We start from the raw sequence: 111667 nt of genomic DNA, 5'->3' as shown, positions 1-111667 counted from the left end.
GAGGCCAATGACCGCCACGCCGGCAAGCCAACCGTGCGCGACGTTCTGGCCGCCCTGCTGACCCCGCCCCTGCGTTGGCTGGCCCCCGATCACGAGCGCCGGATCTCGCTGCAGTTCCTGATCCGGGCGCGCAGCGAGGGTACCGACGATATCCGTCAGATCCTGAAAACCGATGTCTCTCACCTGCGACGTTTTTCTGACGCCCTGCTGATCGCCCGGCCGGACCTGTCGCCGGAAGACGTCTACTGGCGCCTGCACTTCACGCTCGGCATGCTGCACAATAATCGCTTCGCCGAGTTTGATCGCCTGAACGTCCTGTCAGAAGGCACCACCAGTGAGGGCGATGTCGTCGCCCTTTTGGCACGCATGCTCGCCTTCGCCGAGGCGGGCTTCGCAGCCTAGGATTTGCCCCGCCGACCCGCGACTTGCCCGGGGAGAGGGGCCAGACCGTCGCCCGGAAAACCGGCGCAAACACAATTTAACATTCTTAACAGGCGATCGGCCTGTACAGGCGTCACACAGATAAGCATAAGTTAATGTGCACGCTGGGGGACGCGAGCGAAAGGGGACGTTCGGATCGATGCGGGGGTCTGTCATCATCAAGGGCGCGCTGGTCGCGGCCGGGTTGGGAGTGGTCGCTACGACCGCCACCGCCCTGTCGACTCAAGCACCTGCGCCCTATGATGGGACACTGACCCTGGCCGGCGGTGAAGCCGCCATCGATCCGGACGCCCCGATTGCCACGGCGCGCTATGGTGACGCGCCGCGCCGGCCCGCAGCAGCCGTTTCCGAAGCCCTCCCCCCCTCGCCCATCGATCTGGCCGGAGCGGTTGCACCTTTGGCCGGCGGCCCGGCGATAACGGCCGTCGCTGCGCCGGCCCAGGTCACCCAGATTGCATCCGCCGCCGAGGCTCGCCCCAAGCCTGCCATTCAGACGCTCGCCGAGCCGCGCCAGCCGGTGCGGACCACGACCGTGGCAGTGGCCGATTCGCGCCCGCCGGCACTTTCCCTCTCTCGCTCCAAGGCCGGGCGTATCCCGATGGTCAAGGTCGAGGACATCGATATCCAGCCGTTCGGGTCGGCCTATGAGCCCTCGACCATGCAGCGGTTGTCGGTGAACGCCTCTGCCCTGATGGGCAAGATGAGCGGCGTCGCCCAGGATCCCCGAAGGGGGCGTTGGGTGTTGTTTGCCGCCAGTTCTGGCCAGGCCCTGAGCTGGAATGTTATCCGCAGCTCCATTGACGGCTGGCGGGGCTCCGGCTGGTCGCAGGAACGTCTGACGCGGTTCGGCACCCACCAGGTCGGTATCGGCTGGCGGAAGAACGGCAAGCAACTGTCGCTGAGCGCCACGCGCCGCAAGCTGCAGGCCGAGGCCTATTCAGACCGTGATATGGTTTACGGCCTGACGCTCTCGATCAAGCCCAAGCGCTGATCTGCCGGGCCGTTTTCGGCAAGTCGGCGGCCGTAGGCTCTGCGTCCCGGCCACCGCTTATCCCTTAGACTAGCCCCGGGCGGCCGCGATGCGTGCCCTGGCGATCTGGTCGGCCACGAGATTGGCCGGACGCTTTTCAGCGATCGACTGGTCAATGACCTCGCCCAGGGTCTGGGCCAGGCGGTCCAGCTTCGTAGCAACCCACTGACCGTCAAAGCTGCCGCCCGCTTCGAGGGCGCGAATTTCGGCCGCGACATTGATGATGCCGCCGCCATTGATGACATAGTCCGGCGCATAGAGGAGGCCGCGGTCAAACACCGCCTGGCCGATCATGGCGTCGGCCAGCTGGTTGTTGGCCCCGCCGGCGATGACCTTGACCTTCAGGCGCGGCAGGGTCGCGGCGGAAATTGCACCGCCCAGGGCGCAGGGCGCAAAGACATCGGCCTCGACATCAAAAATGGCGTCGGTCGGCACGATGGTGGCACCGGTCTTGGCGGCAACCTCGTTCAGAGCGGTCTGGTTGACGTCGGCGATGGTCAGAACCGCGCCGGCGGCATGCAGCTTCTCAGCCAGGTAGGCCCCCACATGGCCCACCCCCTGGATGGCGACGCGCACACCGGTCAGATCGCGCTGCAGAGCGCGCTCGACGCAAAGGCGGACGCCCCGGAACACGCCCTCGGCAGTGACGGGCGAGGGGTCGCCCGAGGCGGCCGCATGGCCTTCGAGACCGGCGACATAGCGGGTGGTCTTGCGGGTGCTTTCCAGATCAGACGGCGAGACGCCGACGTCCTCGGCGGTCCAGTACTGGCCGTTCAGGCTGTCGACCGCGCGGCCGAAGGCCTCGAACAGCTCCGGCGTCTTCTGGCTGCGGCTGTCACCGATGATGACGGCCTTGCCGCCGCCGAAGTCGAGGTCGGCCATGGCGTTCTTGAACGACATGCCGCGCGACAGGCGCAGAGCATCCGTCAGGGCGGCCTGGCTGCTGGCGTAGTCCCACATGCGGCAGCCGCCTGCGGCCGGACCCCGGGCGGTCGAGTGAACAGCGATAATGGACTTCAGACCGGTTTTTTCGTCGAAGAAGGTATGGACGCCTTCATGTCCCTCGAAATCGGGGGAATCGAACAAGGTCATGCCGCAGGTCTCGCCTCAGACAGAAGAATGCGCCGGGGTGTACGCTGACAGGCCTGCGCTCACAACCCCGAAGGCTTCTCCGGTGACGTCTGAGCCATGGCTTCCATGATCTTGACGCTGGCCGGGATCGGCGGCGCGCCCGATGGCCAGGGTTTGGCGGGGTCGTGCAGGAAGCTCTGGGCGTCGCGCCAGACGGTCGCCGCCTGCCGGTCGACGAGCAGCAGGTGCCAGCCTTTGGCATAGCAGGCCGTGCGGTGTTGAGGGCTCAGCCTGGCTGCGGCCTCGATCGTGGGTTGCTTGGGAATGATGTGGTCATTGACCCCATAGAACCAGGCCGTCGGGACCTTGATCCTGTCGGTCGAGCGCCAGGCCTGCTCCATCAGGCCGACCAGGCCGAAGATCGTGTCGGAGCGCGCGCCCCAGATCATCAGCGGGTCCCTGCCCATGCGGCGCAGTTCGTCGACATTGTCCGTGGGCATGACCTTGCGCACCAGCCAGTCAGGTGGCTCGACCACCCAGCCCCCCACCATGTGGGCGCTGACCCACAGACTGGCCCGATTGGGCAGGGGCTGCCCGGACCAGCCCCAGACGGCGGGCGCGAACAGCAGCAGGCGATCGACGGGCGGCGGCTCGGGATCGGTCATGGCGGCGATCGCCAGTCCGCCGCCCATGCTGATGCCGGCCAAGGCGATCTTCGCGCCCGGATGTCGCTCGCGAACCAGGGCCACGCAGGTGCGCACATCCTCGATCACCACCCCGACCGGTGCCCAGATCCCTCGCTCGGGCGACCGGCCAAAGCCGCGCACATCGAAGGCGTAGGTGGCGATCCCCTGCCCGGCCCACCATTCGGCAGCCAGATGATAGGCCTTGGAATAGTCGTTCATGCCGTGCAGGCCGACGATCACCCATTCAGGCTCAGCCTGAGCCGGCAGCCAGGTTCGCAAACCCAGCCGCGCGCCGTCGAAACTGACGAAATCCTCGCCCTCGAAGCGCGGGCCGCGAAACCCCAGCGGCCCCAGGTCCAGCCTCTGGGTCAGGGGTGTGCAGCCGCCCAGCGCGGCGGCGGAGGCGGCAAGCAGGAGGCTTCGGCGGTTCATGCGGCCAGAATGCCCGCCACGCGCTGGCGAAGATAGGGCGTGACCTCGGCCTCGAACCACGGATTGCGCTTGAGCCACGCCGTATTGCGCCATGACGGATGGGGCAGCGGCAAGATAGTCGGCCCAAAGGTCTGCCAGGCCGCGACCGTTTCGGTCATGGTCCTGCCGGTCCGCCCCTGCAGCGCCCAGGACTGGGCGTAACTGCCCACCAGCAGGGTCAGCTCGACCTTCGGAAGTTGCGCCAGCAGTTGCGGCCGCCAAAGCGCCGCGCAGCGCGGCGGCGGCGGATAGTCACCGCCCTTGGGATTGGTTCCGGGAAAGCAGAAGGCCATGGCCGCAACGCCGATCTCGGGCCGGCCATAGAAGGTTTCGCGATCGAGCCCCATCCACTGGCGCAGGCGCACGCCGGACGGGTCGTTGAACGGCACGCCGGTCTCGTGGACGAGTCGCCCCGGGGCCTGGCCGCAGATCAGGATGCGCGTCTCGGGTCGCACCCGAACCACCGGCCGGGGCACATGCGGCAGGTAAGGCGCGCAGGCGCGACAGGCGGCGATATCGGCGAGGACGGTGTCGAGCATGTCTGGCGAGGTCTGAGCGGCGGGCGGGGCGAACAGGCCGAGCCCTAGCCAATCGCCCAGAACAGATCGGCCAGCCTATAGCCGGCCGAGGCGACGCGAGCTTCAGACACGCTGCGGGCCCGGACCACATAGGACTCTGACAGCAGCGGTGAGTCGTCGGGCGAGCGTCCCGCCAGCAGCCGCCCACCGTCATAGGCCAGGGACCTGGCCAGAACACGACTTTGCGTGACCCAGCCCTGGTAGGCCGTCTGGCTGTCATGGTTGTCGCGCGGAACTGTGGATCGCGGATGCATTGCCGCTATCTGGCGGGCCAGGGCTTCGGAGCCGACCTCTCTTGAGCCAGGACGATCGACGATCCCGTCCCAGGTGTCGTGCAGGGTGTTTGGCGGTGCCTCCGGGCTTTTACGCACCCAGGCGATGGACCCGGCGCGGTCGCTTTTGGGAAAGGCCATCGATAGCCAATGCCCACCGTGCAGGGGCTGGTGCATGTCGCCGACGATGTGCATGACCCAGCACAGAGCGACAGCGCGCTGGGCATTGGGCGCACCCCTGTCCCGGGCCAGGGCCAGATTCGATCCAAAGGCCTGGTCGGCCTTGCCCACCGTGATCGGAAGGGCCCACCCCCAGGGCGTGACCAGCTTCAGGGCGTAGTGCCAGTCGGGCCGGTCGAAGGGCCCGTTGCGGATATCGTCTGGCCAGCGCGCCATCAGGGCAAACAGCCGCCGCTCCCGGGCTGGGCCACTCAGCCCCGCCAATTGCTGGTCGAACCGGGCCCGGTCGGGATGGTCGCGCATGATCGCCAGAATGGCCGTCACGGCCTGCGGATGCTCGGCCTTCAGGGTGTCATAGGCGATGTAGCCCGTCGCCATGTGGCCCTGGTCGTTCCAGGCCAGGGCCGGCGCAGGCGCGGCGAGCGCCAGGCACAGTACTGCCAGTGTCGTCGCTCGCCACGTTTTCATGCCGCGTCCTCCCGAGGGTAGACCCGACCCTACACTATCCGCCCAGGAAACCCCGCTCCTTGGCGATCACGGTCGCGAAGGACGGCCGCGCCAGCACGCCGTCAGCCCAGGCCTTGGCCTTGGGCCAGCGGCCGAAATCGAAGCCGGCATGCATCAGGTTGACGAACGGACTGGCCACGGCGATGTCGGCCAGGGTCAGGCGGTCCTCGATCAGGAAGCCGCTCTCGGGCGCAATTTTCTCCAGATAGTCCATCACCGGCGGCATCTCTTCCGCCGTGGCCTTTTCGACGGCCGCCATGTCGGATTCGACACCCATGAAGCGCGGTCCGACAACCAGGTTGAAGAAGATCTTGCCAGCCGCACCAACGAAGATGCTGTCGGCGAATTCCTCAAACCAGATCGCCCGGGCGCGCGCTCGGGCTTCAGCGGGGATCAGGTTGGGCTCGGGATAGGCCGCTTCCAGATAGGTGACGATGGCGCTGGAGTCGGAGATCTTGAAGTCGCCGTCCTGAAAGCCCGGAATCTTCTTGAACGGGCTGATCTCCAGAAACTCAGGATCCGGCGAGCCGGGCCGGGCGACCTTGTTTTCGAAGGTCAGGCCCTTCTCGGCAGCGAAGGCCATGGTCTTGCGCACGAACGGCGACAGCGACGAGCCGTGAATGATCATTCGGTGAACTCCCTTTTGTTGGGGGTCATAATTCACCGATTGAGTTTCGTTTCAAGACTTACAATTTTGGACCCGCTCTCCCCGGCGAAGGCCGGGGTCCAGATTCAGCCTGAGCGTCCGAGGATGATCCGAGATACGGCTGACCAGATCAGCAATCGCTCTGGGTTCGATCTGGGCCCCGGCCTTCGCCGGGGAGAGCGGACAGGGGCTTAGGCGTCGTCGTCCTCAGCCTGATCCTCAACCACCGTCTCAAAGCTGGTCGGGTCGCCAGGCAAACGGGTGCGGAGGCGATAGACGCCACGGAATTTTTCCGGATCGACCGGCTTGTTGTGGCGCAGGATCACAATGGTCCCGGCGCGGGCCAACTCGATGGCATTGGTGCGCACATGGCCCAGGATCTGCTGCCAGCGCTCGGGCTGCACCGCCTTGGCGACGTTCATCGGGTCGATGGACTTTCCCTCCGGCAGGCCTGCCAGCTGGGAAAGAATGGTCTCTTGGATCGGGGTCGTCATGGGCGGCTCCATGCCATGGATCGTTGCCTTACGCGAGGGACGGCTTGCGCGCCAATCGACGCGGCTCTAGCTCAGGCCTGACGAATTTGCGGGGATGAGCAGATGGATGGTGGCAATGACGCGCCCGGCGGGCCGCGACTGGTCGAGAGCGGCGACTGGGCCGGCTGGCGCACCTGGTCGGGTCTGGATCCGTTTGAGGACCAGTCCGGACCCTTCTTTTTCAAGGAAGACGACGCCGGCCGGGTGACCACCGCCTTCCTGGCCGAGACCCGCCACATGAACGGCGGCGGCTTCATGCATGGCGGCTGCATGATGACCTTCGCCGACTTCTCGCTGTTTGCCATCGCCTGGAAGGAACTGGCGGGCCAGCATGCCGTGACCGTCAGCCTGAACGGCGAGTTCATGGGCCCGGCCCGGCCCGGCGACCTGGTGACGGCCACCGGCGAGGTCACCAAGGCCGGCGGCTCGCTGCTGTTCGTCCGCGGACTGGTCTCGACCGGCAGTTCGCCGATGCTGAGCTTTTCCGGCGTGATCAAGAAGATCAGGAACCGGTAGACCCTCGGTAGCTGCTCCCCCTCTGGGGGAGCTGTCGCGGAGCGACTGAGGGGGTGAATGCGGCCTTAGCCGAGCTAGCCCCCTCCGGCCCTCTGGGCCACCTCCCCCAGAGGGGGAGGATCTCGCTAAACCCCCGCCTTAGCCGCCGGCCTCTGCATCATCTGCTCCAGCCAGCGCCCGACATTCACCAGCTCCGCGTCCGGCCTGAACTTGACCATCCGCGCAAAGTCGATCCCCGTGACCGCCAGGATGTCGGCGATGGTCACCCGATCGGCGGCGATGAACTCGCTGTCGGCCAGGCGGCGGTCGAACACCTTTAGCGCCCGCTCGGCGGCCTTGCGGTTGGTATCGGCAATTTCCGGGATCTGGGTTTCGATGGCGGCCAGGGCCGGATGGCCGTGACGCACGGCCATCATCAGCGGAGTCGACAGCAGCATCTCGGCACGCCGCGTCCACATCTCGATCACGGCGATCTCGCGGGCATCGCGGCCAAACAGGTTCGGCTCGGGATAGAGGCTCTCCAGATAGCGGCAGATGGCCACCGACTCGGTGATGGTGGTGGTCTCATCGATCTCCAGCGCCGGCACATTGGGCAGACCGGCCTTGGCGAGATAGTCGGGTGATCGATGCTGGCCGCCGAAGATGTCGACATCAACGATCTCGATGTCCTCGATGCCCTTTTCGGCCATGAACCAGCGCACACGGCGCGGATTGGGGGCGCGGCGGCTGTCATAGAGCTTCATGGCGAGGTCCTCCCGTTTTGACCGGAGGATGAGCGGGTTTCGCTGCGGAAGGAAAGAGGGCGCGCTAGACCCCGGTGATCGCCTGGCCGAACGCAATCAGATTGCCGTCCGGAGCCACGACCAGCAGTTCGCGCTGGCCATAGGGCTTGTCGGCGGGTCCGTGGACGTCTCCGGGCGGCAAGGTCTCAAGGCGCGGCTTCAGCTCGTCATACAGGGCGTCAACGTCGCGGACATCGACATAGTAGCAGAAGCGGCGGTTGCCTGGCGGCGCGCCGGCTTCACCCTGACCGGCCTGAATGCGGATTCCCGCCCCTTCCCGCTCGACATAGGCATAGTCGCCTGACCGGTAGTGGGTCTGGAACCCCAGAAAGTCGTTGAAGAAGGTCAGCGCCGGCTCAAGCTCGGGCACATGCATGAACGGCGTGATCTGGATGAAGTTCGACACGGTCTCGCCCCCCATGACAGGCTTGATCAGGCGCTCCCCGAGCGCCTGATCAAGCTTGGTATCAGAGCCCGAACAGCGCCCGGGGCATCAGTCCGATCAGGGATCCGGTCAGACAGGTCGCCAGGAAACCGGCCATCATCGCCTTCCAGACCAGGCCCAGCACTTCCTGCCGGCGCTCGGGCACCAGCACACTGAAACCGGCCACGTTCATGCCGACAGACCCGATATTGGCAAAGCCGCACAAGGCATAGGTCATGATCATCCGGGTCCGTTCATCCAGCAGGGCCTCGCCCGTCTGGGACATCTGGATGAAGGCGGTGAACTCGGTGAGGATCAGCTTGACGCCCAGCAGGCCGCCGGCCGTGCCGGACTCTTCCCACGGGATGCCCATCGACCAGGCCAGAGGGGCGAAGACCACGCCGAGGCCGCGGGCGATGCTCAGCGGCTGGCCGCCGACGTCCGGCAGAGCAGCCAGGCCCTTGTCGACCATGGTGGCCAGGGCCACGAACACGATCAGGGTGGCACCGATGTTCAGGGCGATCTGCAGGCCGTCGGTCGTGCCCTTCATGACGGCGTCGATGGAGCTGCCATAGGTCTTGTCGTCGATGTTGAGATCCAGGCTGGAGACCTTCTCCAGCGGATCGGCCGGCACGATGATCCTGGCCAGCAGCACCCCGGCCGGGGCCGAGATGATCGAGGCGGTCAGGACGTGGGCGGCGGCATTGGGCAGCACATCGGCCAGGATGGTGACATAGGCCACCATGGTGGAGCCGCTGACGCAGGCCATACCGACCGCGATCAGCATGAACAGTTCCGACCGCGACAGCTTGTCGAGATAGGCGCGGATAAAGATCGGACCCTCGATCTGACCCATGAAAATCGTGGCGGCGGTGGCCAGGGCCGGCGGGCCGCGCAGGCCCAGGGTCTTCTGGAACACGAAGCCGAAGCCCTGAGCGGCCCACTTCAGGATCTTCCAGTGCCACAGCAGCGCCGACAGGGCACAGACCACGAGGATCACCGGCAGGACACGGAAGGCGAAGATGAAGCCCAGACCCGGATTGCTGACCGGATAGGGCTGGTCGCCCCCCGCCAGGAAGCCGAAGATGAACATGGTGCCGGCCTGGGTCGAGGCCGACAGACCCTCTACCGCGCCATTGACCCCGCGCAGCAGGGCCTGGGCCTGGGGCAGCCCGAACAGCAGCAGGACGAGTCCGACCTGGACGACGATCGCACCAATGGCCAGCACCCAGGGAAAGCGCTTGCGGTTTTCGGAGACCAGCCAGCAGAGGCCGAGGGTGAGCGCCAGACCCGCGAGGGCTTGAACGTTCTCGGGAAGAAACATCAAGACAGAAGAACCTTTGAACTCGGCGACGCCCCCGCGACGTCCGCCAGAGGGCGAGATTGACACCAAGTATGCGGTGAGAGGCAAGCGGCTTGCACCAGACCGGCCGCGAGGAGCAGGCCGTCTGCCCGCCGCCAAGGCATCGCAGCGATCCGGCCGCGACGATCGCGGCCAGGATTTGCCTTACCCCGATTTAACTTGGCCGTTCGCCGATCACCGCTATTGCTGCAACTCTCGATTGGGGGAGCATTGTTCGCATGTCGCTGGCCTTGGCCACATTGCTGTATGAGTGGCGTCGCTACATGGCGGCGGTCGTCGCCTTGGCGTTCTCCGGTCTGCTGGTCCTGGCCCAGGTCGGGATGTTCGTCGGTATCGGCAAGGGCTTTACCGCCCAGATCGACCGGGCCCGCGCCGATATCATGGTGCTGGGCCCCGGTGCCAAGGCGCTGTTCGGCGGCCCGTCCGGCTTGCCGCGGCGCATGATCCCGCTGGTCTACAGCCATCCTGAAGTGACCCAGGTCGCGCCCCTCGACGGGTCCGGCGGCCGGTTCCAGAACATCCTGTCTCCCGAGGAGCAGGCCAAGATCGACGCCCGCACCAAGGCCGCGGCCAAGGGCGGCAAGCAGGCCGGCGGCGAAGGCGGTGGTCGCAAGACCGAGTTCGTCAACGTCACCGTGATCGACGCTATCCCGGGCTATGTAACCGTACCGACCGACTACACCCAGTCGATGGTCGAGGCCTTGCGCCAACCCTATGCCGTGGCCGTCGACCAGACCGCGCTGAAGCGCCTGGGCGTCAAGAAGGGCGACAAGGCGATCTATAACGGCAAGACCATTACAATCGCCGTGGTCACCACAGGCTACCCCAACATCATCCAGCCGACCCTGGTGATGTCGCGCGACACCCTCCGGATGCTCGGCGAGGCGGACACCGGCCCTCGGGTCGCCCCACTGATGGTCCAGATTCGGGATCCCGCTCGTGCCGAAATCGTGGCGGCGCAACTCAACAAGAAGGGCGACGGCAAGTTCCGCGCCTGGACCCGTCAGGAACTCGCCGACGCCAACTCCAGCGCCATGCTGGATGACCAGATCATCGGCATCATGCTGGGCTTCTCGGCCTTCCTGGGCCTGCTGATCGGCGTGGCCATCACTTGGCAAACCCTGCGCGGCGCGATCATGGCCAATATCAAGGAATTCGCCAGCCTGCGCGCCCTCGGCGTGTCGATGGGCGACCTGCGCAACATCGTCATGGAGCTGTCCTTCTGGGTCGGCATCGTCGGGGTCGGGGCCGCTGGTCTGCTGACCTGGCTGGTCACCCTGCTGGCCAGCGCCGGCGGCGTGCCGATGTATTTCCCGCCCAGCTTGATCATCACCGTCGCGGTCTTCCTCGTGTTGATCGCCATGCTCTCCGGCTTCCTGTCGCTGGGCATCCTGAAGAACAGCCAGCCCGCGGACCTGCTGCGATGAGCAATGATCACAGCCACCTGCGCGGCCAGAGCGCCCTCTCGGCCCAGGGTCTGGTCAAGCGGTTCAAGACCGGCCGGACCTTTATCGAGGTGCTCAAGGGCGTGGATTTCGACGCCAGGCATGGCGACGTGACCATGGTCATGGGCCCCTCCGGCTCAGGCAAGTCGACCCTCGTGGCCGCCCTGTCCGGTCTGCTCAAGCCCGACGAGGGCAAGGTCACCGCTCTGGAGGCCAATGACCTCTGGTCGCTGTCGGCCGGCAAGATCGACCGCTTCCGCCTGGACCACTGCGGCTTCATCTTCCAGGGCTTCAACCTGTTCCCGGCCCTCACCGCCAAGCAACAGGTCATGACCGTTCTGAAGTACCAGAACGTCGGTCCCGGCGAGGCCTCGCGCCGCGCCCAGGCCGCCCTGGAGTCGGTGGGCCTTGGCCCGCGCGTCAATCAGCGGCCTTCGGAACTTTCAGGCGGCGAGAAGCAGCGCGTGGCCATCGCCCGCGCCCTGGCCAAGAACCCGAACCTGATCTTCGCCGACGAACCGACCTCGGCCCTCGACGGCAAGAGCGGTGAAATTGTCATCAAGCTGCTGCGCGCGGCCGCCACCGAGCGTGGCGCGGCGGTGATCTGCGTGACCCACGACCCGCGGTTGGAGGCCTATGCCGACCGCGTCATCCACATCGAAGACGGCCGGATCCTGGACGACGTGCGTAGAACGCCCGACGCCAATCCCGGTCCGCTCAGCCACTGACCTTTTGGGGAAACTGATATGTTCGGCTTTCTGCGCCGCCCGATGTTCTGGATCGTCATCGTCGTGCTCGCCGTCGGCGGCGGCGGCTTCTTCTATATGAAGGGCCAAGCGGCCGAGAAAAAGAAGAAGCTCGAAGCCGCCGCCAAGATGGAGGAACCCTCCCCCTACGCGGCCATCGCTAACGGCAAGGCTGATGTCGAAGGCGGCATCATCCAGGTTGCCGCGCGGCGCGGCGGCGTGGTCGAGGCCGTCTATGTCCAGGAAGGCGATGTGGTCGTGAAGGACCAGATCCTGGCTCGCCAGCAGAGTGACGAGGGCCGCCTGGCCGTCGAACGCGCCAATGCCGAGGTCGCCCAGGCCCGCGCTTCCCAGAACGCCACCCGCGTTCAACTGGCCACCGCCCAGCGCGAGCATGCCCGCCTCAGCAAGCTGACCGCCAGCAACTTCGTGGCGGGTACGCGTGTGGATGCCGCCTCTGACGCCATCGCCAATGCCCGCGCCACCCTGGCCGCCCAGGAGGCCCAGATCGCCACCGCCATCGCCCGCAAGAACGAGGCACAGTACAACCTCGAATTGACCGTGATCCGCGCGCCGATGAATGGCCGTATCGCCCGCCGCTACGCCAATCCCGGTGCCGGTGCCTCGACGCTGAACGTGTCCAACATGTTTGACCTCGAGCCTGACACCCAGCGCATCGTCCGTGCCGAGATCGTCGAGGCTGACATCCCCAATGTCGCCGTGGCCCAGGAAGTCGAGATCCAGCCGGAAGGTGATCCCGACAAGGTCTATGTCGGCAAGGTCCTGCGCCGTGCCGCCGTGTACGGAGCTCGCAAGCTGGCCTCCGACGACCCCAGCCAACGCAGCGACGAACGCGTGGTCGAAGTCGTGGTCAGCGCCGACGGTGCCCCGCTGCTGGTCGGACAGCGCGTGCTGGTCAAGTTCATGAAGCCCGGCAAGAAGGCCGGCGTGAAGCGCGCGAAGGCGACCGCGCCCGTCGGCGGCGGCATGACCAAGCCGAACTAGGCCAACGACGCCAAGAGCCAAAGAGACGCCGGGCGGATCTCCGCCCGGCGCCTTGCATTCAGCTCAGGCCTTCCACGCTCTCAGGCGCAGTGCATTGCCGATCACGCTGACCGAGCTGAGCGCCATGGCCAGGGCCGCCAGCTGCGGCGTCAGGGTGAGGCCGAAGGCGGGATACAGCGCCCCGGCCGCAATCGGCACGCCGGCGGCATTGTAGACAAAGGCAAACGCCAGATTTTGCCGGATATTGCGCATCACGGCCCGCGACAGCGAGCGGGCCCGGACAACGCCCATCAAGTCGCCATTCAGCAGGGTCACACCAGCCGCCTCCATGGCCACGTCCGCGCCACTGCCCATGGCGATGCCGACATCGGCGACGGCCAGGGCCGGGGCGTCATTGACGCCATCCCCTGCCATGGCGACCGATGCGCCCTCGGCCTTGAGGCGCTTGACGACCTCGGCCTTGCGATCCGGCAGAACCCCGGCCTCCACCTCATCAATACCCAGGGCGCGGGCCACGGCCATGGCGGTGACCTGATTGTCCCCTGTCATCATCAGCACGCGAACGCCCCGGTCCTTCAGGGCCTTGATTGCCGCGCGGCTGGACGGGCGAATGGGATCCTTGATCGCCAGTAGCCCGGCGGCCACGCCGTCCAGGGCCACGAAAACCACCGTCGCCCCCTCGCTTCTAAGCGCATCAGTACCTTTGGCCAGATCGCCGACCGCGATCTTCAGTTCGGCCATATAGGGCTCGGCTCCAATCGCGACGCGGCGCCCCTCGACAAGGCCGGTCACGCCGCGGCCTACGGGCGAGTCGAAGTCGGCGACCTCGGCCAGGGGCAGCTTGCGCGCCTCGGCGGCCTCAACGATGGCCTTGCCGAGCGGATGCTCACTGCCGCGCTCCAGGCTGGCGGCCAGGCGCAGGAGCTCGTCCTCAGGCACGCCGACAGGCTCGATGGCGCTCAGAACCGGCCGACCCTCAGTCAGCGTGCCGGTCTTGTCGACCACCAGCACGTCAATGCGTTCCAGGCGCTCCAGTGCCTGGGCGTCCTTCAGCAGAATACCCGCCTGGGCACCGCGCCCGACCCCGACCATGATCGACATCGGCGTCGCCAGGCCCAGGGCGCAGGGACAGGCGATGATCAGCACGCCCACAGCCGCAACCAGGGCGTTGGCCAGGCGGGGCTGGGGCCCGACCAGAGCCCAGGCGGCGAAAGCCAGGACGGCGGAGGCGAGCACGATGGGCACGAACCAGGCCGCGACCCGATCCGCCAGCCGCTGGATCGGCGCGCGCGACCGCTGGGCCTGGGCGACCATGGCCACGATCCGCGACAGCAGGGTGTCGGCCCCGACCCGCTCGGCCTTCATGACAAAGCCGCCGCTCTTGTTGATCGCCCCGCCGACCAGCAGAGAACCCGGCTCCTTGAGCACCGGCATCGACTCGCCGGTCACCATGGCCTCGTCGACATGGCCACGCCCTTCCAGCACCACACCGTCGACGGGGATCTTCTCGCCCGGCCTGACCCGCAGCCGGTCGCCCACCAGAATGGCGTCGATGCCAACCTCGGCGTCCTGTCCGTCGGCGCCGATGCGCCGGGCCGTGCGCGGGGCCAGGTCCAGCAGGGCGCGAATGGCGCCACCGGTGCGCTCGCGGGCCCGCAACTCCAGCACCTGGCCCAGCAGCACCAGGACGGTGATCACCGCTGCGGCCTCGAAATAGACCGGCGCCTGTCCGTGGTGGCCCTTGAAGCTGGCGGGCAGCAGATGCGGTGCCAGGGTCGCGACCAGCGAATAGAGATAGGCCGCGCCGGTTCCCAGGGCGATCAGGGTGAACATGTTGAGGCTGCGCGCCAGGATCGACGCCCAACCGCGCTGGAAGAACGGCCAGCCGGCCCAGAGGACCACCGGCGAGGCCAGCGCCAGCTGGATGAAAGCGTTGGCGCGGTCTCCCCACGGCGGCATAAGGCCGAACAGGTGTGCGCCCATGTCCAGCACGAAGACCGGCGCCGTCAGCACCAGTCCGAACCAGAAGCGACGGGTCATCTCGCCCAGCTCGCCATTGGGCGCGGCGTCCAGCGTGGGAGTTGCGGGCTCAAGGGCCATGCCGCACAGGGGACAGGCGCCGGGACCGACCTGGCGCACCTGCGGGTGCATCGGACAGGTATAGATCGTCCCCGCCGGAGCGGCCTCGGCTTTCTCCGGCTGTGCGAAGGTGTAACGCTCGGGTTCGGCCACGAACTTCGCCTCGCACCCGGCCGAGCAGAACCGGTAGGTCTCGCCGCCATGGCTGGCGCTGTGCTTCACCGTCGCCGGGTCGACAGACATCCCGCAGACCGGATCGCGCGACATGGCGACCGTCGTTGCGGGAGCGCCGCCCCCGCAACAGGCATGCGGCTTGCCAGAGGGGGCGTGGTCATGGGGGGACATGTGGACTTCTCCTGAGGAGCTGGTGCCGCTATATACCCCCAGAGGGTACATCATCAAGTACCCCCAAGGGGTATCCGATGCAGCCTGACACCAAGGCCTCCGCCATGAAACGCCTGAACCGTATTGAGGGTCAGGTGCGCGGGATCACAAAGATGATCGACGACGACCGCTACTGTATCGACGTGATCACCCAGATCTCAGCGGTCCAGGCCGCCCTGCGCCGGGTGGAGGAAGAGATCCTGCGCGATCACGTCACCCATTGCGTGGAACACGCCATCCAGAGCGGCAACCCGGAGTCGCAGCGCGAGAAGGTCGCCGAGCTGATCGCCGTACTTGCCCGTAGCGGCCGTTGACCTGACGTCTTGACGCCTCCCCTCCCGCGCCGCACAAACGCGCCAAACCAAACACGTGTTTGAGGGAGACTAGGGCATGTCGGACATCCGTTTTGACGGCAAGGTGGCGATCGTTACGGGCGCGGGTGGTGGCCTGGGTCGACAGCACGCCCTGGAACTGGCCCGTCGCGGCGCCAAGGTGGTCGTCAATGATCTGGGCGGCAGCGTCGACGGCTCGGGCGGCTCGTCCGAAGCGGCCCTGAAGGTAGTCGAGGAGATCAAGGCGTTCGGCGGCGAAGCCATCGCCCACGGGGCCTCGGTGACCGACGACGCCGGCGTCGCCGACCTGGTCAAGACCACGATGGAGACCTGGGGCCAGATCGACATCCTGATCGCCAATGCCGGCATCCTGCGCGACCGCACCCTGACCAAGATGGAACTGGCCGACTTCGAGGCGGTCATGCAGGTCCACGTCTGGGGCACCTTCAAGCCGATCAAGGCCGTCTGGGACATCATGAAGGCCCAGAACTACGGCCGCATCGTCGTCACAACCTCATCGTCGGGCATGTACGGCAATTTCGGCCAGTCGAACTATGGCGCGGCCAAGATGGCGGTGCTCGGCCTGATGAACACGCTGAAGCTCGAAGGTGCCAAGAACAACATCAAGATCAACGCCATCAGCCCGGTCGCCGCCACCCGCATGACCGAAGGCCTGATGCCGCCGGAAGTGCTCGCCAAGCTGGCCCCCGAGGCCGTGACGCCGGGCGTGGTCTATCTGGTCTCGGAAGACGCGCCGACCGGTGCCATCCTGACCGCCGGGGCCGGGGCGTTTGCCCTGTCGCGGATCTATGAGACCGAGGGCGTCTATCTCAACGACGGCGACCTGTCGGCCGAAGGCATCCGCGACCACTGGGACCAGATCACCGGCGAAGACGGCCAGAAGGCCTATTTCAACGGCGGCGAGCAGGGCCAGAAGTTCTTCCGCAAGATGGCCGGCGGCTAGAGCAGCTCATCACCAAAGCGAAACAGGAAAACGGGGCCCCAGCGGCCCCGTTTTTTTTATCCGGCGATCCGGGTCCACAAGGCCTTGGCTGCGCCAGTGAAGGCCCGGGCCGCAGCACTCTCCGGCTTGCCCAGCACCACGGGTACGCCGCCATCGCCGCCTTCACGGACGGCAAGCTCGATAGGAACTTCCGCCAGAACCGGCACACCGAGTACCTTGGCCTCGGCGACGCCGCCGCCGGTGCCGAAGATCGGGATCGGCGCACCCGTCGTCGGGTCGGCGAAAAAGGCCATGTTCTCGATCAGGCCCAGGATCGGAGTTGCGGTCTTGCCGAACATGATGGCCGCCCGGCGCGCGTCAATCAGGGCGATCTCCTGCGGCGTGGTCACCAGAACCGCGCCATCGATGCGCAGCTTCTGGACCAGGGTCAGCTGAACGTCTCCGGTGCCCGGCGGCAGGTCGACGACCAGGACATCCAGCGGCGTTGCTTCGGAACCCCAGGCCACATCGTGAATCATCTGACGGACGGCGGACGACGCCATGGGTCCCCGCCAGATCATCGCCTTGTCTTCGTCGACCATGAAGCCGATCGACATGATCTTGATCCCGTGAGCCTCCAGGGGCTGAAGCTTGCCGTCCTCGAAGCTGGGTTCGCCATTGACGCCCATCATGCGCGGCCCGGACGGGCCATAGATGTCGGCGTCCAGCAGACCAACCTTCAGGCCCATGGCGTGGAAGGCGCAGGCCAGGTTGGTGGCGACGGTGGACTTGCCCACCCCACCCTTGCCGGAGGCGACCGCGATCACGTGGCGGACATGAGCCGGCTTTTCGGCTTCGGGCGGCGGAACCATGCGCGCCTGGGGGTCTTCACTGACCCTCGCGCCCTTGCGCACCCGCGTCGCGCCCTCGGCGGCCTGGGCGGTCAGGACCACCTGGGCGACGTCAATGCCCGGCAAATCGGCCAGGACCTTTTCGGCGGCCGCCCGAACCGGCCCATAGGCAGCGGCACTAGACGCCGGAACCTCAAGCATGAAACCGGCGCGGCCATTGCGGACCACCAGTCCCTGCACCAGGCCAGCCGCCACCAGGCCCTGGCCGGAGACCGGATCAATGACCCGATCCAGGGCCGCTCGGGCCGCGTCGGAAGAGATGGAAGCGGCGTCGGTCACGTCAATGCCTTGCCATGTGGAGTGGGGGTCCTCATATCCGCGTGTGGGGCTTGATTTACAATCCCCGCTGAAAATCAAAAGTCGACGGGAAGACAACGCCGCCCATGCCGTGGAACGACAATGCTGGCCCTGGTCCCTGGGGTTCACCGCCGACAAACGGCGACAAGGATGATGCCCCCCGCCCGGGCCCGCGCCGCCCCTCTGGCGGCCCCCGCGACCCCCAGACGCCGATCGACCTGAATCAGGTCCTCGAAGAGCTGACGGCACGTGTGCGCGGCTATTTCGAAGGACCAGATCGTCCTCGCGCCATCGCCACGGCCGCCAGCGCCGTCGTGGCCCTCTGGGCGGTGACCGGGATCTATGTCGTCCAGCCTAACCAGCAGGGCGTGGTCAGTACCTTCGGGGCCTATTCGCGCGTCGCCAATCCAGGCCTGCGCTATCACCTGCCCTTCCCGATCGAGGCCGTCGAAAAGGTCTCGGTCAGCGAAATCCGCACCACCGACATCGGCGGCTCGGGTGTCGACGGCGGCGAAGAGCGGCTCATGCTGACCAGTGACGAGAACATCGTCGACCTCGCCTTCTCGGTGCAATGGCGCGTATCAGACGCCCCAAAATATCTGTTCAATGTCCGCGATCCAGACAGCGTCATCCGTGCGGTCGGCGAGAGCGCCATGCGCGAAGTGGTCGGCAAGACGGCCCTGACGCCGATTCTGACCACGGGCCGCGGCCAGCTCCAGCTGGAGGCCGAACGCCTGATGCAGCAGATCCTGGATCGCTATGATGCCGGGGTCTTCGTCGAAAGCGTGCAGATCCAGACGGCCACGCCGCCGCCGCCGGTGATCGACGCCTTCCGCGATGTCCAGCGCGCCAGCCAGAACGCCCAGTCCGCCGCCAACGTCGCCCGCGGCCAAAGCGCCCAGATCGTGCAACAGGCAAAGGGTTATCGCGAGCAGGTCGTGCGTGAGGCCGCCGGTGAGGCGGCCCGCTTCAACCAGATCTATGACCAATACAAACTGGCCCCGGCGGTGACGCGCGAGCGCCTCTATCTCGAGACCATGCAGCGCGTACTGGCCAATTCCAACAAGGTCATCATCGACAGCAAGGGTGCCAGCGCCCCGGTGATCCTGCCGCCTGACGCCTTCCGTCCCAAGAACGCCACCGTGGTCAAGTCCATCGACGGAGACGTGCAATGATCCGTCCGCAAAACCACCTCACCGCCATCGGGGCCGCCGCCGGTGCCCTACTCCTGTTGCTGGGCTCCACCGTCTACCAGGTTGACCAGCGCCATCAGGCCCTGGTCATCCGCTTCGGCGATCCGATCCGGGTGGTCCACACGCCAGGCCTGCACCTGAAGGCGCCGTTCCTGGATCGGGTCGTCAAGTTCGACAACCGCAACATCGCCCTGAACGCCGACCAGGAAGAGGTCATCGCCGCCGACCAGGAACGTCTGGTGGTCGACGCCTTCGTCCGTTACCGGATCAGCGACCCGCGCCAGTTCTACAAGACCCTGGGCGACGAGACCAAGGCCAAGGACCGGCTGGAGCGCATCGTCAACGCCTCGCTGCGCCAGACCATCGGCCGCGCAAATTCCGAGGAAGTGATCGCCGGCAAGCGCGCCGTGATCATGGCCGCCATTCGTGACGAGGTCGGCCGACAGGTGAAGGCCTCGAACCTGGGCGTCCAGATCATCGACGTCCGCATCCGTCGCGCCGACCTGCCCGAAGCCAACCAGAAGGCGGTGTTCGAGCGCATGCAGACGGCTCGCCAGCAGGAAGCCGCCCAGCTTCGCGCTATCGGCGAGCAGCAGAAGCGCGAAATCGTGGCCACCGCGACCGAAGAAGGCGAGAAGATCCGGGGTGAAGGCGATGCTCGCCGCGCCGAGCTCTTCGCCTCCAGCTTCGGCCGCGACCCCAATTTCGCGGCCTTCTATCGTTCGATGCAGGCCTATGAGGCGTCCCTTGGCAAGGGAGATGCCACCCTGGTGCTGTCGCCCGACAGCGCCTTCTTCAAGTACTTCCAGCGCGGACCGCAAGCGCAGTAAGAACCAGGGCCGCGAGAGTCTCTCGCGGCCCTTTTTCCTTCCGGAAGGTCCCATGCGCCGCACCGTCCTTCTGGCCTGTCTGCTTGCCTGGCTGACAGCGACGCCCGTGTTCGCCGCCCCGCTGGATGTGCGGGTCGTGGTGGTCACCGCCTTCGAGATTGGCGAGGACACCGGTGACAAGGCCGGCGAGTTCCAGGCCTGGGCCGACCTCATGCCTCAGAAGGTCTCGTTTCCAACGGGTTTTCGCGACCTGCGCTATGATCCGACCCGCAAGGTCCTGCTGCTGTCGACCAGCATGGGGACCAACCGCGCGGCGATCTCGACCATGGCCCTTGGCCTGGATCCGCGCTTTGACCTGTCGAAAAGCTACTGGCTGATAGCAGCCATTGCCGGGGTCAATCCCAACCAGGGGTCCGTGGGCTCCGCCGCCTGGATCGGCACGGTGATCGACAGCGACTTCGGCTATGCCATCGATCCGCGCGAAACACCCAAGGCCTGGAGCACCGGCCAGATCCCGTTCGACCGCAAGGCACCCTTCCAGACCCCTGCCCCGGCCAGGCCGAACTACAACCTGTTTCAGCTCAATACCGGCCTAAGGGACTGGGCCTTCGATCTGACCGTGCGCTCTGCCATTCCGGACAACGCCGCCCTGAAGGCCCTGCGGGCACCCTATGTCAACCTGCCCAGGGCCCAGACGCCGCCGGCGGTGCTCAAGGGCGACGAGGTCAGCGGTCAGGCCTTCTGGCACGGCGCGATCCTCAACCAGCACTATGAGGCCTGGGCCAATTACTGGACCGGCGATCAGGACGGCTTCGTGATGACGGGCATGGAAGACACGGGCGTGCTGGCCGCCATCGACGCCCTGGGCCGCGCCGGTCGGGCCGATCCGTCGCGGGTGCTCGTGCTGCGAACCGCCAGCAACTACACGACCCCGCCGCCCGGCGGCGACGCGGCGATCAATCTACTGGGCGACCACACCGGCGTGCCGGCCCTGCAATCGGCGCTGGATGCGGCCTTCAAGATCGGCCGCGTGGTGGTCGATGAGCTGACCGGAAACTGGTCGCGCTATGCGAACGCCGTTCCCGCCGGCCGCTGAAGCCCGAAGCATTCAGACCGACGCCTTCAACAGGTCCAGCACCACGTGCAGGCTGTCTGCAATGTGGACGCACTTGTCATGCATCTCTTCATTGGGATCGAGGATGTCGGGCACCATCACGGTCATCATGCCCGCCGCGTGGGCAGCGCGGACGCCGGCATGGGAGTCTTCCAGCGCCAGACAGTGGGCGGGATCGACGCCCAGCCGGCGGGCGGCTTCCAGATAGGGATCAGGATGCGGTTTGTGACGCACGACATCGGCGTTGGCGACCACGGCGTTGAACCGGCTCAGCAGGTCAAAGCGCCCCAGATACTTTTCGACCGACACCATGCCGTTGGACGTGGCGATAGCGCAGGGCAGGCCCAGGTCATCCAGATGGTCGAGAATCTCGATCACCCCGGCCTTCAACTTGGTTTCGGCTTCCAGCAGGTCCTCGACGTCGCTCCAGACGCGCTCGAAATAGGCCTGGATCGGAAAGTCCTCGCCATAGAGTTCGCGCAGCAGAATGGCACTCTCGGGGTTGGTCTTGCCCACCATTGACGCATAGATCTCGCCGGTGAAGACCACGCCGAACACTGAGCCGGCCTCGATCATGGCGGCGCGATAGACGATCTCCGTGTCCAGCAGCAGCCCGTCCATATCGAAGATCACCGCCTCGACGCGGCGCGGGAAGCTCATGCAACGAACTCCGAGGCCTTGTAGCCCTGGAAGTAGAGTAAGGCGGTGAGGTCGGCGTGATCGACCTTGGCGTGGGCCTGAGCGGCAACGATGGGCTTGGCGCGATAGGCAACGCCCAGACCGGCAGCCTCGATCATCGCCAGGTCATTGGCTCCGTCGCCAACGGCAAGAGCGTCGGCGGGGGTCAGGCCCAGGGCGGCTGTTTCTTCCCGCAGGGCGGCCAGCTTGGCCTCCTTGCCCAGGATAGGGTCGCCCACCTGTCCGGTCAGCTTGCTGCCTTCTTCGATCAGGGTATTGGCGCGGTTGAGGTGGAACCCCGCAGCCTCGGCCACCCGGCTGGTGAAGAAGGTGAACCCGCCCGAGACCAGGGCACATCGGGCCCCGTGGGCGGCCATGGTCCTGACCAGGGTCTCGGCTCCGGGATTGAGCCGTACGCGCTCGTCGTAGCAGGTCTGCAGGGCGTCGACCGACAGGCCGCTCAGCATGCCGACCCGTTCCCGCAGAGCCCCCTCGAAGGCCAGTTCGCCGCGCATGGCGCGCTCGGTGATCTCGGAGACCTTGTCCTTGACGCCCGCAAAGTCGGCGAGTTCGTCCAGGCACTCGACATTGATGATGGTCGAGTCCATGTCGGCGATCAGCAGGCGCTTCCGGCGGTTCTCGACCGGCTGGATGGCGATATCGACCGGCAGGCCAACGAGCGCCGCCTCCAGTGCCGGGATGTCGCCTCCGTCGAAGACGAAGTCGCAGGCCAGAGGGCCCAGCGGCGCAGGACGGGTGGACAGGGCCGCCTCGACGCGCGACACGGCTTGAGCGTATGCGGCGGGGTCAGCCCCCACCACGGTGAGGACGGTCGGGATCATGGAGAGCTTGGACATCGCGCCCCGCATCTGGCTGATCGCCGGCCCGACCGCAAGCGGCAAGTCTGCCTTTGCCCTGCGTCTGGCCCAGGAAATCGGCGGCGAGATCGTCAATGCCGACTCCATGCAGATCTATGCCGGCCTGCGCGTCCTGACCGCCGGTCCCTCGCCCGACGAGGCCGCGGCGGTTCCGCACCATCTGTTCAGCACGGTCGACGCGGCCCAGTCCTGGTCGGTCGGCAAGTGGCTGGAAGCGGCCATGGTCGCCCTCCGAGACATAGATCATCGCGGCAAGCCTGCCGTCGTCGTCGGCGGCACCGGCCTCTATTTCCGGGCCCTGACCCACGGCCTGGCCGACGTGCCGGCGGTCTCGGAAACCCAGCGTGAAATCTCCGGCCTGCTCTATGCCGCCCAGGGCGAGGCAGAGTTTCGGGAAGACCTTCGCAAGCTTGATCCCGAAGCGGCCGATCGGATCGAGATCGGCGACCGCCAGCGGCTCCTGCGCGCCCACGCCGTCGCAGTGGCCACCGGCCGGTCCCTGACCGAATGGCAGAACGACACCCGGCCCTCCCTGGCGCCCGGCAGCTGGAAGGGTGTGGTCCTGGATCCGCCCCGCGCCGACCTCTATGCCCGCTGTGATGCCCGCCTTGGGGTCATGGTGCAGAACGGAGCGCTGGAGGAGGTTGCGGCCATGGAGGCCCGCGGCCTCAACCCTGCCCTGCCCGCGCTCAAGGCCCTCGGCTACCGCGAGCTGGCAGCCCACCTGCGCGGGGACACCAGCCTGGACGCAGCAGTGGACGCGGCCCGTCAGGAAACCCGCCGCTATGCCAAGCGCCAGTTGACCTGGTTCAGGAACCAGACTCCCGACTGGCAGCGGGTTTAGTTGCCGAACCGCCGATCACAAGGAACGCCCATGTCCGACCTCAACGACCTCGCAGAACGCGTTGCCGAGCGCCTGATCGCCCGGGGCGAAACCGTCGCCATCGCGGAGTCCTCGTCGGGGGGCCTGATCTCGGCCGCGCTGCTGGCGGTACCAGGCGCATCAAAGTTCTATGTCGGCGGGGCCGTCGTCTATACCGCCCGGGCCCGGCTGACCCTGATGGATATCCCGCAAAAGGCCATGGACGGCCTGCGCTCCGCCAGCGAGCCCTATGCCCTGCTGCTGGCCCGCGTCGCGCGGACCAATCTGAAAGCCACCTGGGGCCTGTCCGAAACCGGGGCCGCCGGACCGGACGGCAATCGCTATGGCGACCTGCCGGGCCACACCTGTGTGGCCGTCAGCAGCGCTGAGACCTCGGGCAGCGCCACCCTGGAAACCGGTAGCGACAACCGGCCCGCCAACATGCAGGCCTTCGCGGTGGCGGCGCTGAAGCTGCTGCTCGATACACTGGAAGCCTAAATCGGGACAATAAGGCACATCCTTGCCGCCAACCCCGCCTTGACGGCCCTTCGAACGCATGGCATCACCCTTTCCGTAGCTTTGGAGCAAGACTCGTGCGCAAAACCATGATCGTACTTATGGAGCGGCTGTCCGCGGTGTGACCTCGAAGTCACGTCGTAGTTCAGTCGCGCGCGCAAAGGTCCTTCGGGGCCTTTTTTCTTTTCTGCCCCGCCCTTCCCGCATCCCCTACGGACCACCGCCATGACCGCCCACCAGACCATCGAGAGCACCGCTCCCGCCGAAACCGCCGACCGCGCCATGACCGGCGCCGAGATCGTGGTTCGCGGCCTCGTGGACCAGGGCGTCGAGGTGCTTTTCGGCTATCCGGGCGGTGCGGTTCTGCCGATCTATGACGCTCTGTTCCACGAACCACGCCTGCAGCACATCCTGGTCCGCCATGAACAGGGCGCGACCCACGCGGCTGAAGGCTATGCGCGCAGCTCGGGCAAGCCGGGCGTGGTCCTGGTCACCTCGGGCCCGGGCGCGACCAATGCCATCACCGGCATCATGGACGCCCTGATGGACTCGATCCCCATGGTCGTCATCACCGGCCAGGTTCCCACCCACCTGATCGGTACCGACGCCTTCCAGGAAGCCGACACCGTCGGCATGACCCGCTCGTGCACCAAGCACAACTATCTGGTCAAAGATGTCCGCGACCTGCCGAAGATCATCCATGAGGCCTTCAAGATCGCCACGACGGGCCGCCCCGGCCCGGTGCTGATCGACATCCCCAAGGACGTCCAGTTCGCCAAGGGCGAATACTACGGCCCCAATGAGGTCGCCTCGACCCACGCCTACAGCCCCAAGACCAAGGGTGAGGCCGGCCGGATTGCCGAGGCCGCCAAGCTGATCGCCCAGGCCCGCCGGCCGATCTTCTATACCGGCGGCGGTGTGATCAATGCCGGCCCCCGGGCCAGCGCCCTGCTGCGCGAGTTCCAGGCCCTGACCGGCGCGCCGGTCACCTCGACCCTGATGGGTCTGGGGGCCTTCCCGGCTGCGGATCCGGCCTGGCTGGGCATGCTGGGCATGCACGGCACCTTCGAAGCCAACAACGCCATGCACGATTGCGACGTGATGATCTGCGTCGGGGCCCGGTTCGACGATCGGGTCACCGGCCGACTGGATGCCTTCTCGCCGGGCAGCAAGAAGATCCACATCGATATCGACCCCTCATCGATCAACAAGAATGTCCGGGTCGATCTGCCGATCATCGGTGACGCCGCCAGCGTTCTGGAAGACCTGATCGCCGCCTGGAAGGCCGCCGGGCATCAGCCCAACAAGGCCGCCCTGTCGGACTGGTGGGCCCAGATCGACACCTGGCGCGCCCGCCAGTGCCTGAGCTATCGCGGCTCGGACACCACCATCAAGCCACAGCACGCCATCGAGCGGCTCTACGCCCTGACCAAGGATCGTGACAGCTACATCACCACAGAGGTCGGCCAGCACCAGATGTGGGCGGCGCAGTTCTATCGCTTCGAAGAACCCAATCGCTGGATGACCTCGGGCGGCCTCGGCACCATGGGCTATGGCCTGCCTGCTGCCATCGGCGTGCAACTGGCCCATCCGAAGTCCCTGGTCATCGACATCGCCGGCGAAGCCTCGATCCAGATGTGCATCCAGGAACTGTCGACGGCGATCCAGTTTGACCTGCCGGTCAAGATCTTCATCCTGAACAATGAATGGATGGGCATGGTTCGCCAGTGGCAGCAGCTGCTGCACGGCGAGCGCTACAGCCACTCCTATTCCGACAGCCTGCCCGACTTCGTGAAACTGGCCGAGGCCTATGGTGCTGTCGGCATCCGGTGCAGCGATCCGGCGGAGCTGGACGACAAGATCCTGGAGATGATCAACAGCGACAAGGTCGTGGTTTTCGACTGCCGGGTCGAGAAGAACGAAAACTGCCTGCCGATGATCCCCTCGGGCAAGGCCCACAACGAGATGATCATGGGCGAGGTCGAGGATATCGGCAATGTCATCGGCGCGGCCGGGGCGGGGCTGGTCTGAGCCTCCTTTTCGCCCCTTCCTTCATTCCATGCTTAGAAGCGACCTCATGACCAACGCCCCTGCCGCCTCCGGTTCTGCCTACGACATGCCCACCGCTGCACAGGTCGAGCAGACGGCGACCTTCGCCCTGCTGGTCGACAATGAGCCGGGCGTGCTGCATCGCGTAGTCGGCCTGTTCGCCGCCCGCGGCTACAATATCGAGAGCCTCACGGTCGCCGAGACCGACCACAAGGCCCATACCAGCCGCATCACCGTGGTCACGCGTGGCACGCGCCAGGTTCTGGACCAGATCGAGGCCCAGTTGAACAAGGTGGTCAATGTCCGCCGCGTGCACGACGTGACGCGCGATCCCAACGGCGTCGAGCGGGAGTTGGCCCTGGTCAAGGTCCGGGGCTCCGGTGCCGATCGGGTCGAGGCCCTGCGCATCGCCGACATCTTCCGGGCCAAGCCGGTGGACACCACCCTGGAAAGCTTCGTGTTCGAGATTTCGGGTGCTCCCTCCAAGATCGACAAGTTCCTGGACCTGATGCGCCCGCTTGGCCTCGTTGAACTTTCCCGCACGGGCGTGCTCTCGATCGAGCGCGGCTTCGAAGGCATGTAGCCCTCGGGCGCCAGGACCAAATTCCCGGTAAGCCTTCCCTCTGCCAACCAAACGGCCTATATTGAAAAGGTCCGGTCTCGGCCGGACTATGGGGATAAACGCGCACGTAATAAGCGGACTGGACCCGGGTGCGATTCCCGGCGGCTCCACCAATCTCTTCCGGGTTATCACGGAACTGCATGGGGCCGATCAGCATCGACAGACGTGTAAAGGTGTTATGCTTTCTCTCGGCGTGGCTCACCGTTTCGGGCCGCTAAACTAAATGCGAACGATAACTTCGCTGAAGAGTTCGCCATCGCCGCGTAATGCGGTGCGGGTGATCTCGCCTCTTAAGTCCTAGGGGTTCAGATCCCTAGGCGGGGCCCGGAGGGAGCCTGCCAACAGAATCCCTCCACTTCCAAAAGTGGCAGCCGAGGCTCCCTCCTCTCTTTGAGGGGGGTATGGGGGAGCCTGCCAACAGAATCCCTCCACTTCCAAAAGTGGCAGCCGAGGCTCCCTCCTCTCTTTGAGGGGGGTATGGGGGAGCCTGCCAACAGAATCCCTCCACTTCCAAAAGTGGCAGCCGAGGCTCCCTCCTCTCTTTGAGGGGGGTATGGGGGAGCCTGCCAACAGAATCCCTCCACTTCCAAAAGTGGCAGCCGAGGCTCCCTCCTCTCTTTGAGGGGGGTATGGGGGAGCCTGCCAACAGAATCCCTCCACTTCCAAAAGTGGCAGCCGAGGCTCCCTCCTCTCTTTGAGGGGGGTATGGGGGAGCCTGCCAACAGAATCCCTCCACTTCCAAAAGTGGCAGCCGAGGCTCCCTCCTCTCTTTGAGGGGGGTATGGGGGAGCCTGCCAACAGAATCCCTCCACTTCCAAAAGTGGCAGCCGAGGCTCCCTCCTCTCTTTGAGGGGGGTATGGGGGAGCCTGCCAACAGAATCCCTCCACTTCCAAAAGTGGCAGCCGAGGCTCCCTCCTCTCTTTGAGGGGGGTATGGGGGAGCCTGCCAACAGAACCCCTCGACTTTCAGGCTTCACAAAAATTGTAACGCGTCAGGCAGAACCGGCACCTTTGCCGAAGGGCCATGACGCGCTAGGCTGGTCCCCTTGTTTCAGTTCCCAGTTTCTTGACGGACCGCAATGGCCCCCACCAATCCGCCTGAAGACCTTATGCAATACGAGGCCATGGCCCAGGACGCCCTGCGTGGCGTCGTCAAGGCGGCCCTGAAGAAGGCGGCGGCCCCCGGTGGCCTGCCCGAACCGCATCACCTCTACATCACCTTCAAGACCCAGGCCGCAGGCGTCTCGGGTCCGCAGGATCTGTTGGGCAAGTATCCCGACGAGATGACGATCATCCTGCAGCACCAGTATTGGGACCTGGCACCGGGCGAGACCTTCTTTTCCGTCACCCTGAAATTTGGCGGCCAGCCCAAGCGCCTGTCCGTGCCCTATGCGGCCGTGACCCGCTTCTATGATCCGTCGGTGCAGTTTGCCCTGCAGTTTGAAGCGCCCGATATCCTGCCGCCGGAACCTACGGTCGAGCCTGAACCGGAAGCGCCGACCGATGGCAGTGGCGGCGATGACACGCCCAAGATCATCTCCCTCGATCAGTTCCGGAAGAAATAGCCGGTGAGCGACGTTGCGGCGGACGAGCCTCAAGCTCTGACTGACGAGGCCATCCTCGCGCGGTTCCGCGCATCCAAGAATGCCCCGTCGGGGTCCCGCACCCTGGGCTTTCAGCTGCTGGCCGTGCGTCAGGCTGACCGTGAGGTCGAGGTCGGCTTCGAGGCCCGGGCCGACCTGCTGTGCAATCCGATGGGGCAGATCCAGGGGGGCTATGTCTGCGCCATGCTCGACGAGTGCATGTCGGTGGCCGGCATGATCAGCTCGGGCATGACCCATGTGGTGCCGACCCTGGAAATGAAGACCAGCTTCCTGCGCCCCGCCCTGCCCGGTCCGCTTCGGGGCGTCGGCCGGGTGGTCAAATGGGGCAAGACGGTCTGCTTCACGGAAGGCGAGCTCTATGATGACCAGGGCCGGTTACTGGCCAAGGCGTCCGGAACAGCCATCCCGACCCCTTTCGCCCGGTTCAAGAAATAGGGACAGGCCATGCGAGGCGCGACAGGCATCATTGTCAGCGTTCTCCTGCTCGGCCTCACCTCGTTTGCGCGCGCGGAAGCGCCGTTTTCCCGCTGGTCAGCGGTAGTTGTGGCCGGCGACTGGCACGCCCACTCCGGCGGGCCGACGGAAGCTTTCGACAATGCCCGGCGCGACGTCGCCCTGACCCTCGCCGAGATCGGTTTCGACCCCGTGTCCGTGCACCAGTTCTCGGTACGACCCGGTCGTTATCCGGCCACGACGCCCGGACCGTCTGATCCGCGTTCCATCCACGCCCGCCTCAAGCAGAGCGCCCAGAGCGCCAAGGCCGGCTGTCTCTTCTACATAAGCACCCATGGCAGCCCTGACGGGGCCTTGCTGGGCGAAACGATGCTGCGACCACAGCTTCTGGCCGCCATGATCGACGATGCCTGCCCGTCTCGCCCCAGCGTCGTGGTCATCTCGGCCTGCTTTTCCGGCGTCTTCATACCCGCACTGAAGAAGCCCGACCGCATGATCCTGACGGCCGCCCGCCCAGACCGGGCCTCGTTCGGGTGCGGCGAGAGCGACAAATATCCTTTCTTCGACGACTGCTTCCTGTCTTCGGCGCAGGGAGCCCGGGATTTCATGGCCCTGGGGACTGCCGTACAGGCCTGCGTCGCGCGCAAGGAGGCCGAGACCGGGGCTGAACCGGCGTCCGAGCCCCAGATGTGGATTGGTCCGGCCTTGCGCCCGTTCCTTCCCCTCTACGCCTTCGAGCGGTCAAAGCCGCCTTCGCCCTGACAGTGTCCCCAGCAATAGGGTCGCAGGTCGCACGGCGCTCTTTGATCGTGATGCGAGGCGCCCTAGAAGTCAGCTGAAGTCATACTGCCTGGGGGTCGGCCTTTGACGTCGCGCTTTTCGTCCCGAGCCGCTCTTGTTGCGGTCATGATCGGCTTCCTGGCCTCGGCGGTTTCCGCAGAGGCCCAGGACCTCGCGCCTCCACCGCAGCCACCACCCGTCGCCGCACCAGTGGTGGCCGCGGAGGGCCCCAGGCCCTATGCCAGCCTCAATCGGCGTGTGCGGCCACGCCCACCAGCGGTCCGGCGGGTGGCCAAGGTGGCGACACCTGCACCCGTGGCCAGTCTCGCCCCGACCGTCGCCGGCGTTACGCCCCTGCCTGCGGCCGAACTGGAAGCCTTTGTCGACGGCCTGATCCGCCGCAGCATGGTCGAGGACCATATCGCCGGCGCGACCATCGCCGTCGTCCAGAACGGCCAGGTCGTGCTGAAGAAGGGCTATGGCGTCGCCAGTCTGAAGGGCCGCCGCGCCGTCGATCCCGACAAGACCCTGTTCCGGATCGCCTCGATCTCCAAGACGTTCACCTGGATCACCCTGATGAACGAGATCGAGGCCGGCCGCATGCGGCTGGATGGCCCGGTCAATCTCTATCTTCCCGAGCCCCTTCAGGTGCGCGGCAAGGACAAGGCACCCGTCCTGCTGCGTCACCTGATGACCCATACCGCCGGTTTCGAAGATCGCGCCCTGGGCCAGTTGTTTGAACAGGACTGGACGCGCGTCCGCCCGCTGAACGACTACCTGCGTCAGGAGCGGCCCCGTCGGGTGCGTGAGCCCGGCGTCCTTCCCACCTACTCCAACTACGGTGTGGCCCTGGCCGGAGCCGCCGTGGCCAATGTCACGGGCAAGCCCTTTGAGCAGCTGGTCGCCGAGGAGATCATTTTTCCGGCCGGCATGACCCGTACGACCTTCCGCGATGCCCGCCCCTGGCGCGACGACCTTCCGGCACCGATGTCGCCCGAACTGGCCGCCGACCGGTCGGCGGGGTTTCGCTGGACGGAGCTGGGCTGGCGCGAGCAGGCTCCGGAAATGACCGGCCATATCGCGCCTGCGGGGGGGGCCTCGTCTACGGCTGCCGACATGAGCCGCTACATGATGCTGCTGCTCGGCAGGGGCACGATTGACGGCAAGACGATCTATTCGCCGCGCACCGCAGACGCTTTCCGCACCTCGATGTACCGTCCGGCCCCCTATGCATCCGGCTGGAATGCGGGCTTCCAGGACATCCCCCTGCCCGGCGGCTATCGCGGCCTTGGTCATAACGGGGCCACCCTTTGGTTCTTCTCCAATCTTGTGGTGGTTCCAGACCTGGGACTGGGTGTCTTCGTGGCCGTGAACACCGATACCGGTGCCGAACTGCCTTCCGTCGTACCCTCGGCGATCATTGAGCGGTTCTATGCGCTGCCCCCCGCAATCCCGACGACCCGCCCCCTGAGCGCGGAAGCCGCCCGGATCTATGAAGGCGATTATCTGGGCACCCGCCGCGCCTATCGTGGCCTTGAGGGCTTCATTGGCCGCATGACCCAGCGGGCCGAGGTACGCGTGACCCCGGATGGTCAACTGGCCGTTCTGCGGGACGGACAATCCAGCCTTTGGAACGCCACGGACAAGCCTGGCGTGTTCAAGGCCAACGACAGCGCCCAGACCCTGGTTTTCGAGGTCTCTGACGGACGCGCGACGCGCTTTTTCGGCACCCCGGCCTTTGCCGCCTATGAACGCATCGGTTTCCTTATGAGCTCGGGCCTGATGACCTGGATTCTGACCCTGTCTGGCATAGCCGCCGTCGCCACCCTGGTCGGGATCTTTGTGCGCGACCGTCGCGAGACCCGTCAGACCCCGACCCAGGCCCGCGCCAATCTGATGCAGACCACCCAGGCGACGCTGTGGCTGATTGCCCTGAGCTGCGTCGGCGCGTTCCTGGGCAAGTCGAACGACATCGCCTGGGTGTTCTATGGCTGGCCGAGCGGCTGGCTGGTGACAGCCTCGGCCTGCTGCCTCGTCGCCAGCGTCCTGACCGCCATCACCCTGGTCATGTCTCCCGTGGTCTGGCGCGGCGGTCGGCGCGTCGACAGCTGGACGACGCTTCGCAAGCTCGCCTTCACCTTCACCGCCCTGCTCTATACCGTCCTGGCGATCCTGCTGGCGGTGTGGAACTTCCTGTTGCCGTGGAGCGGCTGATCAGTCTCGGCCGGCGCTGAAATTGCACCGTTCTCCCAGGAACGATCCTTGGGAGGGGATGACGTGTCAAAGCAGGACGTTTTGGTGTTTGGCGGCGCCGGCCTGGGGGCCTGGCTCGCGGCGACGGCATTCTATGCCGCCTTCGGTGCAGGCGTTCTGGAGAGCGCCTTCTGGTTCTACGCCCTCAATGCCTTCGCGGCGGCGGCCTTTGTGACCTTTGTCTTCCAGGCTTCGGCACGGCTGCGGCACATCAAGCGGGGCAAGCGCATGCTGCCCATGCTGACCTTCGCCGCCCCGGGCCTGATGGCCAGCGCTGTGGTGATCGGCCGGTTCGATCTGCTGATGCCCGCGTCCGATCCGGTCAGTGTGGGTCGGTACGGGGCCTTCCTGATGGTGCTGTTCACGGCCCTGGCGGCTTCAGCCTTCGAGCGTGCGCCTCAGAAGGCCTGACTCGCGCTTGCGCACGAGGATGATGATCCGTTCGCGATCCCCCGGCCGGCGCTCGACCAGTAGCCGGCCGACCTGGGCGTCGTCGTGAAAGGCATAGCCCTTGATGGAATCCAGCAGGGCCTTGGCCAGGTTGTCCAGGTCCATCCAGGGCGGCTCGCCGACAAACTCCATGAAGATATCGACCTCGAACTCGCCCCAGGCCGGCCGCGCCCCGCGCCAGACCTTGCGGAAAAACTCGTAGATCAGTGGCTTGTAGTACTTGCCCTGGGTGGTCAGGCCATCGACCTCGAGGATCAGTTCGCCATTCGCCTCGCGGGCGCGCACCTTGCCATGCTGGATCCAGCTGTCGTTCATCCGCGCCTCATAAGCCCTAACGGCTTTGCAGTCTTGTCCCCCATTCGCTAAACCCGCGCCAACTGAACGCGAGGGATCCGCTCCATGACCGCCACCCGCATCGAGACCGACACCTTCGGGCCGATCGAAGTCGCCGCCGACCGCTACTGGGGCGCGCAAGCTCAGCGCAGCCTGGGCAACTTCAAGATCGGCTGGGAGAAGCAGCCCCTGCCCGTCGTTCGCGCCCTGGGCATCGTCAAGCGCGCCGCCGCCGAGGCGAACCTCGCGCTGGGCAAGCTGGACCCGAAGATCGCCGAGACGATCGTCGCCGCCGCCAATGAGGTGATCGACGGCAAGCTGAATGACCACTTCCCGCTGGTGGTCTGGCAGACCGGCTCGGGCACCCAGTCGAACATGAACGCCAACGAGGTGATCTCGAACCGCGCGATCGAGATGCTGGGCGGCGAGATGGGCAGCAAGAAGCCCGTCCACCCCAACGACCACGTCAATATGAGCCAGTCGTCGAACGACACCTTCCCGACGGCCATGCACATAGCCTGCGCCGAGCAGGTGGTTCACGACCTGATCCCGGCCCTGAAGCATCTCCACACGGCCCTCGCCGCCAAGGCCGCCGAGTGGAAGGACATCATCAAGATCGGCCGCACCCACACCCAGGACGCCACGCCCCTGACCCTGGGCCAGGAGTTCGGCGGCTATGCCCAGCAGATCGAGAACGGCATCGCCCGGATCGAGATGACCCTGCCGATGCTGATGCAACTGGCCCAGGGCGGCACCGCCGTCGGGACCGGCCTGAATGCTCCGGTGGGCTTCGCTGAGCTGGTGGCCGAGAAGATCGCCAGCGTCACGGGCCTGGCCTTCACCACCGCCCCGAACAAGTTCGAGGCCCTGGCCGCCCACGACGCCATGGTCTTCAGCCACGGGGCCATCAACACGGTCGCCGCCAGCCTGTTCAAGATCGCCAACGACATCCGCTTCCTGGGCTCGGGCCCGCGCGCGGGCCTCGGCGAACTGTCCCTGCCGGAAAACGAGCCGGGCTCGTCGATCATGCCGGGCAAGGTCAATCCGACCCAGTCCGAAGCCCTGACCCAGGTCTGCGCCCAGGTGTTCGGCAACCACTCGACCCTGACCTTCGCCGGCAGCCAGGGCCATTTCGAACTGAACGTCTTCAACCCGGTGATGGCCTACAACTTCCTGCAGTCGGTGCGCCTGGTCGCCGACGCCGCGATCAGCTTCACCGACAACTGCGTGGTCGGCATCGAGCCACGCGTCGACAACATCCGGAAAGGTGTCGAGAACAGCCTGATGCTGGTCACCGCCCTGAACGGCAAGCTGGGCTACGACGCCTGCGCCAAGATCGCCAAGACCGCGCACAAGAACGGCACCACCCTGCGCGAGGAAGCCGTCGGCGGCGGCTATCTGACGAACGAAGAGTTCGACGAATATGTGCGTCCGGAGAAGATGATCTCGCCGGGCTGATGCTCCAGCTCGTCAGGATCTTTGACGACCTGCCGGAGGACTTCGACGCGCTCGCCGACGAAGCCTCCGGCGAAGGCGTGCGCAACATGGCCCGGCTGGCCGATGGCTGGCGGGACGGCATACGCTTCCAGGAAGATGGCGAGGCCCTCCTCGCGGCCTTTCTGGCCGGCACGCTGGCTGGCATCGGCGGCCTCTCTGTCGAGCCCGATGCCGCCGAACCGGCCCGCCGCCTGCGGCGCTTCTATGTGCGCCCGAACTGCCGCCGAAGGGGTGTCGCCACCGCCCTCGCCTCGGCCTTGATCCAGGAAGGCCTCGACACCGTGGGCCTGCTCACCGTCAACGCCGTCGCTTCACCGGCCGCTGGACCGTTCTGGGAGGCCCAAGGCTTCATGGCGGATAGGTCAGGCCCCTGGACCCACATCCTGCGCCGGAGCCTTGTGTTGGAATGACGCAAGACGCCCGAAGCCACACCCGCCTGCTGATCGCGGCGCTCTATGCCCCGTTCGGTGTGCTGCATGTTGTCGGCAGCCACGGCTTCCTGCCGATCATGCCGCCGGTCATCCCGTTTCCTCTGCAGGTCGTGATTTTCACCGGCCTCTGCGAGATCGCCGGAGCGGCCGGATTGCTGATCCCGCAAACCCGACGACTGGCGGGGATCATGCTGGCGCTCTACGCGCTGTGCGTCTGGCCAGCCAACATCTATCACGCGTTCAGCGGCGTCCCGGCACCGCCCCTGCCCAGCACGTGGTGGTATCACGGCCCGCGCCTGCTGCTGCAGCCGCTGTTCATCTGGGCACCGCTTTGGGCCAGCGGCGTAGTCAACTGGCCGTTCCGCACCGCGCGATAGATCAAGGCCTTGCCGTTGCAATCACCGCCAGATGTGCAATCTTCGCGTGAACGTATCAGGAACACGCCATGGCCGCGCTGGACCGTCCCTATTGGATCGAAGCCTTGATCCAGCCCCGCGAAGGCTGGGACGCCGGTGTCTATCCGTTCAACCTGCCGGTGCTACGCGGCCTAGGCAGCATCGCCTTTCATCCGCGTGTCACCTTCCTGGTCGGCGAGAACGGTTCAGGCAAGTCGACCCTGATCGAGGCCCTGGCCGTAGCCTGGGGCTTCAATGCCGAAGGCGGGTCGCGGAACTTCAACTTCGCAAGCCGCGCGTCACACTCTCCGCTTCACGGTCACATCCGGGCTTCGCGGTCACCGATCCGGCCAAACGACGGCTATTTCCTGCGGGCTGAGAGCTTCGTCAACGTCCAGACCGAGATCGAAAAGCTCGACCGCGAAGCAGGACTCCACGGGTCCTTCATCGCCAGCGGCTATGGCAAACGGCCTCTGCACGAACAGTCGCACGGGGAGGCCTTCTTCGCCCTGTTCGAGAACCGGTTTCGTGGCGACGGGCTCTACATCCTCGACGAGCCCGAAGCCGCCCTGTCGCCAAGCCGGCAGCTGTCGTTCCTGGCCAAGCTGCATCAACTGGTGCTGGCGCGTTCGCAGCTGATCATCGCGACCCATTCGCCGATCATTCTCGGCTATCCCGACGCCTGGATCTACGAAACCTCAGAGCGTGGCCTCAATCGAGTGGACTACGAGAACCTCGACCACGTCACCGTGACCCGCAGCTTCCTCAACCGCCGCCAGACCTTCCTGGACGTGCTGCTGTTGGAGGATGAAGAGGAAAGATAATCACCCATCCCCTGGACGCCCTGATCGCGACCTCGGCATCCGCCGCGCCCTCGACCGCCTGTTTACCGGGTTCCGAGGCCTAGCGCCGCACCACCACCACCTCGCGCCCGATCGGGGCCAGGGCGATGATCGCCAGCTGGAAATCCTTGATGGCGAAGGGGATGCCGATGATCGAGATGGCCTCTGCGAAGGCGATCATCAGATGGCTCAGGGCGATGTACCAGCCGGCGAAGATGAACCAGATGACATTCAGCACGAAGCCCAACGGCCCGGTGCCCAGGTCGCCCTTGCCGTTGACGATCTCGCGACTGACGATCTCCTTGCCGAACGGCCAGAAGGCGAAGCCGGCGATGCGCCAGGCCGCCCCCGTATAGGGCAGGCCGACAATGGTGATGGCCAGCAGCGCGCCGCCCAGCAGCCAGAGCAGGCCGGTGAGCCAGCCGCCGCACACAAACCACAGGATGTTGAGGATCAGTCGGATCACTTAGGCGGCTCCCAGCCCTTAACCAAGGTCTCAGAGTTGGGGCCAATCGGCTCGCTTGTCGAGAACCGACCGCGCGTCTTACGGCGAATTCACGCCTTGCCCGGCCACGGAGGTCCCCAGTGGTCACTTGAAGCCGCCCAGGGCCTTGGTATCCGAACCAAAACAGAGTCAGTCACGACCTGACCCTTTGCCTATTTGATCAGTTGCCACTGTCGGACCCAACGGCCCTTGGTGATCTGGCCGAGGGCCAGAAGATAGATGCCTGCATAGAACACCGTGCCCAAACCCAGCAGCCCCCAGGTCCAGGGCCCGGGCATGTGCAGGGTCGGCGCGGTCGTCACCCAGTCGTGGCGCGGCGAGGTCAATTCCAGCCAGAGCCCGCCGACCCAGGCGGCCGAAAACACCGCCACGATCGGATAGCGCAGAAGCGGGTGGCGCTGAACCAGCAGCCAGGTCTGGATCAGGATGGCTATCGCCCCTGCCGTGAATCCCGCCAACCATGGCCACCACGGACCAGGGACAAAGCGCGCGACCCGCAGGGCCGCCCAGCCTGGGGCCCACAACACAGGACCTAACAACAGGACGATCAGCACGACGCTGAAGAGCACGCCCAGTCCGCCCCCGATCACCTTGCCGGCGACTTCACCAGCCTCGTGGGCCCGGACATTGGGATCCCCGGCCGGATTTTCCGGTGAGGTCGCGATGATGGTCTGCAGCCTGGGGAGAGTCTCACCTGGTGCTGGCTTTGGCAGGCCCAGGAAAAGGAGCTTTTGCCGCCGGGCCATCAGGCTCTCCGGCTGACCGCGAAGTCGGCCAGACTCTCGAGCGCCTCACGCCAGTCATTGGCCGGGAACAGGGCCAGGGCCGCCTTGGCCTTGTCGGCATAGTCGGAGGCGAGATCGAGCGTCGCGTCCAGTGCGCCCGAGCCGATGATCAGCTCCCGGGCCCGCCGGAAATCGGCTTCGGTCTGCTCGCGGCGGCCGATGGCCCGCTCCCAGAACTCGGCCTCGCGCGGACCCGAACGGGCAATGGCCAGCAACAGAGGCAGGGTCGCCTTGCCTTCGCGGAAGTCATCGCCGGCATTCTTGCCCAGGGTCTCGGTCGCGCCACCATAGTCGAGGGCGTCATCGGCCAGCTGGAAGGCTAGGCCAAGGTTCAGGCCATAGGCCCGCAGGGCCTCAGATCGCGCCGGATCCACACCGGCCGACACCGCGCCAGCTTCGGAGGCTGCAGCAAACAGTTCGGCCGTCTTGGCCGCGATGATGTCGAGATAGATCGCCTGCGAAAGGTTCAGATCGTGACTGCGGGTCAGCTGCAGAACCTCGCCCTCGGCGATGACGCGGCTGGCGCGGGCCAGGATCGCCAAGGCCTTCATCGAGTCGGTCTCGACCATCAGCTCGAAGGCGCGGGCAAACAGGAAGTCGCCCACCAGTACGCTCTGGGCCGCACCCCAGATCAGGTGTGCCGCAACCTTGCCGCGGCGCAGCTGGCTGCCGTCGACCACGTCGTCATGCAGCAGGGTTGCGGTGTGGATGAACTCGACTGAGGCGGCGAGCTTCAGGCAGGCGTCATTGTCCGAACCGGCCAAACGCGCCGCGGCGACGGTCAGCAAGGGACGCAGGCGCTTGCCGCCGGCGGCGATCAGGTGCTCGGCCAGGGCCGGAATGACCGGTACATCGCTCTGCATGCGTTCGGTGATCAGGCGGTCGACCCCGCCCATGTCGGCGGCCGCCAGACGCACCAGTCGATCCACCGATCCCGGCTCTCGGGGGAGGGTCGCTGCAACTGCGTCCAAGACGATACTCTCCTTGACCGACGCCCGGTGGCACAGGGGCTCTGTACGCCCCCAGCAGGATCAGCCGTTGCAGGGGACAATGGTGGCGGGATAGGTCACGGTCAAGACAAGCACAAGGCTTGATGCGTTGGACGACACCCAGGTCACCGAAGATCGCGTGCTGAACGGCCGAATCCGGCTCCGCCAGAGGGCCGACGGATACCGTGCGGGCATGGATGCCGCCCTCTTGGCGGCGGCCTGTGATGCCGCCGAGGGCGACCGGGTGCTGGACGCCGGCTGCGGTGTGGGCGGAGCGCTTCTCGCGGCCGCCGGCCGTCGACCCGGGGTTCGATTCCTTGGTGTGGAGCGCGATCCGGAAGCAGCGAGCCTCGCTCGCGGCAATATCGCTCTGAATGACCTGGGCGATCGGGTCGAGATCGCTACGGGTGACATTGAGGCCGGGTTTCGAGCACTGGACCTACCGGTTTTTGACGCCGTCATCAGCAACCCGCCGTTCTTTGACGACCCCGGCGCACTGCGCGCGCCTGCCCCCGCCAAATCCGGGGCCTGGATGGCTGATGGCGGGCTAGCGGCCTGGACCGGCTTTCTGCTCAAGGCCGTCCGGGAAGGCGGGAGCATTACGATCATCCACCGCGCCGACCGACTCGGCGACATCCTGGCTCAACTGGGGGCCAAGGCGGGCTCGTTCAGGATCCGGCCGATCCAGCCCTTCGGCGATGCCCCGGCCAAGCGGGTGATCGTCAGGGCCCTCAAGACCGGCAAGGCCCCACTGGTTCTGCTGCCGCCCCTGGTGCTGCATGATCGCGAAAGCGGGCGGCACTCGGCGGCGGCCGAGGCGATTCTGCGCGGAGACGCCGGCCTGGAGTGGTGACCTGCCCTATTCCGCGTAGAGCCGCAGGGCTTCGAGGCACAGTTCCAATCCGGTCAGATCCCGCAAGGGGTCACCTGTCACGATCACAAACAACCGCCGCACCTCGGCCCACAGCATGACGGTCTCAGGCAGGCCGTAATCCTCGACCACACACCCGTCGCCGTCACGCCAGACACCGGCTTCATCGCGCTGGGCCCCGATGAACGATTCGACGCGATCGACATACTCAGCCTGGGATTCGTCCGGCACGTTCAGATAGCCGAAGACAGGCCGGCCCAGGCCGGCCAGGACCCCTGCTTCAAAGGCCGCCCCAGGATCGGCTGACGGGCCCCGCCAGGGTGTCAGATTGACAACGCCGGCATCTGCCTGACGCAATCGCGCCATGCGGGCGGCATAGAGTTCCCTGGCCTCGACCTCTGAACCCTGGTTCCCATTCAGCGGGGGCGGTTCGGGTGTCAGGCCGGAAAAGCCAGCGTCGATACAGAAGGCCCTCTGACGGGCCGATTGGGCCACGAAATCCGGGAGCCAGACATCAGGGCCGGCCAGCCATATGGAACGCACGGGACGCATGTGTCCTAGAGCTTCGTCCCGAGGGGTCCTGTCAATCGCTGTTAGGAACTGCCATGCCGCAAATTCTTCGTCGCACCCTGCTGACGGCCCCACTGGCCCTGGCGGTCGACCCGGCCCGGGCGGCGCCGATCCTGCCCTGGACGGCCTATGAGCGCCGCCTTCGCTCTGGCCTGACCGACCCACCGGGCGGGGGCTTCGACGCCGAGTTTGAGGCCACCCTGCTGGACCTCAACACTCTGATCCGCCAGCGACAGGGCCTCCCGGGCCTGCGGGCCGACAGTGGCCTGATCCTGACAGCGCGCGCCCATGCGGCAGACATGGGTCGCACTGGCCTCTATGACCATGTCACCGCCGACGGATTCAGCCCTGCGGGGCGAGTCGGCCTCCTGGCCCGTGATCTGGTCGGCGCGGCCGGCGAGAACATCGCCATGCGCCGAAACGCGTCCAGCCCCGTTCAAGCCGACCAGATCATGAACCAGTGGCGGGATAGCCCGGGTCACAGGGCCAATCTTCTGGCCCGCGACTTCACCCATGTCGGCTATGGCGTCCTGCGACAGGGCCCGCGGGTCGTCGCTGTGGGGGCCTATGCCGAGGTCAGCGCCCGGCTGGCGCGGCCGGCACCGCTCAGAGTGCAATCCACGGGGCAGATCGCCGCTGCCCTGGCCCGTGCGACCCCGACCATAAGCCAGTTCTCGGTTTCGGAGCCTGGCGGCGACATTCTGACGACGACCTATATCGAGGGCCGCCTGCCATCAGTCCTGGCCCCCGGGGCCTGGCAGCTGCGTCCACACCTGTCTTCAGGCGCGCACCGCTACCAGGTGGCCTGGGGGCCGGTTTTCTTTCTGGGATAGCCTACTGTGCGATGCCCAGAGCCTCGATGCGGATGGCGACGCTGTCGCCGATGGCACCGGCACCGGTGGTGCTGCCAAAGGCCTTGCGGCTGACCGTGGCGGTGATCGTAAAGCCCGCCTGACGCTTGGGATTGTTCGGAGCCGCGCCAATCTTGTTCAGCTTGACGTCCAGGACGGTCGGCTGGGTCACGCCCATCAGGGTCAGATCGCCCGTCACCTTGGCCGTGGTCGGGCTTGTCAGCTCGACCTTGGTCGACTTGAAGGTTGCGGTGGGAAAGCCCGGCGCGTTCAGCCAGCGCGCGGCCTTCAGATGCTCATCGCGGCCGGGATGCGCCGACAGCAGGCTGTCGATATAGACTGTAGCCTCCACCCGGGATTTGTCGGGGGCGGCTTCATCCAGGAAGACCGTGCCTTCGGTCTTGGCGAACAGGCCGATCACGGAGTTGAACCCAAACCGGTCGATGATGAACATCGTCTCGGTATGGGCCTCGTCGAGCTTGTAGGCGACCTCGGCGGCAACGGTCGGTGCAGCGGCGACCGACAGGGCAGCCCCGGCGATCATGGCGGCGAGCAGGCGTTTCATGGAGCGTCTCCTTCGTCTTTCCCAGGCGGGACCGAGAAGGACTGTTCCTCGCCCTGTTGCGCTGCGCAAGCCGGAAACGAAGCCCTCGAACCGAGGGCTGCTCAAAGGTTTAGCCGGGCAGTTCCGTCAGTAGCTCGTCCAGTTGTTCGAACTGGAGGGGCAAGCCGGCCGCCGAACCCTGGAGCGCTTCGTCACAGGCTTCCTTGCTGGGATAGAGCTCACTCAGGGTGAGCAGGGTCTTGCCGCCGAGGTCCTTGAACGTGACGGTCGTCACCGTGATCTCACCGCTCTCCTCATTGGTCCAGACGATGCGCGAGGGCGGCACGACGTCGATGTACTTGCCGAAAAAGGCCATGCCATTGGCCGCGTCGAGCCCGAACTCCAGGCGGTAGCCGCCCCCGGTGCGCACATCCATTTCACAGGCTCGCAGCGGTACGCCCAAGGCCTTGGGGACCCACCAGCGCTGAAAGAGTTCGGGCCTGGACCAGGCCTCGAACACGATCTCCGGAGGGGCCTCGAACAGGCGGGTCACGACCAGTTCCAGGTCTGACGTCCGCTCCACTACGGTCCTATTCGCTGCGGACACTCTGGCCCTCCTTCTGCTTCAGTTCATCGATGATTTCGTCCAGCGCGTCGAAGCGCAGCGCCCAGCGTTGCCGGTACCGCTCGATCCACGCCGCCTCATCCTCCAGCCTGCCCGACCCCAGCCGACACGTCCGAACGCGGCCCGTCTTCTCGGTGACGACCAGGCCGGCCTGCTCCAGAATGCTGATGTGCTTCTTTATGCCGGTGAGGGTCATGTTGAACCGCTCTGCGAGCGCGGTGATCGAAGACTCGCCGTGCCCGAGCTGTTCCAGCACGCCACGACGGGTGGCGTCCGAGAGCGCGGCAAAGGCGGCATCGAGGGGGGAGAACTTATACTGAACCATTTGGTTCAGTATTCTTCACGGATCTACCAACCGCAAGCCCCAAATGAAAAAGCCCCCGGCCGGGGGCGGCCGAGGGCTCTGACAACGATCCTTTGGAGAAGGACCCTTAGTTCTTGGTGACATCCACCAGCTTGTTCTTGGCAATCCAGGGCATCATGTCACGCAAGCGGCCACCGACCTCTTCGATCTGGTGCTCGGCCGAGCGGCGACGGGTCGCCTTGAAGCTGGGCTGGCCAACGGCGTTTTCCAGCATGAAGTCGCGAACGAACTTGCCCGACTGGATGTCTTCCAGCACGCGCTTCATTTCGGCCTTGGTTTCGGGCGTGATGATCCGCGGGCCGGTGACATATTCGCCGTACTCAGCCGTATTGCTGATCGAGTAGTTCATGTTGGCGATGCCGCCTTCGTACATGAGGTCGACGATCAGCTTCAGTTCGTGCAGGCACTCAAAATAGGCCATTTCCGGCGCGTAGCCAGCTTCCACCAGCACTTCGAAGCCGGCGCGAACCAGCTCGACCGTACCGCCGCACAGGACGGCCTGTTCGCCGAACAGGTCGGTCTCGCACTCTTCGCGGAAATTGGTTTCGATGATGCCCGAGCGGCCGCCGCCGATGGCGCTGGCATAGGCCAGGCCCAGGTCATGGGCATTGCCGGTGGCGTTGTGGTGCACCGCGATCAGGCAGGGCACGCCGCCGCCCTTCTGATACTCGCCGCGCACGGTATGGCCGGGGCCCTTGGGCGCGACCATCAGGACGTCGATGGTGTCCTTGGGCTCGATCAGGCCGAAGTGCACGTTCAGGCCGTGGGCGAACAGCAGGGCCGCACCGTCACGGATGTTGGGGGCAATGTCGTTCTTGTAGATCGCGGCCTGATGCTCGTCCGGAGCCAGGATCATGATCAGGTCGGCCCAGGCGGCGGCTTCCGCCACGGTCATGACCTTCAGGCCCTCGCCTTCGGCCTTCTTGGCCGTGGCCGAACCGGCGCGCAGGGCGACGGCGACGTTCTTGGCACCCGAGTCCCGAAGGTTGAGAGCGTGCGCGTGACCTTGCGAACCATAGCCTACGATCGCGATCTTCTTGTCCAAGATGCGGGCGAGGTCGGCGTCGCGATCATAATAGACGCGCATGTTTTTTCTCCAAGGACTGGTCAATCAGGCCACACCGCGCAACAGCGGAGCGACAAAGGCCGGGCGTTTGAGCGTTTTTTTGCCGTTTCGTCAAGGTGCAGCGCACCATGGACGGCACCTGCTCGCGGCCCGGCGAAGGTTTTAGCGCGGCGCGGGCTTTGGCGCCACGCCAAGCCGATCAGTCGGGCGCAAGCAGACATGGAAAAGGACCCCTTGCTGCCAAGGGGTCCCTCCCAAGTCCGATTGATCCGGTCCTACCAGAACAGGTTGTAGTAGACGCTCAGCACCTGGCCGGACCAGACATCGACCAGGATGGCATTCTCGCCGACCCGGACCCACTCGCAGCCGATCGGCGGCTGGGGCAGACCATAACGGTACCAGTCGAGATAGTAGGCGCTCGAGTACCAGCCGCCCGGCAGATAGTCGCCATAGGACCAGCTGCGGACATACCAGCCGCGCGGTGCGCGATAGGGACCGACCCGGAACCGTTGCGACCCCTGGAAGCTGGGCCTGTAACGGCGCTGGTCGTAGTGGGAACGGCCATTGTCGCGATCGCGATACTGATAGCCCGGCCGATTGCGGTCATAGCCGCCCCGGTCATCCCGACCACGGCCATCGCGGCCCCAATCCTGACCACCCCGATCGCCACGACCCCTGTCGTCCCGGCCACGATCCCAACCGCCGTTGCGATCCTGAGGGCCACGGTTCCAGTCCTGACCGCCGCGATTGTCGCCACCACCGGGCCGACCCTGGTCGCCGCGACCTTGATCGGGGCGGCCCTGATCCGGGCGAGACGGACCGCCGCGGTTCCAGTCCTGGCCGCCACGATTGTCGCCGCCACCGGGCCGCCCCTGGTCGCCGCGTCCTTGATCGGGTCGCCCCTGATCCGGGCGAGACGGGCCGCCGCGGTTCCAGTCCTGGCCGCCGCGATTGTCGCCGCCACCAGGGCGGCCCTGGTCACCGCGTCCCTGATCGGGGCGGCCTCCACGATCGCCACGATCCCAGCCCGGCTGACCGGACGGTTGGGGAGCCTGGAAGACCGGCGGGGCTTGCGGGGCCGGCGGCGGGGTCGGTGCCTGGGGCGCGGGACGCCCCCCCCCATTCCAGTCGGGGCGAGCACCGCCCCAGTCGCCGCGCCCACCGCCGCTGCGGTCGCCGCGCGGCTGATCGCCGCCTTGCCAGCCACTCGGACGCTCGCCATCGGGCCGCCCGCCGGGCTGGCCCGCCGAGTCACCGCCGCGATCGCCGCCGCGATCGCCACGCGGGCCATCCTGCCGCTGCTCCCGCTGGGCGGCCATCGCCGCCCCGGATCCGGCTTCCGCTGCCGCGCCGCCCAACAGCGACAAGACCATGGCGGTCGAGATCAGACGCTTCATTTCGTGCTCCAAGGGGCCTTGTGCGCGGCCCCGGCTTTGTCCCTTGATGCAACATCGGCTGCCGCGGATGAACCGCATTTGAACGGATACGCCAGGACTTCAGATGACCGCACACCCCATGGATATTGTCGGCTTCTGGAGCGCAGCCGGCCCCAGAAAGTGGTTCGCCAAGGACCCGGCCTTCGATTCGATCATCGCCCTCAAGTTCGAGCAGACCCACTACCGGGCCGCCCAGCGCCGCTATGATCACTGGAATCAGACTCCTGAAGGCGCGCTGGCGCTGATGATCCTGCTGGACCAGTTTCCGCGCAATCTTTACCGCAACACCGCCCACGCCTTCGCCACCGACCCCCTGGCCCGGATGTTTGCCCGCGCCGCCCTCGCCGAGGGGCACGATCAGGCCGTCGAGGCTAAGCTTCGCCCCTTCTTCTACCTGCCGTTCGAACATTCCGAATCCCTGGAAGATCAGGAATTCTGCGTCGAGCTGTGCGCGGCCCTGCAGGCTGACAGCGGCGATGAGGGCACCATCAAGTGGGCCATAGAGCATCGCGACATCATCGCCAGGTTCGGACGCTTTCCCCATCGCAACGCCGTTCTGGGCCGCGAAACGACGCCGGAGGAACAGACGTTCCTGGATGAGGGCGGATTTGCCGGCTGAAATGGCAGTCCGCTGTGGACGCTACCCTGCGCCGCACTGGGCAAACTCGCGATTCGCAGCCACTCTAAAAGCCATGAACACTACTGCCCTCGCCCCACCCAAGGCCGCTGCTGACCATCCCGAGCGGCAGTATCTGGACCTGCTCGCCGACATTCTGGACAACGGGATCCAGCGCGGCGATCGCACGGGCACCGGCACCCTCGGCGTATTCGGCCGCCAGATCCGCTTTGACCTGTCCAAGGGCTTTCCGGTCCTGACCACCAAGAAGCTGCACCTGCGCTCGATCTTTGTCGAACTGCTCTGGTTCCTCAAAGGCGACACCAATGTGCGCTGGCTGCAGGAGAACGGTTGCAAGATCTGGGACGAATGGGCTGACGAAAACGGCGACCTGGGTCCGGTCTATGGCAAGCAGTGGCGCTCGTGGGCGGCACCCAATGGGCAATCGATCGACCAGATCGCCAACCTGATCGAAGGCCTGAAGACCAATCCCAACAGCCGCCGGCATATCGTCAGCGCCTGGAACCCGGCCGATGTCGAGGATATGGCCCTGCCGCCCTGCCACTGCCTGTTCCAGTTCTTCGTGGCCCCAGATGGTAAGGGGGGCGGGAAGCTCAGCTGCCAGCTCTATCAACGCAGCGCCGATGTCTTCCTGGGCGTGCCGTTCAACATCGCCTCGTACGCCCTGCTGACCCTGATGGTCGCCAAGGTGGTCGGGCTGGAGCCCGGGGAATTCGTCCATACCTTTGGCGACGCGCACCTCTATCTGAACCATCTGGACCAGGCCCGCGAACAGCTGACCCGCGAGCCCTTCCCCTTCCCCACCCTGACCATCGCCGACAAGCGCGACCTGTTCGGGTTCGCATACGAGGACTTCAGGCTGGAGGGCTATGAGGCCCACCCGCACATCAAGGCCGAGGTATCGGTCTGACTTGGGCTACCGATCGCCTGGACCAGGTTAAGGCCGGTGGCGTGGCCCTGCCGCCTGTGGTCGAGACCCTGAAGCTGGGCGGTCTGGACGACTGGGGTCCGGGCTGGGCCAGAAAGACCTGGCAGCCGTCGCCGGAACTGCTCAACAGCGACGGCTCGATGTTCGGCGGCTATCTGGCAGCCTTGGCGGACCAGATTCTGGCCTTCGCGGCCATGACCGCCGCCCCGGCGGACGCCATGTTCCGCACCAGCCATCTGAAGATCGACTTCATTCGTGTGGGCAAGGCCGAACCCCTGCGTCTGGAGGCTCGGGTCGTGGCGAAGACGCGCTCGGTCATCCATGTCGAGGCCGACCTTGTCCGTCCCGATGGCGAACTGGTCGCCCGCGCCAGCGCCCAGCAGATCATCGTTCCCTTCGGCCAGACCTAGAACGTTTTCCGGAGAGTGTGAAACGGTTATAGGATCAAAAAACGCTCTAAACTTCTGATTTAGAACCCTTTTCACCCAACCCCTGATGAAGCCATCAGGTCGGAAAGGGCTCTAGGGCTTCAGCACGATCTTCCCGGTAGTGCCTGCGGACTGCAGCAACTCCTGGGCCTTGCCCGCCTCAGACAGGGGAAAGGTCGCGCCGACCTGCGGTTTGAGTTGACCGGTACCGATCAGGGCCATCACCGCCGACAGGTCCTGGCGATAGACCTCCGGCCTGGCATCCCGCCACGAAGTGACATTGTAACCGACCATGCCCTGACTGGCCGAGAATAGCTTCAGGGCCGACAGCCGGTCTGCCAGCAGCATCCGGATCATGGCCGCAGGCCGCATCCGGCCACCCTTGGTGGCGTCATAGCCACCATAGAGCACCGCGGTGCCGCCTTCGCGGAGGGCAGCGATCGACGCCGTCTTGAGATGCGGCCCGCCGACATGGTCGAAAGCTGCGACCACGCCGCCATCCGACAGGGCCCGCGCCCGTTCAGCCACCGGCTCGCGCCGGTAGTCGACATAGATACCGCCCTTGGCCTCGACCACTGTCTGCTTGCCCGCAGAGGCCGTGCCGATCGCCCTCACCCCCGTCAAACGGGCCAGATCCAGCAGAAGTCCGCCGACGCCGCCGGCCGCGCCGTGCACCAGTACCCACTCTCCCGCCTGGGCCGAAGCGACACGATGGAACATCTGCCATGCCGTAAGGCCGTTGAGCACGCCGGCCACCAGCAGCTCGGCGGCGACGCCCTCCGGCGCGGCGACCACGTGTCGGGCCTCGACATTGCGGCGGTCGGCATAGGAGCCGGTCACGGTCAGGGCGGCGACACGCTGTCCGACGGCCAGGCCTTCGACGCCGGCCCCGAGGGCCTCGATCCGGCCGACCAGGTCATAACCCGGCGTCACCGGTGCCTTGACCCCGGGATAGAGGCCCGTGCGCATGACAATGTCGGCAAAGGCCACGCCGGCCGCCTCGATCACCACCTGGACCTCGCCCGGTCCGGGGGGAGGCAGGGCCACCGTGCGCCCCTGCAGAACCTCGACGCCGCCGGTGCGCGCCATGTGCATCTCGAAGGCCGAACGCGTCATGATGAAGTCTCCCTGACTTCAAATTAACACCGTTCAGATGGCGAGCAAGGTCTCTTGGCTGGCGTCCAGCCAGGGGCGAGGCTAAGCAGGTGGGCATGATCCCTGTCCTCTCCATTGTGGTGGCTCGCGCTGCCAACGGCGTCATCGGTCGCGACGGCGATCTGCCCTGGCGGCTGAAATCGGACCTGGCCCTGTTCAAGGCCAATACCCTGGGCAAGCCGATCATCATGGGCCGCAAGACCTGGGACAGCCTGCCCCGCAAGCCCCTGCCCGGCCGCATGAATGTGGTGCTGTCCCGTGACGGCAGCTTTGAGCCTCAGCAGGCCGTGGTCTGCGAAAGCTTCCTGGAAGCCGTACAGATGGCCCGTGAACAGGCCCAGGAGGACGGCGTCGACGAGGTCTGCGTGATCGGCGGCAGGGCCCTGTTCGACATGGCTTTGCCCAAGGCCAAGAGACTCTATCTCACCGAGGTGGCCGCGGAGGTCGAAGGTGACGTGATCTTCCCCGATATCGACGAAGCCGCCTGGTCAGAAGTGCGTCGCGTGGACTACCCCGCTGGCGAAGGCGACGACCATGCCTTCACGTTCCGGGTGCTGGAGCGCCGCTAGGTTTGGGGCAGATCCCTCTGGCCAAAGAACTGCTATCGCCCCATTCAAACGCCCGTTTATAGTCTCCCCATACGCCCGTCAGAGGCGCTCAGGGAGAGACTGGATGGACATCGAACTCGTCGCCGAAGGCCTGCTGTTTCCGGAGGGCCCGATCGCCATGGCCGACGGCTCGGTGATCCTCACCGAGATCCAGGGCCAGAGGCTGAGCCGCATCACGCCCGACGGCAAGCGCGAGACGGTGGCGGAGACCGGCGGCGGTCCCAATGGCGCAGCCATCGGGCCGGACGGGGCGATCTATGTCACCAATAACGGGGCCAGCTTCCAGTTCATCGACATGGGTGGCCTCAATGTGCCCGGCCCCACGCCCATCAGCCATACAGGCGGCCTGATCCAGCGGATCGATCTGGCGACCGGGGCGATCACCACGCTCTACACAGAGTGCGATGGCAAGCCGCTGGTCGGTCCCAATGATCTGGTCTTCGACAAGCAGGGCGGCTTCTGGTTCACCGACCATGGCTGCTCAACGGCCGAAGGCCGCAAGTTCGGCGCTCTGTACTATGCCCTGATTGACGGCTCGAAGATCGTGCGGGCCCGCGATCACTTTGTCTCGCCCAATGGGGTGGGCCTCTCTCCCGACGAGAAGACCGTCTATATGGCCGATACGACCCTGGGACGGCTATGGTCATTCGACATCGCTGAACCCGGCGTCCTGGCCCCTCCGGCCGGCTTCGCGCCGGGCAATGTGGTCTGCAATCTGCCGGGCTATCAGCTCCTGGACAGCTTAGCGGTCGAGGCCGGCGGCAAGGTCTGTGTGGCGACCATCATCAATGGCGGGATCACCGCCTTCGATCCCGACGGCTCGACCGAGCACTTTGCGATCCCCGATGTGATCGTCACCAACATCTGCTTTGGCGGGGCCGACATGCGCGACGCCTGGATCACGGCCTCGGGGACCGGCAAGCTCTACAAGGCCCGCTGGCCCCGGCCGGGCCTGAAGCTGAACTTCAACGCCTAGAACCCACGTCCTCCCCCCCCGAGGGGGGGAGGACCAAAGGCCTAGTAAAGAACGCCCAGGGCTTCACGTTCGAAGCTCTTCAGTTCGTCATTGCGACCCTCGCGGATCTTCACGACCCACTCGGGATCCTGCAGCAGGGCGCGACCCACACCGACCAGGTCGAACTCGCCGCGATCCAGGCGCTCCAGCAGTCCGTCGATCGAGGCCGGCTGGCTGCCTTCGCCGCCGAAGGCCGCGATGAATTCGCCTGACAGGCCGACCGATCCGACCGTGATGGTCGGGGCCCCCGTCAGCTTCTTGGCCCAGCCGGCGAAGTTGAGGTCCGAGCCCTCGAATTCGGGCTCCCAGAACCGGCGCTGCGAGCAGTGGAAGATGTCGGCGCCGGCATCGGCCAGAGGCTGCAACCAGGCTTCCAGCAGTTGCGGGGTTTCGGCGTTCTTGACCGCATAGTCCTGCTGCTTCCACTGCGACAGGCGGATGATCACCGGATAGTCGGGGCCTACGGCGACACGGACCGCCTTGAGGATCTCGGCCGCGAACTTGCTGCGCTCGGCGATGGTCGGACCGCCAAAGGCGTCCGAGCGGACATTGGTGCCGTCCCAGAAGAACTGATCAATCAGATAGCCATGGGCACCATGCAGTTCGATGGCGTCAAAGCCCAGCAGCTTGGCATTGCGGGCAGCGTCGGCGAAGGCGGCGATGGTATCGGCCACTTCCTCGTCGGTCATCGGCTCGGTGAACGGGTTACCGCCCTTCTTGGACAGACCCGACGGGCTGTCGATCTTGCCCAGAACGTCCTTACCCTTGGCCGCACCCACATGCCAAAGCTGCGGGGCGATCAGGCCACCGGCCGCATGGACCTCGTCCACGACCTTCTTCCAGGCTGCCAGTTCCTTTTCGCCATGGAAGCGCGGGACATTGGCGTCATTCAGCGAGGCATCACGGGCCACGCCGGTACCTTCCGTGACAATCAGGCCAACCTGGTTCTCGGCCCGACGGCGGTAATAGGCCGCGACCTCGTCGGTGGCGACGCCGCCCGGCGAGAACGACCGGGTCATCGGGGCCATGACCACCCGGTTGGGCATTTTCAGCGACTTGAATTCGAACGGCTTGAAAAGGGCGTCGAGGGCCATGGGGCGCTCCGAAGGAGGAAATGTACTGCAACCCAAACACTTGTTTGGCGCGTTCGCCACACAGAAAAACTGCAACGGCAGCTGTATCTGGTGTGACGGATGGCAAATGAACAGGGGGCAGCCGCGCGGCTCGCGGTGCCCCCTGCGTCCAGTCCAGCCGAGACGGCCTAGAGCCCCAGCACCATCTTGGCCATGATGTTGCGCTGGATCTCATTGGACCCGGCATAGATCGAGGCCTTGCGGTAGCTGAAATAGCTCGGCGCGGCCGGCGCAGCATAGTCCGGCCCGGCCCGGCCTTCATTGGTCGGTGCCCAGGTGTCGCGCACGAAGGGCGCAGCATAGGTACCGACCGCTTCGAGCGTCAGTTCGGTGATCGCCTGCTGGGCCTCTGAACCCACGCATTTCAGCATCGATGACACCGGTCCAACGGCCTTGCCGGCGCTACGCCCGGAAAAGATCCGCAACTCGGCCGCGTTGAGGGCCTCGACCGAGATCTCGAGATTGGCGATCTTGGAGCGGAAGTCCGGATCGTCGATCAGACGGCCACCATCATCGGCCACTTCCTGGGTGGCGATGCGCTTGACCTTCTTGAGCATGTTCATCAGGCCCGGCGCATAGGCATTGCCGCGCTCGAACTCCAGCAGGTACTTGGCATAGGTCCAGCCCTTGTTCTCCTCGCCGATGCGATTGGAAACGGGCACGCGCACATTATCGAAGAAGACCTGATTGATCTCCTGTTCGCTCTCGGCTGGGCCGTCGAGGGTGACCAGGGGCTTGATCTGGATGCCGGGGGTATCCATCCGCAGCAGCAGGAACGAGATGCCGTTCTGTGGCTTGCCCTCGGTCGAGGTGCGCACCAGGCAGAACATCCAGTCGGCCCACTGGGCATGGGTGGTCCAGATCTTGGAGCCGTTCAGCACATAGTCGTTGCCGTCACGCTCGGCCTTCATCTGCAGGCTGGCCAGATCCGATCCTGAACCGGGTTCCGAATAGCCCTGGCACCACCAGATGTCGGACGACAGGATCGGCGGCAGGTGCTGCTTCTTCTGTTCCTCGGTGCCGAAGGCGAGGATCACCGGGGCGCACATCTTCAGACCCATCGGGGACGGGTTGGGCGTGCCTGCCAGGCTCAGTTCCATGTTGAAGATGTAGCGCTGGGAGGCCGTGAAGCCACAGCCGCCCCACTCGACCGGCCAATCCGGCGCAGCCCAGCCGCGCTCGGCCAGCTTCTTCTGCCATTTCACCTGGCCGGCCTTGTCGAGATAGCCGTTCTTCGACTGGCTCATCTTGCGACGCAGATCGTCGTCATAGGCGCCGGCGATCCAATCCCGGACTTCCTGCTGGAAGGCGAGGTCCTCTGGCGAAAAGGCGAGATCCATGGCGACTACTCCACCGCGTCCAGATATTCGATCTCGGGACGACCGGCCATGAAGGGCCCCATCGCCACGCCACCGGCCTTGAAATAGTCGGTACCGCCATGCGCCTTCAGGTCGTCCATGGACGCATAGAGCTCCAGCACCTTGTAGACGCCGGCTTCGGTCTTGGACTTCGTCAGCTGGTACAGCAGGCACCCGGGCTCATTGGCCTTGACCTTGGCCGCCAGATCCAAAAACACGGCTTCGAATTCAGAGGTCTTTTCGACCTGGACCTTCAAGGTCGCCACTACACCGATCATGCTCGCCTCCCAACGCTTGTTTGAAAGCAGCATCTGCCACACCGACCCGCGCCGCAAGGGCGACGTTGGGGAAGGCCGGGATCAATTGTGTGGGTTAAGACCGCTCGTTCCAGCCATAGGCAACCCAGGAATGGCCGCCGACATTGCGCGCTTCGAGAAGGGACGGATCATCCGGGGTCTTGGCCCGTACCGTGCGGCGGGCCCGCAGGGCCAGGGCCACAAGGCCAAACAGGGCGCTGCCCATGAAACCGATGACAACCACGGTGGCCGCAAAGACGACCGCGAGGACAGACCCGATCACGACGGCCGCCGACGTCGCCAGGGCACCCGCCAGCCAGGCCAGGCTGCGCAGGGCTGAGCCACCGGTCATGGTTGTCGAACCAGTCATTGATTGTCCCTTCCGGGCCAGGGGCCGAAAACAGCATGTACAGCCATTAAGGTTGGTGCACGGACGCCGAACGTCAACTCAATACCCGCGTGATCCGTCCGAAAAGACAATTTCTGGCGTGACATTGCATCTTGACCCACAGTTTGGGGACCACACCCTCACCCGGCCGCGGCCAGACCCAGTTCCCGGCGTTCACGCATCACGGTGCTGAAGGCTTCGTTGATCGCGGCCGACTTGGCTTCGGCCACTTCGATGAACTCACTGGGCAATCCCCGAGCCCGGGCGCGATCAGGATGGGCCAACGACAGAGCCGATTTCCAGGCCAGACGGACCGTGGCGTCGTCGGCATCGTGGGCGACATCCAGGATCATGTAGGGATCATCGGCCTTCGCCCCCAGATGCACGGCCCGCAACCTGCGGAAGCTCAGGGGCGAAAGCCCGAAAAGACCCGCAACCCGTTCCAGATAGTCCAGCTCTTCCTGGGTGACCACACCGTCGGCCTTGGCGATATAGAACAGGCCGTCCACCACATCCTCAAGGATCTGGGGACAGGTGCGATAACGCTTGGCGAGTCGCTTGGCATAGCTCTCGAAGCCATGAGTGGTCTGACGGGCCAGATCGTACAGCCGGTGGATGTTGCCCTCGGAGGCGGGATCAGGCTGGAACACTTCGCTGAAGGCAGCGAACTCGTGCCCGTCGGCGCGACCGTCTGCCTTGGCCAGCTTGGCCCCCAGGGCCGTTACGGCTGTCGAGAAGGCCGGATCCTCACCCGGCAGCCCGGCCGGACAATCCGGGCACTCCGCCAGATCCAGCCGGCGCGCCGCAAGGGTAGCAATACTGCGCCAGAAGGTCATGGAAACGTTGAGAGCCTAACAGGATGGCGGTTTGAAGACCGGTTAGATACGCAAGGAACAGCGAGACAGATCTCGCCCCCAGGGGCTGTACTACCATATTCTGCCGCCGCCCCTACCCTGCGGAAGCCTGAATGAACCCGAATTCATCCTGCAGCCTTTCGCCGCAGCGACCGTTATCGACCAGCTTCAGCTCTGGCTGAATGTCAGGATCGCCATGCTGTGGTCCCATTCCGCCCCGAAATGCTCTAGTCAAAGCACGACAGACCTCAAAAGGACTTCCGCCCGAATGGCGACCGCCCTCCTTCTCGCCCTGGCCATGATGGGTCAGGCACCCGTCGCTTCCGCCTCCACGGCGCCGGCCGACGACTATGGCTATGTCGCCTGGTGCTATGGTGCACTCGGCGGCTATGTGGATCTTTATGATCAAGTGATGCCCGAGGTCACCCGCATCGAAAAAGCCTTTCCCGGTCCTGGCGGGATTGAGGCGGCCCTCAAGACCTATCCCGAGATGCGCACCCAGGCGCGTGCCGACATGAAGCTCTTCACCGCCGCGATTACGGCTGCAGAAAAGGCCAGCCCTCGGCCGATCTCGGAATATGGCGGGGCGGCCGTCAAGAAGGGCCGGTCGGTCTGGAGTGGCGCGGACTCGACCAGCAAGGCGCGACTGGCCCAGGTCTGGATGAGCTGGTCGCCACCCGGCGACTGTGAAACCCGCGCAAAGTCCCTCGAGAAGCGTTCGACCATCCTCGGCAAGGCCCTGATCTACAACGCTGCAAAGCCGGTTGAACCGGCCTCTTCGGCAGTCCAGCCTCCGGAACCGGCTCCCGTAGCGGCCGAGGCAGAAGCCACGCCCTTGCCCCCCGCAGAGGTGACCCCGGCACCCGTCAAGCCGGCACCGACCAAGGCCGTCACCGCAAAGACGACGGCCAAGCCACCGGTCAGCCGCCCCCGTACTGAGTTCGTGATCGACGCAAGCGACCCCAAGCCCTGCCCGGGCCGTCTGGACCCAGCGCGGCGCGACGGCAAGGACGTGCTGGTCTGCAAACCCGACTAGGGCTTGACCGGCAAAGCGCCGCTCGCAGCCAGGGCCTTGAACCACGCATAGGAGGCCTTGGGCGTTCGAACTCCGGTGGCGCGGTCATGGGCGACCAGGCCGAACTTGGAGGTATAGCCGAGGCTCCACTCGAAATTGTCGAGCAGGGTCCAGCAGAAGTAGCCGCCTATCGGCGAACCGGCTTCGCGGGCCGCCAGCACAGCTTCAAGATGGCGGCGCAGATAATTGATCCGGAACGTGTCCTGGATCACCGCCGGGCCCTTGCTGAACGGATCCGAGCAGCCGTTCTCGGTGATCATCACCGGCGGATTGCCGTACTCTTGCCGCACCAGTTCAAGAACCTGGAACAGGCCGGACGGATCGATGTGGCGGCCAAAGGCATCCAGCTCAACGCCCTTGGGCGGTGCCGCCGGGGCGATCTTGCTGGGCGAAGACAGGTCAAGCCGGACATAGGCCGGGGCGTAGTAGTTGACGCCCAGGAAGTCGACCTTCTGACGGATGGCCGCCATGTCGCCGTCCTTGACGGTGCCGGCTTGCAGCATGTCCAGCAGGGGCTTGGGGTAGGTGCCCTTGAACAGCGGGTCGAGCCAGGCCCGGTTCCACAGGGCGTCCAGACCGTCCGAGGCCAATCGGTTCCAGAAGGCCAGCTCTCCCCCCGCCGGCCTGCAGGGTTGCAGGGCCATGGTGGTGCCAACCGACAGGTCGTTGTGGCTTGCGCGCAGGGCCTGGATGGCCAGGCCCTGGGCCAGATTCATGTGGTGGACCGTCGGGCCGAGCAGAGCGCTGTCTTTCAAGCCGGGCGCATGCTCGCCCAGCAGATGGCCAAAGACGGCGTGAACTGCCGCTTCATTGAGCGCGATATAGCGTTTCAGCCGGTCGCCCAGACGGTCGACCACGGCGTGGGCATAGTCAGCAAACCGCAGGGCCGTATCGCGGTTCTTCCAGCCACCCTGGTCCTGCAGGGCCTGGGGCAGGTCCCAGTGGAAAAGCGTGGCATAGGGCGTGACACCCTTGGCGAGCATGGCATCGACCATTCTGGAATAGTGATCGAGCCCGGCCGGATTGATCGCGCCACCGCCGGACGGCAGCACCCGCGACCAGGAAATCGAAAACCGGTAGGCCCCGAGGCCTGCACCGGCGATCAGGTCAATGTCGTCGGCATAGCGGCGATAACTGTCGGTGGCCACGGTGGCGTCGGAGCCATCCACCACGACGCCGGGCTTCTTTTCGAAAACGTCCCAGACACTGGGTCCGCGACCGTCGGCCGTCTGGCCGCCTTCCGTCTGAAAGGCAGCGGAGGCCACACCCCAGACGAAGTCCTTCGGGAACTGGCGTGACCGGGGATGAAGTTCGGTATCCGGACTGGCCTGACAGCCTGAAAGCCCCAGACCCGCTCCACCCAATGCCAGGGCCGCGAGGCCTCGCCGGCTGATGCCCTGATGATCCACGCTGGTTCCCTCCCGAGGTCGGAGGTCAAACGCCTCCGTTCCGGACGAGGATGCCGTGGAAGGAGCGCCGTTGGCCAGCCTTACCTTAGGACAGCTCAGCGACGCTGGCGGGAAGCGACCTTGCTGGGCCCTGCAGCAGCCAGCCGGGCTTCGCGTGCGGCGGCAATGGCCTCCGCCGGCATCGGGCGGCCCAGCAGGAAGCCCTGGAACTCGATGCAGCCCAGCTTCACCAGGGTGTCGAACTGCGCCTGGGTTTCCACCCCTTCAGCCGTGGTCTTCAGGCCCAGTGACTTGGCCAGGCTGATAATGGCACCGGCCACCGACCCGGCCTCGCTTTCAGCCGACAGATTTGAGACGAAGGAGCGGTCGATCTTGAGCTTGTCGATCGGATGGCGACGCAGATAGGCCAAGCTCGCATAGCCGGTGCCGAAATCATCCAGGGCCAGGCGGAAGCCCAGGCGCTTGATGCGCCGCAAGGCCTCGTGGACACCGTCACTGTCCTTCAGCAGGGCGGTCTCGGTGATTTCCAGCAGGAAGCCCGAAGCCTGGGCTCCGGTTTCGGCCAGGATCTCTTCGATCTCGTCGACAAAGCCTGGTGTCGAAAGCTGCAGGGCAGAGACGTTGACCGAAACCTCAAGCCCAGACCAGCGCAGGCTGTCGTAGCAGGCGCGACGGAAGACCGATCGCCCGATTGCGGCGATCAGACCTGTCGACTCGGCCAAGGGAATAAAGAGCGCGGGCGAGATGTCGCCCCGCTCGGCATCGCTCCACCGCGCCAGGGCCTCAACGCCGAGGATGACACCGCGTGCATCGGTCAGGGGCTGATAGGCGACGGTCAGACGATCCTGTTCAATGGCGGCGCGCAGATCGCGTTCCAGGCCTTTGCGAAGGCGCAGGGCAGCGTCCATTTCAGGCTCGAAGAAGCAGTAGCGGCCCCGGCCGGCCTCCTTGGCACGATAGAGCGCCACGTCTGCCTGGCGCAGCATCTCGGCCTGGCCCTGATCGGCATCGGACACCACCGCAACGCCCACAGAACAGGACAGTTCAGCCCGGCCGATGCCGAGATCCAGCTCCCCAGACAGGCCCTCCACCACACGCTGGGCCAGGGTGGCGCAACCCGTCGGCGTGGTATCGGGCTGGATGATCGCAAATTCGTCGCCGCCCAGACGGCAGATGGTGTCGGTCTCACGGCAGATGGCTTTCAGGCGGCGGGCGACCTCCCGGATCACCTGGTCGCCGGCATCATGGCCATAGCTGTCATTGACCTCCTTGAAGCGGTCGAGGTCGAGGCACAGCACGCCCAGATAGCCGGGCTTGCGTCGCAACAGGGCATGGGCATGGACCAGCCGGTCCGTGAACAGGGTGCGATTGGCCAATCCCGTCAGGGGATCATGCAGGGCCAGATGCTTGGCCTCGGCCTCGCTCAGCAAGAGCTTCTTGGCGGCGCGACGGGTGACGCGGAACAGCATCATGGCCCCAATCCCGGCGGCCAGGGCGGCCAGTCCGAGGATGGGAGTCGCCTGCTGCAAAAGCTCGGCACCCGGCCGGCGCGGATCCCAGCGAAGCACAATGCCACGGCCATCAGGGGCCAGGCCCAGCAGAGTCTGGGCGTTCTCGCCCTTGATCTCCGAGGCCGGAACAATCTCGATCCGGGTATTCTTCAGCAGAAAGCGCTCGGAAAAGGCCCGCACGACACTGTTGGCAACGGGCATACCCGAGACGACCAGCGGCGCCCGAGCCCCTCGGGTCTTGGCCTTCAGGTCCGGGCGGACCAGCGAGACGGTGATCATCACCGGCTCGTTGCCGATCAGCTCAACCCGGCTGACGTGGACGGCGCGCATCTTGGCGACCTTGGCCGGGTCGGTTTCAATGGCGCGGATCTGGTCGACCAGGGTCTTCGTCTGCGCAGCGTAGGCGTCGAACGCCCGGGGTGAGACGTCTGTGCCGTTGATGTGGCCGTAGATCGGCCGGTTGTCAGCATCGAGGACGAAGACGACGCTATAGCCGAGCGCCCCGCCGATCGAGCTGCCGATGTTCTGGTTGGCCCAGGCCAGATCGAAACGGTTGTCCAGCTTGTGGATCGCCTCGTCCCAGATGACATAGGGATTCAGGCTGGTCTGAACTTCCTTGGCACGCTGGCGCAGGCCGTTGCCGACCAGCCCCTGCTCATACTGGCGTTCACGCAGGTCCGCCTGGCGCGTGGCGGTGAACAACAGGCCGGCCGCAACCAGGCCCATGGCCACCGCCATGCCTACGATCAGGCCGAAGATCTTCAGCTCGATGTTGTTGCGGTTCATCAGAGAGTCCCGACTGACGGCCGCATCACGCCATGGGATCTGTTGACGAAGTCCTTACCAAGACGGCTTTCGCGAAGTTTTGTCGCAGGTCATCAACCTGCAGCACCATTGTGCACCGGTCGTCTGCCGTTCCAGCGCATGTCAAGATCGGCCTAAGCTGCCTCGCCCTTCGTCCTCGCCGCCGGCTCATAGTTGAGGATCGGGGCCAGCCATTTCTCGGCCTTGGCCAGGTCCCAGCCCTTGCGGGCCGCATAGTCCTCGACCTGGTCCAGATCCACCTTGCCGACGCCGAAATAGTGCGACTTCGGGTGGCTGAAATAGAGCCCTGACACGGCCGCCCCAGGGCTCATGGCGTAGCTTTCGGTCAGGACCATGCCGGTCGCCGCCTCGGCGTCGAGCAGCGCAAACAGCGTGCCCTTTTCGGTATGATCGGGCTGGGCCGGATAGCCGGGCGCCGGGCGGATGCCTTGGTACTTCTCGGCGATCATCACCTCGGCGTCAGCGGATTCATCCGGCGCATAGCCCCACAGCTCGACGCGGGCCTTGTAATGCAGCCACTCCGCGAAGGCTTCGGCCAGGCGATCCGCGAGCGCCGAGGCCATGATGGCGCTGTAGTCGTCACCGGCGTCCTTGAAGCGCTTGACGATTTCATCCTCGCCATGGCCGGCGGTGACGGCGAAGGCTCCGATATAGTCGTCCCCCTGGCCGATCGGCGCGACGAAGTCTGACAAGGCGGCATTGGTCTTGCCGGCTCCCTTGTCCATCTGCTGGCGCAGGGTATGCAGGCGCGACAGCTCGGCCGTACGGGTATCATCCGTATAGAGAACGATATCGTCGCCCTGGGCCTGGGCCGGCCAGAAGCCGATCACGCCCTTGGCCCCGAACCATTTCTCGGCGACCACCTTGTCGAGCATCTCGCGGGCCTCGCGATAGAGCTCGGTGGCCGCCTCGCCGACCACATCGTCCTCGAGGATCTGCGGGAAGCGGCCGATCAGCTCCCAGCTGGCGAAGAACGGCGACCAGTCGATGAACGGGACCAGTTCGGCCAGGCTCGGCTCGAAGGTGCGCGTGCCGATGAAGGCTGGCTTGGGCGGGACATAGCCGGCCCAGTCGATGGCGAACTTCTTCTGGCGGGCCTCGGCGAGGCTGGTGCGGGCCTTGGCCGTCTGGCCCCGGGCATATTGCTCGCGGATCCGGACATATTCGGCCCGCGTCTCGGCCTGCAGCCGGTCGCGCTCGGTCGGCGACAGCAGGCCCGAGACCACGCCCACGGCCCGACTAGCGTCCAGCACATAGGTGGTCGAGCCCTTGGCATAGGCCGGCTCGATCTTGACCGCCGTATGGGTACGGCTGGTGGTGGCCCCGCCGATCAGCAGCGGGATGTCAAAGCCCTGACGCTCCATCTCGGCCGCCACGAACACCATTTCGTCGAGCGACGGGGTGATCAGGCCTGACAGGCCGATCATGTCGACCTTGTGCTTGCGGGCCTCGTCGAGGATGCGGTCGGCCGGGACCATGACGCCCAGGTCGATGACCTCGTAATTGTTACACTGCAGGACCACGCCGACGATGTTCTTGCCGATGTCGTGAACGTCGCCCTTGACCGTGGCCATCAGGATGCGGCCGGCCTGCTCGCGTGGCTTGCCGGCCTTCTCGGCCTCCATGAACGGCTCAAGCCAGGCCACGGCCTGCTTCATGACGCGGGCCGACTTGACCACCTGGGGCAGGAACATCTTGCCCGAGCCGAACAGGTCGCCGACCACGTTCATGCCGTCCATCAGATGGCCTTCGATGACGTGCAGCGGCCGCTCGACCGACAGGCGTGCCTCTTCGGTGTCTTCGTTGATGAACTCGGTGATGCCGTTGACGAGGGCGTGGGTGATGCGCTCGTTCACGCTCCCCTTGCGCCATTCCAGATTGGCCGTCTGAACCTGGCTCTTGTCGCCCTTGTAGCGAGGGGCCAGATCGACGAGGCGCTCGGTGTTGGAGACATTGGTGCGCTGCGGACGGTTGAGGATCACGTCCTCAACGGCCTCGCGCAGTTCGGGATCCAGGGTGTCATAGACCGGCAGGTCACCGGCATTGACGATGCCCATGTCCATGCCCGCCGCGATGGCGTGGTACAGGAACACCGAGTGGATGGCCCGGCGGACCGGCTCATTGCCGCGGAAGCTGAACGAGACGTTCGAGACCCCGCCGCTGATCCTCGCCCACGGGCAGCGCGCCTTGATCTCGCGCGTGGCCTCGATGAAGTCGACAGCGTAGTTGTCGTGCTCCTCGATCCCGGTCGCCACGGCGAAAATATTGGGATCGAAGATGATGTCTTCCGGCGGGAAGCCCACCTGATCGACCAGGATGCGATAGGCGCGATCGCAGATCTCGATCTTGCGGGCGGCGGTATCGGCCTGGCCCACCTCGTCGAAAGCCATGACCACCACGGCCGCGCCATAGCGCAGGCAAAGCCTGGCCTGTTCGATGAACTTGGCCTCACCTTCCTTCATCGAGATCGAATTGACTATGGCCTTGCCCTGGACGCACTTCAGCCCGGCCTCGATCACCTCCCACTTGGAGCTGTCGATCATCAGGGGCACGCGGGCAATGTCGGGCTCGGCCGCCATCAGGTTCAGGAAGGTGACCATGGCCAGCCTGGAGTCGAGCAGGCCCTCGTCCATGTTGACGTCGATGACCTGGGCCCCGGCCTCGACCTGCTGGCGCGCCACCGACAGGGCCTCGCCGTAATTGCCCTCGACGATCAGCTTCTTGAACTTGGCCGAGCCGGTGACGTTGGTGCGCTCACCGATATTGACGAAGACGGGTCTCATGTTTGGCCATTCAACAGGGTTTGTAGTCCCGCAATCTGGGTCAGCCAGGCGTCGTGGTCCTCGCCCTCCTGCCAGGTCTCATCGAGTTCTGAGGCTGGAGCCACCACCCGCGCCAGGGCCCGACGGGCCAGATTGGCGGCACCTTCAGGGGGCCGGCCCAGCCTGGCCTTCAGGTCAGCATGGTTGTCCGGGAGCACCGAGCCCGCGCCGACACAGGACGCAACGACCGCAGCGGCGGCCACAGCCAGTTCGGCGTCAGCTTCCTCAAGATAGCCGCTGACCCCTGCCGCATGCTCCAGAAGGGTCATGACCACACGCCAGTCTGGCGCTTCGGTCAGGTCGTCGATGAAGTCGGCGGCCTCTTCATTGTCGAACGGTCCAGGGGCCCAGGCGGTCATGCGCGAGCAACCTTTCGGGCGACGGCCAGGGCGATCTGACCCCGCAGGAAGTCCTCAAACCCGATACCCTGGGCTTTCAGGGACTTGGGGTACAGGGACGAGGCGGTCATGCCCGGCAGGGTATTGGTCTCGAGATAGATGGGGCCGTTGGCCGTGACGATGAAGTCTGTCCGCGAATAGCCGCTGCAGCCAAGGGCCTCGTGCGCCTTCAGCGCCTGGTCCTGCAGCAGGGCATTGACCTCCGGAGCGAAGGTGGCCGGGCAGATCTCTTCGGTGTCCTTGGCGAGGTACTTGCTCGCATAGTCGAACTTGCCTTCGGAGGGGCGGATCTCGACCGGCGGCAAGGCGATGACCTGTCCATCCTGTTCAAGCACGCCACAGGTCGATTCCAGGCCCGAGACGAACGGCTCGACCAGATAGGCCTCGCGCGCAGCGGCCTCTGCAAGGGCAGTTAGATCGTCCTGCGTGTCGACAAAGATAAGGCCGTAACTCGAGCCGTCAGCAGCCGGCTTGCCGATCAGCCGGCCATATTGAGCCAAGGCTGCAGGGGCGTCTTCAAGGCTGATGGTCCCGGGCGCATTGACGCCGACCGCCGCCACGATGCCCTTGGCCACGACCTTGTCGAATGCCTTGCGGCTGGCTTCGGAGCCCGAACCGGTGAAGGCGACGCCGCGCGCTTCGCAAAGGGCCGCCAGTTCGCCGTTCTCGGCTGCGCCGCCATGCAATGAAAGCAGCAGCACCCGTTCCTCGCGTTCGGCCATGTCGAGCGCCAACTCGATCCCGCCGATCGCTGGGCCTTCCGTCGGCAGGTCGATCTCGAACGGACGCTGATGACCCAGCAGCACATCGCGGCTGGCCGCATGGACCTGACCGTTCGGGGCCCAGAACCACAGCTCGGCCTCGGGCAGTGTCCGGGCCAGGGCCTGGGCGCTGGCGACCGCGACAAGGCGCTCGCGGTTCTCGCCGCCAAACAGGATGGTGGTGCGCATCGTCGTCGAATCTCAGGCCAGTTCGAAGGGTTCGAGGCCCGCCAGCCGCATGGCCTTCGGACGTTCGGGGATCGCACGAGGGGTTACACCGGCGACCGCTTCGGCGACATGGCGAATATGGTCCGGCGTCGTGCCGCAACAGCCGCCGAGAATGTTGACCAGGCCGTCGGACGCCCATTGGTGCAGGGCATGGCCGGTCTGGTGCGGCTCCTCGTCATACTCACCCATGGCATTGGGCAGGCCGGCATTGGGATAGGCCGCCACCAGGGTATCGGCGATACGGGCCATCTCGGCGATGTGCGGCCGCATCAGGTCGGCCCCGAGGGCGCAGTTGAAGCCCACGGCGAACGGCTTGCAGTGCTTGACCGAGTTCCAGAAAGCCTCGGCCGTCTGACCCGACAGGGTGCGGCCGGAACGGTCGGTGATGGTGCCGCTGATCCAGATCGGCAGCTCTTCATGGCCCTCGTCGCGCAGATCCAGGATCGCCTTGATCGCAGCCTTGCAGTTCAGGGTGTCGGTGATGGTCTCGATCAGGAACAGATCGACCCCGCCCTCGTACAGAGCCGAGACCTGCTGGCGATAGGCGTCATAGACCTGGTCGAAGGTCACCTTGCGGGCCCCGGGATCGTTCACATCCGACGACATCGACAGCATAACGTTCAGCGGCCCGATCGAGCCGGCGATGAACTTGGGGCGGTCGGGGGTCCTGGCGTTCCAGCGGTCGGCCACCGAGCGGCCGATCTTCGCCCCCTCGAGATTGATGTCCCAGACATCCTGCTCGGACAGGCGATAGTCGGCCTGGGCGATCGTCGTGCCCGAGAAGGTGTTGGTCTCGGAGATGTCGGCCCCGGCCGAGAAATAGGCATCATGCAGTTCGGCCACGAGGTCCGGCCGCGTCAGGCAGAGGACATCATTATTGCCCTTCATCTGCCCGTTATAGTCGGCGAAGCGCTCGGCGCGGTAGTCGGCCTCGGACAGCTTCTTCTTCTGGAACATCACGCCCCAGGAGCCGTCGAGGATCAGCACCCGCGCCTTGGCCGCGGCCTTGAGGGCGGCGATCCGGCCCGCTCGCGTCGTGAGGTCGGTCATTTGGCCGCTCCCTGCTGGCGTGCCAGCTCCTTGTTGAAGGCCGCTTCCGAGGCGGCGACAAAGCGGCCCAGTTCCGTCGGATCGATGAAGGCGTTGTTGTCGCCGCGCAGCACCTTCTGGCGCTTGGCCGCCAGATCGGCCTGCTCGGGATGGACGGGCAGGAAGACGTCGGCCGGCAGGACCTTCAGCTTGGCGAAGGTCGCGCGATAGTCCGAAACGATCCGGGGATGGGTCTTGTTGCCGACCAGGGCGTTACCGGCCACGGAGACCGAATTGAACAGCACCACATTCAGCGGCCGACCGCGCTCGACCACCGGCAGTGTCCAGGCGACTCCGCCAATCGTGTGACCAGGCGTCAGGCGCGCCGTCAGGGTGGTTTCGCCCAGCTTGATCTTCTGACCCTCACTGACCGTCCGATCGACCTTGACGGCCGGGAACGGCGTCAAACCGTTCTCGTTGTCGCCAAAGTGACGCCCCTTCTCCAGGGCCGGCTTGTCGAGCGCACCGGCAAAGAGCTTGGCCCCGGTGTCAGCCTTCATCTGGGCGAGGCCGCCGGCATGGTCGTAGTGCGCATGGCTGTTGATCAGGATCTTCACGTCCGCCAGCTTGAAGCCCAGGGCGGTGATGTTGCGCTGGACCAGTTTGGCCCCTTCAGGCGACATGCCGGCGTCCAGCAGGATATGGCCTTCCGACGACGTGATCAGGTAGGAGGAGAGCCCCTCAGACCCCACATAGTAGATGTTCCCGACGACGCGGTAAGGCTTGGACGGGGTGGACCAGGCGGCCGGCGGCCAGTCGTCAGCCCGCGCGACATTGCCGCCCGCGAGCGTCAGGACGCCGCAAAGCAGGGCCATCAGAATCTTCATGCCGCAACCTCTGAACCGGCGGTTTCGCGCTCGCGCACACCCAGCACCCGGCAGATCGCATAGACCAGGTCAGCGCGATTGAGGGTGTAGAAATGGAAATCCTCGAACCCCTGTTCCTGCAGCTTGGCGCACATCTCGGCTGCCACGGAACAGGCGATCAGCCGGCGGGTGTCGGCGTCATTGTCCAGCCCTTCAAACAGATTGGCCAGCCAGGTGGGCACCGCCGTCTGGCAGGCTACGGACATCTTCTTCAGGCCATTGAAATTGGTCACCGGCATGATCCCCGGCAGGATCGGGATGGTGATCCCGGCAGCCCGGACCTGATCGACGAAGCGCAGGAAGGCGTCGATGTCGAAGAAGAACTGGCTGATGGCCAGGGTGGCACCGGCATCGACCTTGGCCTTCAAGACCTCGATATCGTGCTGGATCGACGGGCTCTCAGGATGCTTCTCGGGATAGACCCCGACCAGCACCTCGAAGGGTGCAATGCCGCGAACCGCCTGGGTCAACTCCGTGGCATTGGCGTAGCCGTCGGCACGCGGCACATAGACCCCGCCGATGCCGCCTTCGGTCGGCGGCGGATCGCCCCGCAGCGAGACGATATGGCGAACACCCGTCTGCCAGTATTCCCGGATCACCTCGTCGACCTCATCGCGGCTGGCCCCAACGCAGGTCAGGTGAGCGGCGGGCTTGAGGTGGGTTTCGTCGAGGATGCGCTTGACCGTGCGATGGGTCCGCTCCCGCGTGGAGCCTCCTGCTCCGTAGGTCACCGACACGAAGGCCGGGTCCAGCGGGGCCAGGCGGGTGATCGCCTGCCAGAGGCTCTCTTCCATCGCCGGGGTCTTGGGCGGAAAGAACTCGAACGACACGCGCGGACGGCCGCCGGCCTGGCTCTGGCCACGCTCGCCGGCCCGGGCAACCGGACCGATGACGCGGCGGGCGGGAGGAAGGGTCATGCAGCGCTCCTTTGCGCAGAAGCGGCGGTCGAACGACGGGCCGTCCAGATCTTGACGGTCAGGCCCTCCGCCGTGGCCGGCGGCAAGGCGATATTGCTTTCGAGGCTCAGGCCCGCAGCCTCCAGCCAGGGGATCATCTCGGCGTCCTCAAAGCCCAGGCGGCGATGCTGGTGCGCCTCGCGCAGGAATTCATGATCGTGGGGCGCAAAGTCGGCGATCAGCAGCAGGCCGCCATGGGCCACCAGTCGAGCGGCCTCCGCCACGGCGGCGGCCGGGTCGCCCAGATAGTGCAGCACTTGATGGACGGTGACGAGATCGGCACAACCACCCGGCAGGCCGGTAGCGAAGATGTCGCCGTGGCGCAGTTCGCATTGCGCCAAGCCGGCCTTGGCCACCTCGTCGCGCGCGATGTTCAGCATCTGCTGCGAAAGATCGAGGCCAAGGGCCGCCCCGGCCCGCTGGCCCAGCAGGGTCAGCATCCGGCCAGCGCCGGCCCCCAGGTCGACCAGTTCATCGAATGGCCCCTCCCCGGTCGCCCGCAGGATGGCCGCCTCGACCTCGGCCTCGTCGACATAGAGCGAGCGGATCTCGTTCCAGCGGGCCGCATTGCGCGCGAAATAGGCCTGGGCCCCGGTCGAACGCTCGGCGCGCACCTGGGCCAGCTTTTCGGCGTCGGCATGGACAGCCGGGTCGGCAGCATCGATCAGATCCAGGGCCTGGCCAATCAGGGCCCGGCCGGGTGACTTGCCGGCCAGGCGATAGAACACCCAGGCCCCATCGGGAAAGCGCTCAACCAGCCCGGCCTCGGCCAGCAGCTTGAGATGTCGAGAGACACGGGGCTGGCTCTGGTCCAGAATCTGGCATAGCTCGAGAACCGAAAGCTCTTCGCTGGCTAGCAGGGCGAGCAGACGCAGGCGGGTCGATTCCCCCGCCGCCCGCAACACCTCGACAACCTGCTCAGCCGATAGCTTCATGGGGACATAAAGATATCTTTATGTCCGATTTGGCAAGCTGATTTTATGCCTCAGGAGTGGCGCTGGCGGGCTCCCAGAGCTCGATCTTGACCCCGGCCGGGTCCAGAATCCAGGCAAAACGCCCCATCTCCTCGTCCTGCCGGCCGGTGGGCTCCACCCCCTCGGCCGCCGCCCTGGCCAGCAAGCCGTCCAGGTCATCGACGATAAAGTTGATCATGAAGCCCGCCTGCGACGGTTCGAAATACTGGGTGTCAGCCGCGAACGGCGACCAGTTGGTTGCGCCGACCTTCGGATGATCGAATACCACCCCGCCCCAGTCATGGACCTCGAAACCCAGCACGCGCGCGTACCATTCGCGTACGGCAACCGGGTCGGCCGCCTTGAAGAATATCCCGCCCAGACCCAGCACCTTGGCCATGATCAATCCCCCGTCGCCAGATCATCGGCCCAAGCCTGCGACCAAGTCATCAGCGGCGCAAGCGCCTCGATCAGGGCCGCTCCGCGCGGCGTCAGACGATAGCCGGCCTCGGCCGATACAATGTCGGCGGCCCGAAGTTCGGCCAGACGGGCATTCAATGTGCCCGGCGGCAGTTCCGCAGCCGCCTGCAGCGCGCGGAAGGTCAGGACCGCGCCCTCGCGCAGCTCCCAGACGATCCGCAGGGCCCCACGCCGGCCCACCAGATCGAGCGCGGCCATGACCGCACGCCCCGTGGTCGAGCCGCGCACAGGCTTGCCCGGCAAAGGTGCTTCAATTTTTGTAGCAATCGGAGGCTCAGCCATGATACAAAAATTGTAGCAAAAGGAGATTGCCATGTCCCCCCGAATTGCGCCGGCCACCTCGCCCTACCCCGCAACTGTCCAGAAGACGCTGGACCGCCTGAAGACGCCGGGCGAGCAGCCACTGTCACTGTTTCGAACCCTGGCCCGGGATGAGCGCCTGTTCTCGCGCTTCACCGGCGCGGGCCTGCTGGATCCGGGCCATCTGAGCCTGAGCGACCGCGAAATCGTCATTCACCGGATCTGCGCCCTCAATGGCGCGGCCTATGAATGGGGTGTGCACGCGGCGATTTTCGCGCGCGCCGCCGGTCTGGACGCGACGCGGCTGGCGGCTACCGCCGCGCCGGGGATCGCCGACTGCTGGTCGCCGCACGAGGCGCTGCTGATCAGCTTCTGCGACGCCGTCAACGCCCGGGCCGATATCGACGATGACCTCTGGGCGCGCCTCGCCGAAGTCTTCGACGAGGCGGCGCGGATCGAACTGATGATGCTGGCCGGCTTCTACCGGACGGTCAGCCTGCTGGTGAACGGCCTGCGCCTAGAACCCGAACCGTTCGCTGCACCGTTTCCCAAACCCTAGCTCCCAACCGGCGAAGCCAGGGGCTCACCGTTGAAATAGCAGCGCAGGTTTTCCAGCGTCAGCCCGACCATGGCCGGAATACTGTCGAGCGTCGCGCCGGCCAGATGCGGCGTCAGAACCGTATGGGGGACCCCGACCCAGCGGTCCGCCGGTGTCGGTTCCTGCTCGAAGACATCCAGCGCCGCCATGCCGAGCCGTCCATCCTTCAGGGCTGCGATAAGTGCGTCTTCGTCGACGAGCGATCCACGCGCCACATTGACCAGCAGGCCCTGAGGGCCAAGGGCTTCGATCACCGCCTGATTTATCATGTGTCGATTGGTGTCATCGGGCCGGGCACAAACCATCAGGACATCGCTGTCGCGCGCCAGGGCCAAGAGGCTTTCAGCGCGCGGCCGGTCGGTTTCCTTGGGACGCGGTGCCCACCAGGCGACCTTCATCTCGAAGGCCTCGACCCGGCGCGCCACCGCCTCACCAATATGGCCCAGGCCGACGATACCCACCTTGCGCCCGCGCAGGCCGTGACGGGGGGCCATCCGTTCGGCATGGGTCCATCGCCCGGCCCGCAGGCGGTTCTCGCCCTCGACGATGCCGCGCCAGGCCGCCAGCATCAGACCCACGGCATGATCGGCGACGTCGCCGGCATTGAGGCCGGTGGAGTGGGTCACGGAAATGCCGCGGCCCTTGCACCAGGGCACGTCGACGCCGTCATAGCCGACACTGACACAGGCGATCAGGCCCAGTTGTGGCATCTCAGAGAGCAGATCCTTGCCCAGGGCCATCTCGCCGGCATGGACGATGGCCCGCACGGACTGCCCTGGCCCCTGCAGAAAGACCAGCGGATCGGGAAACTCCCAGAACCGATGAACCGTATAGCTCCCCTCCAGCAAGGGCTGCAGCGGCAGGAGCATCTCATGAGAGATCAGGATGTGCGGCTTGTCGGCGGATTGCGGCATACGAGTTCTCCATCCCGGTCCGGTTCAGGCTGTACGGCACCCGTCACCCGCAGGATTCTTCATCTTGTGCGACAAGCTACCGCAGTTGCCGCGCTGCGCCAGCACCGACTACGCATAGTTAATCCCAGTACTGGCCGCCGGGTGTTTTGACTGTCCTGAATCCGAATTGTCACGGCGGGGCCAAAACGACGGAACCCACACAGTTACGCGTTGTTAGAGGCAAGGAAGCCGTCGCACTGCTTTAGGTGTGAATCGGCAGGAGCGCTCGTCATGGACCTGCTCATGCACCAAATGACCTCCAGCACGTTCGAACAGATCAGCCGGGTGGAAGCCCCCCAGGCTGGATCACGCCCCTCGGCCAAACAGGCCTATGATCCGTCAAAGCTCCTGATCTCCCTGCACGTTCCCAAGACCGCGGGCACCAGCTTTTGCACCACCCTCAAAACCTGGTTTGGTGAGGACGGCCTGCGCCTCCACTATCGCGACGCGGATGCGGACCCCGTGAGGCACACCGGCATAGGCGCGCGAGCCTGTGTCCACGGCCATTTCAACCGTGTGCGCGGCATCGGGGCCCTCGCCTACTACCCTGATGCCCAGCAGTTCATCACCTTCCTGCGGGACCCCTTTTCCCGGTTCGTCTCCCAATGGCGCTACCTGCATTTTCAGCGTCGGAGCGGAGTGCCCGTTCCCGCACTCGACGACAATCCCACCTTTGGCCAATGGTTCGACCGCAGGGCCAGGGCTGCCAATGAGGGCGAAGATCCGTTTTCATTCCTCGCCCAGTTGCCGTGGCAGGTCACCCCGGACAATGCCGACAGAGCCTTCGACCGTGGCTATATCGCTGTGGGGATTCTCGAGGCCTATGACGCCTCGGTGCGGGTCCTGGCCAAGGCTCTGGGCTTCCCGGCCCCGCAGGCGATCATCCATGTCAATCGGGCCGATGACGCCCATCGCAGCGGCGACCCAACGGAGACCTACAGCGAATGGCAGACGGCGCATCGCGACGCCTTTGCCCTCGAATATGCCGTCTACGAAGCCGGTCGACGCCATCTCCTGGCAGCCCTGCCGGCGGCCTCAAGAGCCTAGCCCAAGTTTGGTTGCAGCGAGGCGTGGAGCGCCGCCAGAACTGTGACAGCGATCTTCGCCGTCCCGCGCCTCAGATCCCCAGCCAGTCGCCAAGGCTGGCCTGGCTAACGCCGACGAGGATCATCTGGTCCCCGCCGCCAAGATCGATCACCACGCCCTCGGCGGTGTAGCTCAGGGTATAGGCCTGACCGGCATCCAGCAGCACCCGATCGCCTGCGGCGCTGGAGAAGTCGGTCACCCGGTCTACGGCCGCGCCGGCAAAGAAGTAGAACTTGTCGGCACCCGCGCCGCCCGAGACGGTGTCGTTGCCCCGGTCGCCGGCCATCCAGTCATTGCCGCTCCCGCCGTCGATGACGTCATCCCCCTGCCCGCCCCGCACCCAGTCGGAACCCTCACCGCCATAGCAGGTATCATTGCCGAGGTTGCCGTAGACGACGTCGTCGCCAGTTTCGCCATAGAGCAGATCCTGGTCCTTGCCGCCGACGACCCAGTCATTGCCCTCGCCGCCACGTGCCGTGTCGTCGCCGACATTGCCGTTGATCTGGTCGAAACCAGCGCCGCCGACGACGCTGTCGCGCCCGCCGCCGCCCCAGAGGATGTCGTCACCCGCCTCACCGAGCATAGTGTCGTTACCGTCTCCACCGTCGATGAAGTCAGCACCGTTTCCACCGGCAAGCGCATTCGCTTCAACGTCACCGAACAATCTATCGCCGAACGCGGATCCTTTCAGCGCCTCGATATTGACCAGCGTGGCGAGCCCAAGGCCGTTCGCATCTAGCATCGCCTTCAGAGACAGGTCGATCCAGACGCCCGAAGCAGCCATCTCATAGGACGCGGTGTCGAAACCCCCACCCCCGTCCAGAGCATCCCCGCCGCCTTCACTCAATAAGAGATCATTTCCGGCCCCGCCCAAAATCGTGTCCGCGCCGCTTCCACCCGACAAAGTGTCCTGCCCGTCACCACCATCCAGAGCGTCGTCCCCATCGCCGCCGTTCAGCGAGTTGGCCAACGCATCACCCTTCAAGTTATCGGCGAAGCGCGACCCCCTCGCCGCTTCGATCCCGACCAAGGTGTCGAAACCTTCGCTGCGCGTGTCTTGGGCACCCTGTATCGCCAGATCAATGGTTACGCCCGTCGCCGCCGCCTCATAAGACGCCGTGTCGAAGCCGGTGCCACCAATGAGCCGATCATCGCCCGCGCCTCCGGACAGGGTGTCGTTACCAGCGCTGCCGTCCAGAACGTTAGATCCAGCATCACCGAGCAAGAAGTCCGCGAAGGCCGAGCCAGAGAGATTTTCGATGTTGACCAGTTGATCGGCACCATCACCAAGAGTGTTCTGGCCACCAATGAGCGAAAGATTGACCGTCACCGCCGACGTCGCTGCGCCGTAGTCGGCCCAATCACTCGTCCCGCCCTGGCCATCGAGGGTGTCGTCGCCCAAACCGCCGACCAGGGTGTCGGAGCCCTCGCCGCCGGACAGTGTGTCGCCGCCCGCGCCACCGTCCAGCAGGTCATTGCCGGCACCGGCGACAACACTGTCACCGTATGACGACCCTCTAAAGCCTTCGAAGTTGAGTAGGCTGTCGAGACCGGCACCGCGCGTGTCCTGCACGCCGACCCTCGCAAGATCGATGGTGACGCCCGCAGTCGCGGACTCGTAAGACACAACGTCCAGACTTCCGGCCCCACCGTCCAGGACGTCGTCGCCCCCATCACCGCTGATGAGGTCGTCGAAAGCGCCGCCCTGCAATGTGTCGCCGCCGTCGCCCCCTCGAAGGGTGTCGGCACCCTCGCCTCCCTCCAGTCTGTCCGCGCCGCTCGTTCCAACAATCAGGTCGGCGAAACTGCCACCCCTGATGTTTTCGATGCTCACGAGCGTGTCGACGCCGTCGCCCAGGGCGGTCCTTGTTCCGTAGGCGGGCGTGCTGACGACGATCCCTGCCTTGGCGTTGCTGTAGTCGACCGTGTCGGTTCCACTGCCGCCGTGCAGATAGTCGTTGCCGGCTCCGCCCACGAGGGTGTCGTCGTCATAGCCGCCGCGCAACGTATCGGCACCCGCGCCGCCTTCGAGGAGGTCGCCGCCCAGATAGCCCTGGAGCACATCGTCTCCGGCACCGCCAACGAGACTGTCGGCATAGCCGGTGCCGCCATCGGCAACGGCCTTCTGAAGATCGATCACCTGGAGCGCCTGCCCCATGACGACCAGATAACGTCCGTCGGACGAAACCGACAAAGTGTCGCCGAAGGCGCCGCCAGGTGTGTTGTTCGCGATCCCGCTTGCCGACGAAAATGCCCGCTGCATGATCAATGTAGACGTGGAAAACTCGAAGATAGTGTTCGTAGTGTGGTCCAGGAAAAAGAACGACTTACCATCGGGAGCGAATGCCGCCCCGCCTGGATTCACCCACTGATCTCCGCCCACCTCGAAACTTTGTCGCCTTTTGAGGCTAATATTGTACAAATCAGTATTCAAAACCGCCATCGTTCCATCAAAAGATAGAGCGATCTTGCCGCCTACATCATCACCATAACCCCCGTACCAATAGGAAGCAGGCTGAATTGTCGATTTGTATGCAAACATGAATCCAGATAATGAACTCATTTCTGGATTTACTATAGCCGTAGAATAATCTTCGGACGATACGACTGTAGAACCCCAAAGATATGAAGTCTTGGACTGTTCGTACGAGCCGCTATTCAAGTCCAGAGAGGTGAGATAACTCTGCCCGTTGGTGGAATATCCCTGGGTAATTAGTGCCTTTCCATTGGACAGGAACGCCACATCATAGGCGGGCGCGGCCCCGGGCGACGGCGTGTTGAAATCCTGCACCACGCCGGTGATGAGGTCGACACGATGAACGGTAAGCGACCCGGTATAGACGCCGTTGACGTACTGGCCGGTAGCGTCCATCTCGGCCGCCAACAGGAACCGGCCGTCAGGCGACACGTCCATGCCGCCCAGCTTGACGCCGACGGCCCAGCTTCCAGTTACCGCGCCCGTCTCCAGATCGTAGCCGGTGACCATGCCATCCGCGCTGGAAACGTAGGCCGTCTTGGCATTCGGGCTGAGAACGACGTCTCTCAGGCTGCCCGTAACAAAATTTCGGACAGCGCCAGCTGGCTGTGTACTCAAGCGTTTAGTCCCCATCCCCGATGCCCAGACAGAGACTAAGCCAATCTCCGGTTGAACGGAAGCCGATTTCCCCCGATCCGCGAACCGCGCCGCAACACGCCGAGACTCTGGCTTCAAACGAAAGCGGGGCGACCCCAGAAGGCCGCCCCGCTTGTTGTCAGCCTTGGAAAGTCGCCTCTACCGCGCGAACTTCTGGAACTTGATGCGCTTCGGGATCAGGCTGTCCGCGCCCAGGCGGCGCTTCTTGTCTTCTTCGTACATCTCGAAGTTGCCCTCGAACCATTCGACGTGGCTGTCGCCCTCGAAGGCCAGGATGTGGGTGGCCAGGCGGTCGAGGAACCAGCGATCGTGGGAGATGACCACGGCGCAGCCGGCGAACTCTTCCAGGGCCTCTTCGAGGGCCTGCAGGGTTTCGATATCCAGGTCGTTGGTCGGTTCGTCGAGCAGCAGCAGGTTGCCGCCGGTCGCCAGGGTCTTGGCCAGGTGGACGCGGTTGCGCTCACCGCCCGACAGCAGGCCGACCTTCTTCTGCTGGTCAGCGCCCTTGAAATTGAAGCTGCCGACATAGGCGCGGCTGTTGATCTCGCGCTTGCCGACGATCATCACGTCGGTGCCGCCCGAGACTTCCTGCCAGATGGTCTTGTTGGGATCGAGCGCATCGCGCGACTGGTCGACATAGGACAGCTTGACCGTCTCGCCGACCTTGACCGTGCCGGCATCGGGTTGCTCGCGGCCGGTGATCAGCTTGAAAAGGGTCGACTTGCCGGCACCGTTCGGGCCGATGACGCCGACGATGCCGTTGGGCGGCAGCTTGAAGGACAGGTCCTTGAACAGGACCTTGTCGCCATATTCCTTTTCCAGACCAGTGACTTCCAGCACCACATTGCCCAGACGCGGACCGGGCGGGATCTGGATATGGGCATGGGTTTGGGCAGCCCGGGCGTTTTCCTGGGCGGCGACCATTTCCTCGTACGACGCCAGACGGGCCTTGGACTTGGACTGACGCGCCTTCGGCGAGCTGCGGACCCATTCCAGTTCGCGGGTCAGGGCGCGCTGGCGGGACTCGGACTCGGACTGCTCCTGCACGACCCGCTTCTGCTTCTGTTCCAGCCAGCCGGAATAGTTGCCCTCATAGGGGATGCCCTTGCCGCGATCGAGTTCCAGGGTCCACTTGGTGACCTGGTCCAGGAAGTAGCGATCGTGGGTGACGAGGATCACGCAGCCCGGGAAGTTTTCCAGGTGATGCTGCAGCCAGGCCACCGACTCGGCGTCCAGGTGGTTGGTCGGTTCGTCGAGCAGCATGATGTCGGGCTTGCTGAGCAGCAGGCGCGCCAGGGCGATCCGGCGCTTTTCACCACCCGAAAGGCTATCGATATTGGCGTCGTTGGGCGGGCAACGCAGGGCGTCGATGGCCATCTCGACCTTGGAGTCGATGTCCCACAGGTCGCGGGCGTCGATGACCTCCTGGAGTTTGGTCATCTCTTCCATCAGCTCGTCGGAATAGTCCTCGCCGAGCTTGTTTGCGCATTCGTTGTAGCGGTCGAAGATCAGCTTGTCCTCGCAGTCGGCGATGACATTGCCCCAGACGTCCTTGGTCGGATCCAGAACCGGCTCCTGGGGCAGATAGCCCCGGCGGATGCCGTCAGCGGCCTTGGCCTCGCCCGAGAACTGGTCATCCAGGCCGGCCATGATCTTCAGCAGGGTCGACTTGCCCGAGCCGTTGACGCCGACGACGCCGATCTTGGCGTCGGAATAGAAGGACAGCCAGATGTTCTCGAACACCTTCTTGCCGCCCGGGAACGCCTTGGTCAGGCCTTGCATCTGGAAAATGTACTGCTGGGCCATCGGGCGTTGATCTCGCTGTCATAGTTCGGGGGAGGACGGGCGCTGAAATAGCCGTCGGGGGCGGTTTGCGCAATGTCGGCGCGCTCAGCTGCCCCAAAGTCAGCTTCACGGTTCCGTCTTAGGACTGTCGGAGAGTCGACATCCAACCGTCGCCTTGGCGTCGCGCAGCGCTGTTACCCGGGCCGCAGAACCGGCGTGCTCCCCGCGCGACCGGGCATGGGGATAGATCATGAAAAACCATCTGATGCTGGGTGCCGCTTCGGCCGCCCTCCTGCTGCTGGCCGCCGCGCCCGCCCTGGCAGCCGAGCCGGCGCCGACCGAGGCCGCCGACACCACCGCCGTGGACGCCGTCATCGTCATTGGTCAGGGCCAGAGCCGCCAGGTTCAGACCCTGAAGGACGAAGCCATTTCGCTGGAAGCCGCCGGCACCAGCCCGCTCAAGGCCATCGACAAGCTGCCCGGCGTGACCTTCCAGTCGGCCGACGCCTTCGGCTCCTATGAGTGGTCGACCCGCATCTCGATCCGCGGCTTCAACCAGAACCAGCTGGGCTTCACCCTCGACGGCGTGCCGCTCGGCGACATGAGCTATGGCAACCACAACGGCCTGCACATCAGCCGCGCCATCACCAACGAAAACATCGGCCGCGTTGAGCTGGCCCAGGGTGCCGGCGCGCTCGCCACCGCTTCGACCAGCAACCTCGGCGGCACGCTGCAGTTCTTCTCGCGCGATCCGTCGAAGGACTTTGGTGGCCAGCTGAACGCGACGGGCGGCTCGGAAGGCATGTACCGTGTGTTCGGCCGCCTCGACAGCGGCTCCATCGAGCAACTGGGCGGCCTGCGCGGCTACGCCTCGATCGTCAGCCAAGAGACCGAGAAGTGGAAGGGCGGCGGCGAGCAGCGCCAGTTCCAGTACGACCTGAAGGCCGTGCTGCCGCTGGGCGAAAACGGCAGCCTGACGGCCTTCTACAACGGCTCGCAGCGCCGCGAGCAGGACTACCAGGACCTGTCGTTCGAGATGATCAAGCGTCTCGGCCGCAACTGGGACAACACCCAGCCCAACTGGAACCTGGCTGTGGCCGCCGGTCGCGCCTATCTGACCGGGACGGCCCTGCCCGCCCCGTTCAAGACCGTTGACGACGCCTACTATTCGGGTGCCGGCGTTCGCGATGACGAGCTCTACGGCCTGGCCCTTAAGCTGCCGCTCGGCGAGACCGCCAAGCTTGACCTGGCCGCCTATGGCCATGCCAACCAGGGCCAGGGCCTGTGGTACACGCCTTACGTTCCGAGCCCGGGCTTCGGCACCGTCGGTTCGACCGCTGCCCCGCTGTCGATCCGCACCACCGAGTATGACATCGACCGCAAGGGCGTGACCGGCGGCCTCACCTTCGAACTGGGTTCGCACGAAGTGGGCGTCGGCTTCTGGGGTGAGAAGAACACCTTCAATCAGGCGCGTCGCTTCTATGCCGAAACGGCCGCCGCCCCGTCGCGCGATCCGCTGGACTTCCAGGAGAACCCCTTCTTCACCCAGTGGCAGTACCGCTTCGTCACCGACACCCTGGTCGCCCACATCGAAGACACCTGGACCGTCAATGACGCCCTGAAGGTCAATTTCGGCTTCAAGGCCATGGAAGTGACCAACACGGTGCAGCGCATCGCCGGCAACCCGCTGGCCGGCGAGATCGAGTCGCAGAACTCGTTCCTCCCGCAGGTCGGGTTTGTCTACAAGGCCACGCCGGACCTGGAAGTCTTCGGCGGCTACACCGAAAACATGGCAGCCTATGTCTCGGCAGCCACCTCGGGCCCCTTCGCTTCGCAGAACCAGGCCGCAGTCGACTACATCACCAAGACCCTGGAGCCTGAAACCTCCAAGACCGTGGAACTGGGTGCCCGTTATCGTAATGAACGCTTCCAGGGCGTTGCGGCCCTCTATCACGTGACCTTCGAGAACCGCCTGCTGGCCGCCAGCACCGCGGCACCGATCCTGGGGCTGCCCGCCGTTCTGTCGAACGTCGGCGGCGTCGAGACCAACGGCATCGAACTGGCCGGCGAATACAAGCTGACCGACAACTGGTCGCTCTACGGTGCCTACACCTACAACCAGTCCGAATACCAGGATAACGTCCTCAACGGCTCGGGCGTCGTCGTCGCCCGCACCGCCGGCAAGGAAGTGGTCAATACGCCCAAGAACATCTTCAAGGGCGAAGTGAAGTTCGAACTGGCCGGCTTCTACAGCAAGCTGGGCGTCGCCTATACCGGCGAGCGTTACTACACCTACGAGAACATCGGTGGTCAGGTGGACAGCACCACCGTCGCCGACCTGACGCTGGGCTATCGCTTCGACGGCGAGACCTGGGGCAAGGGTCTGGAAATCCAGGCCAACATCACCAACCTGACCGACGAGGACTATATCTCGACCATCGGTTCGGGTGGCTTCCTGAACAATGACGCCGCCGGTACGGGCCAGACCGTCCTGACCGCACCCCCGCGTCAGTTCTTCGTCTCGATCAAGAAGGCGTTCTAAGCCCTCTTGATGTCCAGGCATCGGGCCGGGAGGCGACTCCCGGCCCTTTGTCGTTCTAGTTTGTCCCCTTGACCGCCAGAGGCCTGCCCATGACCGACCTGTCCCGCCGTTCAGCCCTGGGCCTTTCGGCCGCTGCCCTGGCCGTTGCGCCCGCTGCCCAGGCAGCCGTGGTCGACGCGCCGCACCCGTCGCTCAACAAGGCCCTGACCAGGATCGCCTTCGGCTCCTGCGCCAAGCAGGACAAGGACCAGCCGATCTGGGACGCCATCTTCGCGGCCAAGCCTGATCTGTTCGTCTTCCTGGGCGACAACATCTATGCCGACACCCGCGATCCCAAGGTGATGGCGGCCAAGTATGCGACCCTGGCGGCCAAGCCGCACTTCAAGCGTCTGCGCGACTCCCTCCCTGTGATCGCCATCTGGGACGATCATGACTTTGGCGAGAACGACGCCGGGGCCGACTATCCCATGAAGGCCGAAAGCCGCCGCCAGTTCTGCGACTTCTGGGGCGAGCCTGCGGACTCCGTCCGTCGCACGCGAGACGGCGTCTATGCGGCCTATGTGTTTGGTCCGGCCGGCCAAAGAGTGCAGATCATCCTCCCCGACCTGCGCTGGAACCGCACGCCCCTGGTCGAGAAGTCCTTCCCCGGCGGCTACAAGACCTGGGCCACGGCCCGCGGCCTTTCCGGCAAGGAGACTCCCGGCCCCTATGATCGCATCCCTGACCTGACCGCGACCATGATCGGTGAGCCGCAGTGGTCCTGGCTGGAGCAACAGTTGGCCCAGCCCGCCGATCTGCGCCTTTTTGGCTCGAGCCTGCAGGTCCTGGCCGATTTCGCCGGTTGGGAGGGCTGGATCAACTATGCCCGCGACCATCAGCGCCTGTTCGAAGCCATCCGCCGCCAGAAGGCCGAGCGCCTGATCTGCATCAGCGGCGACACCCACTATGCCGAGGTCTCGCGACTGGACGCCAATGTGCCCTATCCGATCTGGGACATCACCTCCTCGGGCCTGACCGAGGTGTGGCCGGTCACGCCGCCCAATGCCTTGCGGGTCTCTCCCGTGGTCCGCGAACGCAACTTCGGCATGATCGAGATCGACTGGAGCGGCGCAGCGCCCAGGGTCACGCTGAAGATCCATGACGAGAAGGGCGCGGTGAAAATCTCGCAGGTGGTGGATACGGGGACGCTTAGGGTCGGGTGAAGCAAGTCCTCCCCCCGAAAGGGGAGGCGATCGCGAAGCGATCGGAGGGGGAAGTGACTGCAGACTCAATGCTGTCTTCCCCTACCGGCCTGCGGCCACCTCCCCCTTTCGGGGGAGGACTTCCGACCGCCCATCAAACTTTTCCCTGCTGACAAGCTCGCGGGCCCGCTCTAGCGTCCCGCGCCATGATCAGACCCTCGCTTACCGCCCTTGCGGCGTGCCTCGCCCTGACTTCGCCCGCTCTGGCGGAAAAGCTCACCCCTGAGCGGATTTTCGCCGATCCAAGCCTAACAGGCCCTACGGCCCGCGGCGTGTCCCTCTCGCCGGACGGCAAGCGCGTCACCTATCTGAAAGCCAAGGCCGAGGCGGCCAATGTTCAGGACCTGTGGGCGGCCGACGTGGCCGGCGGCGAGCCCTATCGCCTGATCGACTCGGCCAGCCTGTCCTCCGGGGCCAAGGAACTGTCGGAAGCCGAGAAAGCCCGTCGCGAACGGGCCCGCGTCTCGTCGCGCGGCATTGTCGAATACAGCTGGGACAGCCAGGGCCGCTTCATCCTGGTCCCGCTGGACGGCGACCTCTATCTGGACAGCGTTGCAGACGGCAAGGTCAGCCGTCTGACCGAGACCCCCGGTGACGAGGTCGACGCCAAGGTCTCGCCGCTGGGCGGGTTTGTTTCCTTTGTCCGCGACCAGAACCTCTATGTGAAACCGGTCGACGGCGGTCCCGAAAAGGCCCTGACGACGGACGGCAGGGACGCCCTGTCGTTCGGCGTCGCCGAGTTCATCGCCCAGGAAGAGCTGGACCGGTTCAGCGGCTACTGGTGGTCGCCCAGCGAGAGCCACATCGCCTATACCCGGGTCGATGAAAGCGGCGTCGACATCGTGCCGCGCGCCGACATCGGCCCCGGCGGGGCCACGGTGGTCCTGCAGCGCTATCCCCGGGCCGGCCGCCCCAATGCCGTGGTTGACCTGTTCGTCCGCAACATGGCCACCGGCCAGGTCGTGCCGCTGGATCTCGGCAGCAACAAGGACATCTATGTCGCCCGCGTCGACTGGTCGGCCAATGGCAAGACCCTCTACGTCCAGCGCCTGTCGCGTGACCAGAAGACCCTCGACATCATCGCCTTCGACCCGACGACCGGCTTGGGCAAGACGATCCTGACCGAGACCGACCGCAACTTCATCGAGGTGCATGAGGACTTCCGCCCCCTGGCCGACGGAAGCTTCCTGTGGTCCTCGGAAAAGTCGGGCTTCAACCACCTCTATCGGCATGCTGCCGACGGCAAGCTGATCGCCCAGATCACCAAGGGCGACTGGCCCATGGACCGGGTCGAGGGCGTCGACGAGGCCCGCAAGGTGGTGATCTTCGGGGCGTCCATCGAGACGCCGATCGAACGTCGCCTCTATGAGGTATCCTATGCCAAGCCCGGCAAGCCCAAGGCCCTGACGCCCGCCGGAGGCTGGTGGAGCGCCAAGGTCGCCAGCAACGGAGCCTTTGCCGGTTCGTACAGCGATCCCAAGACCCCGCCCCAGACCGGCCTCTATGCGCCCGACGGCAAGCGGGTGCGCTGGATTGAGGAGAACCGCCTCGCTGAGGGTCACCCCTACTGGCCCTATGCCTCGACCCTGACCACACCGGACTACGGCACGCTGCAAGCCGCCGATGGCGAGGTCCTGCACTATTCGATCCTGAAGCCCTCCGACTTCGATCCGGCGAAAAAGTATCCGGCCATCGTCTCGGTCTATGGCGGCCCGCACGCCCAGCGGGTCAGCAAGACCTGGCAGAGCGCCAGCGAGCGCACCTATCTCGAGGCCGGCTATCTGATCTTCAAGCTGGACAACCGCGGCAGCTCCAACCGCTCGGCCAAGTTCAAGCGCGCCCTGGACCGCCGCATGGGCACGGTTGAGGTAGATGATCAGATTGTTGGTGCCAACTATCTGAAATCCCTACCCTATGTCGACGCCGACAAGTTGGGCGTGATGGGCTGGTCCTATGGCGGCTTCATGACTCTGATGATGCTGACGGCCGAGAATACGCCGTTCAAGGCCGGTGCCGGTGGTGCGCCGCCGACCGAATGGGGCCTCTACGACACCGCCTATACCGAGCGCTACATGGGCAAGCCGGAGGAGAACAAGGAAGGCTATGCGCGATCGGATATCCTGAACCGTCTGGACAGGATGAAGCCCGGCAGCCTGCTGCTGCTGCACGGCATGGCCGATGACAATGTGATCTTCGAGAACAGCACCCGCCTGATCGCGGCCCTGCAGAAGAAAGCCATCCCGTTTGAGATGGCCCTCTATCCTGGTGAGCGCCACAGCGCGCCCGGCAGCAAGACCAAGGGCCTCAGCGTCCTGAAGACCCATCTCGAGTTCTTCAATCGCAAGCTCAAGGGGCACTAGCCCGGGACCAGGCCCTTTTCGGCGTTCGCGCCGCGAAGGGCCTGCGTCAAATTGCGCGCCGGTCTCGTCACTTTGTCGCGGGCCGAACGGCCGAAGCAGTTTCTATTCTGGTCAGCGCTGAACTGAGGACTGCGCCATGACCAATCCCACTGACGAAGCTGTCGAATGGCTGATCCATGCCGTCAAGGACGCGCTCCGGGATGGGCGCGCCTCGGCCTCGGACCTCGAGGACTGGCTGCTGGCCGCGATCATGCTTGGGGAAATGTCGCTGGAAGAAGAGCGCGACGCCCGAGAAACTCGCACTCTGGGGGCCTGGATGAGCGCGGCGTCCACTCGGCACTGACCTGTGCGGCCGTCGAAAGGCGGCTACAGCGCCACGGCGTAAGGCTCGCCGGTCGTCTGCCACGACCAGTGGCGATCCCGGCTTGACTTCCGTAGCGAAAGAAAACGAACCTCCGCGCAGGCTCCATAGGACACGCGCGTGACCACCTATACCGATCTCATTGCCGGCATGACGGCAACCGCCACCGGCCACGGGGCACATGTTACCGACGACTGGAAGCAGGGCCGTACCACCTATGGCGGTCTCTCCGCAGCGCTTTGCCTGGAAGCGGCGCTTCGCGCCCTGCCCGACGCCCCACCCCTGCGCTCGGGACAGTTCGCCTTCATCGGTCCGGCAGCCGGAGAGCTGGCCATCGAGACCAAGGTGCTGCGCCAGGGCAAGTCGACCCTATTCGTCGGCGTCGATCTGGTGGGCGAGCAGGGCCTGGCCACCCGCGCCATCCTGACCTTCGGCGCGGCGCGGGAGTCGCTGGTGGCGCACAGCAACCTGCCCTGCCCCGTCGTCGCCCCGCCGGCCGACTGTGAATTCTTCTTCCCGCCGGGTTCAGGGCCTGGCTTTTCGGGCCAGTTCGAAGTGCGGATGGCCGGCGGCACGCGGCCCCTGTCCGGCCAGCCTCCGGAGTATCTGTTGTGGATCCGCCACCGCGACCCGGCCGCACGCTCCCTGGCGGCGCTCATTGCCCTGGCCGACACACCACCGCCCCCGGCCATGGCCCTGTTTCCGAAGTTCGGTCCGATCTCGACCATGACCTGGTCACTGGATGTCGTCGGCCTGCCCGCTGAGGACGATGACGGCTGGCGGCTGCTGCGCAGCACGGCCGAGACCATCGGCGACGGCTATTCCACCCAGGACATGATGCTGTGGGACCAGGGCGGACGTCCGCTGATCGCCGCGCGCCAGAACGTGGCCGTTTTTGTTTAAGGCCGAGGATGGACTTGGCGGCGACGGCCTTTTGCCGTCATCCTCCGCCGCATCCGACCGACCACTGATGTCGACTCGTGTGGGGAAGCTGCCAATGACCAAGATCGCCTGCCTGGCCGGAGCGGCCGTCGTCGCCCTGCTGTCCACCAGCGCCGCTGCCCAAGCCTCGCCGGCGACCTCAGAACAGGCGACCCAGGCCTATCTGGCTCAGATCAAGGCCAAGAACGACCTCCTGCGCGCGGTTATCGCGGTCAACCCGGCCGCCCTGACCGATGCCAAGGCTCGCGACGCCGAACGCAAGGCCGGCAAGGTCCGTTCGGCCATCCATGGTCTGCCCATCCTGCTGAAGGACAATATCGAGTCCGCCGAGCCCCTGGCTACCACAGCGGGATCCCTGGCCCTGAAGGACAATGTCACCGGCCGCGACGCGCCCCTGGTCAAGGGGCTGCGCGAGGCAGGGGCTGTGATCCTGGGCAAGGCCAATCTGTCCGAATGGGCCAATATCCGCTCGAACAACTCAATCAGCGGCTGGAGCGCCGTCGGCGGCACGGTGCGCAATCCCTATGTCCTGGATCGCAGCGCCTGCGGCTCGTCCAGCGGTTCGGGCGCGGCGGTCGCAGCCGGCCTGGCCTGGGCGGCCATCGGCACCGAGACCGACGGCTCGATCACCTGCCCGGCGGCGATCAATGGTCTGGTGGGCCTCAAGCCCACTGTCGGCCTGGTCTCTCGCACCCACATCATCCCGATCAGCCACAGCCAGGACACGGCCGGCCCCATGACCACCACGGTCCGGGACGCCGCCGAGATCCTGACCGCCATCGCCGGCTCTGACCCTGCGGATGGGGCGACCAAGGCCGCCGACAGCCACAAGACCGACTATGCCAAGGGCCTCAGCAAGGACGCCCTGAAGGGCGTAACCCTGGCGGTGGCGCGCTTCTATACCGGCTACTCGCCCAAGACCGACGCCGTGTTCGAGCAGGCCCTGAAAGACCTCGCAGCCCAGGGCGCGACCCTGGTCGAGGTGAAGGAATTTGACGAGGGCCCGATCGGCCGGGCCGAGGGGGTGGTGCTTTATACCGAACTGAAGGTCGATCTGGCCTCCTATCTGGCCTCGACAGATCCCGCCAAGGTCAAGACCCGTACCCTGGCCGACGTGATCGCCTTCAACAAGGCGACCCCCAAGGAGTTCGAGTGGTTTGGCCAGGAGAGCTTTGAGCGGGCCGAAAAAACCAAGGGCTATGATGACCCCGACTATATCAAGGCTGCCGCAGACGCCCGGCGGCTGGCCGGTCCCGAGGGTATCGACAAGATCCTGAAGGACACGGGTGCGGTCGCCATCGTGGCCCCGACAACCGGACCGGCCTGGACCATTGATCCCCTGAATGGTGACAATTATGGCGGCTCCTCTACCACCCTGCCCGCCGTCGCCGGCTATCCGCACCTGACCGTGCCTATGGGAGATGTCACAGGCCTGCCGGTCGGGCTTTCGTTCATCGGCCCGGCCTGGAGCGAGAAGCTTCTGCTGAACCTGGGCTATGCCTATGAGCAAGCCACGATGAGGCGCAAGGCCCCGACCTTCAAGACGACCATAGCCCCTTAGGAGCTATGGTCGGCAACGATCCGCCAACCGTCCTTCTCCAGCGCCATGACCAGACTGGTATAGCCTTTGGCCGATGTCCCATCGGGATAGGTCAGGGCCCACTGGCCGATATAGAGGGCGTGAGTCGCATCCAGCAGGCGGAAGTCGACGGACTGGAAACTCAGCACGCCGCGCTTGGCCGGATCGGCGAGATTGTACTTGGCATTATAGCGGGCGATCATCGCCGCCTTGCCGCGAACCAGGCCTTCTTCGGTGACGAAGCTGGTTTCCGGTGCCTCTGAATAGGCGGCCATGAAGCGGACAACGTCGCCAGCGTTCCAGCCCTTGGCGCTGTCCGCCATCACGGCCTCGACAGCCCGTTGCTGCGGTGAAGACTCGACGGCCCAGGCAAACGTCGGCGCAGCCAGCAGAGCCAGGGTCAGCAGGAGGCGGCGCATCAGACGCGCGGGCGAATGACGTCGATCGGTGGCGGCGGCGGCGTGACCCGGTCCGGCGACGGCGCATTGGGGGCGGGTGGCCCCATATAGGGTCTCTGCTGTGGTGGTTTCGCACAGCCGCAAAGGGTCGCGATGGCCAGGGTCAGGATCAGGCCTGATCTCAGCATCCCACCAGACCCACACCGGCGAAATTGCGGTTGGCTCCGACCCCGACCCCGCCGAAGCGATCGCCGAGCGCGACGCCAATGCCCAAGGCACCGGGCGGATTGGCTACAGCCACACCCAGATTGCCGGCCGGCGTGAAGATACCGAGGCCTGACTTGAAGCAGTGATTGTCGACGCGCGGATCCCAGACCTCGACCTGACCATCAGCCCGGGTGAAAGCCCAGCGCTCACCGCGCTCATCGCGGCCGCTGACCGAGATCTTGCCCTTGCCGTCCGGCGTGACACCGTAGGATTCCCGGGTGAAGCCATCGACGGCACAGGACGCTACCAGACCAGGCCGGCTGAGATCGCCACTGAGGGCCGCTGCCGAGCGGGTCTGGGCATTATAGGCCGAAACCTCGGTATCGCCGCGTCCGCCGCCGACAAAGATCTGGGTCCCGGTCGCGCTGTCATAGGTCATGATGTCCGGTGCCTGGCCGCTCAGCGGCTCACCACAGGCAGCGGATCGGCTCCCGCCCCCGCGGGTGCTCTGGGCCTGGACCTGGGTCGCAGCCAGGGACGCGGAGACCGTCAGGGCAACGGTGACGAGATGGACAAGCTTGCTCATTTGGGGGCTCCCCCTGATTGAGAACCGCCCGCCAGAGCGTCCTGCGACAGCTGAGGCGGAGCCGATGTCGCCGAGGCCGGCAATATGTTTGGAGCCGGCCAGTACGAGTCAAAGTCGAGGCGGGCCTGGTCACGCGGCGTGCGGAAGACTTCCGGAGCCTCGTACCAAGGGCGGCAGGTCAGTTCGCCATTGAAGTGCCCCTTGACCAGGGCCTCGCAGCCCCCTGGACGGGCGAAGACGCGGTTGTCGACCGAGCGAACCTGGCCACCGGCATCGGCATAGATGCCCGAGCGCATGACGCGATGGATCCGGTTGTTCGAGGCGAAGACAATCCCCGAGGCGGCGTAGATGCCCACATCGATGGCCTCCAGATCGCCGCCGCGGATCTGCAGATTGGCATTCTCCAGCACGACCGCCCAGTCGCTGTCGCGGACGACAGGATTGAGCAGGGTGGTTTCATCGCCGCCACCGACATAGATGCCGCGCGAGAAGCCGTCGACGTAGAGGCCCTCGATCTTCACCAGCTGCTGGCGATTCATACCGGCAATGACAAAGCCGGCGGAATTGCGGGTGCGGGCCGAACCGGTCCAGTCGCCCAGCCGAACGATGCGGATATCCCGCAGGCGACTGTCGCCCGAGGTCTCAAACGCTCCGCCGATGGCCGTCGCAGCGATCTCGACATTGGACGCCATGATCTCACCGGTGGCCTTGACCACAGGCTGACGGGTCCGGCCGATAAAGGCGGTATCCTGCAGCTCGATCCGGCTGTCCTCGACGTCCAGGGCCGAGCCCTCGCCGTCATAGCGCACCGTGACGCCCTTCAGGGCCAGTTCGGTGGCGCGGCCGGTGATGCAGGACGCCTTGCCGGCCCGCAGGGCATCGATACCCAGTCCTTCGAGCACCACATAGCCCACGCCGGGCGCGATGCGGATACAGGGCTGGCCGGCCGGGGCCACGAGGATCGGGCGGCCACGCGAAGGCGTATAGTCGCGCACGACGATGGTGACCGACTGGGTGATGTTCAGCGTCTCGACGCAGGCCCCGCCCTCCGTCGAGGTCAGCGTCAGGACGTCGCCGTCATAGAGGCGGGAGAGTGTATCGCTGACCTGACCCGGATAGGCGTAGTCGCAATCAATGTCGCGACGCACGACAGGCTGGGCGGACTGGCAACGGCCGCGCACGCTGATGGAACCGCGCGGGCACGGCCTGACCTTGGGTCGATAGGCTGTACGGCAGCCCTTGGACAGATTGGGGTCCAGCAGGAGGCCAAAACAGGGGCGGATCTGCTGGTCGACCTTGGCATCCGGCGAGGCCAGGGCCACGGCAGGCGCGGCGGCGAGGCCGAGCGACAGCACAGCCAGAAGGGCCAGGAAGCGGCTCAGGCGGCTCATCGATAGTCCCTTTCGATGTAAGGCCGTCCCCCGCGCTCAGCGGCGGGTCTGGGCGGACGCGAGACCTGGGCGAGCAGCTGTTGCAGGCGCCAGACAGACGGCTTGAAGCCGGCCAGGGCCCCGTCCAGCTGATAGACCACAGCCCGGGCACGATCCTGGTCTGCAACGCCCTGCAGGCCGAGCGAGAAGAAGGTCGACATGGCGTACTTGGCTTCCGCCGACCCCTGACGCTCGGCTTCCTCGTACCAGTGATAGGCACGGGCATAATCGCGCGGCACGCCGACGCCCTCGGAGTACATCACGGCCAGCACGAGCTGGGCCTTGGACGAGCCATTGACGGCTGCGTACTGAACGGCCCGCACCTTTTCGATCGCGCTGAGGCGACCCGTAACGGGGCGGCCAAGCATCGCCTGGAAGGTCTGGACGTCGCTGGACGGCAGCAGCTTCTCGTCGAGGATCGGTGCCGAGATCACCCGCAGATAGGCCAGGGCCTCGCCGATGTGAACGAAGGGCAGATCCGCCAGCCGCATCTGGGCCGCTTCGCGGGCTTCGCCCGACTGATCGGCCTCGTCAGAATGGGGCACGCCGGATTCTGGCGACTCGGGCGGATAGAATTCGTAGGGCGGGATCCAGCGCTTGGCTTTTGTCTCGACGAAGGCCCCGTAGGAGGCCCGCTGCGGCGAGGAGCGCTCGAAATCCTTGAGCATCACATAGGCCGAGACGTCGCCCGTCTGCACGGCCAGATAGTTGTAGAGATAGGCGTCGACGTCGTTGCGGCGGAACAGGTCCAGGGCAGCCGGCGTTCCGGCCCGCTTCTGGCTGCCATAGGCCTCAACGGCCTGCAGATTGTCGGACGGCTCGCCATAGGGACCGAAGAAGGCGTCATGGATGCGCGCCAGCACGCGATAGCCGTCCGCGCCCTGGCTGGACAGCACGTAGATCACGCGATTGCGGACCTTCTCGCGCTCTTCCGTCGACATCCGCGACAGCAGCCTGTCCAGGGCCCCATAGGCGCTCTGGCGCTCGAAGGCCCGGCAATCGTCAAACCGCGACAGGGCCTTGCCGTCGCCCTTGGCGCGCCGCTCATAGGCTGCAATCGGCGCATAGCCGCCGGCATTGGCCAGGGCCATGGCGTACCAGGTGGCCGCCTCGACCGGATCCTCGAGATTCTTGTCGACGGCGCGCTGGCCTTCGTAGCGGCGGGCCAACTCCAGCTGGGCGAAAAAGTCCCCACGGAAGCCCCCTTGGCGAAGCGCCCGGATCTCCTGCTGCTGCTGATTGAACTGACCTGACACGCCCTGTGCGGCCTGGGGCCGCGGACAGGCACTGGCGCGACGCTGGAACCAGGAACTGGGCCCAACATCACAGCCGACCAGGGGAATCACTACAGCGGCGACCAAGGCCCCAACCGGGATGCGCCGGATCAGAGCCTCCCGACCAGAAAGTGCCCCGGTCAGGGCTTTTCGGAGCGCGGAATAGCGCGAAACAGCATCGCTGGCTTCGTGCATCACTCCCCCTCCAGCACGCTGTTAACCATAACCATCAAGGACTCATGTGCCCGGTGTCGCAGGCTGTCAAGGTGAAGCAACAGCGTTCGCCTAGCGGCGTGTTGACACGCCTGCGCGACTATTCGCGCCTCAGGGGAATTCAGCAAACACAGGCGGGATTCGACACGGCGCAAGATCGCGAATCCGTGACGGACGCAACCGCGAAGCGAATTTGGTCATGCCCTGAAACAGGCTCGCCGCGCCCGGTTTTCGAGCGCGGCGAGCCCCTGATCAGGCCTGAAGGACCTAGCGGCCGGTCGGCATGTCCTTGAAGGCCACATCCTTGTCGACGCGGACATCACCGGGCAGGCCCAGAACGCGTTCGGCGATGATGTTCTTGAGGATCTCGTCGGTGCCGCCGGCGATTCGCAGGCCCGGAGCCCACATCAGGCTCTGCTGGAAAGCCGCTTCTGCCGGGGCCTGAGCGGGATCGACCAGGATGCCGTACTGGTCTTCCATCTCGACGGCCGTATTGGCCAGTTCCTGCATCTGGTTGGCGGCGATGATCTTGCCGATCGAGCTTTCCGGACCGGGCGTCTGGCCGCGCGACAGGGCGGTCATGGTCCGGAAGCGAGTGAACTTCAGGCCCTCGGATTGCACGTACCAGTCGGCCAGCTTCTCGCGGAACGCATTGTCCTTGATGGCCGGGCCGGTGGCCCCGGTGAGTTCGCGGGCCAGGCCCATGATCTCGCGATAGTTGGGACCCGACGAGCCGCCCACAGCCAGACGTTCGTTCATCAGGGTGACCAGGGCCACCTTCCATCCGTCACCGACCTCGCCCAGCCGCTGGCTGTCCTTGACGCGCAGGTCGGTGAAATAGACCTCGTTGAACTCGCGGCCGCCCGACATCTGGTGGATCGGCCGGCACTCAACGGCGGCATCGCGCATGTCGATCCAGAACATGGTCAGACCCTTGTGCTTGGGCACGTCGGGATCGGTCCGGGTCAGCAGGATGCCGTAGTCGCAGTAGTGGGCCCCGGTGGTCCAGACCTTCTGGCCATTGATCACCCACTCGTCGCCATCCTTGATGGCGCGGGTGCGCAGGGCCGCGACGTCGGAGCCGCCGGCCGGTTCGGAGAACAGCTGGCACCAGATCTCCTCGCCCTTCACGGCCGGAGAGACGAAGCGTTGCTTGGTCTCCGTGTTGGAGAAGGCCATGACGGTCGGCACGCACATGCCCAGACCAATGGTGAAATAGCCGTAGGAGAGCCCCGCCTTGGTTTCCTCCTGACCGAAGATCACCGACTGGATCGGCGTGCCGCCGCCCCCGCCGATGGCCGCCGGCCAGGTGATGCAAGCATAGCCGGCACCGGCCTTGCGGGCCTGCCAGGCCTTGGCGGCCGCCATGTGCTCGGGCGTATTGGCTTTCACATCGCCGAACTGGGCGCGATGGGCCGCGGCGTTCTCAGCCAGCCAGGCGCGGGCCTTTTCGCGATAGGCGGCTTCTTCGGGTGAATCGTTGAAATCCATGTTCGTCGTTCCCTTAAGCCGCGTTCTTCTGTTCGAGCTGGCTGACCAGCCGTTCCTTCCAGACCCGCGGCGCGCCGGCCACGAGGCTGAGCTGGCGCGAGCGCCGGTAATAAAGGTGGCAGTCAACGTCCCAGGTGAAGCCCATGCCGCCATGGACCTGGATGCTTTCCTTGCTGGAGAACCAGAAGGCGTCCGATGCGGCGATACGAGCGGCGGAGGCCGCAATGGGCAGTTCCGGCGCGTCGACGTTCAGGGCCCAGGCCCCGTAATAGGCGTTGGAGCGGGCCACCTCGTTCTTGACGTACATGTCGGCCAGCTTGTGCTTGATCGCCTGATAGCCGGCGATGACACGACCAAAGGCATAGCGACCCAAAGCATAGTCCTTGGCCATCTCCAGGCACTTGTCGGATCCGCCCAGTTGCTCGAAGGCCAGAAGCACGGCAGCGCGGTCCATGATCGCCTGGACGAGGTCGAAGCCCGCACCGGCTTCGCCGATCCGTTCGGCGGCGACGCCGTCGAAGGTCAGCTTGGCCACACTACGGGTCGGGTCGAGGCTCTTGAGCGTCTCGCGCGAAACGCCCTTGGCCGTCAGATCGACCAGATAGAGCCCCGCCTTTCCGGCCTCGCTGGCCAGCACCAGGGCCATATCGGCGACATCACCGTCAGTGACCGGGATCTTGACCCCCGTCAGCTTGCCGCCCTCAACGCGGCAGGCGAGGTTCGAAGCATTGACGACGCCCGGGCCTTCGGAGGTGGCCAGGCAGCCGATCAGTTCGCCGGCGGCAATGCGCGGCAGGATGCCGGCCTTCTGATCCTGGCTACCGGCCAGCATCACGCCTTCGGCCAGGAAATAGACCGTCGAGGCGAACGGGATCGGCGCGACAGCGCGGCCCAGTTCCTCGGCAATGGCGCACAGCTCGACCCGGCCCAGACCCAGACCGTTGAACTCTTCGGGGATACAGGCCCCCAGCCAGCCCTGCTCGGCGACAGCGGCCCAGAGGTCTTTGTCAAAAGACCGGGCGGGGTCATCCAGGACGCCGCGCACGACGGCCGGGCCGCACCGCCCGTCAAGGAACTTACGAGCCTCGTCCTTCAGGAACTTCTGGTCGTCGGAAAAGTCGAAATCCACGCGGTGGCCTCCCTGTGCGCCGCTTTGGATCGGCGCTTTGGAAAACACCCTGACTGACCTTTCGCTGCAGGGAAAGATTGACCCGGCGTCAAGAATTTCAGGTTCTTATGGTCAGCGTTCAGTTCACGTCGCGTCCACGGGGCCATGGCCAAGACCGTCTATCAGCGCAACCAGAAGGTCTGGGTCGAGAGCGTCGGCGCCTGGGCTACCATCGAGCGTATCGTGCCGATCTGGGCCAAGGGCTTCGACGAGCCGGTGCGGGTCACCTATGACGTTGGCCTGGGTCGCGAATTTCACGCCCATGAACTGAAGCCCGAAGACAGGGTGGATGCCGAAGGCACCGGCATGCTCGCTAACTGGCGGGTGCTCAGAGCCCGAAACAAATGGCAGCAGGAAAGCGATTGCCCGCATCATCCCTACCCCGGCACCTATCCAGTCGTGGTCACAGATCCTAACGACTGGGGCGGCTGGCGGACGCCGGGCGCAGAATATGATCGCGATCCGCGCAAGATCGAATATCAGGCCCGGCTGATCGCCTGCGCCCCGCGTCTACAGGCCATGGCCCGCCAGATCCTCGAACTGGTGGCCGATCACCCGGAGGATGCGCCGCCGGCCCTGACCGCCCTGGCCCAGCAGGCCTCGGCCATTGAACGCTATCTGCATGAGGTCCCGGCGGCAGCCGAGACCGCCAGCCGTATCGAAGACTAGACCGGCCAGTCCCGGCCGGAACCCGGACGACGAAGCCGATCATGGGCGGCAAACTCCAGGGCCGGCCGGACCACGCCCTGATCAACCTCGCCGCCACCGGGCAAAAGTCGCAGGCAGCGGCGTCCGATCCAGATCAGGACCTCCATGCCCTCGTTTGCACCCTCGGCAGCCCAGCCCCGCAACACCGCTTCATAGGGCGCGCGTCGCCAGGCATTGGGCTGGGCAGGATCGAGCTCAACATTGACGATCCGTCCCCCCTCGCCCGCATGCAGGACGAAGCCGCAGCGGTCGGGGCGCCAGTCGTCGCCGAGCCGCTCATCCAGCAGCCAGTCGCAGGCAAACTCACCGCAGCCAGCAGGGCGGACGGCATAGACCCCGCAACCCTTGCCGCGGCGGAAGTAGCGGCACCAGACGTGCGGTGCCTTTTCCAGTTCACGGACGCCGATCAGCTTGCAGCACTGGCCGCACGCGCCGCATTCCCGCTCCGCCATGCTGATCTCCGCCCACGCCCTAGCCTCAGCGAGGGTTTAAGGGGCGGGCGGAGATAGGCAAGGTGCCAGATCAGAACCGGTAGCCGATCCCGACGGAAGCCACGACCGGGTCAAGCTTGACCTTGGACTTCAGAGTGCCGCCATTGATCGAGGCATCGGTCTCGAACCACACCTTCTTGACGTCAATATTGAGGTTGTAGCGGGGGCTCAGCGGCACATCGGCACCGACCTGCAGGGCATAGCCGAAGCCGTCGTCCAGCTTCACCTTGAAGCCATTCAGGTCCTTGTCGCCATAGAACAGCATGTAGTTCAGGCCCGCACCGACATAGGGGCTGAACTTGGCATCCGGGAGCGGGTGATACTGCAGCGACACGACGGGCGGCAGGACCCAGGTCTTGTGAACAACAACATTGGTGGCAGGACCAACGGCCTTTACCGTGTGCTGGGTGGTGCCCGCGATCACTTCGATGGCCAGCTTGTCGGTCAGGAAATAGCTCAGGCCGATGGTCGGCTTGATGTCGTCATTGACGTCGGCCTTCAGGCCCGTGGCGGCACCGGCGGACGTGGTGATGGCATTGCCGGCGTCGGGCGCGACATCCGTGACTCGGACGTTCAGAACCAGATCACCCTTGGCCTTCGGCTTGACGGCTTCCTGGGCATGGGCGGCGGAAAAGGCCAGCAGGCTGGCGGCGCAGGCCAGGGCCAGACGGGTCGCAACGGTCATAGTTTATCCCCTTATTCTCGAACCGGACGCTGCATTTGGGGCGCCCGAAGGGGGAATTGCGCCGACTCAGGCGCTCATTCTTTGATCCGGAACAAGTCCGCACTGAAAATGGGGCTTTTGGGCTCGATCTAAATACTTAAGGGCTCTCGCGCGCGTCGGCCCGGCCCTCTAGATTGACCCCATGCGCACAGAAACGCCCCAGGCCATCCGGCTCGTCGACTATCGCCCCTTCCCGTTCGAGATCGAAGAAACCCATCTACACTTCAGGCTGGACCCTTCGGCCACACGGGTCGTGACCACACTGAAAATCCGCCGCACGGGCGAAGCGGGCGCGCCACTGGTCCTCAATGGTGAGCGCCTGAAGCTGATTTCGGTGTCCATGGACGGCCATGCCCTGGACTCTTCAGCCTACCGGCAGGACGCCGAGTTCCTGGCCCTTGAGGCCGTGCCAGACGCCTTTGTGCTGACCACGGAGGTCGAGATCGATCCGGCGGCCAACAAGGCGCTGATGGGTCTCTACATGTCCGGCGGCCGCTTCTGCACCCAGTGCGAGGCCGAGGGCTTCCGCACCATCACCTATTTCCCGGACCGGCCTGACGTCCTGTCGCGCTACACCGTTCGGATCGAAGCCGACCAGGCCTTCCAGCACCTGCTCAGCAACGGCAACCTGATCGACAGCGGCGCGCTCGGGCGCGGCCGCCACTATGCCGTCTGGAACGACCCCTTCCCCAAGCCGGCCTATCTGTTTGCCCTGGTGGCCGGTGAACTGGATGTGCTGGAGGACAGCTTCGTCACCATGAGTGGCCGCACCGTGGCCCTGAAGGTGTTCGTCGATCCCGGCCAGGCCCCGCGGGGGGCCTATGCCCTCGACGCCCTCAAGCGCTCCATGGCCTGGGACGAGCAGGCCTTCGGCCGCGAGTACGATCTCGATCTCTTCATGATCGTGGCGGTCCGCGATTTCAATTTCGGGGCCATGGAGAACAAGGGGCTGAACATCTTCAACAGCTCCCTGCTTCTGGCCGACCCGGAAACCGCCACCGACCTCGACTTCGAACGGATCGAGGCGGTCGTGGCGCACGAGTACTTCCACAATTGGACGGGCAACCGCATCACCTGCCGCGACTGGTTCCAGTTGTGCCTGAAGGAAGGCTTCACGGTCTTCCGCGACCAGAGCTTCTCGGCCGACCAGCGCGGGGCGGCCGTGCAGCGGATCAAGGACGTCAAGGCCCTGCGCGCCCGCCAGTTCGCCGAAGACGCCGGCCCCCTGGCCCACCCCGTTCGACCGTCCAGCTATCTGAAGATCGACAATTTCTACACCGCGACCATCTACGAGAAGGGCGCGGAGATCATCCGCATGCTGAAAACCCTTCTGGGCGACGATGCCTTCCGGGCCGGCAGCGACCTCTATTTCGAACGCCACGACGGTCAGGCGACCACGGTCGAGGCCTTTATCGCCTGCTTCGCCGACGCCACCGGCCGCGACCTCTCGGACTTCTTCGCCTGGTATGAGCAGGCCGGCACGCCCTCGGTCTCCTTGGCCAGCACCTATGATGCCGCTGCCGGGACCCTGGAAATCAGTCTGACCCAGGCCACCGCGCAAACCCCCGGTCAGCCGACCAAGAAGGCCCTGCCCATCCCGGTGACCATCGGCCTGCTGGATGCCAACGGTGCCCCGCTGCGCGACAGCGAGGTGGTGGTTCTGGACACCTCAACCAAGACCGTGCGCTGGGCAGGTATTGCCTCAACACCTGTGGTCTCGGCCCTGCGGGGCTTTTCAGCTCCGGTGAACCTGACCACCGACGCCCGGCCTGCCGACGGCTACGTGCTGTTCGCCGCGGATCCGGACCTGTTCAACCGCTGGGAAGCCGGTCAGACCCTGGCCCGCGACCTGATCCTGGCCCGGGCGGCCGGATCGGCCGATGAGGTCGGCGAAGAACGCTACGCCGAGGCCCTCGGCCGGGCCCTGGTCGACGAGGCCTCGGAACCGGCATTCAAGGCCCTGCTCCTGGCCCTGCCCAGCGAGCCGGACCTGGCCCTGGCCATGGAACCTGCGGATCCGGCAGCCCTGCACGCTGCCCGCCGCGCCCTGCGCACCCGCATCGCGGTTCATCTGGGCGATCTGTTGCGGCGGCTGCATGGTGAACTGCAGGCGAGCAGCGCTTTCTCGGCCGATGCCCGATCGGCCGGAATGCGGGCCCTTCGTAACGGTTGCGCCGACCTGCTGGCGGCCGACCCGCATGCCCTCAATGTCGACCGCATCGTCGGCCACTTTGAAGCAGCGGCCAATATGACCGACGCCATGGGTGCCCTGTCAGCCCTGGTCCAGATCGGTGGCGAGGCTCGCGACAAGGCCCTGGCCGCCTTCCACACCAAGTGGCGGCATGAGCCACTGGTGCTGGACAAGTGGTTCGCCGTGCAGGCCCGGGATCCGTCGGCCAGCGCCCTGGACCGGGTGATCGCCCTGACAACGCACGAGGATTTCGACGCCACCAATCCCAACCGGTTCAGGGCCCTGGTTTCGACCTTCGCCAATTTCAATCCGGCCCGGTTCCACGACCCGTCTGGTGCCGGCTATCGTTTCCTGGCCGAAAAAATCCTGGCCGTGGATGCCTATAACCCGATGACCGCTGCCCGTCTGGTCGAAGCCTTGGGGGGGTGGCGGCGCTATCCTGACACCCTGGGAACCCAGATGCGCGAAGCGCTCAGTGGCGTTGCTGCCCACCCTGGATTGTCCAAGAACGTACTGGAACTGGCCAGCAAGGCCCTCGACTAGGGCCGGCCAGTTGAGACCCTGACCAGCGGATTGCGACCAATAAGCTCATACCGAGCCAAATCTGCCGTTCGACCGTGACGGGAACCTTGGGCGTGCGTTAGATTCACCCGATGCGGCGAAGTGACTCGCGGCGATGTAATCGGGGAGCCTTGGGCTTTTGAGGATTGGGGATCCAAGACCCGGAAGATCGGCAGGAGCCGGCCTTTCCGCGGCAGGTGTCGTGCGGTCGATGACCGCGCGCGCGCCGTCGCAGGTCTATGTCCGGGTCGCCATTCTCGCCGCCCTGCTGCTGCTGGCGGTCTATACGGCCTTTGGGGTCAAGCGCCTGCAGCAGGACGTCGCGCGGGCACCGGGCGGTGCGGCCCTGGCCGCCGAGGCGGGCCTTGCGGCCAGCCGCATCGAAACCAATCTCGCCGCACAGCGCGCCGGTCTGTCAGCAGCCTCGGACATCCTCAAGCGTGACCCGGCCGACACCATGGACGCGGCCGAGATCGCCCTGCGGGCCAGCGGTGGCGAAGCCATGGCCGTGGCCGTGGCCGGACCATCCGGCATACTGGCTGTCTCCGGCCGCGACGAAGCGGCGGACTGGAAGGCGGCGGCCCGAGCCGCTTCGGCCTCGGGGCGCTCCACCTGGATCGGTACCGCCGGCGAAAGCGGCCGCCTCTATGTCGCGGCAGTGGCACCTGTCTCGACCGGACGCAATTTCATCATCGCCAGTGGCGATCCCAGTCGTCTGCTTGTCGATCCCGGCAAGAGCGGCGCCCGCGCCCTCGCCCTGGCCGACGGCCGACTGGTAGCGACCCGGGGCCGGTCTATCAGCGGCCTGCAGACCTTCCGCGAAGCCTTCGCTCTGTCGATCGAGGATGTCGGTGACCAGAGCGCAGCCCTGCGGGGACAGACCGCCAATGGGGCCCTGCTGGACGTTGCCGTTCAGCCCCTGGCTGAAGGCACCTTGCTGGCCGTGGCGGGCGCGCCTTCGCGAACCGTCGCCAACATGGATCGGCAGGTCATGGAGGGCGCGTTCAATCTGCTGGCCCCCCTCGCTGTGGGCATTGCCCTTGCCCTTCTCCTGATGATGCAGAGCCGCAAGGCCGAGGCGGCCCATCGCGAGTTCGTCGACAGCGAGCAGCGGTTCCGTCTGGCCGTCGAAGCTGCCCGCTGCGGCATCTGGGAATGGGATCTGCGCGGCGACCAGGTCTTTCTTTCAGACGTCACCGGCGTGATGTTCGGCTGGGGCGGTGGCGGGATCGTTTCCGGTCAGGACATGCTGGACCGTATCTCGCTCGACCATCAGGAACGGGTCCGCCAGGCCCTGGCGAATGCCGCGACCTTCGGCGCATTCGACGTCTCGTTTCGTGTGCCCTCCATGCAGCAGGGCGGCCGCTCGATCTGGATCGACGCCCGCGGCCAGGGCTTCGGGACACCGGGCGTGGACGGCTATGTCCGCATCATCGGCGTGGCCCTGGATGTCACCGAGGAGCGCCTGGCCCAGGCGAGGGCCCAGGCCGCCGAAAACCGCCTGCGTGACGCCATCGAGAGCGTTTCGGAGGCCTTCGTGCTCTGGGACCGCCAGGGCAGGCTGCTGATGTGCAACCGCAACTATCGCAATGTCTTCTCCCTGGAGCCCAAGCTGCTCAAGCCCGGTGCCGCCCGCGCCGAGGTCAACCGCTTCGCGGCGCTGGCCATCAAGCAGGACCACCCCGCACCAGACGGCGCCAAGGGTGTGCGCGAGGCCGAGATGATGGACGGGCGCTGGATCCAGATCAGCGAGCGCAGAACGGCCGAAGGCGGCCTGGTCATGACCGCGGCCGACATCACCGCCATCAAGAACCAGGAAGAAGCCCGACGCCTCAATGAGGAGCAGCTTCAGAACGCCGTGACCGGTCTAGAGCGGAGCCAGGAGCAACTGGCCGAACTGGCGCGCAAGTATGAGATGGAAAAGGTCAAGGCCGAAGGGGCCAACAAGGCCAAGAGCGAATTCCTCGCCAACATGTCGCATGAACTGCGGACGCCGCTGAACGCCATCAACGGCTTCTCAGAGATCATGATGACCGAGATGTTCGGGCAGTTGGGTGATCCGCGCTACAAGGGCTACAGCCAGGACATTCACAATTCCGGCCAGCATCTGCTGGCCCTGATCAACGACATCCTCGACATGTCCAAGATCGAGGCCGGCAAGATGAACCTGAAGTTCGAGCCGCTGAACCTTGAGGATGTCGCCGAGGACGCCGTGCGCCTGGTGCGTAATCGGGCCGAGGCCGCCGGTCTGAAACTGGTCATCGACTTCCCGCAACTGCCCGAGATCGAGGCCGACTACCGGGCGGTGAAGCAGGTCCTGCTCAACCTGCTGTCCAACGCCATCAAGTTCACGCCGCGCTCTGGTAGTGTCACGATCCGCGCCGAGGTCCGCCGTGATCCCCTGAGCGATCGCCTGCGGGTCTCGGTGCAGGATACCGGCATCGGCATCGCCAAGGAGGATCTGGCCCGCCTGGCAAAGCCATTCGAGCAGGTCGAAAGCCAGCTGTCGAAGACCACCCAGGGCACCGGTCTGGGCCTGGCCCTGACCAAATCCCTGATCGAGATGCATGACGGGGCCATGGACATGGCCAGCACGCCCGGCGAAGGCACTACCGTCAGCTTCAGCCTGCCCATCCGCCAGAGCCAGGCCAGCCCGGCCCGCGACTTCGCCGCTGCCTGAGCCGTACGATCCAAATTATGACTTTATTTTCATAGACTTAAATCGACGTCATGACTCAGTCGTAACGGGTCAAGGCGTCCGTCCGGCTCTACACCCTCGAACAACAGAACGCGCCCGGCGCACATCGAGGGATCTCCACCATGAGCAAGTTCATCAACCGCCTGGCCGCCGTCGCCGCCCTGGCCCTGGCCGCCACCCCGATCATCGGCCTGACCGCAGCCCATGCTGCCCAGCCACAGCCCGTGGCCAGGATCCTGGTCGGCGACCTGACCCTGTCACACCCGGCCGATGCCGCAGAGTTTCTGAGCCGGGCAGAACGAGCCGCCGACCAGGTCTGTGCCACCCGCATTACCGCGGAAAAGCTGCGCGGCCTGTCGGTGCGCGCCTGCTATCTGGATTTCGCGTCAGACCTTCGAGGCGAACTGAGCCGCACCCAGCTGTCCGACCTTCGCAAGGCGCAGCGGGCCGCACCGACGAACTTTGCCATGCGTCCGGTTGGCCTGTTCTAGCTAGCCGCGCCGCATCCAGGCCGCGACGGCCCAGGCATGGGCGTCGTGGCGCAGGGCGACGACGGCATCGCGCGGGTCCAGCCAGACCAGTTCATGGTCATCCTCGACCTTGAGGTCCGGTTGTTGTCCGACGAGCCGCGCGGTGTGGATGCCGCCGAAGTTGCGCATGGGCTGGCCATCGGACTTCAGAAAATACTGCGATACCGTGGTCACCAGGTCGTCGACCTCGACCACCAGGCCCGTCTCCTCGCCAAACTCGCGGACGATAGCCCGGGGCTCGGTCTCGCCGGCATCGACGCCGCCCCCCGGCAGATCGAAATAGGGCGACTTGCCGGGCTTGGTGACCCGCACCAGCGCGATCGCGCCAACGCTGTTCTCGACGATCCCAAAGGCGGCGGGACGGGCGCGGTAGTCCAGGCCCGGCTCAGGTTGGCCGAACGCGAGCAAGCCGTCAGTCCTTGCCGTAGAGGTCGAGCCAGGGATCAGCCTTGCCACTTTCGACGTCGGCGACGCTGATTTCCGGCCGGTAGCCGATCTTGCCATTGGCGCTGTCACGCCACGCCTCGGTGACCAGATCGCGCAGGGCTGCTGCGGCCGCCGCCAGTCGGTCCTGAACGAAGGCCCGGGCCCGTGGATCGGTCTCGACCATACCGCCAGACTTCTCGAGGGCATAAAGCGGCTCGGTCAGTTTCCAGGTCGTGGTGAGATAGCCGACGACGCGGGTCTCAAGCGAGCAGGCGCAATCCTTGTAGGCCGGCATCAGCGCCCTGACCTGGGCTTCGTCGCCGACGGCCTTGGCCAGGGGGCCTTCAAAATTGAAATGGATCGAGCGCGAGTTGGTGTAGCCGTTCGGATTGGGATAGTCGCCCCAGCCGTTATAGTGCACCGACAGGTGCAGCGGCTGGCTGGCGTCGCCGACATAATGGGCCCAAACGCCCAGGTCGCGGAGCAGCAGGGCCTCACGACGCTTGAGGTCGGCGGCGTACCACGCCTTCTTCATCGGATCGGTCGCCATCTTTTCGGCGGCGACCAGGATCCGCCAGTAGGTGAAGTCCTTCACCAGCTGCTGGTAACCATCGATGATCGCATAGGGCAGATAGCCGGCTTTCCAGCTGTCGACCCCGGCGGCGCGAAGGGCGGTCTCATAGTCAGCGCGGGTGGCCGGCAGGGTTTCGACCGTGAACATCGGGCCGCCGTACATGCGGCCCTGATCGTCGACATCGAGGAAATGGGCGGAGTCGCGATCATGATCATGGATCTTGCCTGATCCCTTCCAGCGATCCGGTTCGCGCGCATACTCGCCGATCGCGGCCACGGCTTCAGGTGTGCGCAGGAAGGCCGGCACATCCGACGGCAGGCCCTGAGTTCCCAGCACCCCCACAAGGCGATGCCCGGAAGAGCCCCAGGCGAGGGCCGACGGGGCGGGTGCGGCGAGGACCGCTGCCAGGGCGAGGACTTTGAAGCTGGACGACAGGCGCGACATGGAAACTCCGCGAAACTATTGAAGGCCCAAGGCCACCTCGACCCGCCCCACCCAGGCCTTGACGGCCGGATAGAGCGACAGGTCGAACCCGCCTTCATGGGCGACCCGGGTGTAGGCCACCAGAGCGATGTCCGCCAGACTGAGCCGCTCCCCGATCAGGTAGGGAGTCTGTTGCAGCTGTGTTTCAAGCCGCGCGAGAGCGCTGTTGCCGCGTTCGACCAACTTGGGGTCCAGTCCGCTGACCGGATGGCCCAGATAGGCCACCTGGAACCGGGCCACCGCGACATAGGGCTCATGGCTGTACTGCTCCCAGAACAGCCACTCGTACATCTTGGCGCGTTCGAAGCCATCACTTGGGATCAGGAACGACCCTTCGGCCAGGTGCAGCATGATGGCGTTCGACTGGGCCAGGGCGCGACCATCGTCGAGAATCACCGCCGGGACCTGACCGGCCGGATTCATCGCCAGGAACTCCGGCGTCCGCGACTGCGCCTGCAGGATGTCGATCTCGATCCAGTCAAAGGGCAGGGCCAGCCGCTCGGCGGTCCATTTCACCTTCAGGCAGTTGCCCGATTTCGTGTCGCCGTAGATGCGCAGGGTCATCACATCGCCTTACGAGGGTTGTCACGGAGCCGTGATCAGACTATCCAGACCGCGCCCGACAGATACGCCGATAAGAGGATTCCCTCGATGCGTCGCACGCTCGCCGGAATTTTGGCCGTTTTGGCCATGTCCACCGCCCTCCCCGCCTTTGCCGCCAGCCCGGACTCCGAGTCGCGGTCCGACCCGCTGGGCGACCTGATCACGGGGGCTCTCACGGGCACCATTCCCGGCACGCTTGAGTACAAGATGCGGGCGACCCTCTATCATGCGGGTGCCAAAGGCATTCGCAGTCTCGACTCCCTCGGCTGCAAGGTCGTGGCCATGCGCACGGTCGCTGTCGACAAGACCGTCATCCCGCGCCGGACCGTCCTGTTCATCAAGGAAACCGTCGGCCTGCCGATGCCTGATGGTTCGACCCATGACGGCTACTGGTACGCCTCGGACATCGGCGGGGCGATCAAGGGCCTGAAGCTGGACCTGTTCAGCGGCATGGGCCGGTCATCGATGGCCCCCTTGATGGCACTGAACCTGTCCAGCCTGTCCGTCAGCAAGGTCGGCGAGTTCAAGGGCTGTCCCCCCGAATAGGCTCGGCGGGCCTGGCCTGTTTGGCAAACGGCTGTTCGTCCCATAGAGATGCTCGAGGGCCTGAATCTGTACAGGTTCGCGGGGGTTCAGATGGGTTTACTCAGCAGGCTGGCATGGGTTGGGCTGATTGCGGGACTTGCCCTCCCCGCTCACGCGGCCGACGACCTGAACCGCCTGAAGGCCCGGGCCGCCGGGGTCGAGATCATCCGCGACACCTGGGGCATAGCCCACATCCACGGCAAGACTGACGCCGACGCCGTATTTGGCATGGCCTATGCCCAGGCCGAGGATGACTTCAACCGGGTTGAAACCAACTACATCACGTCCCTGGGCCGCACGGCGGAAGCCGAGGGCGAAAAGGCGATCTGGAGCGACCTGCGCCAGCGGCTGTTCATCGATCCAGTGCGGCTCAAGGCCGACTACGCCGCCAGCCCGGCCTGGCTGAAGGCGCTGATGAACGGCTGGGCCGATGGCCTGAACTACTATCTTGCCACCCATCCCAAGGTGAAGCCGCGCACGATCACGCGGTTCGAACCCTGGATGGCCCTGAGCTTTTCGGAAGGCAGCATCGGCGGCGATATTGAGCGGATCTCGCTCAGCCAGCTGGAAGCCTTTTACGGCAAGCGCGAGCTGGCCCTGACCGACGACGAAAAGGGGCTGACCTTTCGCGAACCCACGGGCTCGAACGGAATCGCCATCGCGCCGAGCCATACCCTGGCCGGCAACGCCTTGCTGCTGATCAATCCCCACACCTCGTTCTTCTTCCGCTCAGAACAGCAGGTGCGCAGCGACGAGGGCCTGAACGCCTATGGCGCAGCGACCTGGGGCCAATTCTTCATCTACCAGGGCTTCAACGCCACGGCGGGCTGGATGCACACCTCCAGCGGCGTCGATGTGGTCGACGAATTTGTGGAAACCCTCGTCGAGAAAGACGGAAAACGCTTCTACCGCTATGGCAAGGCCCTTCGGCCGGTCATCAGCGAGACCATCGTCATCCCCTACCGCGCGGCCGACGGTACCCGGGCGGAGCGGCGCTTCACGGTCTATCGCACCCACCACGGCCCGATCGTGCGCGAAGCCGGTGGCAAGTGGATCAGCGTCGCCCTGATGAACAAGCCCGTGGCGGCGCTGGAGCAGTCGTTCCTGCGCACCAAGGCCACCGACTATGCTGCGTTCATGAAGGTGGCGGCGCTGAAGGCCAATTCGTCGAACAACACCCTGTTTGCCGACTCCAAGGGCACCATCGCCTACCTGCACCCGCAGTTCATTCCCCGGCGCGACGACCGCTTTGACTATACCCAGCCGGTCGACGGGGCGGATCCGGCCACAGACTGGAAAGGCCTGCATGATCTCGACGAGGCCCCGCGGGTCGTGAACCCCGCCAATGGCTGGGCGATGAACACCAATAACTGGCCCTATTCGGCGGCCGGCCCTGACAGCCCCCGGCAGGCCGACTTCCCCAAATACATGGACACCTTCGGCGAAAACCCGCGTGGCCTGCATGCCATACGGGTGCTGCAGGACCGCAAGGACTTCACCCTGCCCGGCCTGCTCGGCGCGGCCTATGACCCCTATCTGACCGCCTTCGCACGGCTGGTCCCGACCCTGACGGCGGCCTATGACGCCGCCGCGAGCGATGATCCGCTCAAGGCCAGGCTGGCCGATCAGGTCGCCCTTTTGAAAGCCTGGGACTTCAAGTGGTCGACCAGATCTGAGGCGACGTCCCTCGCGGTCTTCTGGGGCGAGGCCCTGTGGACGACGGCCGCGCCTGCGGCCAAGGCCAAGGGCGTCAATGTCTATGACTATATGGCCGATGTGGCGACGCCGGCGGAGAAGCTGAAGGCCCTGGCCGAGGCCTCGGATCGCCTCACTGCCGACTTCGGCTCCTGGCGCACGCCCTGGGGCCAGATCAACCGCTTCCAGCGCCTCACGGGCGACATCGTCCAGCCCTTCGATGACGCTCAGCCCAGCATTGCCGTGCCCTTCACCTCGGCCCAGTGGGGCTCGCTGGCCTCGTTCGGTGCCAAGCGCTGGCCGGGGACCAAAAAGTACTACGGCACCCTGGGTAACAGCTTCGTGGCGGTGGTCGAATTCGGCGACAGGGTGCGGGCCCGTGCCATCTCGGCCGGCGGCGAAAGCGGTAATCCGGCCTCGCCGCACTTCAATGACCAAGCGCTGCGTTACAGCCTCGGCAATCTGCGAGACGTTTACTTCTATCCTGAAGACCTGAAGGGCCACATTCAGCGAACCTACCGGCCCGGCCAGTAGGCGGGCCTATTCGCCCCGCTGCAGGAGCGATGATCGCTCATCGTCGAAGGACACTTGGTCGGAAGCGTCACCGGGTTCAGGTCTTCGGCGCGCCCTGACCGGTCCATTGGCGACCGTCAGTCCTGGCCCGACCGACAGGGCCGAGCCGGCGCGCGCGCCTACCTAGGCGGCCTGAAGCTGCTGCTTGACCCGCTCGGCCAGGGTCTTGATGTCGATGGGCTTGGGCAGGAAGGTCACGCCCGTCTCGCCCTCGAGCAGGTCGCTGAACTCGGCCTCGGCATAGCCGCTGATGAACATCACCGGCGCATTGCCAAGATAGCCTCGCGCCTTCTTCAAAAGGGTCGGACCGTCGATACCGGGCATGATCACATCGCTGATCAGCAGGTCGATCGTGCCGGCATTGGCCTCGGCGATCAGCAGGGCTTCCTCGCCATCGCAGGCCTCCAGCACCTCATAGCCGCGCGCCCGCAGCAGGCGGGCGGCCACGCCGCGGACGGCGTCCTCGTCCTCGACGAACAGGATGCGGCCGGCCCCTGAAAGATCGCGGGGCGGACGGGCCTTGGGCGGCTCGGCGGCCACAGCAGCCGCTTCGGCGATTGCGGCAGCGGTCGGCACATGAACCGGCAGGAAGATCCGGAAAGCCGCACCCTCGTCAGGGCGGCTGTGCACATGGATCCAGCCGTCGCTCTGCTTGACGATGCCATAGACGGTAGCCAGGCCCAGGCCCGTGCCTTCGCCCACCGGCTTGGTGGTGAAGAAGGGGTCAAAGATCTTGCCCATGACGTCGGGGGGAATGCCCGGACCATCGTCAGACACTTCGATGAAGGCCGTATCGCCCTCGGCACCCGGGAAACCCAGAGACACGGCTTCGTCCTGGGTCAGGCGGGCGGTGCGAATGCGGACAATACCGCCACCCTTGGCCGCCCGCACAGCGTCGCGAGCGTTGACGGCCAGGTTCATGACCGCCGTTTCCAGCTGGCTCTTGTCGGCCCGCACCTGCGGCAGGTCGCGGCCATAGTCGGTGATCAGCTTGACGTCTTCGCGCAGCAGGCGGCGCAGCAGGACTTCGAATTCCGAGATCAGCTCGCCCAGGTCCAGAACTTCACGCTGCACGGTCTGCTTGCGCGAGAAGGCCAGCAGCTTGCGAACCAGATCGGCAGCCCGGACCCCTGTCTGACGGATCTCGTTCAGGCCTTCGTAGGACGGGTCACCGACGGGATGGCGGTGCAGGAGCTCGTCCAGGCGCAGCTGAATTGCCGTCAGCAGATTGTTGAAGTCATGGGCCACGCCGCCGGCCAGCTGGCCGATGGCCTGCATCTTCTGGGCCTGAGCCAGCTGCAGCTCGATCTGCTTCTGCTCGGAAACATCGATCATATAGGCGACCAGCCGCCCCTCGGCCCGGTAGAGATAGAGGTGGGCGATGCGGGTCGGGTCGCGCGACAGCCGCACCTCGAAGGGACCGGCCTTGCCGCCGGCCATGCGGCTCTCGGCCTCGGCGCGGGTTGTCGGTTCGATCAGGTCGCCAAACAGCACCCCGGCCTTGGCGGTTGGGCCCGCCATGGCCGACAGGGCCGGATTGGCCTCGAGGATACGGGAATTGAAAGGATCAAGCCCTTCCAGCAAGGCCGCGCCGAACGGTGAGGCCCCGGAAAAGGCGTCCAGCGATCCCGGCGGCGGTGCCCTTGTCTCGACGATGGCCACGGGCGGAGCCTCGGCCGCGAGCCTGGCGACAACGGCGGGCGGAGCCAGACGGACCAGCAGGCGTCCGCCGGCGAGACGGGACACGGTCGCAACGCGGTCCTCGCTGTCCACGCGCAGCAGGCCTTCGGCCACCTCGCCCTTGCGGGCGCGGACCAGGGCTGCGAACAGACCCGAGCCGGCGACGCCCTTGGGCAGGCGCCGGGCGTCTCCCATGATCTGCCGCCAGGCGGCATTGGCGGCGAGCAGCCGTCCGTCGGCGGCCACCAGGGCGGTGGGTTCGCTCAGGGCGTCGATGAAACCTTCGGCAGCGTCGAGGTCGCTCTCGTGGTGGGCCGAGGCCCGGATGGCGACAAGGCCCAGGATCGCGACGCCGGCGACCCCGCCCAGCAGCAGCAGTCCGGCCAGGGTGGCGGGACCGGCGCGCAGGGCCGGGACGGCAGCCAGTCCGGCAGCGGCCACGAAAAAGATCGCTGCGCCCCAGATATAGGGGTCGAAGCGCCGGCGCGTGGCACCGGTTTCAGTCATGTCCTGGACGGGCAGTTCGGCCATGGACGGTGGCAATCCTTGTTCAGCGCGCAGGTCGCGACTCACTTCGAGCCAACCCGAGGATACTCTTTATGTAACGCAAGGTCAGAGGGCGTCTGAATTGCGGTTTTGTCGCGTCCCGTCACAGGGGCCGGGCCCGCGGCTTGGGCTTCTTGCCGTTCATGATGAAGCCGATGACCTTGGCCACGGCTTCGAAATGATCGGCCGGAATTTCTTCATCGATCTCGACCGTCGCATAGAGCGCGCGCGCCAGGGGCGGATCTTCCAGAACCGGCACGCCGTGCTCCTCGGCGACGGCACGGATCTTCAGGGCCAGATCGTCCATGCCCTTGGCCACGCAGAGCGGCGCAGGCGTCTCGCCCGGCTCGTACTTCAAGGCCACGGCATAGTGGGTCGGGTTCATGACCACGACAGTGGCCTTGGGCACGGCCTGCATCATTCTTTGCCGCGAGCGCTGCATCTGGATCTGACGGCGCTTGGCCTTGATGTGCGGGTCACCATCCGACTGCTTGTACTCGTCCTTGACCTCCTGAAGGGTCATTCGCATGCGGGTCATGAACCGCTGACGCTGCCAGAACCAGTCAAACCCGGCCGTCAGGGTCAGCAGGAGAAGCACCGCCAGGAACAGCTTGGTGGCCAGCTTCATCGCCACCGGGATCATCGCGGACGGATCCATACCGACCATATTGATGACCTCGCCGGTGTGCGGCTTGAGCACATAATAGGCGATGACGCCGGTCAGGATGAACTTCAGGGCCGACTTGGCGAACTGCACGAGGCCGTCGATGCCAAACAGACGCCCCAGGCCCTTGATCAGGTCGAGCTTGCTGAAGTCGGGCTTGATCTTCTCCGGCGTCATCATGAAGCCGGTCTGTCCCACATGGGCGACAAAGCCGAACACGGCGGTCACCACCATCACCAGAACCAGGGGCGGCAGTGCGGCCATGATAGCCTGGCGGGCGATCACAACGGCCCCGCCGCTGCTGACATCCATCTGGCCGGCATGGGCCAGGAACGGCACCAGGGCTGCCGAGAGGTCGCGGGTCAGCCAGCCACCGGCCATCAGGATGACCATCACGGCCCCGAGAAGCGAAGCCAACTGAGGAACGTCCTGACTTTTGGCGACGTCGCCCTTGGCCCGGGCGTCCGACAGCTTCTTCGCTGAAGGTTCTTCTGTTTTTGACTCTTTATCTGTGTCTTCCGCCATGGCCCGCCCCTAGTTGAAGATCAACAGGAGGTCGCGGTAGCGGTCTGTCCACACCATGGCGATGCCGCCAAGGCTGAGGGCCAGCAGAGACAGTCCGAGGATCACGCTGAGCGGCGAGGCTACAAAGAAGATCTGGAAGGCCGGCATGACCCGTCCGACCAGGCCGACCGCCAGATTGAAGACCAGGGAGAACACGATCACCGGAGCGGCCAGCTGCACGCCGAGGGAAAAACTGTCGGCCACGGTGCGCACCGCCAGGGTCGCCGCGTCATTGACCGGCACGGCGCGGCTGAACGGGAAAAGGTCGTAAGACTTGACGATCGCCCCGATGAACAGGTGATGCAGGTCGGTGGCCATGATCAGGGTCAGGCCGAGCATCGACAGAAAGGTCGCCACCGCCGTGCTGGACTGGCCCATCGACGGGTTGGTGGTCTGGGCGAAGGACAGGGTGGTCTGCATCGAAATGACTTCGCCGGCCGTCGACATGGCGGTGAAGAACAGCTTCAGCACCGAGCCGATCATCAGGCCGATCAGGATCTCATGGATCACCTGACCCCACAGGCCGCCGACGCTGGTCGGCACGCCGCCGACGGTATTCTGGACCAGCGGTGTCAGCAGCAGGGCCATCAGCAGGGCGAAGGACAGGCGGATGCGAGGCGGCACCGAGTCGTCGCCGATCCCGGGCATGAGCATGACCATGGCCCCGACCCGCGCGAAGACGAGGCCGGCGACATAGACCTGGGCGGCTGTCGCGTAGGAGTCCAAGCGGCCCTCGCCTCCCCTACATGCCGGCGATGCGGGCGGCGATCTGGCGCATGAAGCCCGACATCAGGGCCCCCATCAGCGGCAGGAAGATCAGCAGGGAGACAAAGATCGCCACGATCTTGGGTGCATAGACCAGGGTGGCTTCCTGGATCTGGGTCAGGGCCTGGAACAGACCGATGGCCACGCCGACGACAAGGCCGACGATCAGCACAGGCGCGCAGAGCTGAAGGGTCAGCCAGATCGCATCGCGACCGACATCCAGAACTTCGGCACCGGTCATCCAGAAGCCTCACTCGCGCGCCCGGACCGGGCAGGGAATCGAGGGCTCAGAATGCCGCGAGTATGGTTAACAGGGCGTTAGGGGTTGGCTGCGGAGCGGGGATCGGGGGCGGTCAAGCCAATGCGCTGCCGAGGCCAGGGGCCCGGAAATCCGGTCATCCCACTGTGGCGTGGAAGACCGGAGCCATCGGGCCTGCCTAGCGGATCCGGATCCGCACCGGAACCTGGATGTAGGACCCGGCCCGGCTCTTGCCGTCAGGACCCAGCAGGTCGACCTGGAACTGGGAGGCCATCTTCAGGGCGGCGTCGCCGACGCCCAGTTCCGGTGAGCTTTCGCCCTCGACGGTGCAGGCGGTCAGATGGCCATCGTCCGTGACCAGGCAGTTCAGAATGGCGACGGCTTCGCGCGGCTGGGACGCCGGGATCAGCAGGTCCGGATCGGCCTTGGCCGGCGCAGAATTGGAAAGAGCAGCGGCGAGAACAAGCGAAGCAATCACGATTTCGTCCCTATAAGTCCTGGCCGGTCCCGCCGCCCTCGCGACGCGCCGACCCTTGTTTCGACCAGGCGACCAGGTCGCCTCCTGTGTCCCGATCCGGGTCAGTGAGCGTGAGCCGCCTTCAACCGTTGCAGTCCCTGTGCCGCCAGATCGGTCAGGGACCTCAGGCCAAGTTCGGAGAAGACGTCAAAGGCGCAGGCCAGGGCCACGGCCGCCCGGTCCAGCCGGCCGTCATCCCGGCCGGTGATCTCGACCCGAGCTTCATAGAGGCGGGCCAGGTTCATCTGGGCCACAGCCCAGGAGGCCGGATCGCGCGTCCCGGGCTGGGCCGAGAGTTCGGTCTTGAAGGCCAGTTCGGCCGCATCGAGCACCGCCAGGTCCGCCGTGAGCTCAGCGCAGCGCGCCAGGCTGAGGGCGCGGTTGTTGGCGACGATGGCGCGCAGGGCCAGGGCCGGCTGGACCTTCAGCACCTGGGTGGCACGGTCATAGCAATTGACCGCCTGCTCAAAGGCGCGTTCGGAGGTCGTGGCCTCCCCTACAGACTGCAGCCCCTGACCAAGCGCCGCCTGGGCACGAGCCCAGTCCATCGGACTATGTTCCATCGACAGCGGCTCCAGCGCCGCCGTCAGGGCCGCGACGCCGTCGGCGATCTGAGCCAGTTCGCCGTCCAGTTCGCCCAGCTGCACCAGGGCGGCGCCGCGCAGGCCCTCCAGTCGCGACCAGGTCAGGGGCTCGAAATCGGGATCCAGCGCCGAGGCGGCAGCTGTGGCCTCGGTGATCGCCAACTGGGTCAGGGCGCGGTCCTTGAGGCGCGCACCGCAGGTCAGGATGAGTTCAATACGTGCCGCGCGCTGGTCGGCCAGCAGCAGGCGGGCGGAGCCGCCTTTCAGGCGCTTGGCGGCAGCGAGGGCTCGAAGCGGGGCGTCATAGGCCTGCACCGCAGCCAGGGCCCGATCAAGATTGTTCTCGGCCAGCCCGGCCCGGCCGTCGAGACCGGCGACCAGTGCCATGGCCAGGCCGCAGCGCTGGCCCGGCGCTGTCCGCGCCAGGGTCAGGGCCGCTCCGGCTGCGGCATTCAGCCCCTCGTCACCGAACAGATCGGCCCCCAGAATGGCCAGGACAGCCTGCTCACAGCGGGTTGTCGCCAGAGCCTCCAGGCGGCGCTCGCTCTCGAAAATCTTGCCGGCGGCCTCGGCATGAGAGGCGGCCTTGCGCAGGGCGGCGGCATCGCCGGAGCGACGGGCCAATTCGCGCCAGGTGACCGCCGCTTCCAGCAGGCGCGCGCCGCGATCGCGGGTCCCGATCCGGCCCGCCGCAACATCGGCCGAACGCGCCTCATTGGTCAGCAGGCGAATGTCGAGGAGTTCAAGCAGCGAGGTGTCGCCACCGGTGAGGCCCTCGCGATGGCCCGTCGCCCGGGACTCCGAACCGGCATCGACGCCGAAGAGACGTTTCAGATCACGACCGAACTCGAACATCGACGCGCATCCCCGTACACGGACCGTCCCACACCGGGACGTCCGGCAAGGGTTCAACGCGTTAGGAGCAAAGCCGGAGCCAACGAACTTAACAAGTGGTTAATAGGTGTTTACAGGCCGTTAACCATAAATAGTCGGGGACCATCGGCAAATCGGCACCATGCAGGCTATTTTCGGCGTTATTGCGCCAAAATGGCACAAATCTTGCTTAAGCCGCCTTACCCCACCCCTTGATCAACCATCGATATTCGAACCCTGTTCATGATGGTGAAAATGACGTTAACCATGAGTTTTAAGGCCTCGTTTACTTTTTGTTCCAACCTGGAGGCTCCGACCTGGCTCCCCTGCCCCGCGAAACAGGCTAGAATTCCGGAGAACCTGCCAGGGAGCCCGTCATGCCCATCCTTTTATGGACCGCCAGCCTGTGCCGTCCCGATCCTGGCTATGGCGGCTGGTCCTTTGTCCGGCGCGCCGAGGGCCTGAGCGGACCCGAGGCCATCAAGGGTGCAGCCGGCGGCGAGCGACGCACGACCCGCGCTAGGATGTCCCTCACCGCCCTGACCGAGGCCCTGGCCAGCCTGGCAGACCAGCCCGCCGACACCGCCGTGACCCTTTACATCGACGACCCGGCTCTGCCGTCCGAACTGGTCAGCGCCGACGGGCTCTATGCCACCGCCGAACCCGAGGCCTGGACCGCCGCGCGCGCAGCGGTCGCGGCGCGCCCCGTGCTGACCCTCGCGCCCCTGACGACCGAGGAGCCGTCCGCCGGTTTTCTGTCCGCCTGGGCCGATTTCGGGCTCGACACGGCCAAGACCCGCGGCAGTTTCAAGGCCGCCATCCCCAAGCCCAACCTGCTGAAGTTCCCGGGTTAGGGGGGCGACGAACCGGACTTCAGCATCGCGATCTCGGCTTCAAGACTGACCACGCGCTGCTGCAATGTCCCCACCCGTTCGGCCAGGGCGACCTCTTGGGCACGGCTGGCCCAGAACCGGGTGACGACGGCGCTGGTCACGGCCTGCCTTATCGCGTCCTGCCCGGCCGGAGTGGCGATCAGGGCCGCATAGTGGGCTGCCTCAGCAACCCGACGCTCCATCGGCCAGTCGCGGCGGAGCGAGGCCGCGAAGTGGACTGATGTGACCGACTGCCGTGTTCCGGCCGTGATGCCAGGCGCGGCCAGAAACTTCCGCCACATGGCAAGGTCGGTCCAAAGCCCTTCCGGAGCCGGAGACCAGCCGACCGCGAGAGCGCGATAGGCCTCAAGCCGGTAGCCTGCAGCGCTTGGCCCGAAAAGGTTGAAATCCTTTTCGCACATGAGTCGGCGCAGGCCCTCGTGCGAAAGATCACCGGCCGTAGACGACAGGGTCCCATCGGCCTCGACCGTGGCATGGGTCAGATTGCCGAACCCGACCTTCTCAAGCAGCAGGCCCATCTCAGTCAGATGGTTGGGCAACCACTGATCATCATCACCGATCTGGCAGACAAAGCGGCCCCGGGCCTGTTCCAGAACGGTATGGCGATGGGCTTCGCCGTGGCGCTCCCCCTTGGGAAAATCAAACACCCGAATCCGGTGGTCGGCCACCGCCATTCGCCTGGCTGCAGCCAGGGTCCCCCGCGGGGCACCGTCACTGATGATCATCAGTTCGAACCTGGACTCGGACTGAGCCTGCACGGACGCGACCGCAAAGGGTAGCAGGTCGGGCGGACGCACAACGGGCAGCAGGATCGTGAACAGGGGCTCGTCCATGCTAGGCCCTCCCGGCGCTCAAGATGGCCTCGATTTCGGTCAGTCGTTCGACAATTAGCAGGCCTTCGGCGGCCGAGCTCATCGGGGCCGGACCCTGGCCGGCGACAAAGTCCAGAAAGCGATCCAGTTCCGCCCTCAGGGGCAAGGCGTCGCTGGTCATTCGAATGCGCTCCTGCGCTGCCGGATCGCCTGGCGCACCGTCTCGAATGAAGAGGCGCTCTTCATAACCATCCCGAAGTTCCAGACAGCCCCGGCTCCCCATGACCAGGCAACGCCTTCGGTGTTCTGGACTGGCAATGCCAATATCCAGCATCACATTGGGCAGGCCTGGTCCGCCCAGATGCGCGGTCATGCCAAGATCAGCCCGCCCGTCTGCCGCCGGGAACGCGGCGATCACCGGTGGGATCCGACCCGTAAGGTGCAGGACGATCGAAAGATCATGCGGAGCGAGGATCCAAAGCGCACTCACGTCCCTGTGCGGGTTTGACCAGCCCTGGCGGATCAGGTTGATGCCGAGGACGTCACCAATATTCCCGGCGGCGATTTCTTCGCGCATGGCCTCGATCACCGGATGGTAACGCCACTTGTCCATGACAAAGAGCCGCTCGCCGGCTTGCTCGACCAGACGGCGCGCCCTCTCGAGGTCATGGGTCATCGGCTTTTCGACGAACAGGGGCTTGCCGGTGCCGACGAGGCCCTCCAGCACATCAGCATGGGTGGCGGTGGGCGTCGCGACGACAAAGCCATCCATCACGGGCAGTTTGGCGGCATCGTCGACAATGCCGCTTGCGCCGCCCGC

At 65.5% G+C, this 111667-nt stretch carries 109 protein-coding genes, 1 other RNA gene and 2 pseudogenes (2 of these 112 only partly in view); 49 read left to right on the top strand and 63 right to left on the bottom strand.

All coding sequences use genetic code 11. The features are described from left to right. Positions 1 to 402, top strand: the 3' portion of a protein-coding gene (locus ACW17U_RS04595) for a TetR/AcrR family transcriptional regulator (protein ID WP_062147607.1). The gene continues 282 nt to the left of window position 1, outside the view; 402 of the gene's 684 nt are visible here — the last part of the coding sequence; the start codon falls outside the window, past its left edge; the stop codon is at positions 400 to 402. Positions 403 to 580: 178 nt separating this feature from the next. After that, on the top strand, positions 581 to 1432 hold the full coding sequence (locus ACW17U_RS04590; protein ID WP_062147610.1) for a hypothetical protein: 852 nt from the start codon (positions 581 to 583) through the stop codon (positions 1430 to 1432). A 69-nt stretch (positions 1433 to 1501) separates the two neighbouring features. Here ACW17U_RS04590 and ACW17U_RS04585 read toward each other — a convergent pair whose 3' ends face one another. The 6 genes from ACW17U_RS04585 to ACW17U_RS04560 all read right to left on the bottom strand — a co-directional run bounded on the left by ACW17U_RS04585 (position 1502) and on the right by ACW17U_RS04560 (position 6376). After that, positions 1502 to 2563 (bottom strand): Leu/Phe/Val dehydrogenase, encoded by a 1062-nt coding sequence (locus tag ACW17U_RS04585; RefSeq protein ID WP_492055018.1) that lies wholly within the window; start codon positions 2561 to 2563, stop codon positions 1502 to 1504. A 59-nt stretch (positions 2564 to 2622) separates the two neighbouring features. Then, the gene (locus ACW17U_RS04580) at positions 2623 to 3660 is read right to left on the bottom strand and encodes an alpha/beta hydrolase (protein WP_492055017.1); all 1038 of its coding nucleotides are present in this window, start codon (positions 3658 to 3660) and stop codon (positions 2623 to 2625) included. Further along, on the bottom strand, positions 3657 to 4238 hold the full coding sequence (locus tag ACW17U_RS04575; protein WP_492055016.1) for a uracil-DNA glycosylase family protein: 582 nt from the start codon (positions 4236 to 4238) through the stop codon (positions 3657 to 3659). The genes ACW17U_RS04580 and ACW17U_RS04575 overlap by 4 nt, the downstream gene beginning before the upstream one ends. 44 nt (positions 4239 to 4282) lie before the next feature. Continuing rightward, positions 4283 to 5197 (bottom strand): S1/P1 nuclease, encoded by a 915-nt coding sequence (locus ACW17U_RS04570; protein WP_492055015.1) that lies wholly within the window; start codon positions 5195 to 5197, stop codon positions 4283 to 4285. 34 nt (positions 5198 to 5231) lie between these two features. Continuing rightward, positions 5232 to 5864, bottom strand: coding sequence for a glutathione S-transferase family protein (locus ACW17U_RS04565; protein ID WP_492055014.1), 633 nt, complete (start codon positions 5862 to 5864; stop codon positions 5232 to 5234). A 209-nt stretch (positions 5865 to 6073) separates the two neighbouring features. Continuing rightward, a complete protein-coding gene (locus tag ACW17U_RS04560; RefSeq protein ID WP_062151617.1) occupies positions 6074 to 6376 on the bottom strand; it encodes a DUF3253 domain-containing protein in 303 nt (100 codons plus the stop codon). Between the two features lie 102 nt (positions 6377 to 6478). On the opposite strand from ACW17U_RS04560, the gene ACW17U_RS04555 reads away from it, so the two are divergent. Next, a complete protein-coding gene (locus ACW17U_RS04555) occupies positions 6479 to 6931 on the top strand; it encodes a PaaI family thioesterase (RefSeq protein ID WP_492055013.1) in 453 nt (150 codons plus the stop codon). 125 nt (positions 6932 to 7056) lie between these two features. Here the strand turns inward: ACW17U_RS04555 and ACW17U_RS04550 are convergent, their stop codons facing one another. The 3 genes from ACW17U_RS04550 to ACW17U_RS04540 form a co-directional block, all read right to left on the bottom strand. Next, a complete protein-coding gene (locus ACW17U_RS04550) occupies positions 7057 to 7674 on the bottom strand; it encodes a glutathione S-transferase family protein (protein ID WP_492055012.1) in 618 nt (205 codons plus the stop codon). Between the two features lie 64 nt (positions 7675 to 7738). Next, positions 7739 to 8119 carry a bleomycin resistance protein gene (locus ACW17U_RS04545; RefSeq protein ID WP_492055011.1) on the bottom strand — a complete coding sequence of 127 codons (381 nt, stop codon included), beginning with the start codon at positions 8117 to 8119 and terminating at the stop codon, positions 7739 to 7741. Positions 8120 to 8180: 61 nt separating this feature from the next. Next, positions 8181 to 9461, bottom strand: a complete 1281-nt coding sequence (locus ACW17U_RS04540) for a NupC/NupG family nucleoside CNT transporter (RefSeq protein ID WP_492055687.1) — start codon at positions 9459 to 9461, stop codon at positions 8181 to 8183. Positions 9462 to 9718: 257 nt separating this feature from the next. Here ACW17U_RS04540 and ACW17U_RS04535 point away from each other — a divergent pair, with 257 nt between their 5' ends. From ACW17U_RS04535 to ACW17U_RS04525, 3 genes are read left to right on the top strand one after another with little or no spacing between them, the layout of a single operon-like run. Beyond that, positions 9719 to 10927, top strand: coding sequence for an ABC transporter permease (locus ACW17U_RS04535; RefSeq protein ID WP_062147636.1), 1209 nt, complete (start codon positions 9719 to 9721; stop codon positions 10925 to 10927). Then, the gene (locus ACW17U_RS04530) at positions 10924 to 11673 is read left to right on the top strand and encodes an ABC transporter ATP-binding protein (RefSeq protein ID WP_062147638.1); all 750 of its coding nucleotides are present in this window, start codon (positions 10924 to 10926) and stop codon (positions 11671 to 11673) included. Before ACW17U_RS04535 ends, ACW17U_RS04530 begins: the two co-directional genes overlap by 4 nt. Positions 11674 to 11691: 18 nt before the next feature. Next, positions 11692 to 12696 carry an HlyD family secretion protein gene (locus ACW17U_RS04525; protein WP_492055010.1) on the top strand — a complete coding sequence of 335 codons (1005 nt, stop codon included), beginning with the start codon at positions 11692 to 11694 and terminating at the stop codon, positions 12694 to 12696. 63 nt (positions 12697 to 12759) lie between these two features. Here ACW17U_RS04525 and ACW17U_RS04520 read toward each other — a convergent pair whose 3' ends face one another. After that, complete coding sequence (locus ACW17U_RS04520) at positions 12760 to 15120, bottom strand: heavy metal translocating P-type ATPase (protein ID WP_492055009.1); 2361 nt, start codon at positions 15118 to 15120, stop codon at positions 12760 to 12762. A 77-nt stretch (positions 15121 to 15197) separates the two neighbouring features. On the opposite strand from ACW17U_RS04520, the gene ACW17U_RS04515 reads away from it, so the two are divergent. Both ACW17U_RS04515 and ACW17U_RS04510 read left to right on the top strand, forming a co-directional pair. Then, positions 15198 to 15473 carry a metal-sensitive transcriptional regulator gene (locus tag ACW17U_RS04515; protein WP_062151623.1) on the top strand — a complete coding sequence of 92 codons (276 nt, stop codon included), beginning with the start codon at positions 15198 to 15200 and terminating at the stop codon, positions 15471 to 15473. Between the two features lie 76 nt (positions 15474 to 15549). Beyond that, on the top strand, positions 15550 to 16455 hold the full coding sequence (locus ACW17U_RS04510) for an SDR family NAD(P)-dependent oxidoreductase (RefSeq protein ID WP_492055008.1): 906 nt from the start codon (positions 15550 to 15552) through the stop codon (positions 16453 to 16455). 56 nt (positions 16456 to 16511) lie between these two features. Here ACW17U_RS04510 and ACW17U_RS04505 read toward each other — a convergent pair whose 3' ends face one another. Further along, the gene (locus ACW17U_RS04505) at positions 16512 to 17606 is read right to left on the bottom strand and encodes an Mrp/NBP35 family ATP-binding protein (protein ID WP_492055686.1); all 1095 of its coding nucleotides are present in this window, start codon (positions 17604 to 17606) and stop codon (positions 16512 to 16514) included. Between the two features lie 122 nt (positions 17607 to 17728). Here ACW17U_RS04505 and hflK point away from each other — a divergent pair, with 122 nt between their 5' ends. Genes hflK through ACW17U_RS04490 form a run of 3 tightly spaced genes read left to right on the top strand, consistent with a single transcriptional unit; the run spans position 17729 to position 20761 of the window. After that, positions 17729 to 18817: an FtsH protease activity modulator HflK gene (gene hflK / locus ACW17U_RS04500; RefSeq protein WP_062147652.1), complete on the top strand. Its 1089-nt coding sequence runs from the start codon at positions 17729 to 17731 to the stop codon at positions 18815 to 18817. Further along, positions 18814 to 19665, top strand: coding sequence for a protease modulator HflC (hflC, locus tag ACW17U_RS04495; protein WP_062147654.1), 852 nt, complete (start codon positions 18814 to 18816; stop codon positions 19663 to 19665). The genes hflK and hflC overlap by 4 nt, the downstream gene beginning before the upstream one ends. A gap of 52 nt (positions 19666 to 19717) precedes the next feature. Then, positions 19718 to 20761, top strand: a complete 1044-nt coding sequence (locus tag ACW17U_RS04490) for a purine nucleoside permease (protein ID WP_492055007.1) — start codon at positions 19718 to 19720, stop codon at positions 20759 to 20761. Between the two features lie 12 nt (positions 20762 to 20773). On the opposite strand, the gene ACW17U_RS04485 is transcribed toward ACW17U_RS04490, so the two are convergent. Both ACW17U_RS04485 and serB read right to left on the bottom strand, forming a co-directional pair. Next, positions 20774 to 21439 carry an HAD family hydrolase gene (locus tag ACW17U_RS04485; protein WP_062147658.1) on the bottom strand — a complete coding sequence of 222 codons (666 nt, stop codon included), beginning with the start codon at positions 21437 to 21439 and terminating at the stop codon, positions 20774 to 20776. Further along, positions 21436 to 22314, bottom strand: a complete 879-nt coding sequence (gene serB / locus ACW17U_RS04480; RefSeq protein ID WP_492055006.1) for a phosphoserine phosphatase SerB — start codon at positions 22312 to 22314, stop codon at positions 21436 to 21438. Before serB ends, ACW17U_RS04485 begins: the two co-directional genes overlap by 4 nt. Here serB and miaA point away from each other — a divergent pair. The 10 genes from miaA (at position 22295) to ACW17U_RS04430 (ending at position 31885) form a co-directional block, all read left to right on the top strand. After that, positions 22295 to 23179, top strand: coding sequence for a tRNA (adenosine(37)-N6)-dimethylallyltransferase MiaA (miaA, locus tag ACW17U_RS04475; RefSeq protein ID WP_492055685.1), 885 nt, complete (start codon positions 22295 to 22297; stop codon positions 23177 to 23179). The genes serB and miaA overlap by 20 nt on opposite strands. Before the next feature lie 30 nt (positions 23180 to 23209). After that, entirely contained in the window at positions 23210 to 23695 is a 486-nt protein-coding gene (locus ACW17U_RS04470) for a CinA family protein (protein ID WP_492055005.1), read from the top strand. A gap of 243 nt (positions 23696 to 23938) precedes the next feature. Next, a complete protein-coding gene (locus ACW17U_RS04465; protein WP_492055004.1) occupies positions 23939 to 25744 on the top strand; it encodes an acetolactate synthase 3 large subunit in 1806 nt (601 codons plus the stop codon). A 46-nt stretch (positions 25745 to 25790) separates the two neighbouring features. Then, the gene (gene ilvN / locus ACW17U_RS04460) at positions 25791 to 26345 is read left to right on the top strand and encodes an acetolactate synthase small subunit (protein WP_062147670.1); all 555 of its coding nucleotides are present in this window, start codon (positions 25791 to 25793) and stop codon (positions 26343 to 26345) included. Positions 26346 to 26375: 30 nt separating this feature from the next. After that, positions 26376 to 26741, top strand: a transfer-messenger RNA (tmRNA) gene (ssrA, locus tag ACW17U_RS04455). Between the two features lie 722 nt (positions 26742 to 27463). Beyond that, the gene (locus tag ACW17U_RS04450; protein WP_062147673.1) at positions 27464 to 27949 is read left to right on the top strand and encodes an SspB family protein; all 486 of its coding nucleotides are present in this window, start codon (positions 27464 to 27466) and stop codon (positions 27947 to 27949) included. A gap of 3 nt (positions 27950 to 27952) precedes the next feature. Further along, positions 27953 to 28423, top strand: coding sequence for a PaaI family thioesterase (locus tag ACW17U_RS04445; RefSeq protein WP_062147676.1), 471 nt, complete (start codon positions 27953 to 27955; stop codon positions 28421 to 28423). Between the two features lie 9 nt (positions 28424 to 28432). Beyond that, entirely contained in the window at positions 28433 to 29203 is a 771-nt protein-coding gene (locus ACW17U_RS04440) for a C13 family peptidase (protein WP_492055003.1), read from the top strand. 102 nt (positions 29204 to 29305) lie between these two features. Beyond that, positions 29306 to 31435, top strand: coding sequence for a serine hydrolase domain-containing protein (locus tag ACW17U_RS04435; RefSeq protein ID WP_492055002.1), 2130 nt, complete (start codon positions 29306 to 29308; stop codon positions 31433 to 31435). A gap of 63 nt (positions 31436 to 31498) precedes the next feature. After that, on the top strand, positions 31499 to 31885 hold the full coding sequence (locus ACW17U_RS04430) for a hypothetical protein (RefSeq protein ID WP_062147684.1): 387 nt from the start codon (positions 31499 to 31501) through the stop codon (positions 31883 to 31885). On the opposite strand, the gene ACW17U_RS04425 is transcribed toward ACW17U_RS04430, so the two are convergent. Beyond that, positions 31853 to 32239, bottom strand: coding sequence for a RusA family crossover junction endodeoxyribonuclease (locus ACW17U_RS04425; protein ID WP_492055001.1), 387 nt, complete (start codon positions 32237 to 32239; stop codon positions 31853 to 31855). The genes ACW17U_RS04430 and ACW17U_RS04425 overlap by 33 nt on opposite strands. An 84-nt stretch (positions 32240 to 32323) precedes the next feature. Between ACW17U_RS04425 and fumC the strand changes: the two genes are divergently transcribed. The 4 genes from fumC (at position 32324) to ACW17U_RS04405 (ending at position 35404) form a co-directional block, all read left to right on the top strand. Then, positions 32324 to 33715 carry a class II fumarate hydratase gene (gene fumC, locus ACW17U_RS04420; RefSeq protein ID WP_492055000.1) on the top strand — a complete coding sequence of 464 codons (1392 nt, stop codon included), beginning with the start codon at positions 32324 to 32326 and terminating at the stop codon, positions 33713 to 33715. After that, on the top strand, positions 33715 to 34164 hold the full coding sequence (locus tag ACW17U_RS04415; protein WP_492054999.1) for a GNAT family N-acetyltransferase: 450 nt from the start codon (positions 33715 to 33717) through the stop codon (positions 34162 to 34164). The genes fumC and ACW17U_RS04415 overlap by 1 nt, the downstream gene beginning before the upstream one ends. Then, complete coding sequence (locus ACW17U_RS04410; RefSeq protein WP_492054998.1) at positions 34161 to 34562, top strand: DoxX family protein; 402 nt, start codon at positions 34161 to 34163, stop codon at positions 34560 to 34562. The genes ACW17U_RS04415 and ACW17U_RS04410 overlap by 4 nt, the downstream gene beginning before the upstream one ends. 68 nt (positions 34563 to 34630) lie before the next feature. Then, positions 34631 to 35404: an AAA family ATPase gene (locus ACW17U_RS04405; RefSeq protein WP_492054997.1), complete on the top strand. Its 774-nt coding sequence runs from the start codon at positions 34631 to 34633 to the stop codon at positions 35402 to 35404. A 79-nt stretch (positions 35405 to 35483) separates the two neighbouring features. On the opposite strand, the gene ACW17U_RS04400 is transcribed toward ACW17U_RS04405, so the two are convergent. The 3 genes from ACW17U_RS04400 to ACW17U_RS04390 form a co-directional block, all read right to left on the bottom strand. After that, positions 35484 to 35888, bottom strand: coding sequence for a YccF domain-containing protein (locus tag ACW17U_RS04400; RefSeq protein ID WP_062147699.1), 405 nt, complete (start codon positions 35886 to 35888; stop codon positions 35484 to 35486). A gap of 191 nt (positions 35889 to 36079) precedes the next feature. Next, positions 36080 to 36673 carry a hypothetical protein gene (locus tag ACW17U_RS04395; protein ID WP_492054996.1) on the bottom strand — a complete coding sequence of 198 codons (594 nt, stop codon included), beginning with the start codon at positions 36671 to 36673 and terminating at the stop codon, positions 36080 to 36082. Beyond that, positions 36673 to 37683, bottom strand: a complete 1011-nt coding sequence (locus ACW17U_RS04390; RefSeq protein WP_166504225.1) for a polyprenyl synthetase family protein — start codon at positions 37681 to 37683, stop codon at positions 36673 to 36675. The genes ACW17U_RS04395 and ACW17U_RS04390 overlap by 1 nt, the downstream gene beginning before the upstream one ends. Before the next feature lie 127 nt (positions 37684 to 37810). Between ACW17U_RS04390 and ACW17U_RS04385 the strand changes: the two genes are divergently transcribed. Next, positions 37811 to 38554 (top strand): tRNA1(Val) (adenine(37)-N6)-methyltransferase, encoded by a 744-nt coding sequence (locus tag ACW17U_RS04385; protein WP_492054995.1) that lies wholly within the window; start codon positions 37811 to 37813, stop codon positions 38552 to 38554. Positions 38555 to 38560: 6 nt separating this feature from the next. Here the strand turns inward: ACW17U_RS04385 and ACW17U_RS04380 are convergent, their stop codons facing one another. Continuing rightward, on the bottom strand, positions 38561 to 39124 hold the full coding sequence (locus ACW17U_RS04380) for a nucleoside 2-deoxyribosyltransferase (protein ID WP_062147711.1): 564 nt from the start codon (positions 39122 to 39124) through the stop codon (positions 38561 to 38563). 53 nt (positions 39125 to 39177) lie between these two features. Between ACW17U_RS04380 and ACW17U_RS04375 the strand changes: the two genes are divergently transcribed. Next, positions 39178 to 39975, top strand: a complete 798-nt coding sequence (locus ACW17U_RS04375; protein ID WP_492054994.1) for a CAP domain-containing protein — start codon at positions 39178 to 39180, stop codon at positions 39973 to 39975. 1 nt (position 39976) lies between these two features. Here the strand turns inward: ACW17U_RS04375 and ACW17U_RS04370 are convergent, their stop codons facing one another. From ACW17U_RS04370 to ACW17U_RS04350, 5 genes are all read right to left on the bottom strand, one after another. Further along, a complete protein-coding gene (locus ACW17U_RS04370; RefSeq protein WP_492054993.1) occupies positions 39977 to 40558 on the bottom strand; it encodes a YceI family protein in 582 nt (193 codons plus the stop codon). A gap of 109 nt (positions 40559 to 40667) precedes the next feature. After that, entirely contained in the window at positions 40668 to 41144 is a 477-nt protein-coding gene (locus tag ACW17U_RS04365) for an SRPBCC family protein (RefSeq protein WP_492054992.1), read from the bottom strand. Then, positions 41128 to 41487: an ArsR/SmtB family transcription factor gene (locus tag ACW17U_RS04360; protein WP_492054991.1), complete on the bottom strand. Its 360-nt coding sequence runs from the start codon at positions 41485 to 41487 to the stop codon at positions 41128 to 41130. Before ACW17U_RS04360 ends, ACW17U_RS04365 begins: the two co-directional genes overlap by 17 nt. A gap of 106 nt (positions 41488 to 41593) precedes the next feature. Then, positions 41594 to 42613 (bottom strand): ketol-acid reductoisomerase, encoded by a 1020-nt coding sequence (gene ilvC / locus ACW17U_RS04355; RefSeq protein WP_062147726.1) that lies wholly within the window; start codon positions 42611 to 42613, stop codon positions 41594 to 41596. Between the two features lie 254 nt (positions 42614 to 42867). Next, positions 42868 to 43989, bottom strand: a complete 1122-nt coding sequence (locus tag ACW17U_RS04350) for an RcnB family protein (RefSeq protein ID WP_492054990.1) — start codon at positions 43987 to 43989, stop codon at positions 42868 to 42870. A 103-nt stretch (positions 43990 to 44092) separates the two neighbouring features. Here ACW17U_RS04350 and ACW17U_RS04345 point away from each other — a divergent pair, with 103 nt between their 5' ends. The 3 genes from ACW17U_RS04345 to ACW17U_RS04335 all read left to right on the top strand — a co-directional run bounded on the left by ACW17U_RS04345 (position 44093) and on the right by ACW17U_RS04335 (position 46003). After that, positions 44093 to 44647, top strand: a complete 555-nt coding sequence (locus ACW17U_RS04345; RefSeq protein WP_492054989.1) for a DUF924 family protein — start codon at positions 44093 to 44095, stop codon at positions 44645 to 44647. Between the two features lie 73 nt (positions 44648 to 44720). Then, positions 44721 to 45575 carry a thymidylate synthase gene (locus tag ACW17U_RS04340; protein ID WP_492054988.1) on the top strand — a complete coding sequence of 285 codons (855 nt, stop codon included), beginning with the start codon at positions 44721 to 44723 and terminating at the stop codon, positions 45573 to 45575. A 41-nt stretch (positions 45576 to 45616) separates the two neighbouring features. Next, on the top strand, positions 45617 to 46003 hold the full coding sequence (locus ACW17U_RS04335) for a PaaI family thioesterase (RefSeq protein WP_492054987.1): 387 nt from the start codon (positions 45617 to 45619) through the stop codon (positions 46001 to 46003). 111 nt (positions 46004 to 46114) lie between these two features. Here ACW17U_RS04335 and ACW17U_RS04330 read toward each other — a convergent pair whose 3' ends face one another. Next, entirely contained in the window at positions 46115 to 47137 is a 1023-nt protein-coding gene (locus tag ACW17U_RS04330; RefSeq protein ID WP_062147742.1) for a zinc-binding dehydrogenase, read from the bottom strand. A gap of 95 nt (positions 47138 to 47232) precedes the next feature. On the opposite strand from ACW17U_RS04330, the gene ACW17U_RS04325 reads away from it, so the two are divergent. Together ACW17U_RS04325 and ACW17U_RS04320 are read left to right on the top strand one after the other, a co-directional pair. After that, entirely contained in the window at positions 47233 to 47745 is a 513-nt protein-coding gene (locus tag ACW17U_RS04325) for a dihydrofolate reductase (protein WP_062147745.1), read from the top strand. Between the two features lie 103 nt (positions 47746 to 47848). Then, positions 47849 to 48760, top strand: coding sequence for an SMP-30/gluconolactonase/LRE family protein (locus ACW17U_RS04320; RefSeq protein ID WP_492054986.1), 912 nt, complete (start codon positions 47849 to 47851; stop codon positions 48758 to 48760). Positions 48761 to 48801: 41 nt separating this feature from the next. Here ACW17U_RS04320 and ACW17U_RS04315 read toward each other — a convergent pair whose 3' ends face one another. The 5 genes from ACW17U_RS04315 to ACW17U_RS04295 all read right to left on the bottom strand — a co-directional run bounded on the left by ACW17U_RS04315 (position 48802) and on the right by ACW17U_RS04295 (position 52810). After that, positions 48802 to 49893, bottom strand: coding sequence for an NADH:flavin oxidoreductase (locus ACW17U_RS04315; protein ID WP_492054985.1), 1092 nt, complete (start codon positions 49891 to 49893; stop codon positions 48802 to 48804). A gap of 167 nt (positions 49894 to 50060) precedes the next feature. Then, positions 50061 to 51272, bottom strand: a complete 1212-nt coding sequence (locus tag ACW17U_RS04310) for an acyl-CoA dehydrogenase family protein (RefSeq protein WP_492054984.1) — start codon at positions 51270 to 51272, stop codon at positions 50061 to 50063. Positions 51273 to 51277: 5 nt separating this feature from the next. Continuing rightward, positions 51278 to 51568 (bottom strand): putative quinol monooxygenase, encoded by a 291-nt coding sequence (locus tag ACW17U_RS04305; protein ID WP_062147755.1) that lies wholly within the window; start codon positions 51566 to 51568, stop codon positions 51278 to 51280. Positions 51569 to 51662: 94 nt separating this feature from the next. Further along, on the bottom strand, positions 51663 to 51956 hold the full coding sequence (locus ACW17U_RS04300) for a hypothetical protein (protein ID WP_084745957.1): 294 nt from the start codon (positions 51954 to 51956) through the stop codon (positions 51663 to 51665). 158 nt (positions 51957 to 52114) lie between these two features. Beyond that, positions 52115 to 52810: a TerB family tellurite resistance protein gene (locus ACW17U_RS04295; protein WP_492054983.1), complete on the bottom strand. Its 696-nt coding sequence runs from the start codon at positions 52808 to 52810 to the stop codon at positions 52115 to 52117. Positions 52811 to 53096: 286 nt separating this feature from the next. Between ACW17U_RS04295 and ACW17U_RS04290 the strand changes: the two genes are divergently transcribed. Then, the gene (locus ACW17U_RS04290) at positions 53097 to 53864 is read left to right on the top strand and encodes a hypothetical protein (protein WP_492054982.1); all 768 of its coding nucleotides are present in this window, start codon (positions 53097 to 53099) and stop codon (positions 53862 to 53864) included. Here ACW17U_RS04290 and ACW17U_RS04285 read toward each other — a convergent pair. The 11 genes from ACW17U_RS04285 to ACW17U_RS04235 form a co-directional block, all read right to left on the bottom strand. Next, a complete protein-coding gene (locus tag ACW17U_RS04285; RefSeq protein ID WP_492054981.1) occupies positions 53861 to 55312 on the bottom strand; it encodes a GH1 family beta-glucosidase in 1452 nt (483 codons plus the stop codon). The two genes, ACW17U_RS04290 and ACW17U_RS04285, sit on opposite strands and share 4 nt — an antisense overlap. A 95-nt stretch (positions 55313 to 55407) precedes the next feature. Then, positions 55408 to 57609, bottom strand: coding sequence for a bifunctional diguanylate cyclase/phosphodiesterase (locus tag ACW17U_RS04280; RefSeq protein ID WP_492054980.1), 2202 nt, complete (start codon positions 57607 to 57609; stop codon positions 55408 to 55410). 152 nt (positions 57610 to 57761) lie between these two features. Beyond that, on the bottom strand, positions 57762 to 60431 hold the full coding sequence (metH, locus tag ACW17U_RS04275) for a methionine synthase (RefSeq protein WP_492054979.1): 2670 nt from the start codon (positions 60429 to 60431) through the stop codon (positions 57762 to 57764). Next, the gene (locus ACW17U_RS04270; RefSeq protein ID WP_492054978.1) at positions 60428 to 60829 is read right to left on the bottom strand and encodes a DUF4259 domain-containing protein; all 402 of its coding nucleotides are present in this window, start codon (positions 60827 to 60829) and stop codon (positions 60428 to 60430) included. The genes metH and ACW17U_RS04270 overlap by 4 nt, the downstream gene beginning before the upstream one ends. Further along, positions 60826 to 61818, bottom strand: a complete 993-nt coding sequence (locus ACW17U_RS04265) for a D-alanine--D-alanine ligase family protein (protein WP_492054977.1) — start codon at positions 61816 to 61818, stop codon at positions 60826 to 60828. Before ACW17U_RS04265 ends, ACW17U_RS04270 begins: the two co-directional genes overlap by 4 nt. 12 nt (positions 61819 to 61830) lie before the next feature. Next, positions 61831 to 62907, bottom strand: a complete 1077-nt coding sequence (locus ACW17U_RS04260) for a homocysteine S-methyltransferase family protein (protein WP_492054975.1) — start codon at positions 62905 to 62907, stop codon at positions 61831 to 61833. Next, a complete protein-coding gene (gene bla / locus ACW17U_RS04255) occupies positions 62904 to 63773 on the bottom strand; it encodes a subclass B3 metallo-beta-lactamase (protein WP_492054974.1) in 870 nt (289 codons plus the stop codon). The genes ACW17U_RS04260 and bla overlap by 4 nt, the downstream gene beginning before the upstream one ends. Continuing rightward, entirely contained in the window at positions 63770 to 64729 is a 960-nt protein-coding gene (gene metF / locus ACW17U_RS04250; RefSeq protein ID WP_062147790.1) for a methylenetetrahydrofolate reductase [NAD(P)H], read from the bottom strand. Before metF ends, bla begins: the two co-directional genes overlap by 4 nt. Continuing rightward, positions 64726 to 65703, bottom strand: a complete 978-nt coding sequence (locus ACW17U_RS04245; RefSeq protein WP_062147793.1) for a metalloregulator ArsR/SmtB family transcription factor — start codon at positions 65701 to 65703, stop codon at positions 64726 to 64728. Before ACW17U_RS04245 ends, metF begins: the two co-directional genes overlap by 4 nt. Positions 65704 to 65746: 43 nt before the next feature. Then, entirely contained in the window at positions 65747 to 66121 is a 375-nt protein-coding gene (locus tag ACW17U_RS04240) for a VOC family protein (RefSeq protein ID WP_492054973.1), read from the bottom strand. 2 nt (positions 66122 to 66123) lie between these two features. Continuing rightward, positions 66124 to 66444, bottom strand: coding sequence for a winged helix-turn-helix transcriptional regulator (locus ACW17U_RS04235; protein WP_236849466.1), 321 nt, complete (start codon positions 66442 to 66444; stop codon positions 66124 to 66126). A 70-nt stretch (positions 66445 to 66514) separates the two neighbouring features. On the opposite strand from ACW17U_RS04235, the pseudogene ACW17U_RS04230 reads away from it, so the two are divergent. After that, positions 66515 to 66796: pseudogene (locus ACW17U_RS04230) on the top strand (carboxymuconolactone decarboxylase family protein); the annotation flags it as partial. 9 nt (positions 66797 to 66805) lie between these two features. Next, positions 66806 to 67060, top strand: a complete 255-nt coding sequence (locus tag ACW17U_RS04225; protein ID WP_062151626.1) for a carboxymuconolactone decarboxylase family protein — start codon at positions 66806 to 66808, stop codon at positions 67058 to 67060. On the opposite strand, the gene ACW17U_RS04220 is transcribed toward ACW17U_RS04225, so the two are convergent. Further along, a complete protein-coding gene (locus ACW17U_RS04220; RefSeq protein WP_492054972.1) occupies positions 67057 to 68013 on the bottom strand; it encodes a 2-hydroxyacid dehydrogenase in 957 nt (318 codons plus the stop codon). The genes ACW17U_RS04225 and ACW17U_RS04220 overlap by 4 nt on opposite strands. Positions 68014 to 68283: 270 nt before the next feature. Between ACW17U_RS04220 and ACW17U_RS04215 the strand changes: the two genes are divergently transcribed. Further along, positions 68284 to 69099, top strand: a complete 816-nt coding sequence (locus ACW17U_RS04215) for a sulfotransferase family 2 domain-containing protein (RefSeq protein ID WP_492054971.1) — start codon at positions 68284 to 68286, stop codon at positions 69097 to 69099. Positions 69100 to 69169: 70 nt separating this feature from the next. Here ACW17U_RS04215 and ACW17U_RS04210 read toward each other — a convergent pair whose 3' ends face one another. Together ACW17U_RS04210 and ettA are read right to left on the bottom strand one after the other, a co-directional pair. Beyond that, a complete protein-coding gene (locus tag ACW17U_RS04210; RefSeq protein ID WP_492054970.1) occupies positions 69170 to 72124 on the bottom strand; it encodes a calcium-binding protein in 2955 nt (984 codons plus the stop codon). A gap of 285 nt (positions 72125 to 72409) precedes the next feature. Beyond that, positions 72410 to 74077: an energy-dependent translational throttle protein EttA gene (gene ettA, locus ACW17U_RS04205; protein WP_062147807.1), complete on the bottom strand. Its 1668-nt coding sequence runs from the start codon at positions 74075 to 74077 to the stop codon at positions 72410 to 72412. 229 nt (positions 74078 to 74306) lie between these two features. Here ettA and ACW17U_RS04200 point away from each other — a divergent pair, with 229 nt between their 5' ends. The 6 genes and pseudogenes from ACW17U_RS04200 (at position 74307) to ACW17U_RS04175 (ending at position 83063) form a co-directional block, all read left to right on the top strand. Continuing rightward, a complete protein-coding gene (locus tag ACW17U_RS04200; RefSeq protein ID WP_492054969.1) occupies positions 74307 to 76598 on the top strand; it encodes a TonB-dependent receptor in 2292 nt (763 codons plus the stop codon). 89 nt (positions 76599 to 76687) lie between these two features. Then, on the top strand, positions 76688 to 77800 hold the full coding sequence (locus ACW17U_RS04195) for an alkaline phosphatase D family protein (RefSeq protein WP_492054968.1): 1113 nt from the start codon (positions 76688 to 76690) through the stop codon (positions 77798 to 77800). 185 nt (positions 77801 to 77985) lie between these two features. Further along, complete coding sequence (locus ACW17U_RS04190) at positions 77986 to 80199, top strand: S9 family peptidase (protein WP_492054967.1); 2214 nt, start codon at positions 77986 to 77988, stop codon at positions 80197 to 80199. 136 nt (positions 80200 to 80335) lie between these two features. Continuing rightward, positions 80336 to 80542 (top strand): hypothetical protein, encoded by a 207-nt coding sequence (locus ACW17U_RS04185; RefSeq protein WP_492054966.1) that lies wholly within the window; start codon positions 80336 to 80338, stop codon positions 80540 to 80542. Between the two features lie 138 nt (positions 80543 to 80680). Then, on the top strand, positions 80681 to 81463 hold the full coding sequence (locus ACW17U_RS04180; RefSeq protein ID WP_492054965.1) for a thioesterase family protein: 783 nt from the start codon (positions 80681 to 80683) through the stop codon (positions 81461 to 81463). 39 nt (positions 81464 to 81502) lie between these two features. Next, positions 81503 to 83063, top strand: a pseudogene (locus ACW17U_RS04175) (amidase). Here the strand turns inward: ACW17U_RS04175 and ACW17U_RS04170 are convergent. From ACW17U_RS04170 to ACW17U_RS04140, 7 genes are all read right to left on the bottom strand, one after another. Continuing rightward, complete coding sequence (locus ACW17U_RS04170) at positions 83060 to 83500, bottom strand: YybH family protein (RefSeq protein ID WP_492054964.1); 441 nt, start codon at positions 83498 to 83500, stop codon at positions 83060 to 83062. The pseudogene ACW17U_RS04175 and the gene ACW17U_RS04170 sit on opposite strands and share 4 nt — an antisense overlap. Further along, positions 83500 to 83667: a hypothetical protein gene (locus tag ACW17U_RS04165; protein ID WP_492054963.1), complete on the bottom strand. Its 168-nt coding sequence runs from the start codon at positions 83665 to 83667 to the stop codon at positions 83500 to 83502. The genes ACW17U_RS04170 and ACW17U_RS04165 overlap by 1 nt, the downstream gene beginning before the upstream one ends. Further along, positions 83661 to 84272, bottom strand: a complete 612-nt coding sequence (locus tag ACW17U_RS04160; RefSeq protein ID WP_062147827.1) for a hypothetical protein — start codon at positions 84270 to 84272, stop codon at positions 83661 to 83663. Before ACW17U_RS04160 ends, ACW17U_RS04165 begins: the two co-directional genes overlap by 7 nt. After that, the gene (locus ACW17U_RS04155) at positions 84269 to 85663 is read right to left on the bottom strand and encodes a right-handed parallel beta-helix repeat-containing protein (RefSeq protein WP_492054962.1); all 1395 of its coding nucleotides are present in this window, start codon (positions 85661 to 85663) and stop codon (positions 84269 to 84271) included. Before ACW17U_RS04155 ends, ACW17U_RS04160 begins: the two co-directional genes overlap by 4 nt. Beyond that, positions 85660 to 87171: a tetratricopeptide repeat protein gene (locus ACW17U_RS04150; RefSeq protein ID WP_492054961.1), complete on the bottom strand. Its 1512-nt coding sequence runs from the start codon at positions 87169 to 87171 to the stop codon at positions 85660 to 85662. Before ACW17U_RS04150 ends, ACW17U_RS04155 begins: the two co-directional genes overlap by 4 nt. A gap of 285 nt (positions 87172 to 87456) precedes the next feature. Next, positions 87457 to 88680 carry an acyl-CoA dehydrogenase family protein gene (locus ACW17U_RS04145; protein WP_492054960.1) on the bottom strand — a complete coding sequence of 408 codons (1224 nt, stop codon included), beginning with the start codon at positions 88678 to 88680 and terminating at the stop codon, positions 87457 to 87459. Positions 88681 to 88693: 13 nt separating this feature from the next. Beyond that, the gene (locus tag ACW17U_RS04140; protein ID WP_492054959.1) at positions 88694 to 89809 is read right to left on the bottom strand and encodes an acyl-CoA dehydrogenase family protein; all 1116 of its coding nucleotides are present in this window, start codon (positions 89807 to 89809) and stop codon (positions 88694 to 88696) included. A 144-nt stretch (positions 89810 to 89953) separates the two neighbouring features. On the opposite strand from ACW17U_RS04140, the gene ACW17U_RS04135 reads away from it, so the two are divergent. Next, the gene (locus ACW17U_RS04135; RefSeq protein WP_492054958.1) at positions 89954 to 90517 is read left to right on the top strand and encodes a hypothetical protein; all 564 of its coding nucleotides are present in this window, start codon (positions 89954 to 89956) and stop codon (positions 90515 to 90517) included. Here ACW17U_RS04135 and ACW17U_RS04130 read toward each other — a convergent pair. Together ACW17U_RS04130 and ACW17U_RS04125 are read right to left on the bottom strand one after the other, a co-directional pair. Next, complete coding sequence (locus tag ACW17U_RS04130) at positions 90514 to 91008, bottom strand: YkgJ family cysteine cluster protein (protein ID WP_492054957.1); 495 nt, start codon at positions 91006 to 91008, stop codon at positions 90514 to 90516. The two genes, ACW17U_RS04135 and ACW17U_RS04130, sit on opposite strands and share 4 nt — an antisense overlap. Positions 91009 to 91078: 70 nt before the next feature. After that, positions 91079 to 91732 (bottom strand): OmpW/AlkL family protein, encoded by a 654-nt coding sequence (locus ACW17U_RS04125; protein ID WP_492054956.1) that lies wholly within the window; start codon positions 91730 to 91732, stop codon positions 91079 to 91081. A gap of 181 nt (positions 91733 to 91913) precedes the next feature. On the opposite strand from ACW17U_RS04125, the gene pepN reads away from it, so the two are divergent. From pepN to ACW17U_RS04110, 3 genes are all read left to right on the top strand, one after another. Next, the gene (gene pepN / locus ACW17U_RS04120; RefSeq protein WP_492054955.1) at positions 91914 to 94505 is read left to right on the top strand and encodes an aminopeptidase N; all 2592 of its coding nucleotides are present in this window, start codon (positions 91914 to 91916) and stop codon (positions 94503 to 94505) included. A gap of 229 nt (positions 94506 to 94734) precedes the next feature. Beyond that, positions 94735 to 97203, top strand: coding sequence for a cell cycle histidine kinase PleC (gene pleC, locus ACW17U_RS04115; RefSeq protein WP_492054954.1), 2469 nt, complete (start codon positions 94735 to 94737; stop codon positions 97201 to 97203). Positions 97204 to 97343: 140 nt separating this feature from the next. Then, the gene (locus tag ACW17U_RS04110; RefSeq protein WP_492054953.1) at positions 97344 to 97712 is read left to right on the top strand and encodes a UrcA family protein; all 369 of its coding nucleotides are present in this window, start codon (positions 97344 to 97346) and stop codon (positions 97710 to 97712) included. Here the strand turns inward: ACW17U_RS04110 and ACW17U_RS04105 are convergent, their stop codons facing one another. From ACW17U_RS04105 to ACW17U_RS04095, 3 genes are read right to left on the bottom strand one after another with little or no spacing between them, the layout of a single operon-like run. Beyond that, the gene (locus ACW17U_RS04105) at positions 97713 to 98159 is read right to left on the bottom strand and encodes an NUDIX domain-containing protein (RefSeq protein ID WP_492054952.1); all 447 of its coding nucleotides are present in this window, start codon (positions 98157 to 98159) and stop codon (positions 97713 to 97715) included. 4 nt (positions 98160 to 98163) lie between these two features. Then, positions 98164 to 99195, bottom strand: coding sequence for a phospholipase C/P1 nuclease family protein (locus ACW17U_RS04100; RefSeq protein WP_062147865.1), 1032 nt, complete (start codon positions 99193 to 99195; stop codon positions 98164 to 98166). Positions 99196 to 99210: 15 nt separating this feature from the next. After that, a complete protein-coding gene (locus ACW17U_RS04095; RefSeq protein WP_492054951.1) occupies positions 99211 to 99798 on the bottom strand; it encodes a glutathione S-transferase family protein in 588 nt (195 codons plus the stop codon). Between the two features lie 87 nt (positions 99799 to 99885). On the opposite strand from ACW17U_RS04095, the gene ACW17U_RS04090 reads away from it, so the two are divergent. Together ACW17U_RS04090 and ACW17U_RS04085 are read left to right on the top strand one after the other, a co-directional pair. Further along, a complete protein-coding gene (locus ACW17U_RS04090) occupies positions 99886 to 100383 on the top strand; it encodes a 3D domain-containing protein (RefSeq protein WP_492054950.1) in 498 nt (165 codons plus the stop codon). Positions 100384 to 100473: 90 nt separating this feature from the next. Next, the gene (locus ACW17U_RS04085) at positions 100474 to 102651 is read left to right on the top strand and encodes an acylase (protein ID WP_492054949.1); all 2178 of its coding nucleotides are present in this window, start codon (positions 100474 to 100476) and stop codon (positions 102649 to 102651) included. Positions 102652 to 102813: 162 nt separating this feature from the next. Here ACW17U_RS04085 and cckA read toward each other — a convergent pair whose 3' ends face one another. The 6 genes from cckA to ACW17U_RS04055 form a co-directional block, all read right to left on the bottom strand. Continuing rightward, a complete protein-coding gene (cckA, locus tag ACW17U_RS04080) occupies positions 102814 to 104901 on the bottom strand; it encodes a cell cycle histidine kinase CckA (protein ID WP_492054948.1) in 2088 nt (695 codons plus the stop codon). Positions 104902 to 105019: 118 nt separating this feature from the next. After that, positions 105020 to 106105, bottom strand: a complete 1086-nt coding sequence (flhB, locus tag ACW17U_RS04075) for a flagellar biosynthesis protein FlhB (protein WP_492054947.1) — start codon at positions 106103 to 106105, stop codon at positions 105020 to 105022. Positions 106106 to 106114: 9 nt separating this feature from the next. Further along, entirely contained in the window at positions 106115 to 106870 is a 756-nt protein-coding gene (gene fliR, locus ACW17U_RS04070; protein WP_062147882.1) for a flagellar biosynthetic protein FliR, read from the bottom strand. Positions 106871 to 106886: 16 nt separating this feature from the next. Next, positions 106887 to 107150: a flagellar biosynthesis protein FliQ gene (gene fliQ / locus ACW17U_RS04065; RefSeq protein WP_062147885.1), complete on the bottom strand. Its 264-nt coding sequence runs from the start codon at positions 107148 to 107150 to the stop codon at positions 106887 to 106889. 196 nt (positions 107151 to 107346) lie between these two features. After that, positions 107347 to 107646, bottom strand: a complete 300-nt coding sequence (locus ACW17U_RS04060; protein WP_062147888.1) for a TonB family protein — start codon at positions 107644 to 107646, stop codon at positions 107347 to 107349. 101 nt (positions 107647 to 107747) lie between these two features. After that, positions 107748 to 109124 carry a hypothetical protein gene (locus tag ACW17U_RS04055; RefSeq protein ID WP_062147891.1) on the bottom strand — a complete coding sequence of 459 codons (1377 nt, stop codon included), beginning with the start codon at positions 109122 to 109124 and terminating at the stop codon, positions 107748 to 107750. 395 nt (positions 109125 to 109519) lie between these two features. Between ACW17U_RS04055 and ACW17U_RS04050 the strand changes: the two genes are divergently transcribed. Continuing rightward, a complete protein-coding gene (locus tag ACW17U_RS04050; RefSeq protein ID WP_492054946.1) occupies positions 109520 to 109996 on the top strand; it encodes a ribonuclease H family protein in 477 nt (158 codons plus the stop codon). On the opposite strand, the gene ACW17U_RS04045 is transcribed toward ACW17U_RS04050, so the two are convergent. Continuing rightward, positions 109993 to 110868 (bottom strand): glycosyltransferase family 2 protein, encoded by an 876-nt coding sequence (locus ACW17U_RS04045; RefSeq protein ID WP_492054945.1) that lies wholly within the window; start codon positions 110866 to 110868, stop codon positions 109993 to 109995. The two genes, ACW17U_RS04050 and ACW17U_RS04045, sit on opposite strands and share 4 nt — an antisense overlap. 1 nt (position 110869) lies before the next feature. Next, a protein-coding gene (locus ACW17U_RS04040; RefSeq protein WP_492054944.1) for a Gfo/Idh/MocA family protein crosses the window boundary here: on the bottom strand, positions 110870 to 111667 show its 3' portion. It continues 120 nt past the right edge of the window; the window shows 798 of its 918 coding nt (coding positions 121-918); its start codon lies beyond the right edge, outside the window; its stop codon occupies positions 110870 to 110872.

This window comes from Caulobacter sp. AVps16 (genome assembly GCF_058681455.1).
The sequence above is the reverse complement of the archived record's forward strand: the minus strand, read 5'-3'. Positions and strand labels throughout refer to the sequence as shown.

Coding starts and splice junctions, on each gene's coding strand:
- ettA (WP_062147807.1), bottom strand. CDS start 74,077: ATGGCCCAGCAGTACATTTTCCAGATGCAAGGCCTGACCAAGGCGTTC.
- ACW17U_RS04165 (WP_492054963.1), bottom strand. CDS start 83,667: ATGCTGAGATCAGGCCTGATCCTGACCCTGGCCATCGCGACCCTTTGC.
- ACW17U_RS04345 (WP_492054989.1), top strand. CDS start 44,093: ATGACCGCACACCCCATGGATATTGTCGGCTTCTGGAGCGCAGCCGGC.
- ACW17U_RS04560 (WP_062151617.1), bottom strand. CDS start 6,376: ATGACGACCCCGATCCAAGAGACCATTCTTTCCCAGCTGGCAGGCCTG.
- ACW17U_RS04110 (WP_492054953.1), top strand. CDS start 97,344: ATGAGCAAGTTCATCAACCGCCTGGCCGCCGTCGCCGCCCTGGCCCTG.
- ACW17U_RS04145 (WP_492054960.1), bottom strand. CDS start 88,680: ATGGATTTCAACGATTCACCCGAAGAAGCCGCCTATCGCGAAAAGGCC.
- ACW17U_RS04465 (WP_492055004.1), top strand. CDS start 23,939: ATGACCGCCCACCAGACCATCGAGAGCACCGCTCCCGCCGAAACCGCC.
- ACW17U_RS04170 (WP_492054964.1), bottom strand. CDS start 83,500: ATGCGCCGCCTCCTGCTGACCCTGGCTCTGCTGGCTGCGCCGACGTTT.
- hflC (WP_062147654.1), top strand. CDS start 18,814: ATGATCCGTCCGCAAAACCACCTCACCGCCATCGGGGCCGCCGCCGGT.
- ilvC (WP_062147726.1), bottom strand. CDS start 42,613: ATGCGCGTCTATTATGATCGCGACGCCGACCTCGCCCGCATCTTGGAC.
- ACW17U_RS04440 (WP_492055003.1), top strand. CDS start 28,433: ATGCGAGGCGCGACAGGCATCATTGTCAGCGTTCTCCTGCTCGGCCTC.
- ACW17U_RS04260 (WP_492054975.1), bottom strand. CDS start 62,907: ATGACCGACCTCACGACGCGAGCGGGCCGGATCGCCGCCCTCAAGGCC.
- ACW17U_RS04160 (WP_062147827.1), bottom strand. CDS start 84,272: ATGAGCAAGCTTGTCCATCTCGTCACCGTTGCCCTGACGGTCTCCGCG.
- ACW17U_RS04190 (WP_492054967.1), top strand. CDS start 77,986: ATGATCAGACCCTCGCTTACCGCCCTTGCGGCGTGCCTCGCCCTGACT.
- metF (WP_062147790.1), bottom strand. CDS start 64,729: ATGACCCTTCCTCCCGCCCGCCGCGTCATCGGTCCGGTTGCCCGGGCC.
- ACW17U_RS04090 (WP_492054950.1), top strand. CDS start 99,886: ATGCGTCGCACGCTCGCCGGAATTTTGGCCGTTTTGGCCATGTCCACC.
- ACW17U_RS04085 (WP_492054949.1), top strand. CDS start 100,474: ATGGGTTTACTCAGCAGGCTGGCATGGGTTGGGCTGATTGCGGGACTT.
- ACW17U_RS04485 (WP_062147658.1), bottom strand. CDS start 21,439: ATGAGCTTCCCGCGCCGCGTCGAGGCGGTGATCTTCGATATGGACGGG.
- ACW17U_RS04510 (WP_492055008.1), top strand. CDS start 15,550: ATGTCGGACATCCGTTTTGACGGCAAGGTGGCGATCGTTACGGGCGCG.
- ACW17U_RS04550 (WP_492055012.1), bottom strand. CDS start 7,674: ATGAAGCTCTATGACAGCCGCCGCGCCCCCAATCCGCGCCGTGTGCGC.
- ACW17U_RS04320 (WP_492054986.1), top strand. CDS start 47,849: ATGGACATCGAACTCGTCGCCGAAGGCCTGCTGTTTCCGGAGGGCCCG.
- ACW17U_RS04580 (WP_492055017.1), bottom strand. CDS start 3,660: ATGAACCGCCGAAGCCTCCTGCTTGCCGCCTCCGCCGCCGCGCTGGGC.
- ACW17U_RS04280 (WP_492054980.1), bottom strand. CDS start 57,609: ATGAACCGCAACAACATCGAGCTGAAGATCTTCGGCCTGATCGTAGGC.
- ACW17U_RS04135 (WP_492054958.1), top strand. CDS start 89,954: ATGGCCAAGACCGTCTATCAGCGCAACCAGAAGGTCTGGGTCGAGAGC.
- flhB (WP_492054947.1), bottom strand. CDS start 106,105: ATGGCGGAAGACACAGATAAAGAGTCAAAAACAGAAGAACCTTCAGCG.
- cckA (WP_492054948.1), bottom strand. CDS start 104,901: ATGGCCGAACTGCCCGTCCAGGACATGACTGAAACCGGTGCCACGCGC.
- ACW17U_RS04150 (WP_492054961.1), bottom strand. CDS start 87,171: ATGCACGAAGCCAGCGATGCTGTTTCGCGCTATTCCGCGCTCCGAAAA.
- ACW17U_RS04555 (WP_492055013.1), top strand. CDS start 6,479: ATGGATGGTGGCAATGACGCGCCCGGCGGGCCGCGACTGGTCGAGAGC.
- ACW17U_RS04155 (WP_492054962.1), bottom strand. CDS start 85,663: ATGAGCCGCCTGAGCCGCTTCCTGGCCCTTCTGGCTGTGCTGTCGCTC.
- ACW17U_RS04535 (WP_062147636.1), top strand. CDS start 9,719: ATGTCGCTGGCCTTGGCCACATTGCTGTATGAGTGGCGTCGCTACATG.
- ACW17U_RS04200 (WP_492054969.1), top strand. CDS start 74,307: ATGAAAAACCATCTGATGCTGGGTGCCGCTTCGGCCGCCCTCCTGCTG.
- ACW17U_RS04050 (WP_492054946.1), top strand. CDS start 109,520: ATGCCCATCCTTTTATGGACCGCCAGCCTGTGCCGTCCCGATCCTGGC.
- bla (WP_492054974.1), bottom strand. CDS start 63,773: ATGAAGATTCTGATGGCCCTGCTTTGCGGCGTCCTGACGCTCGCGGGC.
- ACW17U_RS04585 (WP_492055018.1), bottom strand. CDS start 2,563: ATGACCTTGTTCGATTCCCCCGATTTCGAGGGACATGAAGGCGTCCAT.
- ACW17U_RS04265 (WP_492054977.1), bottom strand. CDS start 61,818: ATGCGCACCACCATCCTGTTTGGCGGCGAGAACCGCGAGCGCCTTGTC.
- ACW17U_RS04245 (WP_062147793.1), bottom strand. CDS start 65,703: ATGAAGCTATCGGCTGAGCAGGTTGTCGAGGTGTTGCGGGCGGCGGGG.
- ACW17U_RS04185 (WP_492054966.1), top strand. CDS start 80,336: ATGACCAATCCCACTGACGAAGCTGTCGAATGGCTGATCCATGCCGTC.
- ACW17U_RS04270 (WP_492054978.1), bottom strand. CDS start 60,829: ATGACCGCCTGGGCCCCTGGACCGTTCGACAATGAAGAGGCCGCCGAC.
- ACW17U_RS04300 (WP_084745957.1), bottom strand. CDS start 51,956: ATGACTGGTTCGACAACCATGACCGGTGGCTCAGCCCTGCGCAGCCTG.
- ACW17U_RS04540 (WP_492055687.1), bottom strand. CDS start 9,461: ATGTTTCTTCCCGAGAACGTTCAAGCCCTCGCGGGTCTGGCGCTCACC.
- hflK (WP_062147652.1), top strand. CDS start 17,729: ATGCCGTGGAACGACAATGCTGGCCCTGGTCCCTGGGGTTCACCGCCG.
- pleC (WP_492054954.1), top strand. CDS start 94,735: ATGACCGCGCGCGCGCCGTCGCAGGTCTATGTCCGGGTCGCCATTCTC.
- ACW17U_RS04055 (WP_062147891.1), bottom strand. CDS start 109,124: ATGTTCGAGTTCGGTCGTGATCTGAAACGTCTCTTCGGCGTCGATGCC.
- fumC (WP_492055000.1), top strand. CDS start 32,324: ATGACCGCCACCCGCATCGAGACCGACACCTTCGGGCCGATCGAAGTC.
- ACW17U_RS04220 (WP_492054972.1), bottom strand. CDS start 68,013: ATGCCGCAATCCGCCGACAAGCCGCACATCCTGATCTCTCATGAGATG.
- ACW17U_RS04490 (WP_492055007.1), top strand. CDS start 19,718: ATGCGCCGCACCGTCCTTCTGGCCTGTCTGCTTGCCTGGCTGACAGCG.
- fliQ (WP_062147885.1), bottom strand. CDS start 107,150: ATGACCGGTGCCGAAGTTCTGGATGTCGGTCGCGATGCGATCTGGCTG.
- ACW17U_RS04570 (WP_492055015.1), bottom strand. CDS start 5,197: ATGAAAACGTGGCGAGCGACGACACTGGCAGTACTGTGCCTGGCGCTC.
- ACW17U_RS04195 (WP_492054968.1), top strand. CDS start 76,688: ATGACCGACCTGTCCCGCCGTTCAGCCCTGGGCCTTTCGGCCGCTGCC.
- ACW17U_RS04590 (WP_062147610.1), top strand. CDS start 581: ATGCGGGGGTCTGTCATCATCAAGGGCGCGCTGGTCGCGGCCGGGTTG.
- ACW17U_RS04575 (WP_492055016.1), bottom strand. CDS start 4,238: ATGCTCGACACCGTCCTCGCCGATATCGCCGCCTGTCGCGCCTGCGCG.
- ACW17U_RS04240 (WP_492054973.1), bottom strand. CDS start 66,121: ATGGCCAAGGTGCTGGGTCTGGGCGGGATATTCTTCAAGGCGGCCGAC.
- ACW17U_RS04325 (WP_062147745.1), top strand. CDS start 47,233: ATGATCCCTGTCCTCTCCATTGTGGTGGCTCGCGCTGCCAACGGCGTC.
- ACW17U_RS04045 (WP_492054945.1), bottom strand. CDS start 110,868: ATGGACGAGCCCCTGTTCACGATCCTGCTGCCCGTTGTGCGTCCGCCC.
- ACW17U_RS04290 (WP_492054982.1), top strand. CDS start 53,097: ATGGCGACCGCCCTCCTTCTCGCCCTGGCCATGATGGGTCAGGCACCC.
- ACW17U_RS04295 (WP_492054983.1), bottom strand. CDS start 52,810: ATGACCTTCTGGCGCAGTATTGCTACCCTTGCGGCGCGCCGGCTGGAT.
- ACW17U_RS04095 (WP_492054951.1), bottom strand. CDS start 99,798: ATGACCCTGCGCATCTACGGCGACACGAAATCGGGCAACTGCCTGAAG.
- ACW17U_RS04130 (WP_492054957.1), bottom strand. CDS start 91,008: ATGGCGGAGCGGGAATGCGGCGCGTGCGGCCAGTGCTGCAAGCTGATC.
- ACW17U_RS04330 (WP_062147742.1), bottom strand. CDS start 47,137: ATGACGCGTTCGGCCTTCGAGATGCACATGGCGCGCACCGGCGGCGTC.
- ACW17U_RS04520 (WP_492055009.1), bottom strand. CDS start 15,120: ATGTCCCCCCATGACCACGCCCCCTCTGGCAAGCCGCATGCCTGTTGC.
- ACW17U_RS04530 (WP_062147638.1), top strand. CDS start 10,924: ATGAGCAATGATCACAGCCACCTGCGCGGCCAGAGCGCCCTCTCGGCC.
- ACW17U_RS04380 (WP_062147711.1), bottom strand. CDS start 39,124: ATGCGTCCCGTGCGTTCCATATGGCTGGCCGGCCCTGATGTCTGGCTC.
- ACW17U_RS04310 (WP_492054984.1), bottom strand. CDS start 51,272: ATGGATCTCGCCTTTTCGCCAGAGGACCTCGCCTTCCAGCAGGAAGTC.
- metH (WP_492054979.1), bottom strand. CDS start 60,431: ATGAGACCCGTCTTCGTCAATATCGGTGAGCGCACCAACGTCACCGGC.
- pepN (WP_492054955.1), top strand. CDS start 91,914: ATGCGCACAGAAACGCCCCAGGCCATCCGGCTCGTCGACTATCGCCCC.
- ACW17U_RS04425 (WP_492055001.1), bottom strand. CDS start 32,239: ATGAACGACAGCTGGATCCAGCATGGCAAGGTGCGCGCCCGCGAGGCG.
- ACW17U_RS04360 (WP_492054991.1), bottom strand. CDS start 41,487: ATGGTTCAGTATAAGTTCTCCCCCCTCGATGCCGCCTTTGCCGCGCTC.
- ACW17U_RS04450 (WP_062147673.1), top strand. CDS start 27,464: ATGGCCCCCACCAATCCGCCTGAAGACCTTATGCAATACGAGGCCATG.
- serB (WP_492055006.1), bottom strand. CDS start 22,314: ATGTCCAAGCTCTCCATGATCCCGACCGTCCTCACCGTGGTGGGGGCT.
- ACW17U_RS04340 (WP_492054988.1), top strand. CDS start 44,721: ATGAACACTACTGCCCTCGCCCCACCCAAGGCCGCTGCTGACCATCCC.
- ACW17U_RS04565 (WP_492055014.1), bottom strand. CDS start 5,864: ATGATCATTCACGGCTCGTCGCTGTCGCCGTTCGTGCGCAAGACCATG.
- ACW17U_RS04305 (WP_062147755.1), bottom strand. CDS start 51,568: ATGATCGGTGTAGTGGCGACCTTGAAGGTCCAGGTCGAAAAGACCTCT.
- ACW17U_RS04125 (WP_492054956.1), bottom strand. CDS start 91,732: ATGACCGTTGCGACCCGTCTGGCCCTGGCCTGCGCCGCCAGCCTGCTG.
- ACW17U_RS04405 (WP_492054997.1), top strand. CDS start 34,631: ATGGCCGCGCTGGACCGTCCCTATTGGATCGAAGCCTTGATCCAGCCC.
- ACW17U_RS04395 (WP_492054996.1), bottom strand. CDS start 36,673: ATGGCCCGGCGGCAAAAGCTCCTTTTCCTGGGCCTGCCAAAGCCAGCA.
- ACW17U_RS04210 (WP_492054970.1), bottom strand. CDS start 72,124: ATGGTCACCGGCTACGATCTGGAGACGGGCGCGGTAACTGGAAGCTGG.
- ACW17U_RS04370 (WP_492054993.1), bottom strand. CDS start 40,558: ATGAAACGCCTGCTCGCCGCCATGATCGCCGGGGCTGCCCTGTCGGTC.
- ACW17U_RS04315 (WP_492054985.1), bottom strand. CDS start 49,893: ATGGCCCTCGACGCCCTTTTCAAGCCGTTCGAATTCAAGTCGCTGAAA.
- ACW17U_RS04100 (WP_062147865.1), bottom strand. CDS start 99,195: ATGTCGCGCCTGTCGTCCAGCTTCAAAGTCCTCGCCCTGGCAGCGGTC.
- ACW17U_RS04415 (WP_492054999.1), top strand. CDS start 33,715: ATGCTCCAGCTCGTCAGGATCTTTGACGACCTGCCGGAGGACTTCGAC.
- ACW17U_RS04215 (WP_492054971.1), top strand. CDS start 68,284: ATGGACCTGCTCATGCACCAAATGACCTCCAGCACGTTCGAACAGATC.
- ilvN (WP_062147670.1), top strand. CDS start 25,791: ATGACCAACGCCCCTGCCGCCTCCGGTTCTGCCTACGACATGCCCACC.
- ACW17U_RS04525 (WP_492055010.1), top strand. CDS start 11,692: ATGTTCGGCTTTCTGCGCCGCCCGATGTTCTGGATCGTCATCGTCGTG.
- ACW17U_RS04350 (WP_492054990.1), bottom strand. CDS start 43,989: ATGAAGCGTCTGATCTCGACCGCCATGGTCTTGTCGCTGTTGGGCGGC.
- ACW17U_RS04470 (WP_492055005.1), top strand. CDS start 23,210: ATGTCCGACCTCAACGACCTCGCAGAACGCGTTGCCGAGCGCCTGATC.
- ACW17U_RS04410 (WP_492054998.1), top strand. CDS start 34,161: ATGACGCAAGACGCCCGAAGCCACACCCGCCTGCTGATCGCGGCGCTC.
- ACW17U_RS04515 (WP_062151623.1), top strand. CDS start 15,198: ATGCAGCCTGACACCAAGGCCTCCGCCATGAAACGCCTGAACCGTATT.
- ACW17U_RS04375 (WP_492054994.1), top strand. CDS start 39,178: ATGCCGCAAATTCTTCGTCGCACCCTGCTGACGGCCCCACTGGCCCTG.